This window comes from Dolomitihabitans soli (genome assembly GCF_022213955.1).
In the GTDB taxonomy this organism is placed as follows: Bacteria; Actinomycetota; Actinomycetes; order Streptosporangiales; family Streptosporangiaceae; genus Streptosporangium_A; species Streptosporangium_A soli.
Genome location: NZ_JAKNTW010000040.1, coordinates 1 through 111492, shown reverse-complemented (window position 1 = coordinate 111492; position 111492 = coordinate 1). Strand labels below are relative to the sequence as shown.

General features: G+C 67.7%; 127 protein-coding genes, 1 tRNA gene and 1 pseudogene. 79 read left to right on the top strand and 50 right to left on the bottom strand.

All coding sequences use genetic code 11. The features are described 5' to 3' along the window. The coding region (locus MBA17_RS44500; RefSeq protein WP_238504550.1) for a helix-turn-helix domain-containing protein at window positions 1–1456 on the top strand (1456 nt) is incomplete at its 5' end. Then, entirely contained in the window at window positions 1453–2130 is a 678-nt protein-coding gene (locus MBA17_RS44495; protein ID WP_238504548.1) for a 2'-5' RNA ligase family protein, read from the top strand. The genes MBA17_RS44500 and MBA17_RS44495, both read left to right, overlap by 4 nt. A 475-nt stretch (window positions 2131–2605) precedes the next feature. Here MBA17_RS44495 and MBA17_RS44490 read toward each other — a convergent pair whose 3' ends face one another. Together MBA17_RS44490 and lgt are read right to left on the bottom strand one after the other, a co-directional pair. Further along, window positions 2606–3064 (bottom strand): hypothetical protein, encoded by a 459-nt coding sequence (locus MBA17_RS44490; protein WP_238504546.1) that lies wholly within the window; start codon window positions 3062–3064, stop codon window positions 2606–2608. Window positions 3065–4552: 1488 nt separating this feature from the next. Continuing rightward, complete coding sequence (gene lgt / locus MBA17_RS44485; RefSeq protein WP_238504545.1) at window positions 4553–5371, bottom strand: prolipoprotein diacylglyceryl transferase; 819 nt, start codon at window positions 5369–5371, stop codon at window positions 4553–4555. A gap of 112 nt (window positions 5372–5483) precedes the next feature. On the opposite strand from lgt, the gene MBA17_RS44480 reads away from it, so the two are divergent. The 3 genes from MBA17_RS44480 (at window position 5484) to MBA17_RS44470 (ending at window position 8008) form a co-directional block, all read left to right on the top strand. After that, complete coding sequence (locus MBA17_RS44480) at window positions 5484–6623, top strand: sensor histidine kinase (RefSeq protein ID WP_238504542.1); 1140 nt, start codon at window positions 5484–5486, stop codon at window positions 6621–6623. Further along, window positions 6620–7252 carry a response regulator gene (locus tag MBA17_RS44475; protein WP_238504540.1) on the top strand — a complete coding sequence of 211 codons (633 nt, stop codon included), beginning with the start codon at window positions 6620–6622 and terminating at the stop codon, window positions 7250–7252. Before MBA17_RS44480 ends, MBA17_RS44475 begins: the two co-directional genes overlap by 4 nt. Before the next feature lie 249 nt (window positions 7253–7501). Beyond that, complete coding sequence (locus MBA17_RS44470) at window positions 7502–8008, top strand: nuclear transport factor 2 family protein (protein ID WP_238504538.1); 507 nt, start codon at window positions 7502–7504, stop codon at window positions 8006–8008. A 41-nt stretch (window positions 8009–8049) separates the two neighbouring features. Here MBA17_RS44470 and MBA17_RS44465 read toward each other — a convergent pair whose 3' ends face one another. Further along, complete coding sequence (locus MBA17_RS44465) at window positions 8050–8508, bottom strand: GNAT family N-acetyltransferase (protein WP_238504536.1); 459 nt, start codon at window positions 8506–8508, stop codon at window positions 8050–8052. Window positions 8509–8663: 155 nt separating this feature from the next. On the opposite strand from MBA17_RS44465, the gene MBA17_RS44460 reads away from it, so the two are divergent. The 4 genes from MBA17_RS44460 (at window position 8664) to MBA17_RS44445 (ending at window position 12441) form a co-directional block, all read left to right on the top strand. Continuing rightward, complete coding sequence (locus MBA17_RS44460) at window positions 8664–9272, top strand: NADPH-dependent FMN reductase (RefSeq protein WP_238504534.1); 609 nt, start codon at window positions 8664–8666, stop codon at window positions 9270–9272. Between the two features lie 92 nt (window positions 9273–9364). Next, entirely contained in the window at window positions 9365–10021 is a 657-nt protein-coding gene (locus MBA17_RS44455) for a TetR/AcrR family transcriptional regulator (RefSeq protein WP_238504533.1), read from the top strand. 85 nt (window positions 10022–10106) lie between these two features. Continuing rightward, window positions 10107–11552: an MFS transporter gene (locus MBA17_RS44450; protein ID WP_238504531.1), complete on the top strand. Its 1446-nt coding sequence runs from the start codon at window positions 10107–10109 to the stop codon at window positions 11550–11552. Between the two features lie 262 nt (window positions 11553–11814). Beyond that, complete coding sequence (locus MBA17_RS44445) at window positions 11815–12441, top strand: hypothetical protein (protein ID WP_238504527.1); 627 nt, start codon at window positions 11815–11817, stop codon at window positions 12439–12441. Window positions 12442–12644: 203 nt separating this feature from the next. Here the strand turns inward: MBA17_RS44445 and MBA17_RS44440 are convergent, their stop codons facing one another. Genes MBA17_RS44440 through MBA17_RS44425 form a run of 4 tightly spaced genes read right to left on the bottom strand, consistent with a single transcriptional unit; the run spans window position 12645 to window position 17679 of the window. After that, window positions 12645–14639, bottom strand: coding sequence for a DUF2264 domain-containing protein (locus MBA17_RS44440; RefSeq protein ID WP_274386892.1), 1995 nt, complete (start codon window positions 14637–14639; stop codon window positions 12645–12647). Beyond that, on the bottom strand, window positions 14636–15478 hold the full coding sequence (locus tag MBA17_RS44435) for a carbohydrate ABC transporter permease (RefSeq protein WP_238504524.1): 843 nt from the start codon (window positions 15476–15478) through the stop codon (window positions 14636–14638). Before MBA17_RS44435 ends, MBA17_RS44440 begins: the two co-directional genes overlap by 4 nt. Further along, on the bottom strand, window positions 15475–16440 hold the full coding sequence (locus MBA17_RS50820) for a carbohydrate ABC transporter permease (RefSeq protein WP_238504518.1): 966 nt from the start codon (window positions 16438–16440) through the stop codon (window positions 15475–15477). Before MBA17_RS50820 ends, MBA17_RS44435 begins: the two co-directional genes overlap by 4 nt. 18 nt (window positions 16441–16458) lie before the next feature. Continuing rightward, entirely contained in the window at window positions 16459–17679 is a 1221-nt protein-coding gene (locus MBA17_RS44425; protein WP_238504517.1) for an ABC transporter substrate-binding protein, read from the bottom strand. A 156-nt stretch (window positions 17680–17835) separates the two neighbouring features. Between MBA17_RS44425 and MBA17_RS44420 the strand changes: the two genes are divergently transcribed. Continuing rightward, on the top strand, window positions 17836–19023 hold the full coding sequence (locus MBA17_RS44420; RefSeq protein ID WP_238504516.1) for an ROK family protein: 1188 nt from the start codon (window positions 17836–17838) through the stop codon (window positions 19021–19023). A 58-nt stretch (window positions 19024–19081) separates the two neighbouring features. Here MBA17_RS44420 and MBA17_RS44415 read toward each other — a convergent pair whose 3' ends face one another. Then, window positions 19082–20431, bottom strand: a complete 1350-nt coding sequence (locus MBA17_RS44415; protein WP_238504515.1) for a DUF1996 domain-containing protein — start codon at window positions 20429–20431, stop codon at window positions 19082–19084. A gap of 386 nt (window positions 20432–20817) precedes the next feature. Between MBA17_RS44415 and MBA17_RS44410 the strand changes: the two genes are divergently transcribed. Continuing rightward, window positions 20818–23349: a discoidin domain-containing protein gene (locus MBA17_RS44410; protein ID WP_238504514.1), complete on the top strand. Its 2532-nt coding sequence runs from the start codon at window positions 20818–20820 to the stop codon at window positions 23347–23349. A 234-nt stretch (window positions 23350–23583) separates the two neighbouring features. Here the strand turns inward: MBA17_RS44410 and fxlM are convergent, their stop codons facing one another. Beyond that, complete coding sequence (gene fxlM / locus MBA17_RS44405; RefSeq protein ID WP_238504513.1) at window positions 23584–24756, bottom strand: methyltransferase, FxLD system; 1173 nt, start codon at window positions 24754–24756, stop codon at window positions 23584–23586. Between the two features lie 232 nt (window positions 24757–24988). Continuing rightward, window positions 24989–26179 (bottom strand): esterase-like activity of phytase family protein, encoded by a 1191-nt coding sequence (locus MBA17_RS44400; protein ID WP_238504512.1) that lies wholly within the window; start codon window positions 26177–26179, stop codon window positions 24989–24991. Between the two features lie 64 nt (window positions 26180–26243). On the opposite strand from MBA17_RS44400, the gene MBA17_RS44395 reads away from it, so the two are divergent. From MBA17_RS44395 to MBA17_RS44385, 3 genes are read left to right on the top strand one after another with little or no spacing between them, the layout of a single operon-like run. Further along, window positions 26244–26759 (top strand): SigE family RNA polymerase sigma factor, encoded by a 516-nt coding sequence (locus MBA17_RS44395; protein ID WP_238504511.1) that lies wholly within the window; start codon window positions 26244–26246, stop codon window positions 26757–26759. Further along, window positions 26756–28102, top strand: coding sequence for a hypothetical protein (locus tag MBA17_RS44390; protein WP_238504510.1), 1347 nt, complete (start codon window positions 26756–26758; stop codon window positions 28100–28102). The genes MBA17_RS44395 and MBA17_RS44390 overlap by 4 nt, the downstream gene beginning before the upstream one ends. A gap of 10 nt (window positions 28103–28112) precedes the next feature. Beyond that, window positions 28113–28577, top strand: a complete 465-nt coding sequence (locus tag MBA17_RS44385) for a MaoC family dehydratase (RefSeq protein ID WP_238504509.1) — start codon at window positions 28113–28115, stop codon at window positions 28575–28577. Here MBA17_RS44385 and MBA17_RS44380 read toward each other — a convergent pair. Together MBA17_RS44380 and MBA17_RS44375 are read right to left on the bottom strand one after the other, a co-directional pair. Further along, window positions 28553–29191: a response regulator gene (locus MBA17_RS44380; RefSeq protein WP_238504508.1), complete on the bottom strand. Its 639-nt coding sequence runs from the start codon at window positions 29189–29191 to the stop codon at window positions 28553–28555. The two genes, MBA17_RS44385 and MBA17_RS44380, sit on opposite strands and share 25 nt — an antisense overlap. Next, window positions 29188–30423, bottom strand: coding sequence for a sensor histidine kinase (locus tag MBA17_RS44375; protein ID WP_238504507.1), 1236 nt, complete (start codon window positions 30421–30423; stop codon window positions 29188–29190). Before MBA17_RS44375 ends, MBA17_RS44380 begins: the two co-directional genes overlap by 4 nt. Before the next feature lie 34 nt (window positions 30424–30457). Here MBA17_RS44375 and MBA17_RS44370 point away from each other — a divergent pair. Beyond that, window positions 30458–30530: transfer RNA gene (locus MBA17_RS44370), tRNA-Arg, on the top strand. Between the two features lie 94 nt (window positions 30531–30624). On the opposite strand, the gene MBA17_RS50815 is transcribed toward MBA17_RS44370, so the two are convergent. Genes MBA17_RS50815 through MBA17_RS44360 form a run of 3 tightly spaced genes read right to left on the bottom strand, consistent with a single transcriptional unit; the run spans window position 30625 to window position 32906 of the window. Beyond that, a complete protein-coding gene (locus tag MBA17_RS50815) occupies window positions 30625–30801 on the bottom strand; it encodes a CopG family ribbon-helix-helix protein (RefSeq protein WP_455432969.1) in 177 nt (58 codons plus the stop codon). Between the two features lie 45 nt (window positions 30802–30846). Continuing rightward, entirely contained in the window at window positions 30847–32046 is a 1200-nt protein-coding gene (locus tag MBA17_RS44365) for a tyrosine-type recombinase/integrase (RefSeq protein ID WP_238504506.1), read from the bottom strand. A gap of 56 nt (window positions 32047–32102) precedes the next feature. Continuing rightward, complete coding sequence (locus MBA17_RS44360; RefSeq protein ID WP_238504505.1) at window positions 32103–32906, bottom strand: helix-turn-helix domain-containing protein; 804 nt, start codon at window positions 32904–32906, stop codon at window positions 32103–32105. A 652-nt stretch (window positions 32907–33558) separates the two neighbouring features. Here MBA17_RS44360 and MBA17_RS44355 point away from each other — a divergent pair. From MBA17_RS44355 to MBA17_RS44320, 9 genes are all read left to right on the top strand, one after another. Further along, window positions 33559–33879 (top strand): helix-turn-helix domain-containing protein, encoded by a 321-nt coding sequence (locus tag MBA17_RS44355; RefSeq protein WP_238504504.1) that lies wholly within the window; start codon window positions 33559–33561, stop codon window positions 33877–33879. 202 nt (window positions 33880–34081) lie between these two features. Then, entirely contained in the window at window positions 34082–34408 is a 327-nt protein-coding gene (locus MBA17_RS44350) for a hypothetical protein (RefSeq protein WP_238504503.1), read from the top strand. Next, window positions 34405–34812 (top strand): hypothetical protein, encoded by a 408-nt coding sequence (locus MBA17_RS44345; protein ID WP_238504502.1) that lies wholly within the window; start codon window positions 34405–34407, stop codon window positions 34810–34812. The genes MBA17_RS44350 and MBA17_RS44345 overlap by 4 nt, the downstream gene beginning before the upstream one ends. Beyond that, complete coding sequence (locus MBA17_RS44340) at window positions 34809–37802, top strand: YfjI family protein (RefSeq protein WP_238504501.1); 2994 nt, start codon at window positions 34809–34811, stop codon at window positions 37800–37802. The genes MBA17_RS44345 and MBA17_RS44340 overlap by 4 nt, the downstream gene beginning before the upstream one ends. A gap of 457 nt (window positions 37803–38259) precedes the next feature. Continuing rightward, complete coding sequence (locus MBA17_RS44335) at window positions 38260–38427, top strand: hypothetical protein (protein WP_238504500.1); 168 nt, start codon at window positions 38260–38262, stop codon at window positions 38425–38427. Next, window positions 38427–38618 (top strand): hypothetical protein, encoded by a 192-nt coding sequence (locus MBA17_RS44330; protein ID WP_238504499.1) that lies wholly within the window; start codon window positions 38427–38429, stop codon window positions 38616–38618. The genes MBA17_RS44335 and MBA17_RS44330 overlap by 1 nt, the downstream gene beginning before the upstream one ends. Next, window positions 38573–38842 carry a phage antirepressor N-terminal domain-containing protein gene (locus MBA17_RS50810; protein ID WP_455432968.1) on the top strand — a complete coding sequence of 90 codons (270 nt, stop codon included), beginning with the start codon at window positions 38573–38575 and terminating at the stop codon, window positions 38840–38842. The genes MBA17_RS44330 and MBA17_RS50810 overlap by 46 nt, the downstream gene beginning before the upstream one ends. Next, a complete protein-coding gene (locus tag MBA17_RS44325; protein ID WP_238504498.1) occupies window positions 38839–39516 on the top strand; it encodes a hypothetical protein in 678 nt (225 codons plus the stop codon). The genes MBA17_RS50810 and MBA17_RS44325 overlap by 4 nt, the downstream gene beginning before the upstream one ends. Further along, complete coding sequence (locus tag MBA17_RS44320; RefSeq protein WP_238504497.1) at window positions 39513–39719, top strand: helix-turn-helix domain-containing protein; 207 nt, start codon at window positions 39513–39515, stop codon at window positions 39717–39719. Before MBA17_RS44325 ends, MBA17_RS44320 begins: the two co-directional genes overlap by 4 nt. Before the next feature lie 135 nt (window positions 39720–39854). Here MBA17_RS44320 and MBA17_RS44315 read toward each other — a convergent pair whose 3' ends face one another. Continuing rightward, window positions 39855–40085 carry a hypothetical protein gene (locus tag MBA17_RS44315; RefSeq protein WP_238504496.1) on the bottom strand — a complete coding sequence of 77 codons (231 nt, stop codon included), beginning with the start codon at window positions 40083–40085 and terminating at the stop codon, window positions 39855–39857. Window positions 40086–40210: 125 nt separating this feature from the next. Between MBA17_RS44315 and MBA17_RS50805 the strand changes: the two genes are divergently transcribed. From MBA17_RS50805 to MBA17_RS44145, 35 genes are all read left to right on the top strand, one after another. Further along, the gene (locus MBA17_RS50805) at window positions 40211–40570 is read left to right on the top strand and encodes an HNH endonuclease signature motif containing protein (RefSeq protein WP_455432967.1); all 360 of its coding nucleotides are present in this window, start codon (window positions 40211–40213) and stop codon (window positions 40568–40570) included. Window positions 40571–40737: 167 nt separating this feature from the next. Next, window positions 40738–41130, top strand: a complete 393-nt coding sequence (locus tag MBA17_RS44310; protein ID WP_238504495.1) for a P27 family phage terminase small subunit — start codon at window positions 40738–40740, stop codon at window positions 41128–41130. After that, window positions 41099–42865, top strand: coding sequence for a terminase large subunit (locus MBA17_RS44305; protein ID WP_238504494.1), 1767 nt, complete (start codon window positions 41099–41101; stop codon window positions 42863–42865). The genes MBA17_RS44310 and MBA17_RS44305 overlap by 32 nt, the downstream gene beginning before the upstream one ends. 23 nt (window positions 42866–42888) lie before the next feature. After that, complete coding sequence (locus MBA17_RS44300) at window positions 42889–43077, top strand: hypothetical protein (RefSeq protein WP_238504493.1); 189 nt, start codon at window positions 42889–42891, stop codon at window positions 43075–43077. A 2-nt stretch (window positions 43078–43079) separates the two neighbouring features. Next, window positions 43080–45146 carry a phage portal protein gene (locus MBA17_RS44295; protein WP_238504492.1) on the top strand — a complete coding sequence of 689 codons (2067 nt, stop codon included), beginning with the start codon at window positions 43080–43082 and terminating at the stop codon, window positions 45144–45146. Window positions 45147–45158: 12 nt separating this feature from the next. After that, complete coding sequence (locus MBA17_RS44290; protein WP_238504491.1) at window positions 45159–45779, top strand: HK97 family phage prohead protease; 621 nt, start codon at window positions 45159–45161, stop codon at window positions 45777–45779. 74 nt (window positions 45780–45853) lie between these two features. Continuing rightward, window positions 45854–47062, top strand: a complete 1209-nt coding sequence (locus tag MBA17_RS44285; RefSeq protein WP_238504490.1) for a phage major capsid protein — start codon at window positions 45854–45856, stop codon at window positions 47060–47062. Continuing rightward, window positions 47059–47361 (top strand): hypothetical protein, encoded by a 303-nt coding sequence (locus MBA17_RS44280; RefSeq protein ID WP_238504489.1) that lies wholly within the window; start codon window positions 47059–47061, stop codon window positions 47359–47361. The genes MBA17_RS44285 and MBA17_RS44280 overlap by 4 nt, the downstream gene beginning before the upstream one ends. Before the next feature lie 15 nt (window positions 47362–47376). Next, complete coding sequence (locus tag MBA17_RS44275; protein ID WP_238504488.1) at window positions 47377–47775, top strand: Bbp16 family capsid cement protein; 399 nt, start codon at window positions 47377–47379, stop codon at window positions 47773–47775. 70 nt (window positions 47776–47845) lie between these two features. Beyond that, complete coding sequence (locus MBA17_RS44270) at window positions 47846–48058, top strand: hypothetical protein (protein ID WP_238504487.1); 213 nt, start codon at window positions 47846–47848, stop codon at window positions 48056–48058. After that, window positions 48058–48615: a glycoside hydrolase family 25 domain-containing protein gene (locus MBA17_RS44265; RefSeq protein ID WP_238504486.1), complete on the top strand. Its 558-nt coding sequence runs from the start codon at window positions 48058–48060 to the stop codon at window positions 48613–48615. Before MBA17_RS44270 ends, MBA17_RS44265 begins: the two co-directional genes overlap by 1 nt. A gap of 23 nt (window positions 48616–48638) precedes the next feature. Beyond that, on the top strand, window positions 48639–48986 hold the full coding sequence (locus MBA17_RS44260; RefSeq protein WP_238504485.1) for a hypothetical protein: 348 nt from the start codon (window positions 48639–48641) through the stop codon (window positions 48984–48986). After that, complete coding sequence (locus tag MBA17_RS44255; protein ID WP_238504484.1) at window positions 48986–49177, top strand: hypothetical protein; 192 nt, start codon at window positions 48986–48988, stop codon at window positions 49175–49177. Before MBA17_RS44260 ends, MBA17_RS44255 begins: the two co-directional genes overlap by 1 nt. A 2-nt stretch (window positions 49178–49179) precedes the next feature. Then, window positions 49180–49494 (top strand): hypothetical protein, encoded by a 315-nt coding sequence (locus MBA17_RS44250; protein ID WP_238504483.1) that lies wholly within the window; start codon window positions 49180–49182, stop codon window positions 49492–49494. Continuing rightward, on the top strand, window positions 49491–49847 hold the full coding sequence (locus tag MBA17_RS44245) for a hypothetical protein (RefSeq protein ID WP_238504482.1): 357 nt from the start codon (window positions 49491–49493) through the stop codon (window positions 49845–49847). The genes MBA17_RS44250 and MBA17_RS44245 overlap by 4 nt, the downstream gene beginning before the upstream one ends. Next, window positions 49844–50260 carry a minor capsid protein gene (locus MBA17_RS44240; protein ID WP_238504481.1) on the top strand — a complete coding sequence of 139 codons (417 nt, stop codon included), beginning with the start codon at window positions 49844–49846 and terminating at the stop codon, window positions 50258–50260. Before MBA17_RS44245 ends, MBA17_RS44240 begins: the two co-directional genes overlap by 4 nt. A 15-nt stretch (window positions 50261–50275) precedes the next feature. After that, on the top strand, window positions 50276–50737 hold the full coding sequence (locus MBA17_RS44235; protein WP_238504480.1) for a phage tail tube protein: 462 nt from the start codon (window positions 50276–50278) through the stop codon (window positions 50735–50737). Then, on the top strand, window positions 50737–51171 hold the full coding sequence (locus MBA17_RS44230) for a hypothetical protein (RefSeq protein WP_238504479.1): 435 nt from the start codon (window positions 50737–50739) through the stop codon (window positions 51169–51171). The genes MBA17_RS44235 and MBA17_RS44230 overlap by 1 nt, the downstream gene beginning before the upstream one ends. Before the next feature lie 236 nt (window positions 51172–51407). Then, window positions 51408–54626 (top strand): phage tail protein, encoded by a 3219-nt coding sequence (locus tag MBA17_RS44225; protein ID WP_238504478.1) that lies wholly within the window; start codon window positions 51408–51410, stop codon window positions 54624–54626. Window positions 54627–54653: 27 nt separating this feature from the next. Continuing rightward, on the top strand, window positions 54654–54908 hold the full coding sequence (locus MBA17_RS44220; RefSeq protein WP_238504477.1) for a hypothetical protein: 255 nt from the start codon (window positions 54654–54656) through the stop codon (window positions 54906–54908). Between the two features lie 2 nt (window positions 54909–54910). Continuing rightward, the gene (locus tag MBA17_RS44215; RefSeq protein ID WP_238504476.1) at window positions 54911–55528 is read left to right on the top strand and encodes a hypothetical protein; all 618 of its coding nucleotides are present in this window, start codon (window positions 54911–54913) and stop codon (window positions 55526–55528) included. A 1-nt stretch (window position 55529) separates the two neighbouring features. After that, window positions 55530–55961 carry a hypothetical protein gene (locus MBA17_RS44210; protein ID WP_238504475.1) on the top strand — a complete coding sequence of 144 codons (432 nt, stop codon included), beginning with the start codon at window positions 55530–55532 and terminating at the stop codon, window positions 55959–55961. A gap of 80 nt (window positions 55962–56041) precedes the next feature. Then, window positions 56042–57874, top strand: coding sequence for a phage tail family protein (locus tag MBA17_RS44205; RefSeq protein ID WP_238504474.1), 1833 nt, complete (start codon window positions 56042–56044; stop codon window positions 57872–57874). A gap of 29 nt (window positions 57875–57903) precedes the next feature. After that, the gene (locus tag MBA17_RS44200) at window positions 57904–59736 is read left to right on the top strand and encodes a hypothetical protein (RefSeq protein WP_238504473.1); all 1833 of its coding nucleotides are present in this window, start codon (window positions 57904–57906) and stop codon (window positions 59734–59736) included. Continuing rightward, window positions 59736–60161, top strand: a complete 426-nt coding sequence (locus MBA17_RS44195; RefSeq protein WP_238504467.1) for a hypothetical protein — start codon at window positions 59736–59738, stop codon at window positions 60159–60161. Before MBA17_RS44200 ends, MBA17_RS44195 begins: the two co-directional genes overlap by 1 nt. An 86-nt stretch (window positions 60162–60247) precedes the next feature. After that, a complete protein-coding gene (locus tag MBA17_RS44190) occupies window positions 60248–60535 on the top strand; it encodes a hypothetical protein (RefSeq protein WP_238504465.1) in 288 nt (95 codons plus the stop codon). A 2-nt stretch (window positions 60536–60537) separates the two neighbouring features. Continuing rightward, complete coding sequence (locus MBA17_RS44185) at window positions 60538–61269, top strand: peptidoglycan recognition protein family protein (RefSeq protein ID WP_238504463.1); 732 nt, start codon at window positions 60538–60540, stop codon at window positions 61267–61269. Window positions 61270–61356: 87 nt separating this feature from the next. Then, window positions 61357–61845 carry a lamin tail domain-containing protein gene (locus tag MBA17_RS44180; protein ID WP_238504451.1) on the top strand — a complete coding sequence of 163 codons (489 nt, stop codon included), beginning with the start codon at window positions 61357–61359 and terminating at the stop codon, window positions 61843–61845. Window positions 61846–61877: 32 nt separating this feature from the next. After that, the gene (locus MBA17_RS44175; RefSeq protein ID WP_238504449.1) at window positions 61878–62153 is read left to right on the top strand and encodes a hypothetical protein; all 276 of its coding nucleotides are present in this window, start codon (window positions 61878–61880) and stop codon (window positions 62151–62153) included. Between the two features lie 184 nt (window positions 62154–62337). Next, window positions 62338–63573, top strand: a complete 1236-nt coding sequence (locus MBA17_RS44170; protein WP_238504447.1) for a helix-turn-helix domain-containing protein — start codon at window positions 62338–62340, stop codon at window positions 63571–63573. Window positions 63574–63687: 114 nt separating this feature from the next. Further along, window positions 63688–63912 (top strand): hypothetical protein, encoded by a 225-nt coding sequence (locus tag MBA17_RS44165; RefSeq protein WP_238504445.1) that lies wholly within the window; start codon window positions 63688–63690, stop codon window positions 63910–63912. Between the two features lie 66 nt (window positions 63913–63978). Then, window positions 63979–64251: a hypothetical protein gene (locus MBA17_RS44160; protein WP_238504443.1), complete on the top strand. Its 273-nt coding sequence runs from the start codon at window positions 63979–63981 to the stop codon at window positions 64249–64251. Further along, window positions 64248–64589, top strand: a complete 342-nt coding sequence (locus MBA17_RS44155) for a hypothetical protein (RefSeq protein WP_238504441.1) — start codon at window positions 64248–64250, stop codon at window positions 64587–64589. Before MBA17_RS44160 ends, MBA17_RS44155 begins: the two co-directional genes overlap by 4 nt. Before the next feature lie 146 nt (window positions 64590–64735). Beyond that, window positions 64736–64966, top strand: coding sequence for a hypothetical protein (locus MBA17_RS44150; RefSeq protein WP_238504439.1), 231 nt, complete (start codon window positions 64736–64738; stop codon window positions 64964–64966). 174 nt (window positions 64967–65140) lie between these two features. Continuing rightward, window positions 65141–65524 (top strand): DUF397 domain-containing protein, encoded by a 384-nt coding sequence (locus tag MBA17_RS44145; RefSeq protein ID WP_238504437.1) that lies wholly within the window; start codon window positions 65141–65143, stop codon window positions 65522–65524. A gap of 190 nt (window positions 65525–65714) precedes the next feature. Here the strand turns inward: MBA17_RS44145 and MBA17_RS44140 are convergent, their stop codons facing one another. From MBA17_RS44140 to MBA17_RS44100, 9 genes are all read right to left on the bottom strand, one after another. Continuing rightward, complete coding sequence (locus MBA17_RS44140; protein WP_238504425.1) at window positions 65715–65906, bottom strand: hypothetical protein; 192 nt, start codon at window positions 65904–65906, stop codon at window positions 65715–65717. A 144-nt stretch (window positions 65907–66050) separates the two neighbouring features. Continuing rightward, on the bottom strand, window positions 66051–67796 hold the full coding sequence (locus MBA17_RS44135) for an FtsK/SpoIIIE domain-containing protein (protein ID WP_238504413.1): 1746 nt from the start codon (window positions 67794–67796) through the stop codon (window positions 66051–66053). A 125-nt stretch (window positions 67797–67921) separates the two neighbouring features. Then, complete coding sequence (locus tag MBA17_RS44130) at window positions 67922–68692, bottom strand: hypothetical protein (RefSeq protein WP_238504411.1); 771 nt, start codon at window positions 68690–68692, stop codon at window positions 67922–67924. Continuing rightward, a complete protein-coding gene (locus tag MBA17_RS44125) occupies window positions 68689–69066 on the bottom strand; it encodes a hypothetical protein (RefSeq protein ID WP_238504409.1) in 378 nt (125 codons plus the stop codon). The genes MBA17_RS44130 and MBA17_RS44125 overlap by 4 nt, the downstream gene beginning before the upstream one ends. A gap of 78 nt (window positions 69067–69144) precedes the next feature. Further along, a complete protein-coding gene (locus tag MBA17_RS44120) occupies window positions 69145–70029 on the bottom strand; it encodes a hypothetical protein (RefSeq protein WP_238504407.1) in 885 nt (294 codons plus the stop codon). Window positions 70030–70388: 359 nt separating this feature from the next. Further along, window positions 70389–70832, bottom strand: a complete 444-nt coding sequence (locus MBA17_RS44115) for a site-specific integrase (RefSeq protein WP_238504405.1) — start codon at window positions 70830–70832, stop codon at window positions 70389–70391. Window positions 70833–70946: 114 nt separating this feature from the next. Beyond that, a complete protein-coding gene (locus tag MBA17_RS44110) occupies window positions 70947–71219 on the bottom strand; it encodes a site-specific integrase (RefSeq protein WP_238504403.1) in 273 nt (90 codons plus the stop codon). A gap of 526 nt (window positions 71220–71745) precedes the next feature. Next, entirely contained in the window at window positions 71746–71940 is a 195-nt protein-coding gene (locus MBA17_RS44105; RefSeq protein WP_238504401.1) for a hypothetical protein, read from the bottom strand. After that, on the bottom strand, window positions 71937–72128 hold the full coding sequence (locus MBA17_RS44100) for a hypothetical protein (protein ID WP_238504399.1): 192 nt from the start codon (window positions 72126–72128) through the stop codon (window positions 71937–71939). The genes MBA17_RS44105 and MBA17_RS44100 overlap by 4 nt, the downstream gene beginning before the upstream one ends. A gap of 108 nt (window positions 72129–72236) precedes the next feature. Here MBA17_RS44100 and MBA17_RS44095 point away from each other — a divergent pair, with 108 nt between their 5' ends. Next, entirely contained in the window at window positions 72237–72647 is a 411-nt protein-coding gene (locus MBA17_RS44095; RefSeq protein ID WP_238504397.1) for a GntR family transcriptional regulator, read from the top strand. Between the two features lie 577 nt (window positions 72648–73224). Here MBA17_RS44095 and MBA17_RS44090 read toward each other — a convergent pair. From MBA17_RS44090 to MBA17_RS44080, 3 genes are all read right to left on the bottom strand, one after another. After that, entirely contained in the window at window positions 73225–74529 is a 1305-nt protein-coding gene (locus MBA17_RS44090; protein WP_238504395.1) for a PIN-like domain-containing protein, read from the bottom strand. 561 nt (window positions 74530–75090) lie between these two features. Further along, window positions 75091–75876 (bottom strand): hypothetical protein, encoded by a 786-nt coding sequence (locus MBA17_RS44085; protein ID WP_238504382.1) that lies wholly within the window; start codon window positions 75874–75876, stop codon window positions 75091–75093. A 199-nt stretch (window positions 75877–76075) separates the two neighbouring features. After that, entirely contained in the window at window positions 76076–76645 is a 570-nt protein-coding gene (locus MBA17_RS44080) for a site-specific integrase (RefSeq protein ID WP_238504380.1), read from the bottom strand. Between the two features lie 573 nt (window positions 76646–77218). Here MBA17_RS44080 and MBA17_RS44075 point away from each other — a divergent pair. Both MBA17_RS44075 and MBA17_RS44070 read left to right on the top strand, forming a co-directional pair. Beyond that, entirely contained in the window at window positions 77219–78571 is a 1353-nt protein-coding gene (locus tag MBA17_RS44075; RefSeq protein ID WP_238504378.1) for a hypothetical protein, read from the top strand. A gap of 869 nt (window positions 78572–79440) precedes the next feature. Further along, on the top strand, window positions 79441–79860 hold the full coding sequence (locus tag MBA17_RS44070) for a hypothetical protein (RefSeq protein WP_238504366.1): 420 nt from the start codon (window positions 79441–79443) through the stop codon (window positions 79858–79860). 192 nt (window positions 79861–80052) lie between these two features. Here MBA17_RS44070 and MBA17_RS44065 read toward each other — a convergent pair whose 3' ends face one another. The 6 genes from MBA17_RS44065 to MBA17_RS44040 form a co-directional block, all read right to left on the bottom strand. After that, a complete protein-coding gene (locus MBA17_RS44065; RefSeq protein ID WP_238504364.1) occupies window positions 80053–80457 on the bottom strand; it encodes a DUF4259 domain-containing protein in 405 nt (134 codons plus the stop codon). 681 nt (window positions 80458–81138) lie between these two features. Beyond that, window positions 81139–81681 carry a hypothetical protein gene (locus MBA17_RS44060; RefSeq protein ID WP_238504362.1) on the bottom strand — a complete coding sequence of 181 codons (543 nt, stop codon included), beginning with the start codon at window positions 81679–81681 and terminating at the stop codon, window positions 81139–81141. Between the two features lie 500 nt (window positions 81682–82181). Beyond that, window positions 82182–82958 carry a hypothetical protein gene (locus MBA17_RS44055; protein WP_238504360.1) on the bottom strand — a complete coding sequence of 259 codons (777 nt, stop codon included), beginning with the start codon at window positions 82956–82958 and terminating at the stop codon, window positions 82182–82184. A gap of 281 nt (window positions 82959–83239) precedes the next feature. Then, window positions 83240–83890 (bottom strand): uridine kinase family protein, encoded by a 651-nt coding sequence (locus MBA17_RS44050; protein ID WP_238504358.1) that lies wholly within the window; start codon window positions 83888–83890, stop codon window positions 83240–83242. An 88-nt stretch (window positions 83891–83978) separates the two neighbouring features. Then, complete coding sequence (locus MBA17_RS44045) at window positions 83979–84173, bottom strand: hypothetical protein (protein WP_238504356.1); 195 nt, start codon at window positions 84171–84173, stop codon at window positions 83979–83981. Window positions 84174–84448: 275 nt separating this feature from the next. Beyond that, window positions 84449–84973, bottom strand: a complete 525-nt coding sequence (locus MBA17_RS44040; RefSeq protein ID WP_238504354.1) for a winged helix-turn-helix transcriptional regulator — start codon at window positions 84971–84973, stop codon at window positions 84449–84451. 80 nt (window positions 84974–85053) lie between these two features. Between MBA17_RS44040 and MBA17_RS44035 the strand changes: the two genes are divergently transcribed. Further along, a complete protein-coding gene (locus tag MBA17_RS44035; protein ID WP_238504331.1) occupies window positions 85054–85536 on the top strand; it encodes a tautomerase family protein in 483 nt (160 codons plus the stop codon). 324 nt (window positions 85537–85860) lie between these two features. Here the strand turns inward: MBA17_RS44035 and MBA17_RS44030 are convergent, their stop codons facing one another. Next, window positions 85861–86745, bottom strand: a complete 885-nt coding sequence (locus tag MBA17_RS44030; protein WP_238504329.1) for a DMT family transporter — start codon at window positions 86743–86745, stop codon at window positions 85861–85863. Between the two features lie 1128 nt (window positions 86746–87873). Next, complete coding sequence (locus MBA17_RS44025) at window positions 87874–88095, bottom strand: hypothetical protein (RefSeq protein ID WP_238504319.1); 222 nt, start codon at window positions 88093–88095, stop codon at window positions 87874–87876. A gap of 120 nt (window positions 88096–88215) precedes the next feature. On the opposite strand from MBA17_RS44025, the gene MBA17_RS44020 reads away from it, so the two are divergent. Next, window positions 88216–89598 carry a serine/threonine-protein kinase gene (locus MBA17_RS44020; RefSeq protein ID WP_238504317.1) on the top strand — a complete coding sequence of 461 codons (1383 nt, stop codon included), beginning with the start codon at window positions 88216–88218 and terminating at the stop codon, window positions 89596–89598. 171 nt (window positions 89599–89769) lie between these two features. Here MBA17_RS44020 and MBA17_RS44015 read toward each other — a convergent pair whose 3' ends face one another. Further along, on the bottom strand, window positions 89770–90183 hold the full coding sequence (locus MBA17_RS44015) for an ASCH domain-containing protein (RefSeq protein WP_238504315.1): 414 nt from the start codon (window positions 90181–90183) through the stop codon (window positions 89770–89772). Window positions 90184–90750: 567 nt separating this feature from the next. Here MBA17_RS44015 and MBA17_RS44010 point away from each other — a divergent pair. The 5 genes from MBA17_RS44010 to MBA17_RS43990 are packed head-to-tail and all read left to right on the top strand — an operon-like array spanning window position 90751 to window position 94520. After that, window positions 90751–91278 carry a hypothetical protein gene (locus MBA17_RS44010; RefSeq protein ID WP_238504313.1) on the top strand — a complete coding sequence of 176 codons (528 nt, stop codon included), beginning with the start codon at window positions 90751–90753 and terminating at the stop codon, window positions 91276–91278. After that, window positions 91278–92198, top strand: coding sequence for a DUF4097 family beta strand repeat-containing protein (locus tag MBA17_RS44005; RefSeq protein WP_238504311.1), 921 nt, complete (start codon window positions 91278–91280; stop codon window positions 92196–92198). The genes MBA17_RS44010 and MBA17_RS44005 overlap by 1 nt, the downstream gene beginning before the upstream one ends. 17 nt (window positions 92199–92215) lie before the next feature. Continuing rightward, window positions 92216–93181, top strand: a complete 966-nt coding sequence (locus tag MBA17_RS44000; protein WP_238504309.1) for an ATP-binding cassette domain-containing protein — start codon at window positions 92216–92218, stop codon at window positions 93179–93181. Continuing rightward, window positions 93178–93981, top strand: a complete 804-nt coding sequence (locus tag MBA17_RS43995) for an ABC transporter permease (RefSeq protein ID WP_238504283.1) — start codon at window positions 93178–93180, stop codon at window positions 93979–93981. Before MBA17_RS44000 ends, MBA17_RS43995 begins: the two co-directional genes overlap by 4 nt. Before the next feature lie 23 nt (window positions 93982–94004). After that, window positions 94005–94520, top strand: a complete 516-nt coding sequence (locus MBA17_RS43990; protein ID WP_238504281.1) for a DUF1707 SHOCT-like domain-containing protein — start codon at window positions 94005–94007, stop codon at window positions 94518–94520. A 208-nt stretch (window positions 94521–94728) separates the two neighbouring features. On the opposite strand, the gene MBA17_RS43985 is transcribed toward MBA17_RS43990, so the two are convergent. From MBA17_RS43985 to MBA17_RS43970, 4 genes are all read right to left on the bottom strand, one after another. Next, on the bottom strand, window positions 94729–95943 hold the full coding sequence (locus tag MBA17_RS43985) for an RNA polymerase sigma factor (RefSeq protein ID WP_238504279.1): 1215 nt from the start codon (window positions 95941–95943) through the stop codon (window positions 94729–94731). Between the two features lie 97 nt (window positions 95944–96040). Next, entirely contained in the window at window positions 96041–96382 is a 342-nt protein-coding gene (locus MBA17_RS43980; RefSeq protein ID WP_238504266.1) for a YciI family protein, read from the bottom strand. Beyond that, window positions 96379–96882 (bottom strand): SRPBCC family protein, encoded by a 504-nt coding sequence (locus MBA17_RS43975; RefSeq protein WP_238504254.1) that lies wholly within the window; start codon window positions 96880–96882, stop codon window positions 96379–96381. The genes MBA17_RS43980 and MBA17_RS43975 overlap by 4 nt, the downstream gene beginning before the upstream one ends. A gap of 377 nt (window positions 96883–97259) precedes the next feature. After that, on the bottom strand, window positions 97260–97757 hold the full coding sequence (locus MBA17_RS43970; RefSeq protein ID WP_238504252.1) for a MarR family winged helix-turn-helix transcriptional regulator: 498 nt from the start codon (window positions 97755–97757) through the stop codon (window positions 97260–97262). Window positions 97758–97889: 132 nt separating this feature from the next. Between MBA17_RS43970 and MBA17_RS43965 the strand changes: the two genes are divergently transcribed. Together MBA17_RS43965 and MBA17_RS43960 are read left to right on the top strand one after the other, a co-directional pair. Beyond that, window positions 97890–99365, top strand: a complete 1476-nt coding sequence (locus tag MBA17_RS43965; protein ID WP_238504230.1) for an MFS transporter — start codon at window positions 97890–97892, stop codon at window positions 99363–99365. Window positions 99366–99463: 98 nt separating this feature from the next. Then, window positions 99464–100621, top strand: a complete 1158-nt coding sequence (locus tag MBA17_RS43960) for a cytochrome P450 (protein WP_238504228.1) — start codon at window positions 99464–99466, stop codon at window positions 100619–100621. Between the two features lie 119 nt (window positions 100622–100740). Here MBA17_RS43960 and MBA17_RS43955 read toward each other — a convergent pair whose 3' ends face one another. Then, the gene (locus MBA17_RS43955) at window positions 100741–101178 is read right to left on the bottom strand and encodes a hypothetical protein (protein WP_238504216.1); all 438 of its coding nucleotides are present in this window, start codon (window positions 101176–101178) and stop codon (window positions 100741–100743) included. Between the two features lie 10 nt (window positions 101179–101188). Then, window positions 101189–102271 carry a DUF6745 domain-containing protein gene (locus tag MBA17_RS43950; protein ID WP_238504214.1) on the bottom strand — a complete coding sequence of 361 codons (1083 nt, stop codon included), beginning with the start codon at window positions 102269–102271 and terminating at the stop codon, window positions 101189–101191. A gap of 169 nt (window positions 102272–102440) precedes the next feature. Here MBA17_RS43950 and MBA17_RS43945 point away from each other — a divergent pair, with 169 nt between their 5' ends. Then, complete coding sequence (locus MBA17_RS43945; protein WP_238504212.1) at window positions 102441–102899, top strand: GNAT family N-acetyltransferase; 459 nt, start codon at window positions 102441–102443, stop codon at window positions 102897–102899. Here MBA17_RS43945 and MBA17_RS43940 read toward each other — a convergent pair. Next, window positions 102872–103117, bottom strand: coding sequence for a cell division protein SepF (locus MBA17_RS43940; protein WP_238504210.1), 246 nt, complete (start codon window positions 103115–103117; stop codon window positions 102872–102874). The two genes, MBA17_RS43945 and MBA17_RS43940, sit on opposite strands and share 28 nt — an antisense overlap. 282 nt (window positions 103118–103399) lie before the next feature. Here MBA17_RS43940 and MBA17_RS43935 point away from each other — a divergent pair, with 282 nt between their 5' ends. Beyond that, complete coding sequence (locus MBA17_RS43935) at window positions 103400–103894, top strand: COG4315 family predicted lipoprotein (RefSeq protein ID WP_238504208.1); 495 nt, start codon at window positions 103400–103402, stop codon at window positions 103892–103894. Window positions 103895–103906: 12 nt separating this feature from the next. On the opposite strand, the gene MBA17_RS43930 is transcribed toward MBA17_RS43935, so the two are convergent. Beyond that, window positions 103907–105328 (bottom strand): MFS transporter, encoded by a 1422-nt coding sequence (locus tag MBA17_RS43930; protein ID WP_238504206.1) that lies wholly within the window; start codon window positions 105326–105328, stop codon window positions 103907–103909. A gap of 66 nt (window positions 105329–105394) precedes the next feature. Between MBA17_RS43930 and MBA17_RS43925 the strand changes: the two genes are divergently transcribed. Further along, window positions 105395–105997: a winged helix-turn-helix transcriptional regulator gene (locus MBA17_RS43925; protein ID WP_455432966.1), complete on the top strand. Its 603-nt coding sequence runs from the start codon at window positions 105395–105397 to the stop codon at window positions 105995–105997. A gap of 6 nt (window positions 105998–106003) precedes the next feature. Here the strand turns inward: MBA17_RS43925 and MBA17_RS43920 are convergent, their stop codons facing one another. Then, a complete protein-coding gene (locus MBA17_RS43920; RefSeq protein ID WP_238504204.1) occupies window positions 106004–106396 on the bottom strand; it encodes a winged helix-turn-helix transcriptional regulator in 393 nt (130 codons plus the stop codon). Window positions 106397–106502: 106 nt separating this feature from the next. Between MBA17_RS43920 and MBA17_RS43915 the strand changes: the two genes are divergently transcribed. Next, on the top strand, window positions 106503–107156 hold the full coding sequence (locus tag MBA17_RS43915; protein WP_238504202.1) for an NAD(P)-dependent oxidoreductase: 654 nt from the start codon (window positions 106503–106505) through the stop codon (window positions 107154–107156). Window positions 107157–107261: 105 nt separating this feature from the next. On the opposite strand, the gene MBA17_RS43910 is transcribed toward MBA17_RS43915, so the two are convergent. Continuing rightward, window positions 107262–107726, bottom strand: a complete 465-nt coding sequence (locus MBA17_RS43910; RefSeq protein WP_238504200.1) for a lamin tail domain-containing protein — start codon at window positions 107724–107726, stop codon at window positions 107262–107264. A 52-nt stretch (window positions 107727–107778) separates the two neighbouring features. Here MBA17_RS43910 and MBA17_RS43905 point away from each other — a divergent pair, with 52 nt between their 5' ends. From MBA17_RS43905 to MBA17_RS43895, 3 genes are all read left to right on the top strand, one after another. Next, window positions 107779–108165, top strand: coding sequence for an alpha/beta fold hydrolase (locus MBA17_RS43905; protein WP_238504198.1), 387 nt, complete (start codon window positions 107779–107781; stop codon window positions 108163–108165). A 66-nt stretch (window positions 108166–108231) separates the two neighbouring features. Beyond that, window positions 108232–108717: a GbsR/MarR family transcriptional regulator gene (locus tag MBA17_RS43900; protein ID WP_238504185.1), complete on the top strand. Its 486-nt coding sequence runs from the start codon at window positions 108232–108234 to the stop codon at window positions 108715–108717. Beyond that, complete coding sequence (locus tag MBA17_RS43895; RefSeq protein ID WP_238504161.1) at window positions 108714–109634, top strand: alpha/beta fold hydrolase; 921 nt, start codon at window positions 108714–108716, stop codon at window positions 109632–109634. The genes MBA17_RS43900 and MBA17_RS43895 overlap by 4 nt, the downstream gene beginning before the upstream one ends. Window positions 109635–109683: 49 nt before the next feature. On the opposite strand, the gene MBA17_RS43890 is transcribed toward MBA17_RS43895, so the two are convergent. Further along, window positions 109684–110226 (bottom strand): GNAT family N-acetyltransferase, encoded by a 543-nt coding sequence (locus tag MBA17_RS43890; RefSeq protein ID WP_238504144.1) that lies wholly within the window; start codon window positions 110224–110226, stop codon window positions 109684–109686. An 89-nt stretch (window positions 110227–110315) separates the two neighbouring features. On the opposite strand from MBA17_RS43890, the gene MBA17_RS43885 reads away from it, so the two are divergent. Continuing rightward, a complete protein-coding gene (locus MBA17_RS43885) occupies window positions 110316–110756 on the top strand; it encodes a MarR family winged helix-turn-helix transcriptional regulator (protein WP_238504142.1) in 441 nt (146 codons plus the stop codon). Window positions 110757–110831: 75 nt separating this feature from the next. Here the strand turns inward: MBA17_RS43885 and MBA17_RS43880 are convergent, their stop codons facing one another. After that, on the bottom strand, window positions 110832–111047 hold the full coding sequence (locus MBA17_RS43880) for a hypothetical protein (RefSeq protein ID WP_238504129.1): 216 nt from the start codon (window positions 111045–111047) through the stop codon (window positions 110832–110834). A 318-nt stretch (window positions 111048–111365) separates the two neighbouring features. Beyond that, window positions 111366–111492 (bottom strand): annotated as a pseudogene (locus MBA17_RS43875) (IS630 family transposase); the annotation flags it as partial.

Here is a 111492-nt window from a genome sequence, read left to right as displayed (position 1 = left end):
CCGGGTCACCGTCGCCAACTCCTCATTCGTTCGTCCGGTGCTTCCCGCTGCGGGGAGCCCGCTTGACGTACCGTGGTTGCTTGATGGCAAGTCCACCGGCAAACGCGAAACGACAGGACCCCCGAACGGCCCCCTGATTCCCCCTCTGGACCCCCCGCCGGGAGGAAACCCCCCGATGGCCGACAAGATCCCGAACGCGCAGCTTCAGAGATGGCGCGAGCAGCGCAACTTGTCACGCGAGAAGCTCGCTCAGATGCTCAACCAGTCCGAGAGCGGCATAGCCGGACGACTCGCGTGCGATGAGGAGCGGATACGCCGCTGGGAAAAGGGAGAGGTCTCCTGGCCACGGGACCCCTACCCCGCCGCGCTGGAGGAGGTCACCGGCCTACGGCCGGAAGCGTTAGGGTTCGGCCGCTCTAAAGGGCCGGCCGTCTTGACCATGAGCACAGGGCCGTTCATCCGAGAACCCGCACCAGAGATCGATGAGATCGCGGATATCGCCGAGTGGCTCAACCGGGGGAGTCACCGTGCCGCCGCCATCGATGAGATCGAACAGGCGACCGCCTCCATGGCCAACGCCCACACCGTGGTTCCTCCCAAGAACCTGTTGCGTCATGTCATGCGCGTACACCGCCAGGTCCAAAGTCATCTGAAACAGGGGGACCTTCGCTTCCGCCAGGTCCGAGAACTTCTGCGGATCGACGCCGACCTCATTGCCCACGCCGCCGTACTACTCGGCGACATCAACCGCGATCAGGCAGCCGAGGCGTACGGCCGGCTCGCAGTCCAACTCGCCCAGGAAGCCGACTCCAACCAAGGATTCGCCTGGTACGCCCGCGCCAAGACAGCCCGATGGCAAGGCAGCTACGTCGAGGCCGCCGACCTCGCCCGACGCGGATACAACGCCACCCCCGCCGGCCCGATGCGACACCAACTCGCTTGGTACGAGGCCAACGCCGCAGCCCTGTTCGGAGACACCAGCCGAGCCCTCGATGCCGTCAAACGCGCCTATCTGGCAGCCGACTCACCGGCCACGATCACCCCGGACCGGTCTGTCTGGGCCTTCCCCGTCCAACGGCAGACGCTTTTCAGCCTCGCGGTAGCCGTCCGCACCGGCGACCCTGACGAGGCCCTGAGAACCGCCTCCACCGCCGATCAGGCAGCAGCCGCGGGCGATCGACCGGCCCTCGCCAACTGGGCACAGATCAGAGCCGCGGCAGGGCTCGCCCATCTGCTCAAAGACGACCTGTCCGGTGTCATCCACGAGGTAACCCCCGTCCTGACCATGCCACCCGAACTCCGCGTGACAACCGTCACCGGTTACCTTGATGACCTTGCCCGAAGCCTCGCCCAACCCCGTTTCGCGGACAGCGGCGATGCCGTACGGCTCAGGCAACAGATCCGGGAATTCAACGCCGCCGCCCTACCGGACGAACCGCACCTGGAGGGTGAATGAGCCCGCTTCCCGTCGAGATGGTCGACCGCTGGCGTGACCGAGCCGAGCCGCAGCCAGGGGAAGGCACCTTCTATTGGCACATGCTCGTCGGCCGCTACCCTCAAGTCCGAGCCATCGCCCGAGAAGCACAAGACCGGCTCACGCAATTCTCCGGACTCCACTTCACGCCGGCCAAGTGGCTGCACATGACCGCACTTGCCGTCAGCTCTACCGACAGCATGTCCCTCGACCAGGGCCACGCCATACTCGTCGAGACATCACGCCTGCTGGCCACCGCGCCACCCATCCCCGTGACACTGAGCCGCATCCTCTACCACCCACAAGCCATCATGCTCGCCGCCGAGCCCAGCGCACTGTTGCAACCCGTCCGTGACGCCGTCCAATCCGCCACACAGGCGATCACCGGTCGCCAGGGGAACACCGAAGGCCCCACTGCCTGGACCCCCCACGTGACCATCGCTTACAGCACCGCCGACCAGCCGGCCGCTCCCTTGATCGACGCCCTAGGACGGCGCCTTCCCCCGTGTGACGTCACGATCGACTCGGTCAGCCTGGTCATCCAGCACGGCCCCGAACGTCTCTGGGACTGGCAGCACATCGGCTCCGCCCTCCTCCTAGGCGAAGGCGACCCCACCTCAGCACGATCAGAGTCCGCGACCACTCGATATTCATGACGTTGTCGAGCTTGCCGAATAGTTCTCATATGGATCAAGGGGCGGCGGCGCTGAGCGCCGCGCCCGCCCTTGCGCCTGCCCGCACGCCGGGCGTGCGGCGTGGGCGCCGGTCCCGACGCACGGCAGGACTCCAGGGCGGCGCCGCCGCCGGCTCGCGCCGACCGGACCCGAACCGCCGGCTACGGTACGCGCCGCCGCCCCCCACCGCACGACGATCGCCACGGGGTGCCTGATCTCTGTCGATGGCCGGGGGCGATCGAAGGTCTGGGACTTCGTTCCTCAGCCCCAGCCCACCGGGCAGCGTCGTTTACGACCGCCCACGGGATGCCCGTTGCACGCCTCTCAGAAGTGCAACCGAGAGCTACCTCTGCGGCCAACCATGCTGGGAACGTTCACGGTCGTGCTGCAGAGCCAGGCGCACGGCGGTGTAGATGACGAAGCCCTGGACGAGAGCGGCACACCCCGTCACGTAGCGTCAGACGCTGCGGGTGCGAGCTGTGCACGATGGGTCAATGCCTTTCGCGTGGAATGTGGCCTTGAGGTCGACGTGCCACTTGCTCGAATACTTCATTTTTATGTTGGGGTCCTTGGAGGCGCCGTTTCCGCCTTCTCGGAGCGTCCAGGACCACTGCGTTAGGTCGGGCAGATGGGGCACGTCCTGGCGGATCCTAAATCTCACGCTGTTCTTGTATCCGATGCCCCGGCCGGTATATTCGATCTTGTCGATCTCGTCGTAGCCGTTTTTCGGCGTGTAGTAGACCGAGCCTGCGGCCCAACGATAGCTGTCAAGGTGGCAGTTGCTGGAGAGCGACCTCTGCGGGGCGGAGCTCGTGGTGGAGTTCGAAGCCGAAGCGCCTGCCGCGGGGATGATCGACAACGCCACGCCCACGGTTGCGAAGATCGCCGTCTTCTTCAGGATGCTTGCTACTCGCATAGTGCCCTCTCGTGCCGGGGGTGATTCGGTTGCGGACAAAGGGCCAATTTAGTGAGGCGTGGTATACCGGCGGTATGTCCACTCGGAGGCTTTGAAGGCAGGCTCTAACTCGCCTACGCGTGACCAGAAGCCGAAGGGGACCTTGGCTGGGCGGAAGCCGTACGCCTGGGCCATGTCGGCGGCTTCGGTGAAGAGGTGGGCGATGGCGGAGGGGGAGTGGGCGTCGCTGTCGAAGGTGACCGTGTCGCCGCCCTCCTTGCGTCACCATCGCAGGATCGTCGCGTCCATCGGGGGTCCTCGTAGAGATCGCGGAAATGACCCTGATCCGCTCCCCGGGAGGGTGGGACGACGGCGACGGGAAGATCTCCTCATTGGGAGGTACGGCCGGGCCATTAGCGGGCCATTAAGGGGGGTCAGCAGCGGTCAGTCACGGTCACTCGCGGGGAGTCCGCCGCCCAGGTCATGGCCGGTACGGCTCATGATCAGGCCGATTTGTAAGCAGGAACTCACGGCAGCCTCCCGCAAGCCACAGTTGCAGTTTCAGTTGCAGTTCCATGTCGTCCAGAAGTGTTCAGGAGGGATCGCGCACTCGTGCTGACGTGCATTGAACTGCACGGAACAACGTCAGGTCGATCTTTAATCTGCGTGTGTCGGGTTCGGCTCAGGAACTGGTGCGTGATCGCCGAGAGCGCCTCCGGCGGGGGGCTCGGCTCCGGGATGAGCCGTCAGTCCGGACCGCAGACCGTACGTGGCTGAGGTGAGCCCTGATCGCCCCGTCTACCGCGACCCAGGCGAGCCCAGCAGACCAGCTCCTCCGGCTCAAGCCCGTCTGTGACGGTTGGCATCAGATGGTCGAGGAACGGCGACCGGGCGAACGGACACGCGAAGACGGGCTTGACCCTCCGTCGCCGGCCCGCTGCCGCTTCGCGGTGGGTCGAGGCAGACGGGACGATCAGGCGGACGAAGCATGCGCGGTGCGCTGGCTGAACCCCGCGCGGGTTGCAGTTTGGGTTGCAGTTCACCGCCGTACCAGCCCGTTCCAGGTGGATCGGCCGCGCTCATTGGTCCAGGTTGAACCGATCGGGACGGGCAAGATCCGAGCTGCTAATGCGGTTTGGGTCTACAGCCCATCCGGGGTTCAAATCCCCGAACCTCCGCACCTCAGAGGCCCTCTCCCAGTTTCGGGAAGAGGGCCTTTCTGATCTCTGAACACTGCCGAGGTTGCAGTTGTCAGGCATCGCCCCAGAGAGCGGCGCCCATTCGGGTGCTCGCGTCCTGCATCAGCGCCGGCTACGTGGGTGTATCGCCCCCGGGCATGGCCGAGGATCTCCTGAACGACGCGGATGTGCACCCCCTGTTCGACAAGGAGCATGGCGCGCGTCATGGAGTCGGGCATCTCTGACCCCGGCTCGCTTGAGCAACGCTTTCCACATCATGCAGTCCCCGCTGCGCTCGATCGGCCTGCCGTGCCGGGTGGCGAAGACGAGGTCACGATAGCCCGCTGCCTGGTCGATCCGCTGGAGCGACCTTTCGCGTGACGGTGAGGTAGGTGACTGCAGCCGTAAAAGCGAGCAGTGCGGTCCAGTCGTTGAGGCGCAGACCGAGGATGTGGGGGGTGGGGTCGATGCGGAGCCACTCGATCCAGGCGCGACCGGCGGTGTAGGCGGCGGCGTAGAGCGCGAATGTCCGGCCACGGTCGAGCCGGAACCGCCGTTCGGCCCAGAGGACGAACCCCGCCACGCCCAGGTTCCACAGCGACTCGTAGAGGAAAGCCGGATGGTAGGTGGCAGTGGATTCCCTACCGGGTGGCCGATGGGCGGGGTCGATCTCCAGCGCCCAGGGCAGGGTGGTCGGCCTGCCGTACAGTTCCTGATTGAACCAGTTGCCCCAGCGGGCGATCGCCTGCCCGAGCGCGATCCCGGGCGCGACGGCGTCGGCGAAGTCGCGCAGCGCGATGCCGCTCCGGCGGCAGGCCAGCCATGCGCCCACCGCGCCGCCCGCGACGGCGCCCCAGATGCTGATCCCGCCCTCCCAGATCGCGAACGCGCGCAGCGGCTCGTTGCCGGGACCGAAGTACTGCTGCCAGTCGGTGGCCACGTGGTAGAGCCGGGCACCGACCAGGCCGAACGGCACGGCCCAGGTGGCGATGTCCCCGACCGCGCCGGGCTCGCCGCCGCGAGCCACCCAGCGGCGCTGGGTCACCCAGATGCCGACGAGGACGGCGAGCAGCATCAGCAGGGCGTAGGCGCGGATCGGGAGCGGGCCGAGGTGCCAGACGGCTTGGGTCGGGCTGGGGATGGCGGTCACGCCGTCGAGTCTGGTTCCGGCACGGCGGCGCCCGCATCGAGCGGAATGCCGATTACGTGATCAGTCGACTGGTTGATGCCGAACGGACGGGTGGTTGATTATCGTCGGCGGTGTGGAGTCCTGGGAGCGGTCGCGGCGCCGGTGGCAGCACGCCTTCTTCGCCTCATGGCTGGTGCTGACCTCGGCTGGACCCCTGACGGAGACGGGCCAGGTAATCCCGGTGGTGCTGGTGGCCGGGCTGGCCGCTTGGTATGCGGTGTGGTTCGTGCTGCGCACGCCGCCCCCGGATGACGTGCCCGTGCCATACGTGCTCGGCGGTGGGTTGCTCTGGCTGGGGCTGTTCGCCATCGATTCCTCCTTCCTGGTGGTCGCGCTGAGCGTGCTCGTGCCGTACTGCATGGACGCCGTACGGGTCGGGCTGGTCGCGGTGGTGTCGTGCGCCGGGGGCTGGCTGTGGCATCGTTTCCACGTGACCGGGTCGATCACCTGGGCCGAGATCAGCATCGCCCCGCTGATCGCGATCAGCGGGGCCACCGCGGTCGGGTACATCAGCTCGGTGTCCCGGCAGAGCGCCGAGCGCAAGCGGCTCCTCGACCGGCTGCAGGCCGCCCAGGAGGCGCGGGCGGCGGCCGAACGGCAGGCGGGCGTGGCGGCCGAACGGCAGCGGCTGGCCCGCGACATCCACGACAGCCTGACCCAGGGGTTCGCCAGCGTGGCGATGTTGCTGGAGGCGGCCCAGGCGACCCTGCCGGACAACAAGCACCTGACCCAGGCGCTGCTGGCGGCACGGGAGAATTTGGCCGAAAGCCGCCGGGTGGTGAGAGCGCTGCGACCCGGCCAACTCGACGAGTGCGGCCTACCGGAGGCCCTGCGGCGGCTGGCCGGCCGGCTGTCGGATGAAACCGGCATCGACGCGCACACCGTGATCACCGGTAAGCTCCGGCCGCTCGAAGCCCAAGCCCAGGCGGAACTGCTGCGCGTGGCGCAGGAGGCGGTCGCCAATGTTCGCCGCCATGCCCGAGCCGAGCAGGTCACGCTGACCCTGTCGTATATGGAGGACCTGGTCGTGCTCGATGTCCACGACGATGGCGACGGTTTCGATCCCGGGCGGGCCGCCTTCGGACACGGCCTTTCGATCATGCGGGAGAGGATGGAGCAGCTCGGCGGCACGCTGCTCGTGGAAAGTGCCCCGTGTGCGGGCGCCACAGTGGTGGCCAGCCTCCCAGCGGTGGCTTTGAGCGGGGCGCGATGACCGTCCGGGTCCTGATCGCCGACGACCACCCGGTGGTCCGCGACGGCATACGGGCGATGCTCGGCACCCAGGACGACCTGGAGGTGGTCGGCGAAGCGGTCTCCGGCGCGGATGCGGTGCGGCTGGCGCGCGACTTGCGGCCCGACGTCACCCTGATGGACCTGCAACTGCCCGAGATCGACGGCGCGACGGCGATCAGCCGGATCCGCGAACATGACCCAGGCGCGAAGGTGATCGTCTTGACCACTTACGACACCGATGGCGACATCTCACGCGCCATCGACGCGGGAGCCATCGGCTACATGCTCAAGGACGCCGGCCGTGAGCAGCTGTTCGACGCGATCCGGGCGGCGGCGCGAGGGGAGAGCGCCCTGTCGCCGGCGATCGCGACCCGAGTGTTGTCGTGGGCGCGTGCCGATGCTCCCGATGCCCTCAGCGGTCGGGAGGTCGAGGTCCTCGGCGCGGTCGCCCAGGGGATGAGCAACAAGGCCATCGCCGCCCACCTGTGCATCAGCCAGGCCACGGTCAAGACCCACCTGCTGCACATCTTCGCCAAGCTCGGCGTGGACGACCGCACCGCCGCAGTGACGGTCGCCGCTTCCCGCGGCATCATCCGGCTGGGCGGTTAGCTGCTTCAACTGAGATCAGCCGGCCGCGCAGCCGTACCGGATCGAGCTCGCGCGACTCACGCCGAGGCTTGGATCAACGGCGATTGGGAGCCCGAAGGAGGGCGACGGCCAGCCCCCCGCGAACGTCGACGACCTCGCGCTGGTAGCAACCCGGGATACCGTCAGTCCTGCGAAGAGGGTGTGCCTGGGGTGGTGGTGAGGTCGGATTTCGGCTAGATCGGCCGATCGCGCTCGCCTACTTTCTATGGAATGGCACAGGACAACCGGGATATCGTGCTGAACGCATGGCGGGCCTTCGCTGATCATGATGCCGAGCGGATCGCGGCCTTCTTCGCTGAGGATGCCGAGTGGCTGGCGCCGGCGGGCAACGCAACCGCTGTCGCGCTCGACATTCCGAGCCACATGATCGGCAGGAAAGCGATCGCTGACTTCATCGCCGACGACTTCCCCCGACTCTTCGCGCGAGACGTTGCCATCACCTTCCACGGCATCTACGCGGAGGGTGACAGGGTGATCGTTGAGGAGACGATGAGCGCGACCCTGGCGAGCGGAAACAGCTACGTCAACGACTACTGCTTCGTCTTCGAGGTGCAGGGTGGGCTGATCCACCGGGTTCGTGAGTATATGGACACCGCACGCGGACACCGCATGGTGTTCGGCGATGATCACGTCCTCGGCCCCGCCGTGGTTCACGCCGCTCACGAACACCATCTCGGCCGGGCCGTAACCACGCCCTCTTGCCGACGGCCTACGTGAAGTGACGCTCGTCGTCGGCGAGAGTGGTCAGATGGTCGGGTCTATTCCGCGTTCAGCTCGAACATGACGTGCTCGTGCTCGCCGTGCTGGACCGTCCCGATGCGGACGAAGCCGCTTTTCTCCAGTAGCCGGACCGAGCCCGTGTTCCCGGTGAAGGGGTCGGCGTAGAGCGGTCGGATCTTCTCCTGTTGCAGAAAGAGCGTCAAGGCCCCGGTGCCGACGCCTCGGCCCCAGTACGCGCGGCCGAAGACGTATCCGATGAAGCGCCTGCCTTCATCCGTCCAGGAAACGACGTTGCCTGCGGCCTCGCCGTTCACGGTGACCGTCTGCACCAAGACGGTGGGATCGCCGAGGACCTTGGTTCTCCAGTGGGTCATGAATCTCTCCCGTTCCCGGGGAGTGAACTTCGACCTGCGGACCGTCTCGGGATCGTGCTCGTGCTGGAAGAACAGTTCCAGGTCGGCGTCTTCGACATTCCGCAGTTGCACATCGTCGCTCATGGTGCCCGAGTCTGCCACCAGACGCTGACAATTCGCCGTCCGACTGCCGTCGGGACCGGACGGATCCGCCCAACAAGCTAGTTACAACGATGGTTGCATGTGTTGCCATACACGATGTATGTTAGGTGAAACGCCAAGCAGAGAGAGGAATACCGATGATCCGCATTGCCATCGTGATCGGTAGCACCCGTCCCAGCCGCCGCACCGAGGTCGTGGCCCGCTGGACCGCCGCGGTCGCCGCCCGCCACCCCGCCGTGGCAGGAGGCGAGGTGGAGCTGGAACTGGTCGACCTGGCCGAGTACGGCCTGCCGTTGCTGGACGAGGCCACATCGGCCATCTTCGGCGAGTATCGCAACCCGCACACCAAGAGGTGGGCCGAGACGATCGGCTCGTTCGATGGGTTCGTTTTCGTGACACCGGAGTACAACCGCTCGATGCCGGCCGCGCTGAAGAACGCCATCGATTTTCTCTACGCCGAATGGAACAACAAGGCGGCCGGGTTCGTCAGCCACGGGATCGTGGGCGGCGTCCGGGCCGTGGAGCAGCTTCGGCTGGCGCTCGCCGAGGTGAAGGTCGCCGGGGTGGGAGCCCAGGTCGCGTTGTCCTGCTTCACCGACTTTCAGCTCACCGGCCCGCACGACCCGGGAGTGGTCACTCCGGGCGAGCACCAGGAGCCGATGCTGCACGAGATGATGGACGAGCTGGTGGCGTGGACGCGCGCCCTCGAGACGGTCCGCGAGCCGGCCGAGTCGCTGCGGGTCTGACCGTCTGGCCAGGGGCGACCTGTCGCGTCCCGCCCCTGCCCGAGCTTGCAGGATAGGGTGCGACGCGCATGGCATGCCTTGCGATGATCAAGGTGACGAGGTTGGAGAATCCGCAGATGGCCGCGAACGACACGACCAAGCCGCGTCCGCGCGGCGGGCTGGCGGACAAGCGCAGGGCGATCCTCGCAGGGGCTCTCCTGGTGTTCGCGCGCGACGGTTACACCCGGGCGAGCATCGACGCGATCTCGGCCCAGGCCGGGGTGTCCACGCGCACCATCTACAACCATTTCACCGACAAGGCGGAACTCTTCGAGAGCGTCATCCAGGAGAGCGCCACGCGGGTCGCCGACGCCCAGGTCGCGATCATCGACCGTTATCTGCGCAAGGTCACCGACCTGGAGGCCGATCTCATCGAGTTCGGGGAGGCGTTGGCGACTCCGATGGCGGCCGAGCACGCGGCGCACTTCGCCCTGGTTCGTCAGATCAACGCCGAGGCCGGGCACATCCCGCAGGCCGCCATCGAAGCCTGGCAAGAGACGGGGCCGCTGCGGGTCCGCCGCGAGCTCGCCCAGCACCTGTCGCGACTGGCCGACCGCGGGTTGCTGCGCTTCGACGACGCCAACCGGGCGGCCGTTCACTTGATGCTGCTCATCTCACCCGCCGGCCCGTCCAGCCCGTCCGCCCAGGAGGACGTCAGCGCAGCGGTCACCGCCGGCGTCCGCACCTTCCTGTACGGCCACCTGGCCTGAGCCCTTACAGTCCCTGACTTCGTCGAAGTCCCCATGTTTGCATTATACGTTTTATGATTTGCCATAAACTATGTACTTTACATCAATGAACAGACGCCTCACCGTCACGTTGTCCGCCGTACTGCTGGGCTTCCTCGCCCTGCCGATGCTCATGTCTGGCATGTCGGTCGCGTTACCGCAGATCGGGCTGGATCTGAACGCCTCCGGTGCCGCCCTCCAGTGGGTCGTCGTTGGCTATTTTCTCGCCGCCGCATCCCTCATGCTGGTGGTGGGCTCGCTGGGCGACCTGTTCGGCCGTCGCCGGGTCTTCGCCGTCGGCGCGGCCTGTTACACCGGCGGGGCGCTGATGAGCGCGCTGGCCGGCGACATCCTGGTGCTCGATGTGGCGCGGACGCTCTCGGGCATCGGTGCCGCGGGGGTGATGGCGGCGGGCGGCGCGATTCTCGGCAGCACGTTCACCGGCTCCGCTCGCACCCGGGCGTACGCGGCGATGGGCACGACCGCCGGCGTGGGAATGGCGATCGGCCCCAGTCTGTCCGGCTGGCTGGTGGGCGCGGTCGGCTGGCGCGCGACGTTCGCCGTTTTCGCCGTCGTCGGCGTGCTCCTCACGGCCGGCTCGACACTGATGGCCGAATCGCGTGCCGACCGGCGGCCCCGGGTCGACGTGACCGGCGCCCTCACCCTGATCGCCGCGCTCGCACTGCTGATGTTCGGCTTCAACCAGGCCGCCGACACCGGCTGGGGCAGTCCCGAGGTGGGCATCCCGCTCGCCGCCGGCCTGGTCCTGCTGGCGGTGTTCACGCTGGCCGTACGGCGCAGCGAGCAACCGGTGCTCGATCTGGCCCTGCTTCGTAACCGGCGGTTTATGGCCTGGTGCCTGGCCGGTCTCTTCGTCGCGGGCGGGCCCGCCGGAGTGGTGGCGTTCCTGCCCACCTATCTGCAGGGCGTCAACGGTGTCTCGGCCCAGGTCGCCGGGCTCACCATGTTGATGCTCACCGCACCTGTGTTGCTGCTGCCCCAGGTCGGTGGCCGTTTGGTGAACCGCGGCATGTCGCCCCGTGCGCTGATCACGCTCAGCCTGGTCCTGATCGCGGCAGGCAACGCCTGGCTGACCGTGCTGCGTCCGGGCATCGGCGTTCCCGGGCTGCTGGGTCCGCTGGCCACGGTCGGGATCGGCATGGGCCTGGTCATCGGCATCACCGACGCGCAGGCGATGAACCAGGTGGAGCCCGACCGGCTGGGCATGGCCACCGGGCTCCTCAACACCGTGCGGGCCGGCGGCGGCATGATGGTCACCACCCTGTTCGGCACCGCGCTGATCACTCTGCTCCAGTCGCGGATCGGCGACGTCGCCGCGAAGGTGGCCGCCGGTGGCTTCGCCGGTCCCGGCCGGGAGGTCAACGCCGCGCAGTTCACCGACGCCTGGCACATCACGTTGTGGTGTGTGGCGGCCGCGTGCGCCGTTGGCGCGATCGCCGTCTGGGCCCTGCTAGCCCCTGCGCGGCGGCACCCCGCCTCCTCGGTGGCTTGACGCGGCCTGAGGTGGTTAGCGGAGCTGGGTGACACGGGGCGGCCGTCCGCCGCGAACTGGAACACGGGCGGCGTGCCGGATGGCACCGACCACCAGGGCTCCGGGACGGGGTTCGACATGGACCCATCCTTTCCGATCGGCCGCGGTGGTGCTGGAATGCCCGCCTCCTCAGCGGATCCCTTGGCCGGTGCGAAGTAACGTGCGAGGATCGATCAGGCGGCCCGCACGCCATCGAGGCGGGCGTGGGGCAAGGGGGACGGCTGTGCGCAGGGGCGGAATCAGTGCGGTGGCCGGGGTGGTCGTGCTCGTCAGCATGGCGGGCTGCGGCCAGGAGAGTGCGGTCCAGAACGGCACGCAGAAGGCCTCCGCCACCACCGATCAGGTCAAAGCCGTCGACCCGGCGGACTCCCCAGGGTTGCGGAAGAGCGATGTGCCGTGGAACGGCGAAGGCGACCCGTTCAACGCGATGGTCAGGCTTCCCGACGGCCGGCGGGTGGCCATGCACTACCTTCGCCGCAAAGGGCTGTTCGAACAGCACTACAGCCCGAAGACCGGGTGGAGCAAGCCGGTGGCGATCTACCGGACCAAGACGGAAGCCTGCCAGGGCATCACGCTCAAGACCGGCGGGGGGACCGTCGCGGCGATCGCGGACTTCGGTGTCTACTGCTCCGATGGTGAGCCTCCGACCGAGTCCATCGCCGCGGTCGGCATCGGGCGGCTGAACACCTGGGTCCACCACCTCACCGACGACTTCGACGGCTGGGGACGCGTCTCGGTCACCACGAACGGCAGGCGGGCCACATTCATCCGCAATTCCACGGAGACCAGGACGTCACTGCGCTGGGATCTGGGCAAGGGATTCTCCGCGATCACCGAACGCCCCCGATGACCCGACGCGCAGCCCAAGCGTGCCCAGGCTGATCGAGCCGGCGGTCATCACCAGGATGTTCTGCGAGGCGATCAGCAACCCGGACACTCCCGGTGCCGGCTCTTTCGACATGCGTAGAGCTTCGCGCTGACCGCCTCCGTGAACCCTCCTGGCCGCCCCCTGAGATCACGCCCAGGTTCCACGAACCAAGCGGCTCCCGATGATCACGACTCCTGGAGCCGGTGAACGTTGCTGGACGCCGCACCAGAGCTGCCGGGTGTCAGTCGTGCCGAGACGGCCGCCCAGGTCGGCGGCTCGGGCCAGTCCGTGGCCGGGGGCAGCTCCGCCGTACCGAGGATCGCGCAGGCCAGCCAGTGCTCGCCCGGTTCGTGCGTGCCGGTCAGCGTGGGGATGAGGGTGCGGGGGACGAGCACGTTGGTTCCGGGAAGCGCCCGGACCAGTCGCCCGCTCCTGAGCACGCCGGTGGTGCGGGAGCCCTCCGTCTGCGGCCGGCCGCTCTCGAGAACGCCGGTGGTGCGGGAGCCCTTTGTCTGCGGCCGGCCGCTCTGGAGAACGCCGGCCGGGGCCTGCGCGCCTGCTCCGGGAACAGGAGGAACAGGAACGGGCCGGCCGTCTTCGGCGTCGGCCGGGACCCGGATGGCTTCGATCAGGCAGGCTCCAGCCGGTGAGTCGAGGCGGGCGTGTCCCGGACCCGTCGCGGTGCGGTGCGGTGGGATGTCGCGGTTCACCGCGAAAGCGCCCTCGGCCGACCGGAGCCGCCGGTGGGTCGTGAGCCGGTGCACGCGGATGTGCCACGGCGCGACGGCCAGCAGCCAGGTCTCCACTTCCACGTCGGGCCAGGGCGTCCAGCGGGTGTGGAGCAGCCCGTCGTCGGCGTCGGCGTACCGCGGCTCCTCGCACGGGCGCCAGTGCGTGCCGTCCTCGCTCAACGCCAGCGTGCTGTCGAAGGCGCCCTGTTCCAGCCCCGGTGAACCACTCGGCACGCTGAAGCCGAAGCGGGTGGAATAGGCGAACTTCGCATACTTCGCCGCGCCGTGCCGTACCCACGTGCTGTGTTGTCTGGAACTCAGCATGACGACCTGCCGGCCCTCCTCGCACCGCATCAGCACGGCCCCGGGCTCCGGCTGGGTGCTGACCTCCGGCAACGTCGGCGCGGCCAGTTCCGCCGCCGCCCAGAAGGGGTGCGTGCCGGGCAGCGCGAGCGGCAGGAACGCCTTCATCCCCCAGTACGGCGAGCCCGGCGCGTTGTACTGCTCGGCGAGGTGCGGCTGCGGGTAGCCGTACCCCACGGTGAGCAGCCCCGACGTGTCACGGATCGGCCGGTCGAGCCACCATCGCAGGTGGCGCATCAGGTGCCCGCGGACCACCCCCCACGGCAGGGCCTCCACCCCGGCGAAGGCGAGCGCGCCCCAGAACGCTCCCTGCGCGAAGCGGTAGGTCAGGCTCCGGCCGTACGGCACGGCAGCGCCGTCCGACGCGAACCAGTGCTGGAAGTCGAGGGCGAAGGACGACGCCCTGCCGCGGAGGCGTTCGGCGCGGGCGGGATCGCGTTCCCCGGCGAGCGCGGCGTAGATCAGCCCGTAGTAGTGCATCGCGAACGGGACGTAGTAGTCACGCTGGGCGCCCGGGCCGTCGCCGTACCAGCCGGGGCCGAGGGCGTAGGACTCCAGGAGGTCGAGTCGGGCCGTGTTGGGGGCGGGATCGAACGCGACACCGACCCGGTCCAGGCCGAGCCCGACCATGACGGGGAAGAACTGCCAGTTGTTGTCGGCGGCCCGGACGGTGAGCGCGTGCCGGAGCCAGGCCGCCAGGTTGTCGCGTTCCCGGCCGGTCAGCGGATCCCACAGGTGCTCCGGGGCGAGGGCCAGGGCGAGGCCGATCGCCGCCGTCTCCACCAGCCGCTGATCGAGGTCGCCGACCGGTCCCCAGTACTCCTCGTGCCGGGGGTCGGTGCCGGAGGCGAGGCCGTGCCGCCACAGGTCCCAGTGCCCGAACTCGCCGCCGCCCGCGGCCAGCGGCGCGAGCCCCCACAGCGGGCGGGCGAACGCCTCCAGTTCGGCGGCCTCGTCCGGGTAGTGCGCGGCGTTCACGCCCAGCCGGAGCCGTGCCCGCCCGGGACTGAGACGGGAGAGCAGCGGTTCGGTCAGCGTGTGCACGAGCGCTTGCGTCGAATGCTTAGTGGTAAGGATGGAAATCAACTCCTGAGGCCGGTGAACGCGAGCCCCTGCATGATCCGCCGCTGGAAGATCAGCAGCACGATGATCACCGGGATGACCGCCAGGGCCGCCCCGGCCATGATGTAGTAGGCCCGTCCCGACTCGCTGCTGGCGAGTTGCTGGAGGGCCAGCGGCAGCGTGTAGAGCTCGGGGTCGTTGAGCACGACCAGCGGCCACACCAGATCGTTCCAGTGAAAGATGAAACTGGTGATCGTGACGACGGCGAGCACCGGTTTGGACAGCGGCAGGATGATCCGCCAGAAGATCTGCATCCGCCCCGCGCCGTCGATGAGCGCCGCCTCCTCCAGCTCGCCGGGCAGTGAGAGGAAGAACTGGCGCAGCAGGAAGATGTCCAGCACCGAGGCGACGTTGGGCACGATCAGCCCCCACGGGGAGTCGAACATGCCCAGTTGCTGGGTGACGTGGATGCGCGGCACCAGCAGCGTGATCGTCGGCACCATCATCCCGGCCAGCAGCACGACGAACAGCTTGTCGCGCCCGGGGAAGGGGATCCGGGCGAACGCGTAGGCGGCGAGGGCGTCGATCAGCAGCTTCGCCGGCACCAGGATGAGGCAGACCCACACGCTGTTGAGGAACGCCTGGCCGAGCCCGCCGACCTGCAGGACGTGCTCGTAGTTCTCCAGCGTGGGCGACCATTCGCCGGTCTTGCGGTCCAGCGGCAGCAGGCTCGGGACCCGGGTGTAGACGTCGGACCCGTGCTTGAACGAGGTGGCCAGCATCCACAGGAACGGGACCACCGACACCAGCGCCAACAGCACGAGAGCGATATAGATGGGCGCCTTCCGTACGTTCCGGGTCACGACGCCTCCTGTTTCACGAACTTGAACTGCATCGCGGTGACGATCATGATGAAGAGGAACAGGATGAAGGACATCGCGCAGGCCGCCCCCATCGCGTCATAGCGGAACGCGTACAGATAGAGATGCAGCACGTAGGTCAGGCCCGACTGCTCAGGGCCGCCGGTGACGCTCCTGTTCCCGCCGCCCGAGAAGATCACGTAGACCAGGCCGAACACCTGCAGCGCCGCGATCACCCCCGTGACCAGCAGGTAGAACGTGGTCGGCCGGAGCATCGGCACCACCACGCGCCAGAACCGTTGCACCGGCCCCGCCCCGTCGATGACGGCGGCCTCCCTGATGGACGTCGGGATCCCTTTCAGCCCCGCGAGATAGATGATCATCGAGATCCCGCACTGCCAGGCGGCGATGAACGACAGCGCCGGGATGACCAGTTCGGGGGTGTTCAGCCAGTTCTGCCGGGGGATGCCGAACAGTTCGATGAAGGTGTTGATCAGGCCGTACTGCGGGTCGTAGAGCCAGCGCCAGATCGCGCCGACCGCCGCCTCGGCGGTGACCACCGGCAGGAACAGCAGCAGCCGGAAGAAGTTGGAGCCCCGGTGGATCGCGTTGAGCAGCAGGGCCTGGATCAGCGCGGTGCCCAGGGTCAGCGGCACCGCGATGATGGTGTACTGCAGGGTGACCTTGATCGACTGCCAGAAATGCGGATATTTCGCGTCATCGAATAGCAGGTCGGTGTAGTTGGCCAGACCGACCCAGTTCGGGGCGGTGCGCAGGTTCCAGTCGGTGAAGCTGTAGTACAGCGCGGCCAGCGCCGGGAAGAGCAGGAAGACCAGGAAGTAAACGACCGCGGGAGCGATCAGCAGCCACCCGATGAGGTGGTCGCGGCGCCCGAAGCCCGGACGGCGGCGCCGTCCGGGACGGGGCGTCACGGTGGGCTTCTCGGCCAGCACCGGAGGTGCCACGGTTGCCTCGCTTTCTGGTCAGCCGGTCCAGCCGAGCAGCGTGCGGGTCTTCGCCGCCGCGTCGTCGAGGGACTCCTTGGCGGTGGACTTGCCGCTGAGAGCGCTCTCCAGCGCAGGCGCGATGATCTCGTCGTTGATCTGGATCCACTCCGGTACGGCCGGGCGGGCCCTGGCGACCTTGAGCTGCTCAAGGAAGGCCGCCTGGTCGGGACCGAAGGTCGCCGCGTCCCGCTCGGCCGCCGCGATGTTGACCGGGAAGCCGCCCAGCGCCTGCGCGAGCTGCGTGTTGTTGTCGGCGTTGGTGATGAACGCAAGCCACTTCCAGGCCAGGTCGGCGTTCTTCCCCTTGCTGAAGACCACCGCGTTCTCACCGCCGATGTTCCCCGCGGGCTCCGTCTTGTACGGCAGCGGCGCGACGCCCAGTTGCAGGTCGGGGAACTGGTCCTTGATGTTGGCCACGTCCCACGGACCGGAGATCATCATGCCGGCCAGGCCGTTCTCGAATGACTTGTCCGAGTCGGTGATCTCGCGGGGCGAGGAGGGCAGCAGGTCCACCCAGAGCTGGAGCGCGTCGACGGCGGGCTGCTCGTTGAAATGGATCTTCTTGTTCTGCACGTCGACCATGTCGCCGCCGGCCCCGGCCACGAAGCCCGGCCACATCCAGCCGCCGTAGCCGTCGCCCTTCGGCACCACCATTCCGGCGGTCTTCGGGTCGGCCTGGTGGACCTTCGCGGCGATCTGCTTGAGCTCGTCCCAGGTCTTCGGGGGAGTCGGGACGAACTTCTTGTTGTAGAAGAGCGCCACGGCGGTGTGGTCGATCGGCAGGCCGTACAGCTTGGCGTTGACCCGGTTGGTCTCCAGGGCGCCCTCGTAGAACGCCTTCTCGTCCACCAGGCCGGCGGGGACCTCCTTGATCGTGCCGTCGAGGGCGAACCGGGGGACCAGGGGCTGGTCCAGCACTCCGACGTCGGGGCCGGAGCCGCTGGAGATGGCGCTGCCGAGCTTGGTGTTGTAGTCGTCCTTGGGAATCTTGACGATCTTGACGGTGACGCCCGGGTTGACCTTCTCGAAGTCGGCGCGGATCTTGTCGACCACCTCGCCCGCCTGCGGCGTGCGGTCCTGGAACATCCAGTAGGTCAACATCGTGGACGCTCCGGCCTCGTCGGAGCCGCCACCGCACGCGGTGAGCCCGGCTAGCAGCGCCACGGCGGCGGCTGCCCCTGTCACTCTCCTGATCATTTCGTCTCCTCGTCGGGGGGTCGCACAGAAGATAATCTAAGTTTCGAAAAAAGATCAGCCCTCCGCGCGAAACGCTTTGGTAACGCGGCGGAGAGCACTGAGACGTCCTTCTTCAGGGCCTGAACTAACATGTTTGCTGGACGTGGAGGCAAGGTCATGGCAACGCCACAGCGCAGGACGGTCCGCGATGTTCGCAAGGGCAACCGGGCGATGCTGCTGCGCACGCTCTATTTCGACGGGCCGGCGAGCCGTAACGATCTCACCGCCCTGACCGGGCTCAGCGCCGCGACGGTCAGCACCATGACCGGCGACCTGCTGAGCGACAGCATCATCGTCGAGGCCGGCCAGGTCGACTCCGACGGCGGCCGCCCGCGCGTCCTGCTGCGCGTGAACCCCCGCTACGGCTACGCCATCGGCGTCGACGTCGCCGAGACCCACGTGCGGGTCGAGTTGTTCGACCTCGGCATGACGGAGCTGGCCAGGGTGGAGTACGCCCTGCGCCCGGCCCGGCACGACGTGGAGCTGATCGCCAGGCACATCCTGGCCGGCATCGACGTGGTGCTCGCCGACGCCGGGATCCCGTCCGAGCAGGTGCTCGGGGTGGGGGTGGGGGTGCCCGGAATAGTGGAGTCCGGCGCCGACGCGCTCATCCACGCCAAGACGTTCGGCTGGGACGGCGTCCCGATGGGATCGCTGTTGCGTGCGGGCACCTCGCTTCCGCTGTTCGTCGACAACGGCGCCAAGACGATGGGGCAGGCGGAGCTGTGGTTCGGCTCCGGTCGCGGGGCCGGCAGCGCCGTGATCGTGCTCATCGGCTCGGGGGTCGGGGCCATGGTCATCACCGACGGCGTGACGCTACGGGGGGTGAGCCGGAGCGCGGGAGAGTGGGGTCACATCAAGGTCGTGGTGGGCGGCCGGTCCTGTCGGTGCGGCGGGCAGGGGTGCCTGGAGGCGTACATCGGGGCCGAGGCCATCCTGGCCAGGGCGGGCGTCGAGACCCGGACCTCCGGCTGGCAGGAGGCGCTGGCCCAGCTGCTGACCTCGGGATCGCCGGTGGTCGAGGAGACCGTCACGTATCTCGGCGTCGGGCTGGCCAACCTGATCAACCTGGTCAACCCCGAGCGGATCGTGATCGGCGGCTGGGCCGGGCTGCTGCTGGGCGAGCGGCTGCTGCCCGACATCCGCCGGGCGGCCGGCGACAACTCGCTGGCCCAGCCGTTCGCGGCCACCTCGATCGTGCTGGGCCGGCTGGGCCCCGACGCGGTGGCTCTGGGCGCCGCCACCCTCGTGCTGGAGCAGTTCCTCACCAGCACGCCCGCCGCGCGGATCCCCGCGGCGGGCTGACTCCAGGCCGCGATCCGGCCACCCGTCGAGGATGGCCGGACGCGTAGGAGGGACAAGGCTAGGGAAGTTCAAAGTTCTCCGTAAGAGCGGCGCCGCGGTGCGGCTTGTACAGGTCGTAGCCGCGCGGGTTGCACTGGAGGCCACCGTTGATGCAGTGCTTCACCAGGGCGTTGAGGATGGCCGGGTTGTCCCACGCGTTGAAGAAGTCGTAGTGCCACGAGTAGCCGCGGCCACTGGACAGCCGCGCCTGGGAGAGGTCGCCGTCCGCCGGGAAGGCGATCTTGAATTCGAGCATCGGGACCGGCACCGGATGACTGCCGGGGCAGTAGCCGTCGGTGGGATAGGACATGTGACTCTTGTGGTTGGCGCTGTCCAGGTTGACGCCGTCCCAGCAGCTCGGCGCCTGGTAGCGGACGTTCACCTGGGTGCCGGCCACGCAGTTCGTCGGGATGTCCCAGCTGTGGGAGAGGTTTCCGCACTCGAAGCCCTCCACCGCGCCGGGTGAGTCACGGAACTCCGCGAGTGTCGCGGTCGGGCTGCCGACCACGAAGCGCAGGCCCTGCGGGAAGTTCTGGACTCGCCAGTAATCCCGGATGCCCGACTTGTAGTAGATGACCTGGTTGCCGGTCGGCTGGATCAGCTGGTCGCCCTTGTAGAAGCTCGGGAACCAGTAGGCCGAACGGTCGTGCGGGTTGGTGCACGACGTGGCGCCGGCGAGGAGCGACGACGCCGTGCTGCTCGCGTTGGTCGTCCTGTTGCCGACGAAGGTGTGCATGTGCGAGGCGCCGGGCAGGCCGGGGTAGACGATCGGGTCGTCGGGCCGGTTCGCCGTGAACGAGCAGTTGGCCTGGAACTCGTGGTGGGTCACCTCGTCGGTGAACGTCGGGCTCGGCACCGGGGTCGAGCCGCTGCCGCCCGTGCCGTACACCTTGAACTCCCACAGGGAGTAGCCGTAGCCGGTGTTGCGGGCGGTGCCGTACATCCGGACGTAGCGGCCCGAGCCGGTGACGTTGAGGGTTTGGGTGCCGCCGGTGCCGGTGCTGGTGGAGTAGACGTCGGTCCAGGTGGTGGCGTTGGGAGAGGTCTGGATCTTGAACGCCTTGCCGTACGCGCCCTCCCAGTTCAGGACGACCTGGGAGATGGTCGCGGTGGCGCCGAGGTCGATCTGGAGCCACTGCGGGTCGCTGTAGGCGCTGGCCCAGCGGGTGCCGTTGTCACCGTCTACGGCGGCGCCCGCGCCATAGCCGCCCCCTTCGACGGAGGAGGCCGACGCGGGCCTGCCCTGTGACAGCAGGGCGTCGGCCGCGATGGCGGGGGTGATGATCGCCAGCCCGGTCGCGACCAGTGCGACCAGCATGGCGGTGACCAGCCCCAGGCGGAGCCGGCCGGGATTGGGGGGTGGGTGCATGGCGTCTCCTTCGAGTGGGGGGTGCCCTGCGGCTGGGGGCGACAGGACGGGAGAGCGCTCTCCCAGTGAGATTGGACTTTCGCGATGCTCATTGTCAAGACGGGCGGCTGCGCCAATCCGAAATCCCCTGGTCACAAACCTGAAATGGCCGTACGGCCAGGCCATGTGTCACCACCAGGAAAGGTTGACACGGCGTGACCGCAGGGTTTCGAATCCACAAAAGTGGGCCTTGACAGTGCTCGATCCGCAGAGGCAGGCTCGATTACGGAGAGCGCTCTCCCGTTCCCTGCCATTCAGTACGGCAGGCACCCCCCATTCGAGGAGAGCTCGTGCATCCACTTCGCAGTTCAGGTCGTACGCGGTTAGGTTTGGTGATCGCCGCTTTGGTGGGATTGGTCGTTTCCGGCCTGGCGGTCATCACTCCTGCCGCGGCGGCGGACACCCTGCTGTCACAGGGCAAGGCGGCGACGGCCTCCTCGGCGGAAGGCGCCGGCTACAGCGCCGCGGCGGCGGTCGACGGGAACCTGACGGGCACCCGATGGGCCAGCGCGGCAAGCGATCCGCAGTGGCTTCAGGTCGATCTCGGCGCCACCGCGACGATCGGCCAGGTCGTGCTCACCTGGGAGGCCGCGTACGGCAAGGCGTTCAAGATCCAGACCTCCGCCAACGCCACCACCTGGACCGACGTCTACTCCACCAGCACCGGCACCGGCGGCACCCAAACCCTCAACATCACCGGCTCGGGCCGCTACGTCCGGATGTACGGCACCGCCCGGGCCACCGGCTACGGCTACTCCCTCTGGGAGTTCCAGGTCTACGGAACCACCGGCGGTCCCACGCCCGAACCGTGCGGCACGACCAACGCCGCGCAGGGCAGACCCGCCTCCGCCTCGTCGGTCGAGAACGCGGGAACCCCGGCCTCGGCGGCGTTCGACGGCAACGCCGGCACCCGCTGGTCCAGCGCCTACAGCGACCCGCAGTGGCTCCGCGTCGACCTCGGCTCCGCACAGCCCGTCTGCCAGGTCGTACTGACCTGGGAGGCCGCGTACGGCAAGGCGTTCAAGATCCAGACCTCGGCCGACGACAGCACGTGGACCGACGTCTACTCGACCACGACCGGCACCGGCGGCACCCAGACCCTCAACGTCACCGGCACGGCCCGCTATGTCCGGATCTACGGAACAGCGCGTAGTTCCGGTTACGGTTACTCCCTCTGGGAGGTACAAGTGCGCACCGGCACCGGCGGACCGGACATCGGACCGGATCCCGACCCGCTCAACCCCGACCTCGGGCCCAACGTCTCCGTCTTCAGCCCCTCGACCCCGGCGGCGACGATCCAGAACCGGCTGAACATGGTCTTCGCCCAGCAGGAGGAGAACCAGTTCGGCACCGAGCGTTACGCCCTGCTGTTCAAGCCCGGCCGCTACGACGTCGGCGCCCGGGTCGGCTACTACACCCAGGTCGCCGGGCTCGGCATGTCACCGAACGACGTCGACATCCGCGGCCCGGTGATGGCCGACGCCCGCTGGTTCAACGGGAACGCCACCCAGAACTTCTGGCGGAACGTCGAGAACCTGTCGGCCACCCCGAACGAGGGCTACAACCGCTGGGCGGTCTCGCAGGCGGCGTCGATGCGCCGCGTGCACATCCACGGCGACCTCCAGCTCGACGACGGCGGCTGGTCGTCGGGCGGCTTCCTCGCCGACTCCAAGGTCACGGGTCAGGTGCGGTCGGGTTCGCAGCAGCAGTGGCTGAACCGCAACACCAACTGGTCGAGCTGGTCCGGTTCCGTGTGGAACATGGTCTTCGCCGGATCGCTGAACGCGCCCCCGCCGAGCTTCCCCAACCCCTCGCACACGGTGGTCGCCGACGTTCCGGTGGTCAGGGAGAAGCCGTACCTGTACGTGGACGGCGGCGGCCGGTTCAACGTGTCCGTCCCGGCGATCCGCCGCAACTCCCGTGGCACGACCTGGGAGAACGGCACCTCACCCGGCTCCGCGCTGTCCATCACCTCCTTCTACATCGCCAAGCCCGGCGTGTCCGTCGCCACGCTGAACGCGGCGCTGGCCAAGGGTAAGAACCTGCTGTTCACGCCCGGCGTCTACCACCTGAACGACACCATCAGGGTGACCCGCCCCGACACGGTCGTCCTCGGCCTGGGCCTCGCCACACTCGTCCCCGACACCGGCGCCACCACGATCTCGGTGGCCGACGTCGACGGCGTCAAGGTCGCGGGCCTGCTGATCGACGCCAGCCCGGTGAACTCGGCCACGCTGATGGAGGTCGGCCCGCCCGGCTCCGCCGCGGACCACGCCGCCAACCCCACGTCGCTGCACGACGTGTACTTCCGCATCGGCGGCGCGCACATCGGCCGCGCGACGACCAGCCTCGTCATCAACAGCGACGACGTGATCGCCGACCACCTGTGGGCCTGGCGCGGCGACCACGGCGAAGGGGTCGGCTGGACGGTCAACACGGCGGACACCGGCGTAATCGTGAACGGCGACGACGTGACCACGTACGGTCTGTTCGTCGAGCACTACCAGAAGCACGAGCTGATCTGGAACGGCAACGGCGGCCGGACCTACATGTTCCAGAACGAGCGCCCCTACGACCCGCCGAACCAGGCCGCCTACATGAACGGCTCCACCCGCGGTTACGCCGCCTACAAGGTCGCCGACTCGGTGACCACGCACGAAGCCTGGGGCCTGGGCAGCTACTGCCTGTTCCTGGAGGACGCGAACATCGTCGCCGAGCGTTCCTTCGAGGTGCCCGACAAGCCCGGCGTCAAGTTCCACAACATGGTGATCGTCTCCCTCGGCAGCCTGGGCACGATCAACCACGTCATCAACAACAGAGGCGGCCCGGTGGGCCCGAACTCCGACAAGACCATCGACTACCTCGTCAGCTACCCATAACCCCTCTGATCAGGGCTGGAAGGCGGCCTTCGCCTTCCAGCCCTCCGCCACACGGCCCCTGCACGGGTCCTTCGTCACACGGTCCTTGCCACGGCGGTGCTCCGTACCGCGGCTCTGCCGCCGCGGCGTCCTTCGTCACGCGCTTTCTCCGCCGCGGTCCCTGTGACGCGGCCTTCGTCACGCGGTCTTCGTTGCGCTGTCTTTGCTGCGCGGTCCCTGTGACGCGATCCTTCGTCACGTGCCCACGTGGCGGGTCGTCCAGGTGAGATCCAGCATGGTGTGGGTCTTCACGAGGGTGCCGGTGGGCGCGGGCCGCCGGTGGGCGGTGATCCGGAGGTCGTCGCTCATCGGACGGCCCGCCGTGTCCCAGGACCGGACGTGCGCGACGAGCCGCCCGGCGAGCAGAGCGCCTTCGGGGCCGTGGCCGTGGGCGGTGAGGGAGACGGGGCCCGAGGCGAGGAGGGCGAGGCTGTCGCCGTCGGCGATCCCGGCGGACATGGCGAAGCCGCGCAGGTCGAAAGGGCTGCGCGGGAGCCGCGCGGAGGCGGTCTCGGTGAGGGTGCACCAGGCCGGCTCGTGTACGGCCAGCCAGAGGCCGAGCCCGTCGAGGACCTCGGCATGGTCGGCGAGCACCCCGGTGTCGAGTTCGACGGCCGGGGAGTCGAGCGCGGGAAGCAGGTCGCCGACCGGGCCGCCTTCCGGGAGGAAGAGTGACAGGCCATCGTCAAGCACAACAGTCTTCTCAGGTCCCGCATAGGCCCCACGAAGCCGCATGAATCCGCAGGGCACGATCGACAGGCTCCGCAGGTGCCCGTCGGCCGGCTCCAGCGCGACCGAACGTTGCACCCCGCGCAGATCGAGCGGGACCACGATGCGGCCGTCGGGGTGAAGCTGGTCGAGCCAGGCCGGCGCGAGGTCCCACACCCCGACCGTGGCGATCACCCTGTCGTACGGCGCGCGCGCCGGAAATCCGTCGTAGCCGTCGGCGCACACCACGCTCACTCCGGCGCACCCCGCCGCGTCGAGGTGCTCGCGGGCGCGCAAGACCAGGTCGGCGTCGATGTCCACGCTGACGACCGCGCCGTCGGGGCCGACGAGGGCGGCGATCAGCGCGGCGTTGTAGCCGGTGCCCGCGCCGATCTCCAGCACCCGGTGGCCGGGCCGTACCCCCAGCTGGTCGAGCATGATGGCCATGATCGTCGGCTGTGAGGAGGAGGAGATCGGGAGGCCGTCGGGGTCGCGTTTGGTGACGATCGCCTCGTCGATGTACGCCTCCTCGACCGGGATCTCCGGCAGGAAGGCGTGTCGTGGGACCAGGCGCAGCGCCTCCGCCACGGCCTCGCTCACGGGGGAGTGCCGGAGCACCTGGGCGAGCATGGACTCGCGTAGCTCTGCGGTCCCGTCCATAGTCGCCATCCTAGGATCCCCCTACCCCAGGTCCCCCTCGCAGGACCTGGGGCCCGTCTCAGTCGACGGCTAGCCTTTCGGCCTCCTCGTGCAAAGCCCACGTCAGAAGGAGTTCCAGGCGGAGCTCGGCATCCAGGAGGTCCGCCGTGAGGTGATTCATCGTCGGCCTCCCTGGCTGGAAAGACGCATCACCGCCCTGGATGGTTCACGCCGTCGCGAGAAAGGTCAGGTGTCAGCGGTAGACCCGGGGGTCCGCCTTCAGGCGTTCTGCGAGCCGTACGGTGATGAACTCGTTGTCGTCCGGCTTGCCCGCCGTACGGCCGGCCGCGAACGGGAAGTTGTTGTCGTCGAGCACGCCGAGGGTGCGGTCGTCGAGGATCACGACGTCCTCGATGGTCTGGAACGGGAAGCGGAAGGTCTCGCCCGAGCCGCCCAGGCCGCGCGGATCGGCCAGGTCGAGCAGGTCGGCGACCAGCGTCTTGTCGAGGAAGCCGTCGCGGTTGCGGTCACGCGTGTCGGCGAGGTAGATCCGCTTGAAGGCGGCGGCGTCGCCCTGGAGGTTGTCGCGCTCGATGATGAGGAAACGGTGCCGGTCGACGGAGATGGCGTCGCCGATCGCGTTGGCCGGATCCTCCAGCCGGTAGCCGAGGCGCTGCGAGGTGTAGGCCCGTTTCCGCAGGTCGAACTCATACATTCGGAGAGTTCCGGCCGGGTCGCCGGCCACGGTTCCTTCGAGCAGTGGATAGAGCCTGCGGTTGTCCACAGATCGCGCCATTCCCTCGAACCCCTTGCTGCGGCCCAGGTTAGGTTCGGAACCGTTCAGGTGGGGGTGCTCCGGGGCCCGCACGCCGGGCAGCTCGATCGGCGCGTCGAGCAGCTTGCCAGAGGGGGAGAAGTGCAGCAGAAACGGTCCGAACTCATCACCGATCCAATAGGTCCCGTCGGCCGCGCGCACGATCGACTCGACATCGAAATCCGCCCCGGTGAGCGTCCGGTCCGACCGGGTCAGTGGCCACGTGACCAGCCCGCGCGGGTCTGACAGGTTGAAGCCGCCCAGCACCCGTACGGTGCCGTCGCGGAAGTCCGGCTTGATCCGGTGTACCCGTAGCAGGAAGTCCGCGCTGTTGTTTTTGGCGCCGTAGCCGTTGTCGGAGAGCACGTCGAAGGTGCCGTCGTGGCGGCGTACGATGCCGCTGAATCCCTGCACCGGCTGCCCGCTGAACGGCGGGGTCACGCCGTTGACGGGCGCGGTGCCCAACTGCGTCCCCGACGGCTCGCTGCCGGGGACGAAGGTCTGCGCGGGCAGCGAGGCGAAGCCGGTCAGCGTGGCCCTGCCGTGCCCGGGTTCCGCCTGCGCCGGACCCGCGGCCAGCAGCCCGGCGGTCAGTACGGCGGTTCCCACCGTGATGGAGATGCGTCTCATGGCGGGCACGGTAGAGCCACCACATGAAGCACTTCCGAACAACGTGCAACAGAACGGGGGGCCGATGCGTCCCTGGAGCGTGGATTTCGAGGAGTTCGTGCGGGCGCGCGGCAACGCACTGTACCGGTACGGGTTCGTCCTGACAGGCAACGCCGAGGACGCGGCCGACCTCGTCCAGGAGGCGCTGTTGCGCTTGGGCGACACCTGGGAGCGGGTGCACAGAAAGGACGATCCCGAAGGATACGTGCGCACGATCATGGCCAGGCAGCACATCAGCTGGTGGCGCAGGCGACGCCGCGAGCACCTCGTCGACGCGGTGCCGGACAAGGGCTACCAGGACAAGGGGTTCGACCGGGCCTCCGCCGACACGGAGCTGTGGGCAGAGGTGCACGCACTCCCGAGGAAACAGCGGGCCGTGCTGGTCCTCCGCTACTACGAGGACCTGTCCGACCAGGAGATCGCCGCGATTCTGGGCGTCTCCACCGGCACGGTCCGCAGCCAGGCGTCCAGGGCCCTGGCCAAACTACGGGTGCGTAGGGCGGCGCTTCCCGCCGTCCTGGAAACGGGGATTTCGCAATGAGGGAACGAACTGAGGCGGAGCTCGTCCGCGCTCTCAAAGAGGCGGGCGACTCGGCGCCCGAGCCTCTCGGCGATCTGGCCGGCGACCTCGCCCGGCGGAGACGGCTTCGCAGCCGGCGACGGTTCCAGATGGCGCTCGCGGCGGCGGGCGTGGTCGCGGTCATCGGAGCCGGCACGACCGTGGTCACGAACACCTTCACCAACAGGGGCGATGAGGGTGCCATGACCATGGTCGAGACACCGGCGCCGGCGGCGACCACGTCGGTCCCCAAGGCCAAGCCGGCCGCGGAGCTCTGGCCGGCCGCGGTGAGCACGATGCCGGCCAAGGCGGCGGACGGCTGGAAGTACCGCCCGGTCACCGCGCTGAACGCCACCGAGATCCTGCTCACGGCAGAGTCCTCCTTCGAGAAGGCGGGCAGGCTGGAGATCTGGGACACCGCGGCGAAGAAGAGCACGATCCTCGGCGACATGCCCGAGCCCGAAGGGGTGCGGGGCTACTTCGCGCAGAACGTGGAGGCCGGCGACGACCACATCGTGTGGTTCGGTGAGACTCCGAACGACGACACCGCCTGGGCCGACCTGTGGACCATGCCGCGGTCCGGTGGTTCGGCGACGCGGATCGGCGAGCTCACCGGCGAGGCGGCGGCCGTGGACCAGATCGCGGTGACGAAGGAACACGTCGTCTGGTCGGTGACCTCCGGCGGTGTCTACCGGATGCCGATCACCGGGGGCTCCCCGGAGAAGCTGGCCGGCACTGAAGGGCTGCACCTGATCGACTGGCCCTGGGCAGGGGATGTCCAGAAGTACGATGACTGGGAGAAGAACCAGACTCTTCTGGTCAATGTGGAGACCGGTGAACGACTCACGCCCCAGGTGCCGGACGGGGTCAAAGGGTTGCGCTGCAGTCCGGAATGGTGTACAGGCCGCGCCGGCGAGGACATGGTCGTGCAGCGGGTCGACGGCTCCGAACGCACGACGCTCCGCGAGACCGCCGGCGACCAGTCGGCCGTTCGGTCAGGGCGATTCATACAAATCCCTTCCGGGGTCTACGACCTGACGACCGGGCAGGCGGCCGAAATCGGCGCCACGAGCGAAGACGGAAAGGTGTCGAGCGTGGGGTCCGGCATCTCCTCCTCGCCGGGTTCGGTCTACTACTGGCAGGCGGGAACCCTCAAGACCAAGAAGACCTGCAAGACGCTGACCAAGGAGCAGATCGAGCAGATGGATCTGCCGGAGAACATGCCCACGGCGAAACCGGGCGGCCAGAGCTGCAGCGATGAGATCGTCGGTGAGGCCGAGGACTTCGTGGTGCTGAACCTGGCGGCCGTGCCGCCGGCCGAATAAGGTTCTGGATATGAGGACCTTTGCCAACCTTGCCGAGTTGAAGGCCGCCCAAGGGGAGCACCTCGGATACACCGAGTGGCGAACCGTGACGCAGGAGCAGGTCAATCTGTTCGCCGACGCCACCGACGACCACCAGTGGATCCACGTCGACGAGGAGAAGGCCAAGGCCGGCCCGTTCGGCGGCACGATCGCACACGGCTATCTCAGCCTGGCCCTGTTGCCGGCCTTCATGGAGCAGCTCTACCAGGTCGACGGCCTGAAGATGGGCATCAACTACGGCCTCAACAAGGTGCGCTTCCCCAAGCCGGTCCCGGTCGGCTGCCGGATCCGGGCCGGGGCCGAGATCGTCGACGTCAAGGGCACCCCGTCGGGCACCCTGTCCAACATGCGCATCACCGTGGAGGTCGAGGGTCAGAAGCGCCCCGCCTGCGTGGCCGAGACCCTCTCCCTCTACGTCCCCGCCGACTCCCCGTAGAAGATCGCCGCCTGCACCCTGCTGCGCAGGCCCAGCTTGTTCAGCACCCGGCTGACGTGCGTCTTGGTCGTGGCCTCCGCCATGTCCAGCTCGCGTGCGATCTCCGCGTTGGACAGGCCACGGCCGATGCAGGCCAGCACCTCCCACTCACGCGGCGTCAGATTCTCGTGCGGCTCCCGCTCCTTGGCGGGAGTCGTACTGTTCTTGGCGAAGGCGGAGATCAGGCGGCGCGTCACCGTCGGCGAGATCAGCCCGTCGCCGCGCGCCACCACCCGCACCGCCTCCACCAGCGCGTTCGCGTCGGTGTTCTTGAGCAGGAACCCGGCGGCGCCCGCCCGCATCGCCCCGAAGACGTACTCGTCCACGTCGAACGTGGTGAGGATCAGCACATCGGTGATCCCGCTCAGCCGTTTCGTCGCCGACAGTCCGTCGAGACGCGGCATGCGAACGTCCATCAACACCAGGTCAGGGCAGAGCTGCAAGGCCATCTCGACCGCGGTCTCCCCGTCGGCCGCCTCGCCCACCACCTGGATGTCGTCGGCGCCATCCAGGATGAGCACAATTCCGGCGCGCACCGCCGCGTGGTCGTCCGCGACCAGGACCCGGATGGTCATGACGGCTGCTCCTTCGTCGGCAGCGTGGCGCGCACGCGCCAGCCACCCTCGTACGGCCCGGCCTCGAACTCCCCGCCGACCAGCGCGGTTCGTTCTCGCATACCGATCAGACCGGCTCCCGCTCCTGGAAGCTCGTTCGTCCGACCGTTAACCGCGTTTTCCACCGTGACCGTTACATGTTCCAATTCGTAGCTGATCACGACGCTTGCCCTCTTGTCACCGTGTTTGAGGACATTGGTTAAGGCTTCCTGCACGATCCGGTACCCGGCGAGGTCGACCGAGGGCGGCAGGTCGCGAGCGGAACCGGACACATCCAGCTCCGTCGCCACCCCCGACTGCGTAGAGCGCTCGACGAGTTCGGCCGAGTCGGCCAGCCGCCGGCGGATCGCCTCCGCCTCCTCGCCCTCCTCCCGAAGCAGTTCGATCATCGACCGCATCTCGGACATGCCCTGAACGCTGTTCTCCCTGATGCTCTCCAGCACCTTGCTCACAGCCTGAGGACTGAGGTCCTTGCGCGACAGCACGGCGGTCGACTGGATCGCGATCGCACTGAAATGGTTGGCGATCATGTCATGCAGTTCGCGGGCCATCCTGGTCCGTTCGGCGTTCACCGCGGCCTGCCGGTCCAGCTCGACCAGCCGGGCCACCTGCTCGGCCCGCGCCCGCTCCGCCCGCGCCTGGTCCCGATGCTGCCTGACGAGGACCGCGGTGAGAACCGGCGTGGTCACCACCACTCCCACCTGTACTCCCATCAATGCCACCGTCCGCCAGTCGTGCGTGACGTACAAGGCCGCCGTCCCCGCCCCCACCGCCATCACGGCGGCGAACCCGAGAATCCAGTTGATGTACCGCCGGGGCCCATAGAGCGTGGCCGCGTACAGGTTGTCGGTAAAGATGACGATCGTGGCGACCGAAGGTCCGAGCGCCAGGTCCCCACTGACCGCCACGACACCGAGCGCAAGGGTGGCCATCGGAGCCCGCCTCCGCAGCGCCACCCCCACACACCCGACGAGCAGCGGAAACACCAGCAGCCACGGCGGTGTATCCCGCTCGGTGTAGACACCCACCGCCAGCAAGACGAGCCCGGCCACGAATGTCGCACCCGCGAACATCAGACTTCGCCTCATACCCCCCATCACACCACTTCCCCCCGCCCTCAGGTTCCCCACCAAGGATGGACGTGCCCTACATCGAACGATGTAGGGCTTCAGTGGCAATCCGGTTCGAGTCACGGGGCAATACCCGCTATAGTTTCCTAAGCAGCGAGCGGCCGTAGCTCAATGGATAGAGCATCTGACTACGGATCAGAAGGTTGGGGGTTCGAATCCTCCCGGCCGCGCACATGCTGACCAGGGAGTTCCTTGATCTAAAGGGACTCCCTGAGTCGTGTTCGGGGGCGGACTGTAGCAACGGCTGTAGCAACCGCAATTCGTTCACTGGGGTTCACCTCCGTTCGCTGCGGTCTCGCCCCCAGCGCGGTGCCGGCCGATGTACTCGTCGATCGCCTTCGAGATCAGCCACGAACGGCTTCGGTCCTCACGCTCTCCGATGGCGTCAAGGGCCTGCTTCTGCGCATCCGACAGACGAACACTCGTAGGCTTCTCTGGCATGACTACAACCTACTACAGGCGACTACAAGGGGGAAGGGAAGCACGCTACTTCGCCTTCCCCAGCTTCCCGAGCGCCTTGTTCATCGACTTCGCCGCGCGCCGCTGAACCTCGACAGAGAGGTGGGTGTAAACCTCGCTCGTCGTCGCCAGCCGCGTGTGCCGCAACGCGCCCTGGATCGTCTTCATGTCCACGCCTTGACCGTGCAGCCACGTTGCCGCCGTGTGCCGAAGATCATGGATGCGGACCCGCTGCCCGTTCGGCCGGCTGATCCCCACCCGATCACACAACGTGTTCCACGCACGATTCGCGTTCCGCGGCTCGATGGCCGTACCCACCGACGTGGCGAACACCAGCCCGGGGTCGGCCCAGAACTTCGCCGCCAGCCGCTCGGCCGCCTGGTCCTTGCGGTGCTGCTTCAGCACTTTCACGAGTGCGGCCGGAATCGCCAAGGTGGCATCCGACCCTTCCGTCTTCGACTTCACCACGGCGAGGCGGCCGCGACGGCGGCCTGTCTCCTCGTCCAGCTCGCCTCGGATCCGCTGTAGCGACGGGCCGACCTTGACGACGCCCGCGTCCAGGTCGAGGTCATCCCAGCGCAGTGAGAGTGCCTCGCCTCGGCGCAGGCCGAGGCCGAGGACTGTCATCCACAACACGCCCCACCGATCGTCCACGGCGGCGGCGAACAGTAGGTCGGCTTCCGCGGCGGTGAGGGCCGTACCGCGCGAGCTCTTTCCCGATGGCGGCTCGACGAGCTCGGCGACATTTCGCGTCACCAGTTCGTCCTTGCGTGCTGTGGTGAGGGCGGCCCGCAGGATGGCGTGGCAGTAGTTCACCGTCCGGTCTGACAGCAGCGCGATGGGGGGTGGTTCCTCGCCCTCGACTGGTTTCTTCTGTCTGGCCGAAGGCTTCTTCTGCAACTCCATGAGCCACTCGCGTAGCTGTCCGGGGGTGAGTTTGGTGAGCTGCTCTCCCCCGAGATGCGGCGTGATGTGGAGGCGGACATGGTCGGAGTAGGAGATGCGCGTGGACTCGGCCATGCGGCCGGCGGTCACGCGTTGCTTGAGCGTGACGTCGATCCACTCTTTGAGATACCGCTCTACGGTGACGCCGCGGCCAGAGGTTATGGGTTTACCCTCCTCGACCTGGCGTTGCAGCTCGCGCCATTTCTCCTGAGCCTTTTTCCTGTTCTTCGAGCTGACCGGTTTACGTTTGCCGTTCGGTAAGGTGACGGTACCTATCCACATTCCGTCTGCGCGCTGGTAGAAACTACCCTCACCGTTCGCCCTGGATCTACCTTTCATCACAGTTGTTCCTCCGTTGCGTCGGGGGCGACCTTTGGCTCAATGGCAATGGAATCCATTAATGTCTTAAGTGCCTCCTGCGCCTTGCTCGCTGACTCGTAGGGGGAGCTCACGATGAGAGCCGCATTGTCGGCGTCTAGCAACTCAAAGCGGTATGCCCCCTCGGGCAGCGCCACTACCTTGGCATGGGTAACCCCGCGAAGGGTGATATCCAAAATCTCGCCACGTTTCAGTGTGGGGCGTTTGCGGCGAGCTTTCCGCCGCCCGCTGCCAGGCGCTAACCCGTCTAGAGCCTTCTGTGACTCGGCGAGCGCATCCATAAGATGCGTTGCCATCTTATTTTCCAGTGCCCGTTCACCGTGCTCGGCCATTGTGGACTCTAGATCTCTTCCGTCGCCGACATCGGTAGCGATGTGCATGAGAGCAGACAGGCGGTTGCGTTCCTCTCGCAGTCGTGATTCCCAATAGCGCTCGAACACCTCCTTGACCTCTAGAGGTACGTGCGCGTCGCGAATCATTCGCTGACTGGCCGTGACAGGAAGCGGCGACTGTGGCACCTCGTTGTTACTGAGAAGCTCCGGTGGCACGTGGCCGGACAAGGCGAGCAAGGGCTCGATCTTCATCTTGAACAGCCTGCTGATTGCGACTAGATGCTTGATCTGCGGCTGGCTGCCCGTGCGCCATCGAGTCACCGTGCTTTGCTGAACGCCAAGAGCCTTAGCTAGCTGGGCATCCGTCCGGAAGCCGAGCCCGCGGGCAGTCGCGCTCACCCACTCGGCGAAAGCCCTGGTGGTGTCCTCCATGCGTGTACTCCATGAGACTTGCGTGATGTCAGGCGAACTGTACTGGACCTGATGCGTGCACGCAAGAACAGGTCTGTCTAAGTCTGTCTTCGCTCGGTTGGATCGACATCCACGCTCTCGAACGTTTGTCTGTAGAGCTCAAGCGAGACCTTAACCCTCGCCGCGGGGTACAGTCCCCGCGGGCGGTCCCCACTTCCCTCGGCGGAGAGCTCGGATTGTCCGCGTTGTTGCATGTTGTAGCACCCGGCGGCCGTGCTGCCACGATGAGACGGCGTGAGACGGCGTGAGACACAGTGAGACATCCGCACCCTTCCGCAGCGCGGGCGATCTTGCGGGAACCCGCGCATGCCCTCTGACGTCATCTCTTGCGTCGTGCGCAACCATCGACTTGTGCTCAGGGTACAGGCGCTGCTAAAAAGGTTTCGGCTGAGATCGACTACGTCCTCTGTGGTCCGGTGGAGGCCACAAAGCACTGAGCCCCCAGTGGGGGTGCGAACAGCCGGAGTTCCAGCTCCGGCCGCCGCACGTGGTCCCCACTGAGGGCGGATGACTCCCACCTAGCTGGCGCTTCAACCAACGAGAGGCAAGAGTCGTGCGCGATTCTATGCATCAAGGCATACGCCCGGAAACCCTGGGTGCACCTTCTCCCCGCATGGGCGCTGAGGGCGCGTCGCCCCAGAACCTCCCCAAACCAGTCGGCATCAGCCGCCACTCCGGTCGCTACTACAACGTCTACTCGGACGGCACCCTGCTCCCGCTCATCGCCGGCGGATCCGTCGACACCGCCATGGAGTTGCCTCTCCTCCTCACGGTCGAGGAGACTGCGGACGTTCTCCGTATCGGCCGCACCTACGCCTTCGCCATGGTCAAGTCGGGCGAGATCGAGTCGATCTTGATCGGCAAGCGGGGACGTCGCGTGCCCCGCGAGGCCGTGCTCGACTACATCGCGACCCTTCGCCAGGCCAAGGACTAACCCGCCCGTCATCAGCCCGCGCCACGCCCCGGCCGGGCCGTCACGTCAGTCCTCTAGCAACCATGACGGGCGGGGAAGTGCTCACCAGCAGCACAACCCCCGGGCACACCCTCTGAGAGCCACCCGCACGGCAAGACCGTACGTAAAGGCCCATCAGCCCGGCATCCTGCCCGCCTCCCAGAACGACCCGGGAAGGCGTCACATGCACATCGAGCAGGACGAACCCAAGCCGTCACACATCACGTGGCGCACCCAGATCACCATCGTCACCGACAAGGGCTACCTCAGCCGCCGCGCCGTCGAAGACGCCGTCGCCAACACCGGCGACGTCGCCCCGACCCTCGACATCGTCATCGAGGGCCGTCTCGCCGCCGTCGCCCCCGATGCCGGCCTGCCCCTCGGCTACCTCCTCCGTGACGTCGAGCACGTCAACGTCACCGCGCACGGTCCCGGCGTGTCCGCGTTCCTCCAGTCCGTCGAGCTGGCCGTCGAGCACGAGCAGCAGTTCGACGACGGGAGCGGCCGGTGAGCGCCACCGTCCGCATCGTCATCGACGGCGACACCGCCAAGGTGTACTCCCCGTTCCAGGCGAAGGACATCGTCAAGGCCATCCCCGGAAGCAGGTGGCTGAAGACAGAGAAGGTGTGGACGATCCCCTCCATCTTCGTTGGCAACCTGCACGCCGACCTCATCAAGGCCCGCTTCTGGGTTGAGGTGATCCGCACCGAGAAGAGTGCCCCGCCGCCGCCCCCCGGGACGCGCCGCACCAGCGGCGGCACCTGGGCCGAGGCCATGTTCGCCGCCCTGTCGCCTGAGCTGGGAGAGAAGGCGTTCCGCGCTCTCACCCGCGTGCTTCACCCCGACGCAGGAGGATCCACCGAAGCCATGCAGGTGCTCAACGTCGCCCACGACCGCGCGAAGGCCCTGCGATGACCGGCCCCACTCGCGCCGACCTCGCCCGGGTCGGCGAGTGGCTCACCACCCTCCACGGCGGTTCCCCCGGGCTCATCAGCATCTTCGAGGCGGAGACGAACCGCAGCGAGACATTCGCCACCGACGAGCCCGGCGTGGCTGCTGCCGCCGAGTTCGTAGGCCGCTTGGACGCCCAAGGCAAGAAGGGCATCTACGCGCGATGCACCACGCTGCGGGAAGCCCCTTCCGAGGGGAAGCGCGGCAGCGCTGAGTTGTCCCTGGCCTTCCCCGGGTTCTGGGCCGACATCGACATCGTCGGCCCCGGCCACAAGCACGAGGTCTGCTCCGCAGACTGCACGAAGACCCACAAGCAGCACATCACGCTGCCGCTCCCGCCCGATTACGAGGCCGCGAAGCAGGTCATCGCCGAGTCCGGCCTTCCCGAGCCGAGTCTGATCATTCACTCCGGCGGCGGCATCTACCCGTGGTGGCTTCTGGCTCAGCCACACCTCGTTGACGACGTCGGCACGCTCACCGCGCTGTCCTCCCGTTGGCAGCACATCATCAAGGCCGCCGCCGAGCGGCTCGGCTACGCCTACGGGGAGGGCGTCGGGAACCTTGACCGCGTCCTGCGTATCCCCGGCACCATCAACCGGAAGGCCGGGCTCAGCCGCCCGTGCGACATCGTCGAGTGGCCGAACGCCCGCTACCAGCTCGACGAACTCGGCGGCATCGCCCACGACATCGAACTTCCCGAGCCCGCACGGCACGCCCCGCCGAAGCAGGGCTTCACCGGGCCGCCGCCCCGCACTCGCACGCCCTTCACCGCACCCGGCAGCGTCGGCCCGTTCGACGCGCTCGGAGAAGCAGCCGAATGGCGCGATCTGCTGGAGCCCGCCGGGTTCTCCTACGTGCGGTCCGAGCGCGACGGCGCCGAACTGTGGAAGTACTCCGGATCGTCCGCCGACTCGGAGTACTCGGTGCGGTGCGGATACAACGGGGTGCCGGTTGCGGTGAACCACTCCGAGAGCACCCCACTTCCCTCCGGCGCCGGGCAGAAGCTCACCATGGGCCGCCTGTTCGCCCACCTCTACTACCGGGGCGACGAGCGGGCCGCCGGGCAGGACCTGCGGGCTGCCGCCGCCGGAGACCCGACCGCGAGCAGCTCGGTGACCGGCCTGCCCATCAGCGTCCTCGACCACATCCGACAGCGGTGCAACATCCCGCCGTGGGTCAACCAGCCCCCGCCGGCCCGAAGCGAGCAGGCCACCCACGACCTGTACAACCTCGCCGGACAGCAGCCCCCCACGGCCGCGCCGCCGAGCAGCGACCAGGCCACCCCGCCCGCCGGCGAGCAGGCTAACCCCGAGCAGGACGCGCCCACCGGCGACCAGCAGCAGACAAGCGGCCCCGACGTCCGCGTCATCATGGGCGCCGCCGCCGAAGCCGAAGTCCTGCAAGGCGTCTTCACCTCACGCGACCAGTTGGCCGCCCACCCATGGAGCATCCCCGGAAGCGACACCCAGCCCACCCAGCTCCCCCCGTTCCCCACACACACGCTCCCCGGCGACCTCGGCAAGTTCGCCGAAGCCGTCGCCACGTACTGCCAGGTTCCTGCCGACGTCGTCGCGTTCGCCATGCTCGGCGCCCTCGCCGCACTCATCGGCGGATACGCCACCGTCAACGGGCAATGGCGGGAACGGTCCCTCAACCTCTACATCGCGTCCCTCATGGACTCCGGTGAAGGCAAGAGCCGGGCGTTCGCCGAGATCACACCGCCCGTGTACGCCCTCGAACGCGAGCAGCGACAGAAGTGGGATAAGGACTTCGGCGACAACGCCGAAGCCCTCCAGGTTGCCCAAGCGACCCGCGAGAAGGTCATCAAGGACCTGTCCACCGCCCAGGGGTCGAAGCGTAACGACCTGCTGGCAGACCTCGACACCGTCAAGGAAACCATCAAGGCCCTCACCGGCCCGGCCCGGCCGCAGTTCCTCGTGGGAGACGTCACGCTCGAAGCGCTCGGCCAGGTCATGCACCGCCAAGGCGGCCACATCGGGCACATCTCCTCCGAAGGCACCCTGCTCGGCGTCGCCCTGGGCCGCTACAGCAAGGGAGCCCCCAACGTCGACCTCCTCCTCGAAGCGCTCGACAGCTCCCCGTACCGGCTCGACCGGACCGGCCGCGAACCCTTCGAGATCGAGCGGGCATCCCTGTCGGTGTCCCTGTCCGTGCAGCCCGTCGTCATCGCCGAAGCCCTCGGGAACATCGCCGTCACCGAACGCGGCCTACTCAACCGATTCCTGTTCTCTCGCCCCGAGTCCCTCGCAGGGCGCCGCGACTCAAAGCCGCCGCGCGTTCCGAACCACCTGTCCGAAGCATGGAGCTACTGCGTGCGAACCGCCTTCTACGTCGTGCTCCCGGACGGCGACAAGTACGACGACGACGGCGACCTGAAGCCGCCCGTGGCCCTCCAAGTGTCCGACGACGCCGAAGCCCTGCACCTGGAATGGCGGCGCCACCTTGAACTGCGCGTCGACCCCGACACCGGAGACCTCGCCGCGCTCAAGGGCTGGCTGAGCAGGCTCACCGGCACGTCCATCCGGATCGCCGCCCTGCTGCACCTGGCCGCCGGATACCGGCCCTCACAGCCCATCCACGAGAACACCATGCTCGACGCGCTCACCATCGCCGACTACTGCATCGAGCACGCCATCGCCGTCCTGGGGGCCGCTCAGCGACGCGAGGGCACGGTTACGGAGCAGCCCGCACAGAACGTGCTCGCCTGGATCCGCCGCAAGGGGATCGGAGAGTTCACGGTCCAGGACGTCTCTCAGGGGCTCAAGGGCCGCAAGTGGATGAAGGACCACGGAGCACAGGGCGCGCGGGCGGTACTCGTTTCTCTGGCCGCTCAGGGCTGGCTCGCCTCCGTGGCGCGGTCTGGGAGCGACGGTAGACGGCTCGGCGACGGGCTGTTCGTGTCCCACCCGACGCTGCTGGAGAGTGCAGCGTGACCGGCCACGCTCCGTGCACCGCTATCCGGGATATCCGGGATGCGCCCAGGACATGCATCCCGGATAAGAACGGGACGTCTGACCTGCTAGGACGCGGCTATCCAGGCTTTCCGGGATATCCGGGATGCCGGGAGGTCTCCGATGTGAGTAAGGACAGCTTCGGGGATGGCTGCTCGCCGCTGTGTGTGATGTCCCGGATAAGGGATGAGCGCATCCCGGATAGCAGCCTGACATCCCGGAAAGCTCAGCTCAGTGAGGGTTTCGAGCCTTTCCATCCTTATACAGCAGTACAAGATCAAACTACTCTCTGTATATACATCCCTCTCGCTGTCTCTACCCACGGTCACCGATCGAGGGATCAGGACTTCCCAGCATCCCGGATATCCCGGATATCCCGGATAAGGGGTCCGCCTCACTCTGCGTGTCCACAGCCACCCCCGATCTCCAGGAGGCCCAGATGCCGGCCACTCCAGGCCAAGAGCCCACCTTCGACGACATCCGCGCCGAACTCACCCGCATCGACGACCGGCTCAACGAAACCCTCGTGGGCCTCTTCGCCGCCGAGCTGAACCGCTATCCCGACATCGCCGCCAGCATCCACAACGCACCGAAGGAGCTCCCCTGATGTCCCTCAGTCCCGGCACTGAGCGCGCCGTCCGCTGCCGCTACCGCCAGGCCGACCACAACCCTTGCCCCAACCCGGCAATGGACCAGACGCCTGACGCCTTCATCCACCTCTGCCTCGCCCACACCAAGAAGACCCTCGACATGTGGCACGAGGCGCTCAGTTCCGCCGTCCAGGCCGCAGGCCAGTGACCACCAGCGGGGCCGGGCCCGTCCTTAGCGGGCCCGGGTCCGCCCGAAGCGACGACGGCGAGCCGCTCGTCGTCCTCAAGCCCACCATCGAGGCGATGAGGCTGGACTGGGAGCCGCAACGTAAGAAGCTCGCGCGTCGCTCCTGGGCAACTACCTCCCAGAGGGAGGCGGTTGCCGCTGATGGCAAAACTCGCTTGATGATGAACACCCGGGAGGCGCAGTGACGATCGACCACACCTACCAGGCGCTCGCCACGGTCCGCGATGCCCTCCCCGCGCTCGAGGACGCCCTCGCCCCCGGTACTCCTCGCCGCTGGAGCCAGCGCGACCTCACGCCCGACCAGCGCGGCCAGATGGACGCCCTCGCCCGCCTTGAACGCGACGCTAAAGAAGGGAACCTTGCGCAGGGGATTAAAGCCCTCGGCACCGGCCGCGCCCCGCTCGACCTCGCCGTGCTCGACGCCCTGGCCGTCATCACCGTGGGCGTCGCCGAACTGGAGGCCGCGGTCGCCGACCGGCTCGGCCTCACTCCGCTCCACCGCGCGTCCACCGCTGCCCGCATCACCCGCATCATTGGCCTTCTCGACCGCATCGCCGTACAAGACGACCTCGCCGGCCACGTCGAAGCGGAAGCCGTACGCCTCGCCCGCTCCGCCCGGCGGGCCCTGGGCGACACCGAGCCCGTTCACCAGCTCGACGCGCGCTGCCCCGTCTGCGACTCCCGATCGCTGCGCGCCTTCCCCGAACGCGGCCTGGTGATGTGCGTCAATGCCTCGTGCCAATGCACCGACGTGGAGTGCCTCTGTCACCATCCCCGGCCGCGCCGCCACTGGTGGCCGGCCAACGAATGGCCCTTGCTCGCCCGGGTCCTCCGCGACGACCTCGGGGAAGCCTCATGAGCGCCGAAGAGGAGGTGTTCACCACGGCCGAGGTCGTCGCCCTCACCGGCTTCACCGAGGCCGCCATCAGCAATTGGGTACGGCGTGGCTACCTCACCCCGGCGGGGAAGAGTGGCCGGTCCAACACCTATGCGCTTGACCAGGTGTTCCGCGCCGAGAAGACCCGGAAACGAAAGCACCGTAAACGCGGTGCTGGGTGCTAGCCTTTGAACTGACTGATCAAACCGCATGGCGACAGCTATGCTCGCAGACGCCGCCCCGCCGCCCGAGCGGGGCTTTCGCGTTTCCGGGATCGCTCGGCCTTGCGAGGCCTGCCACGTTCCCCGGCGCGGCAGAGACTACTTGTAGCGGTACGTGGTCTTGGTCTTCTTCGGCTTGACCATCCGGAACAGCCACCACGGCAGCCACACGAAGATCCCCCACATGCCGCACGTGAAGATCGTGAGCATCAGATGGGCGGTATGGCTCAGACCGCCCAGGCCGCGCCTCTTGCTGACAGCGGTGACCTTCTTCGGCATCTGCCCATACGGCTGCCCAGGGTAAGGCGGCTGGTTCGGGTCATAGCTCATCGGAACCCCCATAGACGTGGCGATCCCCCGATCCCAGAAGCGCCACGGTAACGGTCCAATAAGCCACACGGTGAGGCAATCCCTCCCCGCGTCCGGATCCGGACACCCGAGCAGGGTGAGTGCCCATGCCTACTCGCGCGCCACGCAGATGCACAGCAGCAGGCTGCCCCAACCCATCCGTGCACGACGGCCGATGCGCCGGCTGCCAGCGCCCACCACGCAAGACCAAGCAGGGCCCACGCCCCACACGCCAGCAACTCGGATACGACGAGGCATGGGTACGCCTCTCCGCCAAGATCCGCAAGTCACGGCCATGGTGCGAGGCACCCAGCTGCGGCGCCCCCTCCCAGCACGTCGACCACATCGACGGGAGCGCCGTCAACAACGAGGAGTGGAACCTCCAAGCCCTGTGCCGGCCCTGCCACAGCCGCAAGACAGCCAAGCACGACGGAGGATTCGGCAACCCGCGCACCCCACGACCTTGATATTCATCACGCAACGTGACGAACTCCGGCGGGGAGGGGCGGGTCGAATCCCTGCAGGGAGGGGCCCGACACGCGCGGGGGGGAGTCGAATCTCGCGCTGACAAAAATCCGGAGGGGGCATCGTGACAGAGCGTGGTCGTCCTCGGAAGCCGACGAACCTGAAGATCTTGCACGGGGACCGCAAGGACCGGATCAACACCACCGAGCCCGTGCCCGCCGCCGGCGACGTGGTCCCGCCGTTCGAGCTGAGCGACCTCGGCCAGGCGGTGTGGGATCGGCTCGCGCCGGACCGGATCGCGCGGGGCGTGCTCACCGCGTGGGACGTCGACGCGTTCGCCCTGTTCTGCGAGAGCGTGGCGGTGACTCAGTCGAAGGTCGCGGCCGCGCACCAGCCGTGGGAGCCCAAGCCGGGGACCGCGTCGCCGCTGTCGGAGCTGCGGGCGGCGATCGCCATGGTCGCCTCGCTCGGGTCGCGGTTCGGGTGGACGCCGGCGGACCGGGCGAAGCTCGTCACCGGGGAGGCTCGACGTGACCCGTCGGAAGACCTCCTCTCCGGTTGACCACGACAAGCGGTGGCGGCCGCGGGACCGCAGGGGGCCGGCGTGCGGCTACACCTTCCGCGGGACGTCGTGCGAGAGACGGGGTGCGCACTACTGCAAGCCGCGGGCCGATCGGGTGGTGGCGTTCTACACCGAGCTGCTGGTGCACACCAAGGGCGCCCACGCCCGCAACAAGTTCACGCTCGCGTTCTGGCAGGAGCATGAGATCGTGCGGCCGCTGTTCGGCGAGGTCGTCTACTCCGGTGAGTGGGGCTGCTACGTCCGCCGGTACCGGATCGCGACGATCTGCATGGGCCGCAAGAACGGCAAGTCCGGGCTGCTGTCCGGGGCGGCGCTGTATCTGCTGGTCGGTGACGACGAGGAGTCGGCCGAGGTGTACGGCGCGGCCGCCGACACCAAGCAGGCCGGGAAGGTGTTCGAGCCGTCCCTGCGGATGGTGCAGCTTTCACCGGTCCTGAACAAGCGGCTCAAGCACCTGAAGAACAACCGCCGCCTGGTCGACGAGCGCACCGCGTCGTATTACGAGGTGATCCCCGCCGACGCGATGGGCGAGCTGGGCCACAACCCGCACGGGTTCATTCTGGACGAGGTCCTCTCGCAGCCGGATGACTCGCTGTGGAACACGATGCGCACCGCGGCTGGCGCGCGGATCCAGCCGCTGTTCCTGTGCATCACGACCGAGACCAACCAGCCGGTCAGCTTCGGCGCGTCGTTCATCGACGAGGCGGACCGGGTGATGGAGGACCCCAAGCGGGCCCCGCACCAGTTCGCTTACATCCGCAAGCTGCCGCGCACCGAGGAGGAGCTGGACCGGCTGCGCCGGCTGTTCCCCGGCCACCCGGATCTGCCCGTCTCCACGGACGCGTTCGATGAGCGGAACTGGCGCTGGCCGAATCCCGGCCTGGATGACTTCCTCAGCCGCGACGCGCTGCGCCAGGAGGCGCTGGAGGCGCGGAACGAACGGTCGAAGGAGAACGCGTTCCGGCAGTTCCGAGCGAATCAGCGGGTGCAGACCGCGACCCGGTACATCAGCTTGGACCTGTGGGACGGCTGCGCCGGGGAGGTCGCGCCGAACCCGGAGTGGATCCTGCCGAAGATCGAGGGGCGTAAGGCGTGGGGCGGGCTTGACCTGTCCTCCAAGCTGGACATGACCAGCTGGTGCCTGCACTTCGACAACGGGTGGACGTGGTGGCGGTTCTGGGCCCCGGAGAGCGTCGTCTCGACGCTGGATGACCACACCGGCGGCCAGTTCTCCCAGTGGGTGAGCGACGGGTGGGTCACCCTCACCGACGGCGACACGATCGACTATGACGTGATCTACGACGCCATCGAGGAGGACGACGACCGGTTCCGGATCGTGGACGTCACCTACGACAAGTGGTGCGGTGAGCCGGTACGGCAGGCCATCGAGAAGCGCACGAAGATCGCCATGGTCGAGTCCGGCACCACCTACTCGCAGATGACCGACCCGATGAAGGAGCTGATGCGGCTGTTGAAGGCCGCGGACGGCTCGTTCATGCACGGCGGGAACCCGGTCGCCCGGTGGATGGCCGACGCCCTGCAGGCCAAGAGCCCCGCTGACGACCCGGACCGGGTCCGGCCGGTGAAGCCCGACCGTGACCGCCAGGCATCCCGCATCGACGGCATGATCACCCTGCTGTACGGCATCGACGGCCGCCGCCGCGGCGAGCCCGCCCCGTCCATCTACGAGAGGCGTGGCCTGTCCGCGCTGTGAGGGAAGGGGGCACCGTGGCTCACGTGCGTCGTGTCATGGCCGAGGTCGACGGGCTGGACGTGGTGGCGATCTCGTCTGTCTTCGCCCTGTTCTTCGGCCTGTGCGTCGTCTTCGGATTCGGTATCGCGCTGATCGTCCACGGCGTGCTCGGCCTGGTCTTCGTCTTCGGGTCCGAGCTACTGATCAAGCCGTCGCTGCAGAGAGGTGACTGAGCGTGGGCCTGATCAGATCGATGCTGCGCGGCAGCTCCTACCCCACCTCCGGGATCGCGACCCCGGAGAAGTGGGTCGAGGAGTATTTCTCCGGCGGCGCCGCGACCGCGTCCGGCGTGTTCGTCGACGAGGACACCGCACTGCACTACGCGCCGCTGTTCGCCGGCGTCCGCGTCATCGCCGAGGACCTCGCGAGTCTGCCCCTGATCACCTACGAGCGGCTGGAGCGCGGCAAGCGCCGCGCCACCGAGCACCCGCTCTACCGGATCCTGCACGACCGGCCCAACCCGTTCATGACCTCGGTGGCGCTGCGGGAGACGCTGCAAGGCCATGCGATGACGTGGGGCAACGGGTACGCCGAGATCGTCCGTAACGGCGCCGGCGACGTGGTCGAGTTGTGGCCGCTGCGCCCCAACCGGGTCAAGCCGGAGATCACCCGCACCAGCGCCGGCGCGTTCACCCTCATGTACCGCTACACCGATGAGGTGACCGGCCTGCAGGTGATGTTGCATCCCGACCAGGTCCTGCACATCTCGGGACTCGGCGGCGACGGGGTGCGCGGCTACTCCCTGATCGGCCTCGCCCGGCAGTCCATCGGGCTGGGCCTGGCCACCGAGGCGTACGGCGCGGCGTTCTTCGGCAACGCGAGTCGTCCCAGCGGCGTCCTCAAGCACCCGGGCGAACTGTCGGACCCGGCGCGTAAGCGGATGCAGCTCGACTGGGAGAACATCCACCGGGGCCTGGACCGCGCGCACCGCGTGGCAATCCTGGAAGAGGGCGTGGAGTGGCAGACCATCGGCATCCCGCCCGAGGACGCCCAGTTCCTGGAGACCCGCAAGTTCGGCGTCACGGAGATGGCGCGCTGGCTGCGCCTGCCGCCGCACAAGATCGGCGACCTGGAGCGGGCGACGTTCACCAACATCGAGCACCAGGCCCTCGACTACGTCACCTCCGCCCTGCGGATCTGGCTGGTCCGCTGGGAGCAGGCGATCCTGACCCGGCTGCTCACCGAGCCCGAGCGGGAGGTGTTCTTCTCCGAGCACCTGGTCGACGCGCTGCTCCGCGGAGACATCAAGTCCCGGTACGAGGCGTACGCGATCGGCCGGAACTGGGGCTGGCTGTCGGCGGATGACATCGCGGAGATGGAGAACCGCAACCCGCTGCCTGATGGCCGCGGCGAGGTGTACCTGGTGCCGCTCAACATGAAGCCGGCCCCGTCCCCAGAGGAGCTGGAGGAGGCGAAGAACGCGCCGCCGCCCGCCCCACCGCCTCCACCGGCAGACCCCGACGAAGACCAGCAGGAGCAGGACGACGACGAGGAGGGTGAGGAGCCGGAGCCGCCTCGCGGGCTGGGTGTCCGCGGCCGCGGCATCGAGGCGCGCCAGCAGATCGCGCAGCGCTACGCCGAGCACATCGCCGCCGCCGACCGCACCTTGGCCGAGTCCGAGCAGGCGAAGGTGACCGCCCTGGTCGAGCAGCTGCTCGCCGGCGGCGGATCGGAGTCGGCGTTCCTGGCCGAGCTCACCGACTTGTACGAGGGGCCGATCCGGCAGGCCACCATCGACGCGTGGGGGCCGATCTTCGCCGAGTTCGCGGCGGCGATCGCCGCCGACGCGGCGGCCGACGTCGGCTACACCGAGCCGATCGAGCTGGCCACGTGGGTGCAGTCCTACGTGACCTCACACGTCGGCTACCGGATCGCGAGCCAGCTCGGCCAGCTCGCCGCCGCCCTGACCGGAGCCGACGCGGCAGCGGCCGTGCTGGACCGGCTGGCCGCGTGGGTGCTGGACCGGCCCGGGCGGATCGCCCGCTGGCAGACCGCGCAACTACCGAACGCGGTCGCCCGCGAAGTGTGGCGCTCCGCCGGCGTTACCGCGCTGAAGTGGGTGACCTTCGGCAGCGACGACTGCCCGTTCTGCGGGGCGCTGGACGGCAAGGTCGTCGGCATCGAGGAGTCCTTCGCCGTCGAGGGATCCTCCCTCGGCCTGGGCGAGCAGCTGCAGATCGCCCGCAACGTCCACCACCCGCCGCTGCACCCCGGCTGCGACTGCCAGATCGTGCCCGCGTAAGGAGGAGTACCAATGAAGAGGGTTCACGTCCGCGGCTACGCCGACGTCGAGCGCGCTGGCGATGGGCCGATCCCGTTCGTCGCCGCCACCGCCGGAATGAAAGACGACGGCCTGGATCTGCAGATGGGCGGCGCCGACCTGGAGCGCTACCTCGCCAACCCGGTCGTGATGTACGGCCACGAGTACTGGGGCCGCGAGTCGATGCCGATCGGCCGCGCCGACAACGTCCGCATCGACGGCGACGCGCTACGCGCCGACATCGTCTTCGACCCCGAGGACGACTTCGCCCGCTCGGTGGATCGCAAGGTCCGCGGCCGGTTCCTCAACGCCGTGTCCATCGGGTTCGGCGCGTACGGCATCGATGAGCGGGGCGTCCCGGAGCGGTGGGAGCTGTACGAGATCAGCGTCGTGCCGCTGCCGATGGATTCCAGCGCCGTCGCCGACCCCGACCGGGCGCTCACGCTGGCCCGGGCGCTGGTCGGCGGCAGCCGTACCGAACCCGTCGACGAGCGTGCCGTACGGCACGCCATCGGCGCCCTGGAGGCGCTTCTCACCCCGCCGGCACCCCGCCAGGCGCCCGCCGTCAAAGCGGATCGGGCGCGCAGACTGCGCGCCCTGGAAGCATCCCTGTAACCCCACACCATCTCCGCCACAGGACCGTCCTGGCCCTGCGCTGGCGGCTGCCCGAAACGAAATTGGAGGCAAGGGTGGACGTCAACGCCCTGAAGCAGGAGCGCGCCAGGCTGGCAGCAGCGGCGCGCGGCATCCTCGACACCGCCCAGGCGGCGAGCAGGTCCATCACCGGCGAGGAGGAGGCCGAGTTCGACCGGCTGATGACCGACGCCGACAACCTGGAGGCGACCATCGCGCGGGAGGAGCGGGTCCGCGCCCAGGAGAAGCGCGTCGCCCTCGACGCCCCGCCGGTGCCGGACAAGAACGGCCCCGATTCCGGCAGCGAGGCCGAGCGCCAGTCCCGCGCGTGGAGCGCGTTCTGCCGCAACGGCGCCCGCGGCCTGAACGCCGAGCAGGCCCGCGCGCTGAACATGGGCACCGACCCCGAGGGCGGTTACCTGGTCGCCCCGACGCAGTGGGTGCAGCAGCTGCTGCAGGCCGTCGACGACGCGGTGCCGCTGCGTGGCCTGGCCAACGTGATGCAGGTGACCGACGGCGAGAGCCTCGGCGTGCCCACGCTGGACACCGACCTGAACGACGCCGACTGGACATCGGAGGTCGCGACCGGCAGCCAGGACGACGCGCTGCGGTTCGGCGGCCGCGAGCTGTCCCCGAACCCGCTGGCCAAGCGGGTCAAGGTGAGCCGTACCCTGCTGCGCCGGGCGGCGATGAGCCCCGAGGCGATCGTCCGGCAGCGGATGGAGTACAAGTTCGGCGTGACGCAGGAGAAGGCGTTCATGACCGGCGACGGCAACAAGAAGCCGCTCGGCCTGTTCACCGCCTCCGCCCAGGGCATCTCCACCGGCCGCGACGTCGTCACCGGCTCGGCGACCGACGTCACCGGCGACGGCCTGATCGACGCCAAGTACACGCTCAAGCCGCAGTACTGGGCGCGGGCCCGGTGGCTGTGGCACCGGGACGCGATCAAGCGGATCCGCAAGCTCAAGGACCTCGAGGGGGTCTACCTCTGGCAGGCGGGCCTGGCCGGGGACCGGCCCGACACCATCCTCGACGTGCCCTACATCGTGTCGGAGTTCGTCCCGAACACCTTCACCAACGGCCTGTACGTCGGCATGATCGCCGACTTCAGCTTCTACTGGATCGCCGACGCTCTGAACATGGAGATCCAGCGGCTGGACGAGCTCTACGCCGAGACCAACCAGGTAGGGTTCATCGGCCGGCTGGAGACCGACGCCATGCCGACCCTGGAAGAGGCCTTCGTCAGGGTCAAGGTGAGCGCGTGATGCTGCCGTTCACCTCATTGGACGCAGCTACCTCCGCTCCTCAGGAAGGGGCGGCGCGGGACTACGAAGGTGTGCTGACCAACCACACCATGCTCGTCACCGCTACGGGTTCACCGAGTCAGATCAGCGTGCAGCTGCAGGGCTCCCATGACGGGTCGACCTGGGTCGACCTCGCCAACACCAGCAGCTGGCCGACCGCGGTCAGCGTCCAGCGGGCGGTGCGGTACGTCAGGGCAAGGCTCGGCGGCGTCACGGGCGGGAGCTCGCCCACCGTCACCGCCACGATCGCAAGCACCTAGGAAGGACTCTTCGTCATGTCCCGGCTCGACAACGTCAACGACCTGTCCATCGCCACCTCGCTCGCGCCGGCGGCCCGCACGGCGACCGCCAACGGCACCGGCGTGGACCTGGCCGGCTACAACGCCGCCACCGTGGTGATCGCCTCCGGCACCATCACCGACGGCACCCTCTACACCTTCCAGGTGGAGGAGTCCGACGACAACTCCAACTTCACCGCGGTGGCCGACGCGGACCTGATCGGCACCGAGCCCGCCCTGGCCGCGGCCGACGACAACGTGGTCCGTGAGGTCGGCTACAAGGGCATCAAGCGGTACGTCCGCGTGGCGATCACCGGCGCGACCGGTTCCCCGTCGACGGGCGGCGTGTTCGCCGCGTTCGTCGTGCGCGGCAAGCCCCGCAAGTTCCCCGCCTGATTCCGCGCTCCGGGCCCGGGCGGCATCCCCCATGCCGTCCGGGCCTGGCACCACCTGAAAGGACCAGCTGATGCAGGTCGAGATGCTGACCCTGTACGCCAGCCCGGACCGCACCATTCAGGTGGGTCAGCGGGCCGTGTTCCCGCCCGAGGAGGCCAAGGAGCTGATCGACGGCGGGTTCGCCCGCGCGGTCGACGAGCACGCCACGCGGACCCGCCCCGCCGTACCGGCCGCCAACCGGGCCCGCCGCGGCGGCAAAGCCGAAAGCGAAAGCGCCGGCTGATGGCCTACGCCACCGCCGACGAGCTCGCCGTGCTCATGGGCCGCGGCGCCGGCGGGCTGGATGCGGCCGAGACGGCACGCGCTGAACTCCTGCTGACCCTGGCCGACGGCGTGATCGACGCCGAGCTCGGCCAGTCCCTCACGTTGGCCGACTCAACCGCCGAGATCGACGGCACCGGCACCCCGGTGCTGCTGCTGCCGCGCTGGCCGGTCACCGCCGTCACCGCGGTGAGCGTCATCGAAGACCTCGACGAGGACGCCAAGGTCCTGGTCGAGAACGACGACTACCGGTGGTCGCGGTACGGCAAGTTGCGCCGTATCGGCGGCTGCTGGCCGTGCATCGAACGCGCCGTCGACGTCGCCTACACCGCTGGCTGGAACCCGATCCCCGATGACGTGAGGGGCATCTGCCTGCGCCTGGCCCACGCCGGCTGGACCAACCCGACCGGGCTGGAGTCCGAACGGCTCGGCGACTGGTCCGCGAAGTGGTCGACCCCCGGGATGCGGCTGACCACGAGCGAGCGGGCCACGCTCGGGTTCTACCGCGCCCGCACCTGACCCATCATCGGAGGAGAAACACCGTGGCACGAACCGCTCTGACCGCCGTCGCCTCCAGCGAGGACGGCATCGACCTGACCGCCGTCGACACCGCCGCCGAACTCACCGATGGCAACAGCTTCATGTGGACCAAGGACCGGCGCGTCTGGATCCTCAACGGCGACGACGCCTCGATCACCGTCACCTTCCCCACCCCGCAGACCGTCGGCCGGGGCAACCGCGCCATCGCCGACGGCGGCGGGACCATCGCCGCGGCCGGCCACAAGCTGTTCGGCCCGTTCGGGCCCGAGTTCCGGCAGGCCGACGGGACCGTCCACATCAACTTCGCCGGCACCACCCCGACCAGCGTCACCGTGGCGGTGCTGGACTGATGGGCCGCTACGAACGCGTCGACGATGAGGGCCAGGTCCTCGAACGTGTCTACGCCGCCGACGGATCCTACGAGGACACCCGGCTCGGCGTCGCCGCCCTGGAGGAGAAGGGCGGCTGGCGGGTGATGGTACAGGCGCCGCCGGACGAGCCCGCCGAGCCGCCGGAGTCGCCGCGCCCACGCGCGAGGTAGCGATGGCCCTGTCGGATCATCTGCTGCGTCACACGATCACCGTGCAGCCCTACCTCGGCACCGGCCCGTCAGGCGCCACCTACGGCGCGGCGGTCACCTACCGCGGCTACGTGCAGGACAAGCGGCAACTGGTCCGCAACACCGCCGGCGAGGAGGTCACCTCCGAGACCACGGTGTATCTCAACCCAGGCGCGACCATCCCGCCCCGCTCGAAGGTCACCGTCCCCTCCGGGCGGACCACGACCGTGATCACCGCCAACCGGCGCGAGGGCGCGACCGGCCCGGTACGTGACCACCTGGAGGTGACGCTGACGTGACCGCGAAGATCCGCTTCGACCTGAAGTGGCACGGCGGGCTGGCCAAGACGCGCGAGCGGGCAGCCACCGCCCGAGGCCTGCACAACGCCGCCGAGCACCTGCTGGACAAAGCGGTGGAGGTCACCCCGATCGAGCACCTCGGCCTCGTCGAAACCGGCACCGCGACCTCCGACGCCGCGCAGCTGCGGGCCGCCGTGTCCTTCGACGGCGAGTACGCCGTGGTGCAGCACGAGGATCTCGAGCTGGACCACGACGCGGGCAAGACCAGCAAGTACCTGGAGGCGCCGTTCCACGCCGAGCAGGACGAGATGCGGCGCATCATCGCCGCCGAGCTCGGCCAGGAGCTGCGGTGACGCCGCTGGAGGAGTTCGGCCGGCTGCTCGCCGAGCTCGGCCTCGGCGTCTACGACGGGCCCGCCGGCGACATCTTCCTCCGCAAGTCCCCGCCCGAGCCCGACGCCTGCCTGGTCGTGTCCCGCTACCCGGGCCCGGAGTCCGACAGCAAGAACCCGTGGGATCAGGTCAACCTGCAGATACGCGTGCGCGGCCCGGCTGACGACGAGGACGCCGTCGAGGAACGCGCCCAAGCCGTCTACGACCGCCTGCACGGCCTCGACAACCGGACGCTGGCCGGCGGCACCTGGCTGGAACTCATGGTCGGCCTGCAGGGCGGCCCCATACCCATCGGACAGGACGGCAACAACCGGCCGTCGTGGACCGTCAACGTCCGCTGCGACGTGCAGCGCACCACCGTGAACCGCGTCTGAGGAGGCGTAACCCCTATGACCCAGCGTCGTATCAACGCACGCGACATCGTCCTGCAGGTCAGCGACGGCAACGTCTCCCCCACGTGGCTCACCGTCGAGAACCTCACCAACGTCAACGTCAACCTCGGCGAGAACGAGGAGACCACGGAGACCACGGACTTCGACAGCGAAGGCGTGTACGAGGGCGAGATCATGCAGCGCGGCGCCAGCATGGAGCTGGAAGGCCAGCTGATGAAGGACGACGCCACCGGCGCGCTGCCGCCCGGCCGGGCCCGCGTCGAGGCCATGTGCGGAGAGGACAAGGTCGGCTACGACAGCCTCGGCCAGATCCGCTTCCGCCACCCGATGGACGCGCAATGGCGGATCTGGACGTGCACGTTCACCCTCGCCGAGCAGGGCGGCGGCAACAACGACAAGAGCAGCTGGGGCGCCACCCTCACCAAGAGCGGCGCGACGACCACGGCGGCGGTGGCCTGATGCCGAATTCCGAGCCGGTCGAGGTCGACCACGAGAACACCGTCCGCCACGCCGATGCCGAGCCCGGTCAGCCCGGCGAGTACGCGTCCTGGGACGCGTTCTGGTCCCAGATCGAGGCCGACCAGAAGCCCCGCACCGAGGTGATCCGCGGCGTCACCGTCACCGTGCCGCGCGACCTGCCGCTGCGTGTCACCCGCAAGATCGAGCGTCTGCAGCACTCCGACAAGGAAGAGGACATCGCCAGCCTCCTGGCCGACGTGTTCGGCGGCGACGTGCTCGACACCTGGATCGAGGCCGGGATGGGCGCCACCGAGCTGCAGACCGTCCTCGCCTGGGCGATCGCGCAGGCATCCGGGACCGACATCTCCTTCCGCCAGGCCTACGACCGGGTCCTCGAGCGGGGAAAAGCACAGCCCGCGAACCGGAAGAAGTAGATCCGGTCCGCAGATTCTGGTGGGCCGTCCAGGCGGACTTCCGGCGGGAGTACGGCATCACCCGCCGGGAGCTGCCCGACCTGCCGAACAGCGAGTTCACCGTGCTGCTGAACGGCCTGTCCGCCGACTCCCTGTATCGCCAGCTGCTGGCCCGCCAGCCAATCGAGCTCCGCGGCGACGCCGCGCAATCCTTCATCGGCACGCTGTGACCTGAACACCCGGGAGGTGAATCTCCCGTGTCGCTCACGATCGGCGAGCTCGTCGCCTACATCACCGCCGACGACTCCGCGTTCCGCAAAACCCTCGACGGCACCCACTCGGCGCTGTCAGGCGTCGCGGCGTCAACCGGGAAGATCTCCGGCGCGGCCCTCGTCTCCAGCGGCGCCCTCATGGGCCTGGGCGCCGCCGGCGTCGGCGTCGCCGCCGGCCTGGCCGGCGCCTACGTCAAGGTCGTCGCGTCCATCGCCAAGGTCGGCATCACCGCGGCGATGGAGGCGGAGAAGGTCAAGGCCGCTTTCGCCGACCTCGGCACATCCGTCAAGAGCGACCTGGCCGACGCCGCGTCGGTCCTGGAAGGCCCGCTCGCCTCGATGGCGGGCCGGGTCAAGGAGACGTTCTCCTCCCAGATCGCGCCCGCCCTGCAGGGCATGTTCGCTCAGATCGCGCCGCTCATCGGGCAGTTCACCACCGGCGCCCAGGCGATGCTCGGCCCGCTGCTCCCCGCGATCAGCGGCATCGTCAGCGCGGTCGCGCCCATGCTCGGCGAGCTCGCCGGCGTGATGGGCACGGTCGGCGGGCAGCTCGCCGGGTTCCTCGCCCCGATCAGCGCCGCGTTCGCGCAGAACAGCGGATTCCTGGCGCAGCTGGTGACCGGCATCGGCGGGCTGCTGCAGGCCCTCGGCCCGCTCCTGGCCGCGTTCGTCAACTTCGCCGGCGTCCTGGTCGGGCCGCTCATGGCCGGGCTGCAGACCATCGCCGCCGCCCTGTCGGCGTCCCTCGGCGCGGCCCTGACCGCGCTGGGACCGGTGATCGGCCCCATCATCACCTCACTGGGCCAGTTCATCGCCGCGCTGATGCCGCTCCTGCCGCCCATCCTGGCCCTCGCCTCCACCCTGGCCGGCGCGCTGATGCCGGTGCTCGCCCAGGTCGCCCAAGTCCTCGTCGGCGCCCTGGTGACCGCGCTCACCGCGATCACTCCCGCGATCGGGCAGATCGCCGGCGCGTTCGGGCAGCTGATCACCGCGCTCGCGCCGCTGCTCCCGCCGATCGCCACGCTGGCCAGCCAGATCATCGGCGCGCTGCTGCCCGCGCTCGCGCCGCTGCTGCCGATCGTCGGGCAGCTGGTGGCCGCGCTCGGCGGCGCCCTGGTGCAAGTCCTGCAAACCCTGGTCACCGCGTTCACGCCGCTGCTGGGCCCGATCTCGGCGCTCGCCCAGACGTTGGGCGGGGTGCTGGCGCAGGCCGTTCAGGTGGTCACTCCGCTGCTGCTGCAGATCGCCACCATGATCGGCTCGCTGGTTCCGGTGCTGACGCCGCTGATCACTCTGGTGGCCCAGGTCGCCGGGCAGATCGGGCAGATGCTGGTCCAGGCGCTGTCGATGCTGGTCCAGGCCGTCATGCCGCTGATGCCCGTCATCACCCAGCTGGCCCAGACCATCGGCGCCGCTCTGGTGACCGCGCTGTCCGCGCTGGCTCCCGTGGCCATGCAGGTGATCTCAGCGGTCATCGGGCTGCTGCCCGCGTTCACGCCCATCGTGGGCGTCGTCGGGCAGCTGCTGGGCGCGTTCGCGCCGCTGATCGGCGAGATCCTGCCGGTGCTCAGCGAGCTGGTGCTCGCCCTGGCGCCGATCCTGGTGGAGATCGTCGGCGTGTTCGGCGAGCTCCTCGGCGCCCTCACGCCGATCCTGCCGCCCCTGGTGGAGATCGTCGGGGCCGTCACCCCGATCATCTCGATCCTGGCCAAGCTGGTCGGGACGATCCTCGGCGCGGTCCTGCCGATCCTCACCAAGCTGATCTCGATCATCGCCGATGTGATCAGCTGGTTCGTCAAGCTCGCCGCCGGGATCATCGAGAAGGTCGCCGAGGCGATCGCCTGGCTGGTCAACAACGTCGGCAAACTGCCTGGCAAGTTCGCCGAATGGTTCGGCGCCGCCAAGGACTGGGCCGTCACCAAGTTCACCGAGATGGTGGCCTGGATCAAGGACCTGCCGAGCAAGATCGTGACCGGTCTCGGCAATCTCGGCAGCCTGCTGCTGCAGTCAGGCAAAGACCTGGTGCAGGGTCTGATCAACGGCATCAAGAACATGGCCACCGCGGTGGTCGACGCCGCCAAGGGCGTCGTCGACGGCGCGATTCAGGGGGCCAAGAACCTGCTCGGCATCGCCAGCCCGAGCAAGGTGTTCGCCGACATCGGCAAGTGGACCATGCAGGGCCTCATCCAGGGCCTGACGGAGCAGGAGGGCAACGTCAAGGCGACCGTCGAGAAGATGGTCACCACGGTGAAGGAGGCGTTCAAGTCTCAGCCGGACGTCGCCGAGGGGCTGCTCATCTACATCAGGGCCGGCAACAAGTCGCTGGAGGACCTGGCGTTGCAGCGCGAGGCGCTCGTGCAGCGCCTGGCGGACGCGAAGGAGTACGCCAAGCAGGTCGCCGGCGACGCCGCGGAGTGGGCGGGCATCACCGGCCTGAAGCTGGAGGACGGCGCGGGCCCGGGCGACATCCTGACGGGACTGAAGGACCGCGGGCAGGCGCTCAAGGACTTCGCCAACAACATCCAGGAGCTCGCCCGCCGCGGCTTGAACAAGGCCACGCTGAAGCAGATCATCGACGCCGGTGTCGAGGCCGGCGGCAGTCTCGCGGAGTCGCTCGTCGGCGCGGACGGCTCGGAGATCAAGGCGATCAACAAGGCGCAGAAGCAGATCGACACCATGTCGAAGAAGCTCGGCAAGAGCGGCGCCGACGCCTTGTATGACGTCGGGAAGAAGGCGGGTGCCGGCTATCTGACCGGTCTGCAGGACAGCCTGAAGAAGTTGGACGCGGAGATGCAGAAGGTCGTCCAAGCCCTGGTGAAGGCGATCAAGAAAGAGTTGAAGATCAAATCTCCCAGTCAGGTCATGGCGGAGATCGGCATGAACACCATGGCCGGGTGGATCCAGGGGATCGTCGGCATGAAGGGCGCGGTCGAGCAGGCGATGGCCGGCGTCGTGGGCAAGGCTCTCGGCGTCCCCCAGGTGGCCAAGCCGGAGAAGGGGCCGCAGCTCGGCGCCGGGTGGGTGACAGGAGACCCCGGGTACAGCATCCCGATGGGCAGCGGACCCGGTCAGGAGTTCCTCCGCCAAGCCGGCGGGGTGACGGTCAACGTCGACATGTCCGGCTCGACCGTCCGTGAGGAACCCGACATCGACAAGATCGGCAAAACCGTCGGGTTCAACGTGATGGCCCGCGGCCTCGCCTGACCCCAAGCACAGAAAGGGTGGTCTGACATGCCCAAAGTGCAGGCATACACACCGGCTGATCTGCGGCGGCTGAAGTCGGTCGCGGTCCGCCCTCAGGGCTGGTCGCATCGGATCAAACCGCTGGTGACCGAATACAAGGACACCGAGACCGGCCACTGGATCAAGGTCATCAGGTCGGAGTTCAACCGCGTACGCATGCGCTGGGAAGGGCAGGACGCGCACGTCGTCCTGCCCCACCTACGCGTCAACGGCTGGACCGGCATCACAGTGGAGAGGGACTGATCATGACCGTGAGGACGAAAAGGATCGTGCGGCGGGGCCGCCAGGAGCGGGACGCGGTGCGCGCCCTGGAAGACGCACTCGACCCGATCGAAGACGCGCACCTGGAAGCGAAAGCCGCCTACCTGGCCGCGGTCGCCGCCTACCAGCAGGCCGTCACCGCCGCAGGCGACCAGGCCCGCGACGACCCGGCCGTGGCCACCGCCCGGGCAGCGGTGCGCGAGGCGAAGCGGGTCAAGGTCGACGCGGCCAACCATTACGAGGAGTCCCGGACGTGGCTCCGGCGGGAGGCGGCGATCGTCAAACTGTCCACCTCGACGATCCCGGAGCTGATGCGCCGCCTGGCCGCCCCGATCCTCGTCAAGGACGGCGCGGACGACGCCCGCGACGACCCGCAGGAACGGGCCCGCCTGGAAGCGCTCCTGCTCGCGGCCCGGCAGGAGCTGGCCGCCACGATCGAGGAGGCGCTGCCGATGCGGCGGGCGCTGGAGGAGCTCGGCGGCCAGGTGGCCGGCGATCCGGTGCCGCCGGATCTGCCGCCGGGCAGCGCCGACGTGTCGCTGTCACCGATCAGCGTCCGGTCGACCGTGAACCGCCGGCGCGACGAGAAGGGCGGTAACTGACATGGCCTCCGGGGTGTACCTGATCTCCTTCGAGGACCTGATGGAGGCGGCGGTCGCGCTCAGCTGGGACGCCGAAGACCACAAGGCGGCGCTGTACAACGCCACCGGAGCCGGTGCCGTCAACTACAACAGCGACACCGTCTACAGCAGCACCGACGAGATCGTCGGCACCGGCTACACCGCGCGCGGCCTGGTCATCGCCGGGACCGCGTGGAGCAGGCCCGGCGCCGGGGTGTCCAAGTTCTCGTTCAACGCCCTGCAGTGGACCGGCTCCACGCTCAGCGGTGTGAGGTTCATCAAGATGTTCGCCGCGGCGGAGGCCGACGAGCTGATGGCCGGTATCGACCTGGTCGACGCCGTCAACACCTCCGACGGGACGCTGCTGGTCACACCGCACGCCAACGGCGTCCTCACCTACGACCTGACCCCGTAGAACCGGGTCCGATCCTGGTCTGCCGGCCGCCCGCGTGGCCGCCTTTTCCATGCCCGCCCACACGATGAGAGGGGGCGGGCATGCCCATCGCGATCCACGGATCCACCCCCGCCGGCGCCGTCGACTTCTCCCCAGTCGTCTCTCCTTCCTTCTCTCCTCCAGCAGGGTCTCTACTGGTGGCGGCGATAGGCGCCTACAGTTCGAGCCCGACCATCAGCAACTCAGGCACTGCGCGGACGTGGACGCAGCGGGTCGTCCACGGGTCGGTCGCTGGGCTGCGTTTCTACACCGCCCCCAATCCCACGGCGCTGTCGGGCATCACCGTGACGGCGGGCGGCACAAACGGTGGACTCCGGGTCTGGGTGGTTACGGGGCAGCACCCCAGCAGCCCGATCGGTACCACCGGCACCGGCAGCACCACCACCAATAACGCCACGGCCACCGCCTACACCTCGACCGCCGGCGGGTCGCGCGCGTTCCTCGTGGCGATCGAGGGGAACAGCACCTATCTCGCCGCCCCCAGCTCCACCGATGACGAGTATGCGTGGCAACTGAGCGACGCCTCGGCGGGCCTGGCCGCCACCAAGGCCGCCAACACCGCAACCGCCGGCCAGGTCGTGACCTTCAATCTGGACGCGACAGGATCGGCAACGGCTGACTGGCACTGGGTCGCGCTGGAGATCCTTGGCGCGTCCGTGGACGCCGAGGTGACCCTGACCACCGTCGCCGTGCCCGCGGCGATGCCGGCGCCCGCGGTGTCCGCAGGCGCGTCTGCGGTGCCCGCCACCATCGTGGTGCCCACCTCGATGCCGCGGCCGGCCACCTCGGCCGGCGCCAGCTCGACCCCGGCCACCATCGCGGCCGCCGTCGCGATGCCGACGCCGTCGGTGACGACCGAGGACGCCGAAGTCGTCCTCCTGGGCACCATCGCCGCGGCGACCGCGATGCCCACCCCGGCCGTGCAGGCGAGCTCCTCGGCGGCGCCGGCCACCATCGCGGCCGCTGCGGCGATGCCCACCCCGGTCGTGCAGGCAAGCGCCGAGGTGATCTTGTCGACGATCGCCGTCGGCGCGGCCATGCCCCGCCCGGTCGTGTCGGTGCCGCCGCTGCCCGGCGACCGCATCGTCCGTGCCGGGCAGATCGAGTGGAACGGGTTCCTGCTCGGCTCCGGCACCCCTTACTCGTGGCAGGAGCTGGAGGGCTGGCGCGACTCGGCACCGTACATCTCCGGCAACGTCGACCAGCCGAACGCCAACGGCTCCTACCCAGGCCAGGGTTACTTCGGTGAGCGGATCCTGAACTGGGCCACCCTCCTGAAAGCACCCCGGCTGCAGGTCGGCCAGCTGCTGCGCGACCTGCAGATGGCCACCGGCCGATCCCAGACCGAGGACGAGGGCGCGCTGGTCATCTGGGATTTCGACGACGCCGAGCCGTACTTGGTGTACGCGCACCTGTCCAACCGGGCGCCCGGCAAGATCGACCGCAACGCCCGCCTCGGGCGGATGCGCGGCGGCCTGCAGTGGATCTGCTCGGGCCCGGAGATCTTCTCCGTAATCCGGCAGTCTCTCCCGATCCCGATCGACGTCGAGACCGACGTGCTCAACGACGGCAACGAAGCATCACCCAGGGTCGTCTACCGCATCCCCGGCCCATGCACCACGCCCCAGGTCGAGAACCTGACCCTGGACCGGGTGTTCGGATTCGACGTCGACCTCGCCGACGGCGAGGTACTGGAGATCGACGTCAAATACGGCAACGCCACCGTCGACGGCGTGGACACCCTGACCACCCTCATCGAAGGCAGCACGTCGGTAAAGGACTTCGTCCTCGGGCCGGGCGTCAACCGGCTCCTCTGGTCGGCCGAGTCCGGCGGCACCCTGATGAACGTCCTGTGGCGCCACGCCAGCACCTGACCACCGCGTAAGGAAGGGAGGTGCCGGCAATGGCGGCCACACCGTTGCGCGTCCGCGTCCAGGCGTGCGAGGGCACCCAGGACCAGATCGACGCCCCGCCCGGCGTCCAGCCCGGCGACACCCTGATCGCGATCGTGTCCTCCCGCGGCGCGCTGGCCGACATCGGCATCGACGGCGGCGGCACCTGGGTTCCCCAGGACGAGGGCACCACCGGTGGACCCAGCACCCGGCTGTTCACCCAGGTCGCCGGCACGCTCAACCCGACCAGCTACGCCATCGCCCAGCAGAGCGGCACCCGAGGCACGGCCACGATCGTGCACCTGCGCGGCGCCACCGTCGCCGGCCTGCTGCTCGTCTCCGACGGCGGCGGCGAGGGCATCGGCAACCCCACCCCGCTCATCCCGGACGCCTCGCCCGGCTCCGCCGGCGGCATCGAACTGCGGTACGTGGTCGGCGTCGACTTCGAGCCGCTGCTGTCGTGGACGCCCGGCGGGTCGTACCCGATCGCGCATCAGGCGCGCGACCAGGCGGGCACGATGGCCGCGTGGGCGGGCGCCAAGGTGATGCTGTCCAGCACCGGCCTGCCCGACCTGACCATCACCCCGTCCACCGGCGGCGTGCTCCTCTGGCAGGCGTGGACCCTCGTCGTCATCGCCGGCGACTACGTGCCGCCGCCACCCCCGACCCCGGCGTTCACCCCCGGCAAAGGCAGCAGCTTGTGGCGCTACACCGCGCACGACTTCCTCACCGGCGAATACCGCGACGACCTGTATCCGCAGGATCCGGGCCTGGACAAACGCATCAGTGAGCCGGGCACGTTCACGGCGACGCTGCCGATCCCCAACGCGCGGGTCGCCGCCGCGGTGAGACGGGTGATCCCCCGCTTCAAGTCGGACTTGACCACCGGGCCCGGCCGAATCGAGATCCGTATTTGGCGCGACGGGGTGCTGCAGCCGCGCTACTGGCTGACCGGGGCCCGCATGACCTTCGGCCGCGACGGGAAGATCAGCGTGCAGCTGCGTGGAGCCACGCTCGACGCCCACGCCTTCTCCGTCCGCGTCCGCCAAGACCTGTCCTACTCCGGCGACCAGGTCGCCAACGTACGCAGCCTCCTGCAGCACGCCCAGAGCCAGCCCGGCGCGAACATCGGCCTGTTGTTCCAGTCCGGCAGCTCCGGCGTGACCCGGCCGCTGACGGTCAAGGCGGATGACGGCACCACCTACGGCCGCGTCGCCGCAGAGTTCGCCCGCACCAGCGGCGGGTTCGAGTACGTGGTGAACGAGACGGTCGGAGGGACCGGCGTCGAGTCGACGTGGGAGTGGGGCTATCCCGAGCTCGGCTCCGGCACCGAGCACGTGTTCACCAGCAGCCCGCACGGCGGCGAGATCGTCGAGATGAGCCTCGACATCGACGCGTTGCGCGGCGGCACCGACATCCAAGCCCGCGGCGGCACCCCGGAGGCGGACGCGACCGAGGACCGCTCCCCGCTCTACTCGGCCATGGTCACCACCCCGCACCGGGCGGCCGGCTTCCCGCGGATCGACCGGCTCGTCGACCACCCGCACCAATCCACCGACCAGACCACGCTCGACAACTACGCCGAGCGGGTCGCGGCCGCATCCGGCGGCGCCCTGTGGGTCCGCACGGTGACGGTGTTCCTGGGCCGTAACGCGTCGCTGACCATGCAGGACCTCGGCGACTACGCCCGCCTGGTCCTCACCGACGTTTGGCACCAGCGCGTCGACGGCGGGGCGGGCCTCGACATTTCGGAGCGCATCATCGGCATCGCCATCAAACCTGCTGGCAAGGGCCACGGCAAAGACGAGGCCACGCTCGTGCTGGCCAGCCCGGAGGTGACCTAATGGTCGAGCAGTTCGGATCGGACCTGACCACCATCATCCGCGACCTCACCCGCCGCATCGAGAAACTCGAATCAGGGCAGCGGGCAGGGCCCGGCCTGACCATCGGGCAAGCCTCCGGCGCGTTCCTGCTGCCGTCCGCGGCGACGCCGGGCACACCGGCCGGCGGCGGCTACCTGTTCGCGTCCGGCGGCACCCCGTACTGGAAGGACTCCAGCGGGTCGGCGTATCCGCTGACACCGGCACCGCCGGTCACGCCCGGCCCTGCGCCGCAGTACCCGGGCAGCTTCGACAGCCCTGCCACGATCGGCGGCACGCCGACCGCCAGCAACTACAACGACCTGCGCGCTGACGCGGCGATGCTGCAGGTGTGTCTGCGTTCCGTGATCGAGAGCGGCCGCACCGTGCCCATCTGGGACACGGTCTAGATCATGCCGCCCGCTGAGCGCGTGTCGACGCGGCAGTAAAGGGACCAGCGGGCGGCACCCCCTTCCCCTGATCGGAGTACCCCCTCTTGACCGAGATTCTGGCTGTCTGCGGTGCCTTGGTCGTACTGGCCGGCGGCACCGTCGTCGCCGTCAAAATCCTGCGCGGCATGAAGCGCTTCGGAGACTTCGTCGACGACTGGCAAGGCGAGCCCGCACGCCGCGGAGTGCCCGCCCGGCTCGGCGTCATGGAGCGCCTGGAACGGATCGAAGCCCAGCTGAAGCCCAACGGCGGCACCAGTCTGCGGGACGCGGTCAACCGGGTGGAGAAGACCACCGCGCGGCTGGACGAGCACCTCACCCCTCAGGAGGACTGACCGTGGCGTACGCCATCATCTCCCGCAAGAACTGGGGTGCTCGCGCTCCCCGTTCCCGCTACACCGTCACGTGGTCGCAGCGCACCGAGTTCTTCGTCCACCACACAGCGGGCCCGAAAACGCAGACCGTCAAGGCGATCCAGGCGTACCACCTCGACGGCAACGGCTGGTCCGACGTCGGCTACAACTTCCTCGTCGACGAGCTCGGCACCATCTACGAAGGCCGCGGCTGGTGCGTCGTGGGCGCCCACTGCCCCGACCACAACACCTCAGGCGAGTCCGTCGCCTACATCGGCGACGACAACCCGACCGAGGCGGCCAAGCAGGCGATCGCGTGGTTGTACGGCGAGGCGAGCCGGCGGGCCGGCCGGACACTGCGCCTCCTCGGGCACGGCGACCGGTACGCCACCGACTGCCCCGGGCCGCGCCTGCAGGCGTGGGTGAACGCCGGGATGCCGCTCAAGACCGCCACCCCCAAGCCGAAGCCGTTCGACCCCTCGGAGGCCCTCGTGAAGAAGCTGCCCACGCTGCGAAAAGGCGACAAGGGGTGGCACGTGAAAACCGTGCACTACCTGCTGCTGGCACGGGACTACGGAGGCCTCGACGGCGCCGACGACACCACGTTCACTGAGGCTCACAAGGCGGGCGTGCAGGGCCTGCAAGCTGCGGCCGGGCTCAAGCAGGACGGCGTTGTCGGCCCGCTCACGTGGCCGGTGCTGCTCCGCATCGCATGACCGATGACTTCGACGAGCAGCTGCTCGACGACGACGGGTTCGGCCGGGTCCCCGGCTGGATCGACGAATCCAACTAGGAGTTCCCGAGTGAAGAAGACCTTTCTCACCCTGGCCGCTGCCGTCGCCGTCGTGGGCCTGGCCGCCGCGGGCGCGTCGGCGGCCGCCGACCCGGACCTGAGCGTGACCCGCGTCAACTACAACGCGACCGGGGCGGACACCGCCGCCAACAGATGGCAGGAGGCCATCTACCTGAAGAACACGTCGGGTGCCGAACTGGAGATCGGCGGCTGGAAGGTCCACGACAGCTACCGGAACGCCGACGACGAGCACACCAACGGCTACACCTTCCCGGCGGGCACCAAGGTGAAGGCGGGCGGCCTCGTGGTGGTCTCCTCGGCGGCCGGAGTGAACAAGACCGACCCGAACAAGACGCAGGCGTTCTTCATGGACTTCCGGCGCGGCTACTACGGCCACTGGATCAACAACGGCGGCGACACGCTCACCGTCCGCAAGGCCAACGGCGACGTCGTGACGTCGTTCAGCTTCGACTTCGACAGCGGCTACTACGTCCGCTGACCCTGACCCGCCATCCCCACCCGGGAGAAATCATGCACGACCTCATCCTGTCCTGGATCCGCACCGCCGTACCGGCCGGTGCCGGCGGCCTGGCCGCGTGGCTCGGCACCAAGGGCTTCGACGTCGCACCCGAGCACGCTCTCGCCGTCGGGGCGAGCGTCGGCGCGGCAGCCACCACCGTCTACCAGGCGACCGTCTCGACGCTGCAGCGCCGGTGGCCGCTCGTCGGCGTGCTGCTCGGCTCGACGAAGGTTCCGACGTACAAGGCGGGCCTCCCGCAGGGCCAGCACGGCACCTACCTGAACTAGACGTCAGGTCCACGACAGCCCCCCATCCTCCTTCGGGAGGGTGGGGGGCTGTTCTTTCATGTTCAGGGCGTTTCATCATTTCTGGGGGCGACTCCAAAATGCAGGTAGCGCCAACCGCTGGCATGAATAAGCCCCACACGCCTAGCCTGAAAATGTCGAGGTCTTCAGGAGAGGCGGCAGGGCTATGTATGAAGGTACCTCAAGCGATCCAGGTGCACGACTCCGAGAACTACGACACCGCCGCGGACTCACCCAAGAAGGGCTCGCCGAAGCAGCCGGGTTCAGCGTCCAATGCATCAAGAAGATCGAGCAGGGCGGCACCGCCCGAATGGAGACATACCGGCAGATCGCGAAGACGCTCGGCGTGACAACCGTGTGGTTCATCACCCCTGGGTCTCCCGAGCCCGTCGCCGAGACGGGGAACGTGGCGCTGCTCGCCGCCATGCGAGCGGCCATCACGCCCCCGGTCAGCATCAGCGGCGTACCCATGTACGGCACGGCTGACTGGGACGACGTCGCGCTTCCCCGACTCCGCGACGCGGTCGACGCCATTGCGCTGGCCTACCACGGCGACAAGTACGACCACCTTGCCCAGGTGCTCCCCGCGCTCATCCGCTCAACCCACTACCACGTCGGCCGGTTCGACGACGGCAGCGACAGCCAGGAGGCCGTACGGCTACGCGCCGACGTGCTCGGGTTGGCCGGCCGCTACCTCATCCAGGTCCGCGCCCACGACCTCGCCCTCGCCGCCTTGCAGCAGTCCCTACGCGACGCCCTGACGATCGGGGACGTGCCGTTGGCCGCGTCGGCGGTGTGCAGCCAGGGGTGGGCGATGCTGCGGCAGGGCCGCCTCGAGGAGGTGGAACGGCTGTGCGCGGACACGGCGAACGAGATCGAGCCACGCATGTCGGACGCCACGGCTGACGAGCTGGCGGCGTGGGGGTGGATATTGCTGCGTGCGGCGGGCGCGGCTGTACGAAACAACCGCACCAGCGAGGCTCACGAGTATCTGTCGCTCGCCGAGACGGCAGGCGCCCGGCTCGGCACAGAGCAGGACGGCTTCTCGGGGCATGTCGCGTTCGGGCCGGTGTCGGTCGCTCTGATGCGCGTCGAGGTCGAGATGGTCTCAGGCGAGCCCGCTCGCGCGCTGGACGCCTTCAACAACATCTCCCCGGCCGCCGGCCGCCCCAACTCTTCGACCTGGAACCGTGGCCAGATCGAGCGGTCACGCGCCCTTCTCAACTTGGGTGATGCCGACAGCGCGACGGAGGTCCTTCAGGCTCTCAAGGCGAAGAGTCCCGGATGGCTGCGTTACCAGCAACGGGCAAAGGACACAGCAGAGGATATTCTGAAAGCGCGAACTCGCGTCCCCAGTGGAGAGCAACGCGAACTCGCCGACTTCCTCGGCGTCAATAATTAGAGGAGGGCTACGTAACGTAGTCCTTTTGAACGAGGCGCAGCCCAACGGCTGCGCCTCGTTGCTGTTGTAGGGCTCTCCCCATTCCTTACCGTTCACCTGTCGGAGGTGTGGGTTATGCGTCCACAAGAGCCAGGTCAGGCCGAGTTACGCGGGCATTGGCCGAGTATCGCTGAAGAAGTGCAGGCCACCTACGTCGAGTGGCTGGTCGAACGCGAGATCGAGGATGGCTGTCACGGTGACTGGGTGGCGAGCCACCGCGAGGACGATGAGCGTGTCTTGCGCGCTCGGGACATCCTCACCCTTCGCGAGCTCCTGAAGGATGCTGACGCCACGTCGTAGAAGCGGAACCCGCCGAGACGCTTACGACGCTCGACGGGCTCCTTGATCGCAGAGGAGCTGCGACCCGTGAAACACCCTAGAACAGCGCGGCACGCGACGGGACGGCTGCGGGTGAAGGTGCCCCGCCGCGTCTTCGATGGTGACCGCCAGGCCGCCGCCGCCAGCCTCGACCGGCGCGAGCCGCACTGGGTGATCTGGTACGGCGTGGCGTCCCGCCGCTTCTACGCCGCCCCCATATGGGAGTGCCCCGGCGTGCTGATCGTGAAGGCGCGCAACACCATGGATCTCGTCGACCAGATGCGCGCCGCTGAGGACGCGAGCCGGGTCGCGGCCCGGTGAACGCCAACGGCCAGCGCCTCCCCACCCCGGCCGTGCCGGCGCCGCCCGCCCTGCTCGGGCCTCCCCGCCGCGACCCGGCGCTGATGTACGTGTGGGAAGCCGTCGCCGGCCCCGACCGGAAGAAGTCGGGCGTCACCGGCTTCCGGCACCAGGCGATGACCGACCTGTTCCAGGCCATGTGCGGCATGCCCGACCCCGGCGCCGCCGGGACGCTCCGCGCCGCCGTACTCGACACGTCCACCCGCCGGCCCGCCTACATCTACTCGCCGGTGCTCATGCGCATCTCACGTGACCCCGCCACCGGCGGGATCCGCGTCGAAGACGGCGACCCGCGGTGATTCCCCAGAGCAGGCCAAGCGGTGCGGAGCCCGTTTGGCCGTCCCATCCGTACGAGGCCGGAGAGGGGACTACGGCCCGTGCGGGGCGCGGGCAGGCCGAGGCCACGCAAGGAGCCAGCCTGCCCGCGCCATCCACACGCGAGCGAGTGGAGCTGACGGAGCGGGAACAGAAGATCCTCGCGGTGCTCGAGCAGACGTACCCGGGATGGCGAATTCACCAGTTCGGCCGCTGGTGGTGGGCGACGAAGACGACCCCGCCGACCGGCATCGAACGGTCCCTCGGCGTCATCCACCAGATAGCCCGCCCCGACCTCGTCCAGCTCGGCCAGGCGCTCAGCAAGCAGCACGGCATCCTCACCGGCATCCGGTCGGGATAGCCCTGCAGCCCGGCGTGCGCCAGCCGCCGCCCTGACCCCTGGCAGACCTCGGCGCGTCCACACCCGTGCCCTGCGTCAGGGTCTGCCAGGCCCCCACTCGTACCGCGGATGGGAGGTCCAGCACACCAGCACCAGCAGCGACCGACAAAGAACAAAGAGAACAGGACAGAGATCATGATCACGGAAGACGGCTGGACAACTGCCAGCGGCAACGGCGGCAACTGCGTCGAGGCCAAGCTCGCGAGCTTGGCTCACGTCGTGATTCTCAGAGAATCAGCGGATGAGATCAACCCAGGCGTCTACGTGTCGCTGCACCAGTGGCGGCAGTTCCTCGACGACGTGAAGACCGGCCAGTTCAAGCCGACCCTGGTCGGTGACACCGGCATGCTCGCCATCGACATCTCCGACTGGCCGGGCGGGACCACAGCCAGGCCGGTCCATACGACGCAGCGGAACTGGGAGATCTTCACGATGGGTGTACGAGAGGGCGTGTTCGACAGCCTCACCACCGAGCCTGTGAGCGGACACGTGGAGACCGTGCACAGGGCCAGCCTGTAGCCATCGTGGCGTACGCCGAATTCCACTGCGGCTATTGCGGCATCGACTTCGACACCCAACCGTGCCCTGGGCCTCAGCATGACGCCCGGGTCGAGGCGACGCTGAGGGTGAGGAAGAAGACGGAGGAGACAGCGGAGGGCGAGTGACTCCCGGCCGCCGTGCATCACGCCGCGGCGGCCGGGCCCCAACATCACCGGCCAGACCGGCGCACCTCGCCCTTGCCTCCGCACCTACGGCAGACGCCGAACGCCTGCCCGTTCAAGCTGCTGACCTTCAGGCCGGGTGAGTGGCGGCACGACCGGCAGCGCTTCATCGGGTGCCGGCGCCTGTCCCAAGCCCAGTACATGGCGGCCAGCGTGACGAGAATCAGGATCAGTTCCACGGTGTGTCCCTTCGAGGGCTCCAACGGCCCTGGAGAGGCTGAAAAGGGGGAAGGGCTTGAACGGGTCTACCGGCCCTACCTCCCAGGTGAGAGGCGGTAGAGGCGAGGTAGACCCGGTTCAGCGGGTAGAGGCTCGGTCGACCCTCAGGTAGACCCGTTCATCACGCGCAACAGGTCCTCGCGGCGGTAGCCGTTGCGGTTGGTGCCGTCGATCTTCACGTCACCCGGGGCGATGCCGTACGGCTTGAGCACGGCGGCGATCCGGGCCGCATTCCAGCCGTCGCCCAACTCCTCGGCGAGCTGCACCGTGTGCATCCGATCGGCCCCACCGAACGCCGCGAGGATCTCCACCGCCGGATCCTCGACCGGCTCATCACGCTCCCGCTCCGGCAGCGTGCCGGCGGCTTCCCGAAGCGCGTACGCCGCGGCGGCGACAGCGGCCAGGCCGTCATCGTCGAGGAAGTACGAGCGCAGTTTCATCGGGTCGGCGCCGTCCGCGTCGAGGATGCCGACACCGCGATGTGTCCGGGGGATGTCGGACGCGTCGTAGCCCGCACCGGCCGCCCCGGCGCCGAGCACCGCGTTGGACGCGATCACGTCGGCGACCCTCATGGACCACCTCAGGGAGCAAACGCCCTTCAGTTCGGGTGGCAGGCCGTCCTTGGTCATGCGCTGCGTGGCGAGGATCAGCACCACGCCGGCGGCCGGGCCGCGCGAGGCGATGTCCGCGGCGACCTCGACGATCTCGGGGCCCTGCGGCGACGTGACGTAGTACCGCATTTCGTCCACGATGGTGAGTTCGACGTCGACCCCGAACTGGCGGCACAACTCAGGGTTGAGCTTGCTCGCGCCGCCCGCGTTGTCGAGCAGGTCGAAGACGCGTTCCATCCGGTCCTGCATCTTCCGAAGGTGGGTGAGCAGGGCGGGCGCGTTCCTCTTGATCGCGGTGTGGGCGATCCGACGCCACGGCCGATGATCACCGGCGCCTTTCCCGTCGAACAAGTGGATCTTGGGGGTTACCGCCATGGCTGCCGACCCGATGATCTGGTTCACCGCGGCGGACTTCCCGGCGCGAGGCTCGCCGGCGACGAGAAGGGACGCGTCGACCAGGCGCAGCTGCTCAACCTTGCCGCGCCCATTCACGCCCGCGGGGATGCCCTGCCAGAAGTCGAGCGGGTCAGTGAGCCCGACCAGCGGCGACGGGTACAGCTTCAGGAACGGGTCGGACTTGCTGACATACACGGCGAGGCGTCCGGCGTGTTCGGGGATCAGCTCGAACACGATCTGTGTCTCGCCCACGCCGAGCGCCGAAGCAAAGTCGGCCTCCTTGCCGAGGCAGTTCCGGGCGCGCTGGCCGGGCGGGAGCTGCAGCACCGTCGACCAGCCGCCGTCCTCGGTGAGGATTGGCCCGGCGAGCTTCATCCCCTCGGCGCGGCCGAGCTTGGCGTCGATGGCCGCGCGGGTGACGGTGTTCTCCGCTGGCGTTCTCCGGTTGAACCCGGGCAACTTCAGCGGGACCGGCCGGTCGACGATCCGCTTCCGGACCTCGACGACCGTGCCCACCGACAGGACCGCGGCTAAAGACAGGACCGGCGCGGCTGTGTCCCACAGCGACGTCGACGCGGCGGTCGAGGCCAGATACCCGGCGCCGGTCAGCCACGCCGTACGACGGCGCCGGGTGCGCACCTTCTCACGGAACACGTAGTCGTCCGTCCCGGCGTAGTCGTCGGCGCGGATCCACCGCCACGCGGTCCCGGCGAGGCGGCTGGTTCCGGTCAGCGGCGCGGTGGTGGTCCGGTAGGCGAATCTCACGGTGCGGGAGCCGTACTTGCCGGACCGTACGCGGTGCGCGAGCACCTTCACGCGGGCACGGACGGGCGCCCGTTTCACCCAAAACGATGGCGGGGTCTGGGGCCGATCGAAGGTTTCCGACATGATGGAGATCCCTTCCTTCAGGGGTGGGGACCGCCCCCGGGCGGGCTTTGGACGGCAGTGCCCGGGGGCGGGGTACAGGGCTAGGCGTTGGCGAGAGTGGCCAGGTACGCCCGGACGTCTTGGGCCTTCTCCTGTCCGATGTTGAGCCGGTCCTTGATCTGGCGGACGCCCGGCACGTCGCCGGCGGCGATGTCGAAGAAGAACGTCGACGCCGCCTGCAGGTGAAGATCGGTCGGCTCAGGTACGTCTCTGACGGGCTCGGGTACGTCTGCGACCTGCGGCGGGATCACAGGCTCAACCGGCTCGACCTCCGGCTTATCCGTCACGTCGATCGGATCAGAGAGTGCGGCCCCGGGCGTACCTGACTCCTCGACCACGGGCTCGCGGTGTACCTCGACGGGCACGACCAGGGTGGCGACTTCCACGGGTTCGGTCTGCGCGTCGCGGGTCAGCATGTGGCCGAGTCCGGCGCCCATGCCGAGCACCAGCACCGGCAAGCACGCCACGGCCACCGTCACGCCCACGGGCGCCGTGGTGTACCCGGCGACCTCGAGCAGGTGGAATGCGACCTGTCCGAGCATGCCGAGCACCAGGGCGCCGAGGGCGGACCACTTCGCGAACCGGCGCGTCGACTCGCCCACTGGGGCCGAGGTGAGCCACGCCGACAGCGCGAACGCAGCGTACGCCTCGACTCCGATCGGCAGGGTGATGGCGGTGTTGATCTCGAAGTCGACGATGCCGGGCAGCAGCTGCACGACGCCGAAGCCGGTCTTCTCACCGAGGCCGACCCATCCGGACCACGTGGCCACAGCCGCGGGCAGGGCGAGCAGGATCAGGGGCCAGCGCTTCAACGGGTCTCCTCAGTGAGCAGCCGTACGGCGCGCTCAAGGGCGTGCACGAAATCCGGCATGGCCTGGATGGTGAGCAGGTCGAGAATCGCGGCCAGGTGGCCGATGGCGTCGGCGGGCATGTCCACCCACGCCGGGGCGGCGGCCAGTTCGCTGGGGGTGGGGTGGGAGAGGTAGAGGACGCGCACGCGCGGGGCGGCGAGCTGGCCGTCGATCTCGTCCTGCCAGATGAGGACTTCGACGGTGGCGTCGTCGCCGAGTTCGACGTCGACGAGCAGCACGCGGTGGGTGCGGGTGCGGGCGGTGGGGTGCCACTGGCCGCGCTGATGGCACCAGGGCGGGCACGGGCGGACAGGGGTGGGTACGGTGTTCGACACGGTCTCTCTCCTGTGTACGCAGGGGATGGTGATCGAGGCCCTGGGCTGGTGTTGACGCACCGGCCCAGGGCCGTATTGCTATGTGAGGTCGCCGGCCATGTGCCGGGCGACCATGACCTCACGCAGGATCGACCAGGCGAGCTTCTCGGCGGCCGGGAGACCCAGTTCCACGGCACCGCCGGGGGCGGTGCAGGTGACGGCGTATCGGATGGTGTCGCCGGGCTGCTCGCGGAGCTGTCCGAGCACCTCAGGCAGGAACACGTCTTCGTCGACCACGTTGATGTCGTCGCCCAACACGGTCGCGGCACCCACGTGTTCGACGTTCACCTCGTCGTGCTCGACGACGCACCACGGCGGACACAGGCTGGAAATGGCGGCCTTGGCGACGAGCTGGTCGAGGACGCGGGCGAGCTGCTCGGCCTCGGCCAGGCGCAGCCCGTCCCACCGGTCGAGGTAGACCCGGAACCCGTCGCCCGGGTCCTCGGTGCAGTACGTCAGGCCGACCTGGCCGTTCCCGGCCGGGGCGGGGAGGCTGGCGTGGCAGACGCCGCCGTCGCCGTCGTGCTCCGCGCACCACGCCCGGCACCCCTCGGCGGCGGGCCGCGTGGCTCCGTCGACGACGAGCCGGTCGAGGGCACGAGCGATCTGGGCGGCCTCGGCGAGGGTGATCGTCCGCTCCCATTCCAGGACCGGCGCACCCTTCGGCCTGGCCTCGCCCTCGATGAGGACGATCTGCGGGGCCTTGCCGTCGTACTGCTCCAGGTCGGCGCTCAACGCGGCCGGTCGGGGGCCGAGGGTGAGAGGGATGGGCGCGTTCTGGCTGTGGTGGGTCAGCTCGTCGAGGCGTTCACCGGTGTGGGTGGAGGTGCACCACGGTGCGCACATTGGGGCGGGGGCATTGCGGGGCGTGGCCTGGGGGGTGCTGCTGCCCTCGCCGTTGAGGGGCTTACGGTGGTGCGTCAAGGGTGGTGCCTTTCTAGGGAGGTGCCGCTCCAGGGCCTGTCTGGTGGTCGCACACCGGGCAGGCCCGCATTGCTGTTTGCCGTGCCCCCGAGCGCCTCGAAGGCGGGGCGCGAGAGCAAGGGCGGAACGAGGGCACCGTGCACCGTGCTGTAGCAACGGCTGTAGCTACGGGCGTGAGTTCGGGGGAGTTCGCGAGGGTTCGAAGGGTGCCGCCACCAGGGAAAGTGGACTTCAGCGAACCGGGCAAAACCCTCCGCCGGAGACTACGGATCAGAAGGTTGGGGGTTCGAATCCTCCCGGCCGCGCCACACGCAAGCCCAGGTCATCACCGCGATGACCTGGGCTTTCTCGTCTCTCGATCAGCGTCCGGCGTCCGGCTGTGTCCGGTCCTGATCGGCTGTATCCGGCTGGGCGTTCCCAATGCGTTCCCGCGTGCCAGGGCGAAGGACTTCGCTGATCCGGCGCATGGCGATCTCGTCTTGACCGACGAGGCACTTGGCGTAGGTGCGTAGGAGGACCTCCACGCTGTTGCCTGCCCAGTCGGCTACCTGCTTGGCGGGTACCCCCGCGTTGAGCCAGGTGGACAGGCAGGCGTGGCGAAGGTCGTAGGGCCGTTTGGCCAGCGGCGAACCGTGATCTTCGGCGGTCAGGGCATCCTTTCGGGCCCTGGCCCAGACCTTTTGAATCGTGCACGTCGCCAGCACATCCCCCTGCACCCCATGGAAGACCCGACCACCGGGGCCGGTGCCGTGCTCTTTGAGGTGGGCGCGAAGGATGGCGACGAGTTCGGGGGCGCACGGCACCGGGCGGCCTTCACCTACGGCCCGATGCTTCAGGCTGCGTTCATCGCGCTGCTCACCGGAATCGGTCCACTCTCTGCCGACGTCCGGGGTGGCTGTGGTCAGGTAGATCTCGCTCTAAGTGTCTGCCGCATCGGGCAATGTCAGGTCCTTCTCCCGTAGATTGACGGCTTCCTCGGGGCGCAGACCGGCGAAGTACAGGGTGGCGAAGAAGGGCATCAGCAAAGGGCCGCTTGGCTTGCGCTTCGCAATGGCGGTGAGCAAAGCGCGGGCTTGGTCCGGGTTGACGACCGCACGGCGGTCCAACTGAAACGTGGTCTTGGCTGGCTTCCCCTTCAGGTCTGAGATCGGGTTCTTCTCAAGCAAGTTGAGTTCTACTGCGTACGCCATGGCGTTGGACAGGATGACACGGTGCCGCCGGTTCGAGCCGACGTGAGGAGCGCGGCCAGCGTGAGGGCTGCGCGGAGAAGCAGGGGTTTACCAGCCATGCTGGTGATTGCACCAGGTCCGCTGGCCCAGTGGAACAGGAGATGACCAACCCTCGCGACCACACAGAGTAACAGTGGTTACTCGGCGCTACTTTGCGGCTGGTGGCAGCGACCCGAGCGCCGGGCCCTAGCCGGCGTCTCCATTAGCGATCAGCGACCAAAGATGAGGCGTTGTCCGATGGCTCTGGTCGCGCCCGGCTTCGGTGACCGTGGGTTGGCTCTTTCGTCGACGCCATGACCCCCGAAAGCGCGATCTTTGCTGAGCTCGCCGTACAGGCATAAGGAGGTTGGCCCGGCCGCCGCAGCTTCGGGCGCGGCACGGCGACCGGGAGTAGAAGGGGCCTCGCCCGTCCGCCGTCACTGCCTGGCGACCAGCGGCGGGCGAGGCCCAAGCCCAGGAGGGAGGTGACGCCCCCTCCCAGGCAGCCTCAGAGGCGATCGGCGATCAACCGCTTGAAAACGATCTGCCGGATCGCCAGCCGGACCCTGCTCAGTGGGATGCCCATCTTCTGGGCGCGCGCGGCGGCCTCCTCGCCCAGCACGTACGGCTCGTCAGGCGTCTCATGCAGGCAGCGCTGAACCTCCAAGTCCAGGAGGTTCCTGGGTGGCGTGGGCTCTTTCACGGAGTCTCCCGCAGCGGCCAGGCGCAGCGGACCGCCATCGTGGTTAGGCGCAGCTCCGCGAAGTCGCCGGCGACGACTTCGTCTTCGGTGGCGCGGTGCACGGCCCGCCATGTGCCGTCATCGAGCTGGGTCACGTCGCGGAATTCGGCGATCTCTGTGTCAGCGATCTCGTGAGGGTCCGAGGCCATGACGGCACGGTTACGCCGCTATGCACCTGTCCATACACCTGTCTACATCCATCCAGGTATACAGAGCTGGATGTGGGGGCGGATGGGCGCATATCTACGGTCAGTCAGGTGAGCGAGATTGACCCTGATTCCGATGTGCCTGTCTACCGTCAGGTAGCCGCTGACCTGCGGTCGCGCATCGAGGCTGGCACGCTTCGCCCTCGCCGGCCACTCCCGTCCGAAGCACGGTTGCAGCAGGAGTTCGGCGTAGCGCGCGACACGGTACGCCGAGCCGTCGCCTACCTTGCAGAACTCGGCTTGGTGCACACGGTCAGCGGACGCGGGACGTACGTACGCGCCGGCGCGGTCGAGCTGGCGGAGGCCGGGCCGGGATCGAGGGTGTTCGCTCGCCGTGCGACCGACACCGAACGGGCCACCTTCGAGCTGGCGGAAGACGTGTGGGTGCTGGTCATTGAGCGGCCGGGAGTCGACGCTGAGGTGCTCCCCGCGGATGCTGCTGAGGTACGCGTCCCGGACTGACCCGAGGTAGCCGCGACACCTCCGCGTGAGGGCCGGGGGTCTCTGGCAAGGGGCTACAGATCAGCGCCTCGTGACACCTGTCACGACGCCCCGGCGACAGTGCCCGTGACACCCTCCCGACAGTTCGTGCCAGCACGCCCGACACCCGCTCTTGATCGCGTGGCACCCCGCGAGCGTGCCGGGCGGGGGTTGGGGGGAGGGTTACAGGTCAGGCCGGGGCCACGGTTCGTGGCACCCCTCGTGGCAGGGGATGGCCCCTTCGTGGCACCCGTCCCGGCGATAGCCAACGACTGCCGCGTGCAGGTCCACCCTGCTTACCTCTGCATCCGCCGAGATCTCTTGCTCGCCCTTGGCGGCTGGATGGCCCTGCCGGCGTCGGACGATACAGGTCTTCTTATCGCTGCGGACACGGTCAGCGAGGGGTACTTTTCGGAGAGGCCCGGTCTGCTCTACCGAAGTGGCCAGGCCAGATGACCAGTCAGGCGGCACATGTGGATTCGACGGAGAGGGCAACTCGTATGCGGGTCATTGAAGATAGGGCGCGGGCTTTGAGTGCGTTCTTCGGTGGCTTCTCTGACTAATCTGGCATAAGGCGGCCATCGTTCGATGAGAGGTCTCCTAGCCCGAGGGCCCCCATTGCAGATCTAATAGTATGCCATTCGTGACTTCGGAAATCGAATCCAGTGCGCCCTTCATGCAAAGGACGCCGGATCGCGAGTTGTGCACGTCTAGCGGTTTCTAATTTGCGGTATAGATTTTCAGATTTAACTCTCGTCCGGTGCAACTGCTCCTCGAATTCGCGGCGTTCCATGCGGGATATATGTGGGTTGATCGCGAATTCTCTTAGAGCTTCCTTGTCTCGGTCCATCTCTGCCTGCTCGATTTCTAGTTTTCCTATTAGTAAAGCAATATTTTGTTCAATAGCTCGTAGCGAGCCTCGCGATAGGCGGATTGTTGGCGCTGTCTCACTTTCCTCGGTTGAACTTACCTCTGGAAGATTCCCTACCTGGCTGAGCAGTTCATCACTTACTACTGCATGCAAGTATTCACGGGCGTTTCGCAGGAAAGTTTGTGTTTCCATGATGATTAGCGGAGTGTCGGCTATTTCTTTTGCTTCCCTGATTAGTTCGGGCCTTGCCGAGATCGTTTGCCCTTTCTCTCTTCGAAACCAGTCTTCTTTGACGTCTCGCGTAACGAAGAGAATTGGTTGCTTCCTGCGCTTCGCTTCTTCGAGAGTCTGGTACCAGAGAAGGTAGTCTCCTGCTGGATCGATTTTTTCCGAGTCGGCATATCCGGGAGGAATTTTTTCTTCCACCCGGCGCTTCGCTTCCTTCCGTGCCTCCTTCTCCTTTTCGGGGCTTAAAGGATCGCCCACCTTTCCTTTGAGTAACCCCTGCAAGCGGTGCAGCACCTGATCTTTTGAGACCATGCCAAGGCTGACGCCGTGCCGTTCCTGTAAATCTCTGATTGCCGCCACTGTTTGTTTTATTCCCTTGATAAGGGGGTCGACAATCGTGGCTTGCTCGCCATTGGTTAAGGCTACCGTATTTCCCAATTTATTTAGCTTGGGATGCACGCTATCCTCAAAATGTTTGTGGAAATCCATGAGAGCTTTGAGGGCGGCGGCGTAGGCGCCTGACTGTCCGCCAATTACGATTATACGGTTCTTGTGGAACTCTAAGGCTACTTGATGGGAAATCCACAGCCTGTCTCCTAGTTTTTCGAGAGCATTGAATAGCTCTTCGCGTGCTTGAGGATTGAACCTATAAGCATCTAGTAGGACATTCGCATCCAAGCTCACAAGCCCTTCAGTTATGGCGGATTTCCGCTGCTGATCCGTTGGAGGATAGTATTCACGGAATTCGCTGTCGAGATCAGCCACTTTTGCTCAATTCCTATTGTCTAGTTCCGATAGTTCCATGTCTCGTCCTCGCTGTACGGCAGCCAAGCAGGGGCGGTCACGCACGCCTCCAGATAGAGAAACGAGGGCTCAACACCGCGAGACTACGCCTGAATCTCGATCGGCATCCAACGGATTGCGGAGTCGGTGGCACGCGCAGGTCACGGGGCCTCTATGGCGCGTCGGTGAACCTGGAGATCACTGGGCACCGAGAATCGGGGGCATATTACCCCCCTCACGCTTGTCGAGCGATGGATTGTTCCCAATACCTTCCCAAGGTAGGCCGTCTATAGCTGTCGGGCGGACGTTTATGCAGGTAGGCGGCATGACCAAACACGAGCGATTCTCCCTCTACGGATCAGAAGGTTGGGGGTTCGAATCCTCCCGGCCGCGCCCAGCTCAAAGGCCCTTTGGGATGATCCCAGAGGGCCTTTTTGATCTTGTGCAGCAGCGATGTACAGCAACGCGGGCCCACACAGACGAGCATCTGCGGACAGCGCCCGGCCGGCGCCCTCGCGTTAGAAACGCTACCGGTGACCTCGCTCAGGCACCGCCGAGGTCATCCCGGAGGCGGCGGACCCATTCGGCGGGGAAGACCTGCTCGAGCCGTTCTCTACTGATCTTCAACAGCCCTTCGTGCGCCAGGGGGAGGAGTGCGCCGTTCTGCACCGCCGGGTGATCTTCGGGAGCCGGGCAGATCAGGACGGCGAGAATCCGACACGCCCTTTGCACCTCCTCGACCCCACTGGTGTGGATCAGGCCCTTGATGGGCTCCCAAGCCGTCTGTACGGCAAGAGCCACCAGGGCTTCGAGAAGAGGGGTGCGACGCTCGGCTCTCCGAGAGTCGATGATGGCTGCCGTCACGTTCTCGGGTACGCGGGCGAGGGCTTTCGAGAACTTCTCGATGCTCTCGGCCAGGGCGACGAGGAGATCACACCAGAAATGATCGGTAAAACTCTTTCTGGCCTGGCGTGGTTTGCTGCCGCCGAACCTCTTATCTAGTTCCCCGATGATAGGACCGGTAAGGAGGTTGCCGACTTCCTGGATGTGGTCGATTGTGCTTGGATTTTCGGACAGCCAGTCGATGAGATCGACTGTTGCGCAGTCGGTGGCGGCTGCCTGTCTGCCCTTGGACGGTCGTCGTTGTCCGCGGGGAGGTTGTGTGCCTGCCCATGCGACGTCGCTGCGGTCTCTTGCCTCCTGGCGAGCAATAGGGGAGGTGTCGCGTGCCAGGGCGAGGCCGTTAGGCCAGCCATGCTGCGCCCCGCCGCAGGCGGAGCATCGGCACTGATGCTGCTTTGCGCCCTCACAACTCACAGGATGCGTCATTCACTCTCCATTACGTCAAGCGTGAAGGCGAGCGGGGCAGATCGCCAGCGAATCTATTCCTTTAAATCACAGATATCGAATAGTGATATTGGCGCAGCCGCTAGTTGAATATATCTTCTCGGCTATAAATCAAGCTCTTGCATATGAATAAGGCTCTTTGGGGGTGGTCCCCAAAGAGCCTTTATGGACGGATAATGAGCTATGCGTGTGGACCATTGAGGCTCTGATTGAGCCGGTCGAGCGCCTTGCGCGTTTCCGGGCTCGGGATCTGTGTGTAGACGTCCATGGTCATCGAGATCTGTGAGTGCCGCAGGATCCGCATCGCGACGCGCGGGTGTACGTCGAGGGAGGCGAGGAGCGAGGCGCAGGTGTGCCGCGCTGTGCAAAGGCTTGCCCTCTTCGATCTGGATAACACCCTTGCTGAAGTGGTGGTAGTCGACTCGGGGGTGCGTGACCTGCGGTTGAAGAGGTCAGGCGTTGGCAGAGGGCACATCGAGGGCACATGGCTCAGGAACCTGTGCCTTGTGCCACGCTGCTTGACCTGTCCGAGCGACTCGCGCGGGGGAGTCAACGTTGTCTGGGCGCGGGTTGAGCCGTCGCTCCGCACGTGGCAGCCGGTGACCCGGCGGCCCAGGCCCGCCGCATGACTGGGGAGGCTCGGCCAGGCACATCCGCCGGTGTCCTGGCACATCCCGATCATGACGATCACGTAGCCGACGAGTACGACGGTGGCGAGCATGAGCCCGATGATCAGCGGGATCGTGGTCACGTCCAGGTCACCCCCACTTGGGCGAAGCCGTTCGAGCGAGTGCCGGGGCGACGGGTCTCTCCGCTGCGCCTGCCGGTCCTGCGCCCAGCGGGGCGACGCCTCATCTAGCGGTCACGGGCGCGGCACTTACGGCAGGGTCCGCCATGCCCCTCCTCCAGCGCCGCACCGCACCCCGCAGGCAGGGGTTTCGAGCGTCGTTGACAAGAAGGTTTCCTTTCGGCCGCCCACATGCGAAAGGACCGCTACGGGGGGTTCTTGGGAGCGGGCCTTAGCGTTTGTCAAGGCAATCTCGGGATCTTGCAACACTCGGCTCCGGTCATGCTCAACCGACGCGTGTTCCGGCTTCGTCTGGTCTCACAGTTCGATGAAGATTGACGGGAATGGCTTCAGGCCTTGACCGCTCTGCTTGACACTCTTGAGGTGGCAGTCCGGAATTTCCTCGTGCTGATGGTTCTACTGGCCGCACGGAGCCGTAAAGGCAGACCGGCGGAAAGGTCCGTTGGACCATACGAGACGATCTGGGAGCCATGGGCCGAGGCCAGCGCGCCATACCCGTACGACCATACGGTGCGAGTGGAGTTCGAAGCCCCGCCCGAACATGCCGAGCTGGTGCCTGTGATGTGCGGGTCCCGCAGTTGGCGTGTACGTCGGTCCACAGATGGGTCACGGTTCCAGGTCGATGTGCCCATCGCCGGATCGCGCATCGGAGCGCTCACCGCGGGAAGGCGCCACCTGCTGCGCTCGTGCATCCAGGATGGAATCGCCGTCCGTATCAGATGGACGCACCTTCGTCGACCGCCGGGAACCTTCGACGCCCGGTTCCGAATTTTCGACTCCTTGACGGGGCGCCCGGTCGAAGGGGAAATACATGCGCAATCCGTGGCCGATGCTAAGGCTCTCGCGAACAGCCGCACCACGGAATTCAACGGTCGCCGGCTGCTGGTGCGTAAGGCGGTGGGTGAGAGCTCCGAGGACGAACTGCGGCACCTGGAGGCGAGACATCGTTCGGCGAAGCCCCCGAGTGCGGCGATGAACGCTACTGGCGGTGTGCTAGCCGTGCTAGCGCCGCTCGCTGGCGGTATCATCCTGGGGCGAACGTGGCCGAGCCAACCGTGGACTGCTGTCGCGCTCCTCGTCGTGGTCGCGTCGGCCATCCTTTGCAGGTGGCTGATGCGCTCCTGGCTGCTGGGCAGCATGGTCTATCCGGTGATGGTGTTCATGGGGTGGACCCTCGCCGCGGACCCGCACCCCGACGTCGTTCGTCTAGCCGGTTTGGCGTTGGTCACGCCCGTCACCATCGTCGGAGTTCGTCACTTCTTCCATTACACGTCGCTGAAGGTCGCCCTTTCATGGCTGCTTCCCATGCTGGTGACCATCGCGATACCGCTGCCTATGGTTTATGGACAGCTGACGTACGAGACCTATCTCATGGTGTTCGATCTGGGCGCGGATGACGTGGAGTTGCCATGGTGGCAGGCATTGCGACCGGCATGGTCCTTGACCGGCCTCACGCTGCTGTTGGCCTTGGTCTCCTTGGCGATTGTCGGATGGGGCTATCACGTGAACTTGATCGTTCCTCTCTGGATGGTCACGTTCGTCACGCTGTTCGCGTTGATGGCCGCGGTTCTGGTGCCCTGCTTCCTCGGAATGCAGGAGGGGTACCGGAGTGGCGTCATCGCTTTGCGGGAGCTTCGGGCCGCGGGGACGACGACAGCCTTTCACGGGATCGAGCCGAAGGCGGTCTGCCTTGTGCCCGTCACCGAGAAGATCGCTTTCAAGGGCGCGGCATTCGTCCCGGGCCGTCCTCTGGTGCTGTTCGGAGACGCGAACGGCCGGGCTGCTCTCTGGGACAGGGCCGGGGGTTCCCTGACCGTCAAAGAAGACGATGTTCAACTCGCCTCGTCTCGTCACTGGGACCGGTGTTGATCTGTATACCGGCCGCCATCGACAGACACTCGTATCGTCGATGATTCCGGGATTATTGGGCGGCCTTGGTCGATGGTAGAAAGGCTCACGGGCGGGTTCGTGCCCGCGGTTCAGCAGGCCAGTTGACCGGCAGTCGGCATCACCAGGATTGCCAGTTAAAGCGATATGGAACAGCGCCCATGGTTGGAAACTTTCATCTCTGAGGGCTGGTAAGTGGGTCCCTCCCGCACCCATGAGGGCGAGGGCCGGCATCCACACAGGGCACAATGAGGGCACACGAGACCACGAAACCGCCAGAGAAGCCGAGACACACCGAGATGCCGAACTACAGGTCAGAGGCCGCTCAGCGACATCACGGCAGGTGTCAGCGGCCGCCCTTGCTGAAGTGCTGGTAGTCCTTTGGCGGCCACAGCCGTACAGCAGTGGCGTACAGCAACACCGCCTCACACGATCACACACCACCAACCCGCAACTACCGGTTGAGCAGGGCGAGACGTTTCCTGACAAGGTGGTTGCCCTTGCCTACGGATCAGAAGGTTGGGGGTTCGAATCCTCCCGGCCGCGCCCCGTGTAACCCCTGGTCATCCCTGTGGTGACCAGGGGTTTTGTGTTTTGATCATGCTTCGGGATCCGGTTGTGTCCGGCTCTGAACGGCCGCATCCGGGTGATCCTTCCCAATGCCTTCCCGTGAGGGAGGGGCGCAGGACGTCGGCGGAGGTCCCCAACGCTGTTGCCTGCTCCAAACCCGGCGGCCTGCTCCCGGTGAAACGCCCATGTTGGGGCCACGTGGAGACACAAGCGTGCCCATAGGTCATAGAGGCGTCTGGCGGCCATCCCCATGCCTTGGCCCAGAACCGATCATGGTGCGCGTGGCAGAACGCCCCCGTGTGGTCTGCGAAACACGCGCCCTCATGGGCCAGCACTGGTCTCACAGCTACACGCTCGACCGCGAGATCTCGGTGCCGGTGTCCATCGCCGACGACCTCGACAAGATCTCGGAGTACGCGCTTGACCAGTTCTTTGGGGATGACGCCGCCGACAATGACGACGCTGACGACTACGGCGTCGAGCGCGTCATCAAGAGCGCGAAACCCCTCACGCGCGAGTTCGCGTTTGACGCCAAGCTGTTCACGGTCGTCCGCGTCAAAGCGCTCACGGAGGAGCAAGCGCGCAGCACGGCCGTTGCTGTCGTGGACAGCCTGCCGATCGACCACACCGGCGCCGGCGTGACCGTCACCGAAGTGTCCATGGACGGCGAGCCCGACCTCATCGAGGTCGACGGCGAGTAGCACCACCTCCCGGGGGCCATACGAGCGGCGTACGCTGCCCGCCGATACCCCGGATGGCCCACACCAGGCCAGATTCGCACGGTTCGTCGGGTGCCCCGGTTATGACGCCGCCGACCTCTGCGCAGACGCTGACCGCTTCGTCTTTCTGCTCGGCGGCAACGACGGCGAGTACCTCTTCAGCCAGGACTAACGTCACCGACCCTGAAGCACCGCTCGAAGCTTCTCGATCTCCGAAAGCCACTCAGACGAGCTGCCGCTTTCATCCCACAGATCCTTCAGCTCCGAATCGTCGGCGAGAACCCGCTCGAGGGCTCGCAAGGCGAGCGCTCGCAAGCCATCTGGCAAATCGGGGATCGGCTGCTCGGGCCCATAAATCGGGTCGGTGGGAGAGCCGCCAGGGCATTGCGCCGCAACGATCGCGGCAGCCGCCACAGCGGGGACTCCCTCGGAGCTATCCAGATAGTCGGCCTCGTCGGCCGCAGCGATCAAGGCCTCCCTGATTGCCGCCGCGCGATCACCGATCTCCAGGTCATCAAGATCGCCCGCGAAATCAGCAGCATGATCGTTACCGAACGCAGTAGCGTCCCAAGTTCCCACTACACACCTCCGAAGTCGCGACGAAGAGTATTCGATCTGCCTCCCGCCAGACCAACACAAGAGACGTTGCGGCCATCCGCTCACCTCCCGCACACGTCCGGCACGTGACAGCCCCTGCCCAGCAGTGTTTGCGGCAGTTTTCACCCGTCGTCGACACACGCAGTGGACGGAGACTCACCCCGACGCGATTGAGTACCTACACCGCCACGGATTATCCAACTGACGAAGCCGTCCCCGTCCGCGCAGAGGACGGACGGGGACGCTCGTTTGATGCAGGCACTCACAAATGCCTGCCCAGACTGGTTCCTATGCCGCCCTTGTTCCGTGGCTGTTCCGTGGAAGTACCGGAACCAGTGAGAAGTGATGCGAGAGGTCCAAAGGCTTAGCCACTGCTCAGCCGCATAATCCGACTATTTTTCGCTGGTGATCGCGTCGAGGGTCGGAGATCACCCAGATCTACGAGGGTCGCTCCGGCGTTCGCCGGTCAGGGCTCCGGCTGCAGGAGGCATGAGTGGGCCTATCAGTGACAGCGAACGGCGAGGGATCGACCGCCGCGCTCAAGCAGCAACGCACGGCCCTGGCATGTGCGGTTCCTCGATGATGACTTGGGGGCTGCCGGTCGACGGGTTCTGCGAACTGCAAGTGCTCGGCATCGGAGTTCTGACTCCGTATGCAGCAGTCTCATCGAAGTGCGAAAAGTCGCAGTAACTCCGCTTGCTCCGGACTTACCGGAAGTAACGGGTTATTTGCGCCCGGGTAAATCTCAGCCGCTGCCCACTGCGTGGCTCGGACGCTAGAGGCGACCCCGATCCTTACTCCGCGCGCACGGAGCTCCGCTAGCAACTGCTCAGCGTCAAACAAGTACACCGACTCGATACACCAAGGACGAGTGCCGCCTCGCGACGAAGCCGCTGGTGACGCGGGCCCCGTCAGCACGAGGTAGTAGTCCGGCTTCTTCCGCACCGTAACATCCAGCAGGCCCTCGCGCTTGAGATACCACTTCGCATTGACGGTCCGACCACGCAATGGACCAGAAGTGAACCGGCCGTCGACTGCGGCGGCCACGGCGGAAGTTTCCAACGCGATTCCAAAGACTTGCGCCACGATCCATTCGCCCAGATGGCCTGCGGTCATGGGACGTTGAATGATCGCTGCGAGCTTCGCGTCGATACCGTTCCGCTCTCTCAACAGCGCGGCAATCTGCTCCACGTCGACGTCGCTCATGCCGCCCAGCCTTCCACTCCTCGGCCTACAGGCCGATGTGTTACACCTACGGAAAGACCGGAGAGTCAGCAAAGTGCCGGTCGCACACAGCCCACCAACTTTCTCCGCCGGCATCACGCACCAGGACCGCTTCGGGTGGCTCGGTTCGGGCAAGGTGCTCCCCACGTGCATTCGCCGCGCCGCGCCGGGCTCTCCGTGCCGTGCACGCTGGCATCCCACTCACGGTCCTCTAAAAGCTCCACGCCTTCAACGTAGCTTTTGAAGTCTCCACCGTCTTCAATTTGGTCTGGGCTTCGCTCCTGCCGAGGATGACGACACCTGGGGTGCCAACGCTGAACGTCGGACGGCGGTGCTGGCCCTCGATCTTGCTAACGCGGATGCTAACAACGGCCGTGGACGATCACGGACGCTCGTGGATGGACCGACCTCTCACAGTGATGTGCGAGCTGGGCAGATGGAAGGTCGTAGACGGGTGTGGACGGTCTCGTTCTCGCTACGGATCAGGAGGTCTCCCAGCCGGTTGCCAGCCAGGCGTCTGGGGCGCGGTAGTGGTTGCGGTGCCCTGCTTGAAGGACCGCGCGTAAGTGGGCGAGCCACTTGGTGCCCGGGGGGAGGTCCAGTTGCTGCAAGAGAGCATGGGCTGTATGGGGCTCAAGGTCGCCATAGAAGTCGTGGTAGCTGCTGAGCAGGCCTTGGAACAGGGCGGGATGGAGGGCCGGTACTTCCACGACTGCCTGGTAGGCGGGGTGTTTGAGCGGCCAGGGCACGGGTCCGGAAATCTCCAGAACTCGTTGAGCACGTCGAAATAGTGGATCTTGAGTTAACGCGTGAAGCCGATCCTCGGACCACAACTCCTCGATGTCGTTGCCCAGCACTTCGGCGAAGGCGACTTCCACTGTGCTGCGGTCCTCGAACCAGTCAACCCATAGCGAATAGGTGACCGGCTCGGGCGACTGCGAAGCCTCCAATCGCCGACGGTAGGCGTCCCACAGGAGTTCAGCTTTCAGATCTTGCGCAGCGACTACGGCGAAGCGAATCTCGCACGTTACCCAGTAGTCGTCGAGAAGGTCCAGGAGGCCGAGGGCGAGTCGTAGCCGGCCGGTCGCATCGAGGTCAGGGTCCTCTAGCGCTACGCTTGTCCACGCGTGGGCCACGTCGTTGGCCGTGAGCGGTTCTTCCACCGATGTTTCGTCGCTCGCCCATACGCCCTTACGGACCTGGGTGACGCCCTCTTCTGCCAGCCAACGCCGTGCGTACTCTGCCGCCTCGTTATCCACAGTGCAGAGTGTCGGCCATCACGCACCGGTATGGCGATCAGCAGTACCGGATGACGGGTACGAGGGTCTGCTGTGCAACTGAGGTCCACAGGAAGATCCCTTACGGTCTAGGCCCGCTTGCCACTGGGGCCTTGGGGTGAACGTCGCAGCGGTGCTGTACAGCAACCGATACAGCAACGCGGCCTCACACGATCACACGGCACCGCCCCGTATCTACCGCCGGAGCAGGGAAGTGCGCCGCCTACGTTGCGCATGCCCTTCCTGCGGGTGGGTCGGCCGACCTAAGGGCTGGTCGGCGGGGCGACGACCAACTCGGTGTCCGAGTCGTGGTCGATCTGCGGAGGGCCGGCGACGATCATGGTGGCTCGGCTCCACGGCTGTTCTCGCAACAGGAACGGCAGTTCCTCCAGCAGCCAGTTCGCCACGTGCGCCAGCTGCTCGGGGGAGTCACCGTCGCGGACGACCAACAAGCGCTCTTGCTCATCGAGGTCACCCTGCATCCACACCGAGGCGTCCAACCACGGGGCAAGCTCTTCGCGGATGATGCCGGTGCCCTCGACCCAGATGAAGTCGGCACCGGCGGGGATGGTGATCGATCCGGGCCGGTCGTGGGTGATCCAGGCATCAGGGCGGAAGTCCACCGCCTCACCCCGGTGCAGGGGGTGCAGGATGTTCTCGACGAGCACGGCGCCCCAGTCGAAGTAGGCGTGGTTCCAGGCGATGTCGTCGGTGTGCACGATGGCGGAGTTGGGCACCACCTTGCGTAGCCGCTCGGCCAGGGTCGTCTTGCCGGCGCCGCCCCGGCCGTCGATCGCGATCACCCGCGGACGTCCGGTGACGTCGGGTGATGCATCGCGCAACTGCCGGACGGCGTCGAGCACGGTCATCACCCGCCAGCCAACGGCCTCGGTCTCGCCTGGATGTAGATGCATCGGCAACCTGTCTCCGGAGGTGAGGACAAAGATCAGCATACGAGCCGCTGCCGTCGACCCAGTGATGTACAGCAACCGTCTTACACGATCACCCGCCACCAGCCCGTAACTCGTCGAGGGCCTTGTCGTCCGTGTCGTTCGCGATGCCCAGGACATGGACCCGTATGAAGGCGTGGAGTCGCTCGTCACTGGCGGCCACGTTGACGTAGCTGTCGATGAATCGCCCGAGGATCGCGGAGTTGTGCCCTGGAACCCAGACGTAGACGTCGAGACAGGGCGGCATGAGCCCCAGCGTAGGCCTGCGTGCCGGGGTCGATTGACGAGGCTGTCTCCCACCCATGCCAGCAGGTGGATCTTGCTTACGCAGATGCTGACGACAGCTTTGGATGACCGTGGACGATGGCGGAACCCTCGTAGCCAGATGTCCCTTTCTATAGGCATTTCTGACGCCCGTAGACGCTCGTGGACAGTCTCGACCTGGCTGTGGATCAGAAGGTCAGGGTTCGAATCCTCCCGGCCGCGCCGAGCTCAAAGGCCCTTCTGGATGACCCCAGAGGGCTATTCGACGGGTGCGGCGTCCGGCTCCCCGGAGTCCGGTTCCATCGACTGCTGAAGCCGTTCGGCGAGATCCCTGGGGAATCCTGGGCCGGGCGCACAAATGATCCGTCGCACATCGACCGGTCGGCCCGTTCTCCCGTCGATCACTTCCAGCTCGACTGGCAGGCCCGTCTCACGGTCACGCAGTTCGACGGGTGGCCCGCCGGGCTCCGCCAGCCAGCGATCTCCCCAGCGGATCATCGCGGCGAGCACGGTGAAGAAGTCACGGCCCTTCTCAGTGAGCCGGTATTCGTGGCGCACCGGCCGGTCCTGGTAGGGCAGGCGTTTCAGCATGTCCTCCTCGACGAGGCGCTCAAGGCGCTGCGCGAGGACGTTCCGGCTCACCCCTAGCCGCTGCTGGAACTCCTCGAAACGGCGGGCACCGTAAAAGGCCTCACGCATGACGAGGGGCGTCCACCAGTCGCCGACGAGATCGACGGTGCGGGCGATCGAGCAGGGCCAGGCGTCGAAGCGGGTTCTGCGCACGGCATCCATGTTAGTTGCTCTATTGAACTGACGTCGCTAACGTCAGTTGCTCTAGTGAACTTACTCGCCGGGAGGCAGCCATGCCCATGATCGACCTCACGATGCCGAGCGGCACCCTCACAGATCACGCCAAGGCCGAGCTCATGGCGACGCTCACCCGTACTCTCCTGAAGTGGGAGGGCGCGAAACCTGGCAACGAGGCGGCCGAGTCGATCGCCTGGACCTTCCTGCACGAGCCGGCGCTCGTCACGGTGGCAGGCCGCCCCACACAGCGACCCCGCTACCGGGTCATGGTCGGGGTCCCGCAGGCCACGCTCGACGACGACGCCAAGGCGGGCCTGATCGCGGAAGTGACCGAACAGATCCTGCGCGCCGAGCTGGACGGGGGCGACCCCGCGCCCGAGGACGGCTTCCGCGTCTGGGTGATAATCAACGAGATCACCGACGGCAACTGGGGCGGCGGCGGTCGCATCTTCCGGCTGCCCGACATCCTCGCTTTCGCGGGAGCGGGCGAAAAGGAAATCGAACGGCGCACGGCCCGGCTGCGCCAGCCGGCCGGATAGAGGATGGTTCGACACCTTTCAGGGCGGCGAAGCTGCCGTGCACGGTAGGGCGGTGGCGAACATGAGGACGCTATGGACCATGAGGCGATGTGCAAGGCCCCGGTGAACCGGACAGCCGCGCAGCACCCGGTCAGGGCCTCCGAGGTCTCGCAGGTCATACCTCTGGTTAGGAGGGTGTCAGGGGGATCAGGTGGCGCATAATTCGGCTTCGAGGACGTCGGTGAAGACGGCGATGGGTTGTTCCAGTCGCTGTTGGCGTTCTGGATGAGCATGCGTGTGGCGTCTGTCGCCGCACGACAGATAGGTAGAGCGGCGTCCACCGCGCTACCCTCGCGTCCGTCTGGAGATGGCGACCCCGATCAGGCAGAGGGCGCCTCCGGCAAAGGTGAGCCAGCCGGGAATCTCGCTGAGCAGCACCCACGACATCAGCACCACCAGAATGGGGACGAGGTAGGTGGTGGCGCCCATGTTGCCCGCCGTAGTCCTGGACAGGGCGTAGGCCCAGGTGGTGAAGGCCAGCGCGGTGGGGAAGACACCGAGGAAGACGACGTTCAGCGTCGCCGCCATCGGCGCCTGGGCTACCTGGCTCACCAGCTGCCCCGTGAACGGCAGGCAGACGATCGCCCCGACCGCGCAACCGAAGGTGGTCACTTGCAACGCGGAAGCGTGCCGCAGCGCGGGTTTCTGCGCCAGGATGGCCACCGCCCAGGACAGGGCGGCCACCACGCACAGCGCGACGCCCAGGATCGAGGAAGCGCCGCCCTCGGACTTGGAGAGCCCCACGACCACCGCGCCGGCGAGCGAGACGGCCATGCCGATCAGCAGCTTGTGGGGGAATCCCTCGTGCAGGAACCAGCCGGCGAGCAATGCGATCAGCAGTGGTCCGATGTTGATGATCATCGCGGCGGTGCCCGCATCGACCTTCTGCTCACCCCAGTTGAGAGCGACCATGTAGACGCCGAACCACAACACCCCGGACACCACGATGCCAGGCCACGCCTTACGCGCCGGCCACCTCTCGCCTCGCGCGACGAGGATCACACCAAGAGCCAACGCCGCGACCAGCAGCCGCCCCAGAGCCAGCGCGCCAGGAGAATAGAACTGCCCGGCACTGCGGATGGACACGAAGGCCGACGCCCACAGCACGACCGTCACACCTGCGGCGGCGAGCGCCCGCCGGTCCATCTGCGCTTCTATGACCTGTTGCATGGACGAAACCGTATCGCCGCAATGATTCGTGCTATATCGAATTATCGCCGCCCAAGCTGCGGCGCCCCCGCCGCGCGGCGCCGGGCATGGTCGTTGGTCGGAGAAAGTCTCCAGTGGATCACGCCGTGCAACGCCGCGCGCTGCTCACCCGGCTGGTCGCCGAGGTAGACGCAGGTCCGCTGGTCACCATCCGTCCCATGCCTTCCAGGCCCACCAAGGGCCGGTCAGGTGGAAGTAGATGTTCGAGTCGTCTTCCTCGACGGTCGGTCGTCGGCCGTCGGGCAACCAGACGAAGCCTCTCGATGGGTTGATGTATGCGTCCTCGACCAAGAATCGGGCGCCGCCGGGGATGGCTTCGCCCGCGCCGCCGTACCCGTCGCAGACGTTGTACAGCCCTGCCCATCGGCATCCGGGGCTGTGCGTCCCGTCGTTGGCGAGGGTCTTCGCATGTTGTTCCAGGCTGGGCTCGGACAGGGTGAACCGTACCCAGAGGGGGCGTCGATGTAGAGCGTGCCCAGTACCCCGAGGAAGATGAGCGGTCCCGGCAGCCAGCGACGTAACCGCTTGCCCGTCATCGACGGCCGGACCAACCACGACGCCACGGACAGGCGGATGAACCAGTAGGGGGCCAGCAGGAGGAAGGCGAAGAACATGAAGACCAGAGTCTCGGTGTACCACTGGGGCACGCTGACGCCGTAGAAGCTGATCAGTACCACCAGCGAGACCACGGCGTAGAACGGCCGGCCGGGCGGCGTGCGGGACCAGGTCGGTTCATCCTGGCGACGGGACGGGCTGGCAGGAGCACTGGACATCGCTTGACCATCTACCTTTGAGCGCGGCCCGGCTGAAAACGCGAACCTGTACACGGGATGCTCGTGCAGCAGCAGAGTGCGGCGACGCGCTGGTTGCCGGAGCGGGTCGGGGCGTTTGCCGTACAGGAGGAAAGTACAGCAGCCACGGGGGCAGCTCAGAGCCTCAGATCTTGATCTGCGGCGACTCCCTTACCGCAGGGGCGGCCACCGGCCTGAGGTCGAATCGGGTTCCATTCGGGTCCATGGCAGGCGACTCCACCGGCGGATCGCTCCTGTGACCCGCCGGTGTTTCGGGCGCCCGTGCCGGGAGTCCAGATCAGACGTGGGTGACCAGGAGGGTCACGCCTGCTTCGCCGCCGCAGTCGACGAAGACGGGGCCGACGCCGTTGCCGACCGTCTTGGAGAGGGTCGCCTTCGCCACGAAACCGTCAGGGTCGTCGTTGGTGATGCGGATGTTCTCAAGCACCGGCTTGCCGTTGAACCCGCTGAGCACGGCCTTGAGCTTCGTGCCCCCACCGCAGTTGCCGGTGGTCGTCACCTCTTGTCCTCGCTTGGCGGCTGGGTTGGGGCTGACTCGAAGGCTGAATACGAGCGGGTCCGGCCCTCTTTCGTGCGAAATTCACGGGACCCGACAGAGCCTGTATTAAGGTCATGAACCATGCCTGAGCCCCTATATCCGGATGATCCATCCGCGATCGCCCAGTATCGGCTGGTGGGCCGTCTAGGCGTCGGCGGGCAGGGCATCGTCTACCTGGGCCAGGCTCAGGACGGGAGGTACGTAGCGGTCAAGGTGCTGCACGGCGTGGTCTCCGACCAGGTACGCGAGCGGTTCGCCAAGGAGTTGGCCGCCGCCCAGCGGGTCGATCCGTTCTGCGTCGCCCAGGTACTCGACGCCTCCTTCGAGGGCCGGCGACCGTACATCGTCACCGAATACATCGAAGGGCTCTCGCTGCAGCAGGCCGGCGTCCACCACGGCCCCGCACTCCACCGGGTGGCGGTCTCCACCGCGACGGCGCTCACCGCTGTGCATCGGGCCGGAATCGTGCACCGCGACTTCAAACCGGCCAACGTACTGCTCGCCAAGGACGGGCCCCGCGTCATCGACTTCGGCATCGCCCGCGACACCGAGGCCTCCCTCACCGTCACCAGCAGCATCGTCGGCACCCCCGCCTACATGGCGCCGGAACAGCTCGGCGGCCACTACACCGGGCCCGCCGCCGACGTGTTCGCCTGGGGCTCGGTGATGGTCTTCGCCGCCGCCGGCCGTCCGCCCTTCGGCTCCGACCACCTGCCCGCCGTCGTCGCCCGCATCCTGCACGCCGCCCCCGACCTCGGTGACATGGCCGAACCCATGCGTTCCATCGTCACCAACTGCCTGGCCAAGGAGCCGTCCCGCCGTCCCACCATGCAGGACGTGCTCCTCCAACTGCTGGGCGAGCAACGCGTACGGCCGCCCGTCCCCTCCGACCTGGCCACCGACACCAAACCCGCCATCCGTACGGCACGCCTGCACACCGGCCTCCTCGTAGCCGGCACCGCCGTCGTCGTCACCTTCGTCACCCTCGGCGCGACCATGTTGCTCCGCCCTCAAGAAGGCCCAGGCCAATCCACGAATCGTCCCGGGGTCACGGGTTCGCCGATCACCGGAGCCTCCGACGCGGCACAGAACCCGCCACCGAGTTCCGCCACGAACTCCTCGCCGGCCCCGACCGTCGGCAATGCGACGTCGACGACCGACCCGGCATCCGCGGCCGCCGTGATCAGTAGCCTGCGAGCACAGGGCAGCAAGAATGGCACCTGCCATCTGAGCGGCGTCCGCGCAGCGGCCCGAGTGAACGTCGTCGACGACACCGACCCGCTGAGATACCGCTGGGTCCTCGATGGCCGTGAGGTCGGTGTGAGCACCCGATTCGGTCCCAAGGGCCCATTCAGCATCACCGCCCCACTAAGGTTCACCAAATCCGGCACGCACACGGCCACCTTCTGGCTTCTCCGCCCCGGCACACCTCGCGAAATGTCCATAAAAATCCAGGTCTGCTGACCGCATCTCGACCCGATGAGCAATCGGTGGGTCGAGCAATGACGCCGACGCCCACCCGGCCGGGGCCGGTGGCGCGCCGCGGCGCACCACCGGCCCAGTGGCGCGCCCGGCACCTGCAGCTCTTTGGGCGGTGACGGGCCTGCGGGTCTCGTCTCGTCCGGGGCCTGGCCGTCAGGGCGTACGAAGGTCGGCGACGACGCGGAAACGTTCCAGGATCACTGGGGTGGTGTCGTCCACGGTGAAAGTGGCATCGCCCAGCGCCGAGCGCATCTCCTGACCGTGCCAGAACTCCTCATGGGCCGCACGCCACTGCGCGACCGTCGTGTGGCCCGCGCCCTCGTCCACCGCATGGGCCGTATCTACCTCCCCCAGCGGCACAACCCGCACGCTCGTCACCTCAATGAGAGCGGCCGGGCGGTCGGCGGAGTCCACCACCGCCGATCGCTCGCCGATCTCAGGCAGCGCTTTGCCCTCAAGCTCATAATCGGCGGCCAGACTGGTCGTGGCAGTCTTGCGGCCGTCGAGGATGTCTGCGACAAGCCTGTCACGTAGCGGGCCGGGGAAGGCGAACTCGGCCTTGGGCAAGGAGGCAGGGTCGACCAGCCTGCTGGAGTCAGACGTCATAAGCGTCACCCTAACCAGCAGGCTCAGAGCATTACGCAGGCGTACGAGCGATCCCTCGTACGAATGGCCGATCATCCTGGTACGCCAGGTGGTCCAGGTGGCCTTCGCGTCGTACGCGGTCGCCGGCCGTTCAGCCGGTCGATGACCGCCTTGCCACCCAGCACGTCGGACGGACCGCCGGAGGTCGGGCAGCAGTCCGACAACCTGGTGCCGATCATGTCGACGGACACGAGCGCTGCAGGCAGTTGGTGCACTCACCGGTGAAGAACGCCCTGCGCTGCAGGGTTCGCGCCATCGCCAGATAGCCGAGATATGGCTTCGAAGAGGCTGACATCGCCTCCCGCAGACGCTACCCCGCAGCCGAACGCCCCTACCGCCCTTTCCCCTTAGTCGCAGGTCAGAGCGGGTGGCACAGTCCCTGGCACTCGCCGGCTTCCCGTTCCCCTCGTCATCATTGGCCAAGTGGCGTCATTCACGACATCAGTAGAGCGCCTTGTAGTGACGTCGCTGTGATGTCATAGTGACGTCATGGACCTTTCGCCGTATGTCGATCACCTCCGCCGCGAACTCGCCATCGCTGCCGGAGCGGGCGGCGAGGAAGCTCGCGCGCTGGCCGAGCGCCTCGCCGCAACGCTCGAGTCGGCCACCCGGCTCGCCCTGCTGGAGGCCCTGTCCGCCGCCGCGGACGAGATCACCCAGGAGCTCGCACCCGGCTCGGTCGAGGTACGCCTGCGTGGACGCGACCCCGGCTTCGTCGTGACGCCACGAGCCGGACGGCCGTTCGAGGAGGCGGACGAGATCGAGCGGTACGAGCGGCCGCCCGCCCTGCCACCACCCACGGACGCCGACGAGGGCGGGACCTCCCGGATCTCGCTGCGGGTCCCCGAGCACCTCAAGCCGCGCATCGAGGAGGCGGCCGCCCGGGACGGGCTATCGGTCAACTCCTGGCTGGTCCGCGCCGTCGCCGCCGCGCTCGACCCGGGCGACGCCGGCCGCCGCTCCGCCCGGCGGGCGACCCAGCAGACCGGTAATCGCTACAGCGGCTGGGTGCGCTGATGACCACGCCAACTCGTAAGGAGGGGACCGCAGTGCCGACCTTCGACAGCCCAGAACCGATTCTCGCCATCATCGACGTGGCGACCGCCAATGTCCGGATCAACGCGAGCGACCGCGCCGACACCGTCGTCGAGATCCGCCCGAGCGACGAGTTCAGCGACGCCGACGTGCAAGCCGCCGAGCACACCCAGGTCGAGTACGCCGACGGCAGGCTCCTGGTGCGGGCGGCCAAGGATCGAGCCACTCCGATGTCCGGCTGGGGCTTTTCGCTCGACAAACTGGTGGAGTCGCTGCTGCTCGGCGGGGGTGGCTCGGTCGACGTGACGGTCGACCTTCCGGCGGGCTCCCGCATCGACGCCAAGACGGCGGCGAGCCTCCGCTGCCGGGGCGTGCTCGGCGAGGTGAGCTTCACCACCTCCTACGGCGACATCCAGGTCGAGCAGGCCCGCCGGCTGCGGCTGAGCTCCACCCATGGCGACATCTCGGTCACCCGCTCGACCGGGCATGCCGAGGTCACCACGACCAACGGCGACATCCGCATCGGCAAGATCGACGGCACGGCGGTGGTCAAGACCTCACACGGCGAGATCCGCCTGCGCGAGGTGACCGGCGACCTGCGCCTGAACTCCGCCCACGGCGACAGCGTCGTCGATCGCGCCTTGGCCGACGTCGCCGCCAAGACCGCCTACGGCAGCGTCCGGATCGGCGAGGTGGTGTCCGGCTCGGTCGTCATGGAGACCACCGGCGGCGGGCTGGAGCTCGGAATCCGGGAGGGCTCCGCCGCGTGGCTGGACGTGAGCTCGGAGCACGGCACCGTGGACGTCTCCCTGGACCCCACGGACGATCCCGGTCAGTCCGATCAGGTCGTCGAGGTGCGGGCGCACACCGCCTACGGCGACATCGTCATCCATCGTTCCTGACACCCAAGGAGATTCCCATGCCAGACGCGATCGTAGCCGAGGGCCTGGTCAAGAAGTACGGCGACGTGGTGGCCCTCGACGGAATGGAGCTGACCGTCCCTGAAGGGACGGTGTTCGGGCTCCTCGGCCCGAACGGAGCCGGCAAGACGACCACCGTGCGAATCTTGACCACGCTGCTGAAACCGGACGCCGGGCACGCCAAGGTGGCCGGGTTCGACGTCGTCCGCGACGCACGCCGGCTGCGTGCCCACATCGGGGCGTCCGGCCAGTACGCCGCCGTCGACGACCACCTCACCGGCGCCGAGAACCTGGAGATGGTCGGCCGCCTCTACCACCTGGGCGTCAAGCGCGCCAAGCAGCGTGCCCGCGAGCTGCTGGAGCGCTTCGACCTGACGGAGGCGGGCGACCGCCCGGTGCAGGGCTATTCAGGAGGCATGCGACGCCGGCTCGACCTGGCCGGCGCGCTGGTCGCCAGCCCGCCGGTGCTGTTCCTCGACGAGCCCACGACCGGTCTCGACCCACGGGCCCGGGCAAGCCTGTGGGACGTCATCTCCGAACTCGTCACGGCGGGCACGACGGTGCTGCTCACCACCCAGTACATGGAGGAGGCCGACCGGCTCGCCGACCGCATCGGGGTGGTCGACCACGGCCACGTGATCGCTCTCGGCACCGCCGACGAGCTCAAGGACCAGGTGGGCGGCGACCGGATCGAGCTGTCGGTGACGAGCGCGGCGGACCTGGAGGCCGTCAGGCGGACGCTGGCACCGCTGGCCGTCGGGGACATGCAGATCGACGCCACCGCCCTGCAGGTCACGATCCCGGTCACCGGTGGCGCCGCCGCGCTGACCACGGCCCTCGGCCACCTGAGCACCGAACGGATCACCGTACGCGATGCCGGACTGCGCCGGCCGACCCTGGACGACGTGTTCCTGACCCTCACGGGACACGAGGCCGACGAGAAGATCAAGGAGACCGTTCGATGAACACCCTGCAGATGGCACTCGCCGACGGCATGACGATCACCAAGCGCAACGCGTTGAAGATCAAGCGGGCACCCGACCTGCTCGGCGGCGTGGTTGTGCTGCCGATCGTGTTGGTGCTGCTGTTCGCCTACGTCTTCGGCAGCATGATCGAACTGCCCGGCATGTCGTACACGGAATACCTGCTCCCCGGCATCTTCGTCATGACGATCACCACCAGCGCGCAGATCACCGGCTACACGCTCACACTGGACCTGCAGAAAGGCATCTTCGACCGGTTCCGCACCCTGCCGATGTCACCCTCGGCGGTGCTGACCGGCCAGACCGTCAGCGACGTGATCACGAATGTGACCAGCATCGTGACCATGGCGCTCGTCGGGCTGCTCGTCGGATGGCGCATCCACACCTCGCCGCTCGAAGCGGTCCTGGGATTCCTGGTGCTGCTGCTGTTCGCGTACGCCTTCTCCTGGGTCACGGCGACGGTCGCGCTGGCCCTGCGCACGCCCGAGATGTTCAACAACGTGGCCACCATCGTGTCCCTTCCGCTGATCTTCCTGTCCAACGCCTTCGTCGACAGCTCGCGCCTGCCCGGGCCGCTGAAGGTGATCGCCGAATGGAGCCCGATCTCCACGCTCATCCAGGGCACGCGCGAGCTGTTCGGCAACACCAGCCCGGCCATGCCCGTGTCCAGCGCCTGGCCGCTGCAGCACGCGGTGCTTGCGTCGATACTGTGGTCGCTCGTGCTCCTGGTCGTGTTCGTGCCGCTGGCCACGCGGCTGTACAAGAGAGCCGTCAGTCAGTGAACCCGCGCGAAGTGGCCACGGGCGTGGCACCACGGGCACTGGTCTCCGACGACGATCGCGACAAGTCCGTCCAACTCCTGCAGGACAGCTTCGCCGACGGACGCCTCACCGCCAGTGAGCTGGAACGACGACTCGAACTGGCGCTCACCGCGCAGTCTCACGACGACCTGCTCGCGATGACCTCCGACCTGACGGTCGACATGGTCCACCTGACGCCCAGAAACGGACGCATCAGGAGAGAGGGCGACTGGCGGGTCCCGCGCCTGCTACGGATCGACTCCGAATACGGCAAGGTACGCCTCAACCTGTCCCACGCCCTCATCCGCCATCCCCAGGTGGACATCGAGCTCTGGCTCACGTACGGCTCCGCCGCGATCGTCCTGCCCGTCGGCGCGAGCGCGAACACCGACGGGGTGCGAACCGAATGGGGCAGCGTGACCTGCAAGGCAGCCACCTATGCACGTCCCGGCAAGCTGCACGTTCACCTCACCGGAGAGCTCACCTACGGCCGCCTGACCATCCGCAACTCGCGCAGGTGAATCACTGCCCACCCCGGGGACGCCACGCACAGGCCGGAGGCGCCCAAGATCACGAGGCGCGCGCGCCAGGTTCCCTTGAAGGAGGGCCCGAGAAGACCGAGGAGGTCACAACTAGCCAAAGCGTACAAGCCCGATGAATACCAGCTCACGGATCCGCCGGCTGTCACCAGCAAGAAGCGCCTGCTCGTAAGGGCCAGAGGTGTTCCCTCTACGGGAGCTGTAGCCGGTTGCGTAGGAAGCGACGTTCGGCGTCGGTGGGGGCGAGGTCGAGGGCCGCGCGGTAGTCGGCCGTCGCCTCCTGTGCGCGGCCGGCGCGTCGCAGCAGGTCGGCGCGGGTGGCGTGCAGCAGGTAGTAGCCGTCGAGTTGCCCGGTCGCCGCGATCGCGTCGACCAGCGGTAGCGCCTCCTCGGGACCGTTGGCCATGCCGATCGCCACGGCACGGTTCAGATCCACGACCGGGCTTGGCGCGATGCGCGCGAGCTGCGTGTACAGCCCGACGATCTGTGGCCAGTCCGTTTGGGACGCGACCGGCGCGGTCGCATGGCACGCCGCGATGGCCGCCTGGAGCTGGAACGGCCCGGCGCGGCGCCGGCGTAGTGCTCGTTCGCAGATCGTGGCGCCCTCCGCGATCTGCGCCTGATCCCACAGCGAGCGGTCCTGCTCGGCCAGGGTGACCAGCTCGCCGGCCGCGTCCATGCGCGCCGGCCGCCGGGCATCGTGCAGCAACATCAGCGCGAGCACGCCGTACGCTTCGGGCTCGTCGGGCATCAACACCGTGGCCACCCGCGCGAGACGGATGGCTTCCTGGCACAACCGGCCCTTCTGCGGGTCTCCGTATCCTTCGTTGAACAGCAGATAGAGCACGTGGAGTACGGCGGGAAGGCGGTCTGGCAGCAGGTGCGCGGGCGGCACCCGAAACGGGATGCCCGCGTGCGCGACCTTCTGTTTGGCTCGAAAGAGGCGCTGGCCCATGGTGCGTTCCGGCAGCAGGAACGCCCGCGCGATCTCGGCGGTGCTCATGCCGGCCAGGCTCCGCAGGGTCAACGCCACCTGGGCATCTAGGCTCAGCGACGGATGGCAGCAGGTGAACATGAGCTCCAGGCGCTCGTCGGGGATCTCACTGTCGCTCGGGTAGGGCGGCGGCTCCAGGTCCATCGCGGCCACCTTCCGCAGCTTCGCCGTCTCCGTCGACGCGCGACGCATCCGGTCGATCGCGCGGTGCCGTGCCGTGGTGGTCAGCCACGCCAGTGGCTGGTCCGGCACACCGGATTCCGGCCACCTCCGGAGTGCCTGTGCGAACGCGTCCTGCGCGCACTCTTCGGCCAGGTCCCAGTCGCCGGTGAACCGGATCATGGTGGCCACGATCCGGCTCCACCCGTCGGCGTAGATCCCGGCGATCCGGTCCTTCACCTGAGCTGTCATTCACGTTGTCCGTCTTGGCCGCCAGCGAGGTGTCCAGGAGTCGTGTTCGCCGAGGTCGGAGCCGCTTGGACCCCGGCGAAGGTCTGTGGACACCGTACTAGTCCTCGTCATCGGGCCAGAACGGACGCAGCTCGATCATCCCGGCCCACGCCATCGGGTGCTTGGACGCGACGTCGATGGCCTCGTCGAGGTCGGCGCACTCGAGGATGTCGAAGCCGGCCATCTGGTCCTTGGTCTCCGCGTACGGCCCGTCGGTCAGCAGCACCTTACGGTCGCGGACGCGAACCGTGGTCGCGTCGCTCGCCGGCCGGGTGCGGTTGCCCATCAGCCGGATCCCCTTGCCGTCCATCTCCGTGACCCAGTCCTCCACGTCCGGGGCGCCGTCGTCCTGTCCGGGCGTGTAGCTCGGGTCTGTGCACACCAGCATCAGGTACTTCATCGGGTTGCTCCTGTCGCGGAATCGGCGGCGGCCATCGCGGCGATCGTGGTGGTCATGTTGTGGAACAGGGTGATCAGGCGACCGCTGAGCGCCTGCGGATCAGCCCTGACCGCCACGCGGGCACCGCTGGCACCGGGGCCGTGGGTGAACGAGTGATGGACCAGAGTGTTCCCCGGGTCGTCGCCCTCGCTCAGCTGGTAGCGCCACGTCGAGCCGACCAGGCCGGCTTTGTCCAGAACCTGCCAAGCGAAGGTGCTCGGCCGCTCCGCTTCGATGACCACGCAGGTCACCCTGCTTTCGACTCCGTTGGCAAACCGGTTGGTCGCGATGAATCGGGCACCCGGAGCGGGGCCTTGGGCGCCGTCGCACCAGCCGGCGCCGGTGGCCTCCGGGCTCCACTCGCCGATCCGGTCCACCGCCGTGATCAAGTCCCACATCCGCTCGCGTGGTATCGGGACGGGCAGGGTGACCGCCACCTGTGCACCAGTGACCATGTCCATGGGTGTTCTCCTTTCCGTTCGTCAGCTGGATGACGAACGGGAGAGGCGCTCTACTACAGGCTCACTACAAGATCTTTTGCACAGCCGGTCGGGTGGGCGCATCCGGCGCGGCGGCGATGCGATCCGCAGTGACCGCCGTCCCGAGGAGGCTTTCCCTGACAGGTTCGGATCATCACGCATCATGGTGTGATCGTTTTCGGACGGCCGGCCAGGCCTCCAGCGCGATTCCGGTCCAGGTGTGGGCGACCTCGTTGGTCGTCAACCGTCCGTCCGGTGCCTCGCCGACCTGGACGACGCCTTCTTCGGCCAGCCAACGCCGTGCGCGCTCTCGCCCCTCATTCACAGTGCGAAGTGTGAGCCATCGCGGTGAGGGTCCGCTACGGGTGAGCGCCCCGATCGTCGGGGGCGGACTGGAGGTGGCGGACTTCGGCGGCGGTGCTGCGCTCGGCTGTCCCCATGAAGCGCAGGAGGGTGCGGAGTTCTTCGTCGGTGAAGTCTCCGAGGTCGTCCCGGGTGCGTTCGATCAGTCCCGCGTAGGCGGAGCCGACCCGGTCGAGTCCTTCCTGGGTGGGCTCGATGAGGACCCGCCTGCGGTCGCCGGGGTCGGGTATGCGGCGGACGCAGTCCGCGGCGACAAGCCGGTCGATCATGCGGGAGGCCGATCCGGTGGTGAGGTTGACGCGCTTGGCCAACTCGCCGGGTGTCGCCGGGCCGTACCGGCCCAGCACGTGCAGGCATTGCACGTCGGTGTCGGAGACGCCCAGCCGCCGGGCCACGACGTTGTTGAGCTGTACGACCAGGATCGCCCAGCCGGGCACCGAGGCTCCGACGAGTTCGGCGAGTAGCGCTTCCCTCTCCTGGTTCGGCTTCGTCACGGTGACACACCCATCCCATTGTGATTGCTGCGCGGCGCAGTAACTGTGCTATACATTAGCTGCGTCGCGCAGTAACTGTGTAGTGCAGCAACATTATCGCATCCCCCTATGCCCCAGGAGTGCAGTAGCAGCATGACCACCACCTCCCATCGCAGCGATGGCGGCGGCACCACGACCACTGCCCTGCTGACCGGACGTACGGCGGCCGTCGTCCTGGCCGCGATCCTCATCGCGGCCTTCATGGAGCTCCTCGACGCCACGATCGTCAGCGTGGCGGCCCCGGCGATCGCCGAGGACCTGGGCGCCGGTGAGACCGCCGTGCAGTGGATGCTGGCCGGGTACACGCTCTCGGTCGGAGCGGGCCTGATCACCGGCGGTCGCATCGGTGACCAGTACGGGCGTCGCCGCGTGTTCCTTTTGGGCCTGGCCGCGTTCACGCTGGCCTCGGCCGGCTGCGGGCTGGCGCCGACCTCTGGCGCGCTGATCGGCATGCGGATCGCGCAGGGCCTGGCAGGCGGACTGATGATCCCCCAGGTGTTCGGCATGATCCGTGCCTCGTTCGCGCCCGAGGCGCGGGCGAAGGCACTCGGCGTGTACGGCGCCGTGCTCGGCCTGGCCTCGGTGGCCGGACCGCTGCTCGGCGGGATCCTGACCGAAGCCGACCTGTTCGGCCTGGGCTGGCGAGCGATCTTCTGGGTCAACGTGCCGATCGCGATCATCGGGCTGATCATCGGGATCCGCTTCATCCCCGAGTCCCGGGCGCAGGGCGGAACCGGGCTGGACCTGCCCGGCGCGGTGCTCGCCGCCGCCGCCGCGGTGCTCCTGCTCCTGCCTCTGGTGCAAGGGCGCGACTGGGGCTGGCCCTGGTGGGGCTTCGCCATCCTGGCCTGCTCGGTACCGGTCACCCTCCTGTTCCTGGTCAGGGAACGGCGGCTTGCCGGCAGCGGTGAGCAGCCCATCCTGGACCCCGCCCTCCTGCGGGTGCGCGCCTTCACCGGCGGTCTGTCGATCTCCCTGCTGTTCTTCGGAGCGCTCGGTGCCTTCTTTCTGCTGTTGTCGCTCTACCTCCAGTTCGGCACCGGACGCACCACGCTCGAAACCGGTCTGGTGATCCTGCCCTACGCCGTCGGCTCGATCATCACCGCGGGGGTCGGTGCCCAGCTCGCCCACCGTGCCGGCCGCGCTCTGCTCGTCAGCGGCGCCCTGATGCTGGCCGCGTCCCAGGTCATCCTGCTCCTGGCCGTCGGTGACGGCGCGGCCCCCTCCTACTGGGCCCTGGCCGCGCCCCTGTTCCTGGGCGGGATGGGGCTGGGACTCACCGCCCCGTCGCTGATCAACGTCATCCTCGCCGGCATCCCCGCCAAGGACGCCGGCGCCGCGGGCGGTGTCCTCACCACCGTCACCCAACTCGGCAACGCGCTCGGCGTCGCCGTCCTCGGCGCGGTGTTCTTCGCCCAGCTGGAGAGCTCCTTCACCGGTGGAGCCACCCGCCTCACCGCGTACGGCGACGCGCTGACCACGATCCTGCCGTGGCAGATCGCCTGCTACGCCGCCGCGGCCGCCCTCATGTTCCTGCTCCCCGCCCGCGCGAACGCGGCTCACGAGTGACCTGTGCCCGTCGCATCTGAGATCCCCTCCACCCCGACGAAACTCCCAGACAACACTCCCGGGCAACACTCCCGGACAACCTCCCCGAAGGAGAGCCGATGACCGTCGCGCCCGATGCCACCGTCGATCCGTTCGCCGTCACCACTCGCCGCATCGACGAACCCCATCCCGCTCGCGCCGTGTTGCGCGCCGCCGGCCCCATCGTCCGGGCCGAAGCTCCGGCCGGCGGCCCGGTGTGGATCATCACCGATGACGTTCTCGCCCGCGAGGCCCTGGTCCATCCCGGCATCGTCAAAGACCCCGCCTACGCGCCGGCCGGCTGGGATCCGCGGATCGCGGGGCTCGAACCGACCGCCGCCGACCAACCGTCGCTCACCACTTCGGACGGCCCGGCGCACACCCTGCTGCGCCGGGCACACGCCCCGCTCTTCACGGCCCGGCGGATGAGCGAGTACACCGAACGGATCACCGCGTTCGCCCGCGACCAGCTCACCGCCGTCGCCGGCACCGGAGGAACGGTCGACCTGATGGCCGACTTCACCACCCGGTTCCCGCTCACCGTGGTCTGCGACGTGCTCGGCGTACCGCTCGACCGCATCGATCAGGCCATCGCCGCCTGCCGGCGCATGCACAGCGACGATCCCGCGGAGGTCGGTAGGGCGATGGCCGCCTTCGGAGACCTGGCCACCGCCGCGCTGGAGGACGGCCGGCACGGTCTCGCCGCCGAGCTGCGTGAGCGGGTCCCCGACGAGATCACCGAGACGCAGCTGCACTATCTGCTCTTCACCCTGATCTACGCCGGGCAACTGACCACCGACCCCTCGCTCGGTTTCCTGCTCGCACACGTCCTCAACGCCGACCCTGCGGCGGCGGAAGAGGCCACAGTCGAGGAGGTCGTGCGCGACATCCTGCGCGACCACTCGCCGGCGCCCTTCACCCTCTGGCGATTCGCCGCCGCCGACCTCGACCTCGCCGGGGTACGGCTCCCCGCCCGCTCCCCGATACTCATCGACATCCAGGGCGTCAACACCGACCCCGGCCGCACGATCGGGCCGGACCTCGCCTTCGGCGCGGGCCCCCACTACTGCACCGGCGCGCATCTCGCCCAACTGGAGTTGCGCGCGATCGTGGAGGTCCTTCGGACCGACTTCCCCGACGCGCGCCTCGCCGTGCCGTACGCCGAACTCCGGCAACGTGACCTCGGTGGCATCCAGGGGAGCAGGTTGACCGCCCTGCCGGTGCGGCTGAAGGGCTGATCCCGCAGCGACTCCCAAGGTCCGGCGATCGTCATCAGCTGGGCGAGAACCGTCTGGGCCGATCGGCGGCAAGGCCCCTGAACGGGCGATACGCCGTTCAGGGGCCTTGCTGGTGCGTGTCAGTCGGCGACGAGGCGTGCCCGGCGGCCTTCCTGCTCGCGCTGCCGCCGGATCACGTACGTGCCGGGGGTGCAGCCGGTGGCCCCGTGCTCGGGATGCAGCAGGTAGGCGACGGCCGAGGTCGTGAAGACGCCGATCGCCAGCCTGTCCGAGTCCGCCACGTTGGTCGCCCACCGGCAGGTGCCGGGGTCGGCGACGAGCGTGTGCGGGTTGCCCCCGGCCTCGCTACGAAGCAGCTCGACCCCTTCTGGGGGCACGTCGGTCCATTTGGTGTCCGACCAGATCCGTATGGAGGACGCGATGACGGACAGCGGGATGACGATGAGGTCGCCCTGAGCCTGGAGTCCGTCGACGACGGGGATGGTCACCGACTGCTCAAGGTGGTCGAGTACGGCGAGCCCGGTCTGCTGGGAGAGGGATGCGAGTGTCACAGTCATGGAAGTCACCTCAGGTTCGGCGGGCGAGTAGGGCGTACTGCTCGGCGGGCAACCCGTAGGTCCAGCCGGCGGCGGCGATCGGATCGTCGAAGAAGCCCGGCACGGTGAGCCCGTACCGGCGGCGGTGGCCGTCGCGTTCGACGGATCCGTTGACCGCGAGGAGCACCTTGGTCTCCGCGCGCATGTCGTAGAGCCGTAGTTCGGAGCCGGGATTGCCGGGGTCGGGTGCGGACGCGACCAGCCGCAGCCCGGCTTGGTCGATGTAGGACGACCAGCCGATGTGCTCGATCGCGCACCGCCTGACCTCGACGTTCGCCTCTCGTGAGATCCGCCGGACATCCGGGTCCGTGATCACCCAGGCGGGCACCCGCGTCCCGTGCCAGGCGTGGACGTCCCACCCGTCCGCGTAACGCATCGCGGGACCGTCCGCATGGTGCAGCCGCACTTCGCCGCTGTCGCCGAACACCTCCGTGTGCACGGCGACGGGCCGTTCGGAGATGACGCACACGTCTTCACGGGGCCACCACCAGCCGCAGGACCGAGCCACTGTCGCCCACAGTTCGAACTGCCGGGTCTGTTCGGGAGCGAAGAACACGCCGGCCGTACGGCGGAGCGCGTCATAGTGGGCGACCCAGGAGGCGCACTGCGTGTCGTACCAGCCGGTTCGCATCACGAGCTGCGGGTCGTGCGCCGCTCGGAGCGACATGAAGAGCGAACCGTCGGTGGATCGTGAGAGCGAGCTGCGCACCTCGTGGCGGATCATCCGGTCCATCCCTTGATGGACCCATCTGACCTGGGCGTCGAGTTCGCGGCACAGCTGTCTCATCAGGGACGAGAGGCGAGGTGGCAGCGGCCATTCGGACAGGCGCTCGACGGTCTCGGACGGCCGTGGACGCATACCCGGTGGGACGGTCGTCAGGGCCGCGACCGGTGACGAGACCCAGTGGAAACGTGGTGGAGCGAGCCCGATCAGGCTGTACAGCCCAGAGACGGCGGCCTCTGCGGCAGGGCGGTCGGCGGGCAGCGTCGACAACGCCCGGCCCAGCCATTCTTCGCGGATTTCGGCAGCTTCCCGCTGCACGGGGACGCTCACCAGATGAAGGTGGCGTCGTCCTTTCCAAAGATCATGGTGTGAATGGTGGCAGATGGACGCGGTGTCTGTCTACCGCCGATGTGGCCGCGCTCACGTTGCCGGCGGTGCGGGGCGCGGACTTTCATAGGATCGGGTGCGCTACCCGTATCGGAACCAGGAGGTCATCAGCGTGATCATCGCTGTGGAGACGTCATTCGACGAGGATGAGATCTTTCGGCTTTACGATTCGGTGGGCTGGGAACCCTGGACGCGGGACATCGCCAAAGTCTGCCGCAGTCTGGTGAGTTCGCATCTCGTCATCGCCGCCCGTGACGAATCGGGCAATCTTCTCGGCCTTGCAAGAACTGTTTCTGATGATGAAATGATCTGCTATGTCCAAGAGCTGTTGGTCAATGCGAAGTTTCACGGTCAGGGGATCGGCCGACAGCTTCTGGAACACCTTATAGAGAGATATGCGCACTGCAGGTATTTCGTGCTGACCACCGATCATGAATCCACGCCCGACGGTAAGAACAACCACGCCTTCTACCGGAAATTCGGCATGATCGAACATCACGAGCAGGGACTGTCGGCCTTCGGGCGGAAAGTCGACAACACCCCCTATACGGGCACGGTGGTCGATGGCTGAACGGATGCCCGACTCGGCAGCAGTAAGAACATCTTGGGCGCCAGGCGTTCCATGTCCCCGCCCCTGCCGCACACCAGGCCAGCGGCGAAGTCGATGAACTGCTGAGCCTCGCCGTCCGGCAACTGGGTGAGGTCCATCACCACGGGGATGCCCGTACGGAAGTAGTGCCCGACGTAGATCGCCTCGTTGTAGTCCCGCGGGCGAAGTGTCTTGATCACTGCACCAGTTTGCCCCGCCCGTGACGTTCGTCAAGACGTTCCCCCAGTTGCGGGCGGAGGAGCGGCCCGGGGTCATGCCGTGGCAAAGGTCGCCGACCCTGACCGCCTTGCCCGGCTGGACCGGACCTTGTCCGACGACTGCCGGGTGCGGAACGTCGGCCAGGACATCCGGCGGACGGAATACGCAGGCAAAGGCGTGGTCAAGGGATCCGTGTCGTGGGCACGAAACAACACGGTCGCCTGTCTCCTGGTTCCAGTGGTGTCGATCAATGGAGGTCGGAGATGCGGAATCTGCTCTACGTCGGCGCGCTCGCCGTCGGGTTGCTCACGGCCGGATGCGGCCAGGCCGAGACCGGGAGTACGGCCGAGCCGGTCGCCGTGGGGGAGATCAACTCCTCCCCCACGGCGCCGTCGGGCAAGGCCAGGATCGAGCTGGGCGAAACGAAGCTCGGAAAAGTGCTGACCGGCGAGGACGGCCGTACTCTCTACCTCTTCGAGAAGGACAAGAACGGCAAGTCATCGTGTTTCGGCCCCTGTGCCGAAGCCTGGCCGCCGTTCATGACGGAGGGGAAGCCCGTGGCCGGTGACGGCGTGAAGGCCGACCTGATCGGGACCACCAAGCGGGAGGACGAGGGGTCTCAGGTGACCTACAACGACCACCCGCTCTACTACTACATCCAGGACAAGCAGCCTGGAGACGTCACGGGTCATGACATCGAGGGGTTCGGCGCGGAGTGGTACGCGGTGACCGCGAAGGGGGAGAAGGCGAAGGGCTGAGGCCGGCGGCGCTCACGTCCGAACGGCCCGGGTACGCAGGCCGAAGGCCGTGATCAACGCCGCGAGGGCGGTGGCGGCGACCGGCACGATGAGGGCCGCGTGGTAGCCGTCGAGCAGCGCCTGGGGTGACCCGCCGCCCGCGCCGAACGTGGCGTTGACGGCGCTCACCGCCGCGAGCCCGAGGGCGCCGCCGAACTGCCACGACGTGTAGAGCAGCCCACCGGCGAGGCCCTGCTCCTCCTCGGCGACCCCGTCGGTGGCCGCGATGGTCAGCGGGCCGTACGCCAGGGCGAAGGACAGGCCGATGAGGATCAAGGTCGGGAACATCGCCGCATAGGTCCAGCCGGGGCCGATGGGGAGGAACAGGACGTACGCCAAGGCTGCCAGGACCAGCCCGCCGAAGATCACTCGGACGTTGCCGAAGCGGTTCACCAGCCAGGGGGTGAGCGTCGGCGCGAGTACGGCGTCGATGCCGAGGACGAGCAGCGCGAGACCGGTCTCCAGCGGCGTCCAGTCGCGCAGTTGCTGGAAGTACAACACGGCGATGAACTGGAAGCCGAAGAAGGACCCGGCGAACAGGATCGCGCTGAGATTGGCCCGCAGCAGCGTGGGCGAGCGGAGGATGCCCAGGCGCAGCAGCGGCGCGGCCGCCCGCCGCTGGATTCGCACGAAGGCGCCCAGCAGCGCCAGCCCGGCGGCGAGCAGGCCGGTCGCGAGCGGCCAGCCCAGATTGTGCGCTTCGGAGACGGCGAGGACGAGCAGCAGCATCCCGCCGGTCACGGTGGTCGCCCCCGCCAGGTCGAAGTCCTTCCTGGATGCGCCGGGGGAGCGTTCCTCGGCGGGGATGAGCGGGAACGCGGCCAGCAGGATCGCGATCGTCAGGATGACCGGGGCGAAGAACACCCAGCGCCAGCTGATCGCGGTCAGCAGCCCGCCCACGACGAGCCCGAGGGAGAAGCCCGCCGCCGCCGTCCCCGCGTAGACCAGGAGGGCCCTGTTGCGCTGCGGGCCCTCGGGAAAGCTCGTCGTGATGATCGACAGGCCGGCCGGAGTCATGAACGCGGCGGCCACTCCTGTCACGAAACGAGCGATGATAAGGATCCACCCTTCGGTCGCGAATCCGCCCAGACCGGAGAAGACCAGAAACACGCCGAGCCAGATCAGGAACATCCGCCGCCGGCCCAGCAGGTCGGCCATCCGGCCACCGAGCAGCATGAAGCCGCCGTAACCGAGCACGTAGGCGCTCACCACCCACTGCAGCGAATCGGTCGACATGCCCAGCTCGGCCTGGATGGACGGCAGGGCCACGCCCAGCATCGACACGTCGATCCCCTCAAGGAAGATCGCGCCGCACAGCACCAGCAGCAGGGCCCAGGCTCGCCCGGTCAGCCGGTCGGTGCCGCTCGTGAGCGGCGGAGACTGCGTTGTGGCCACGGGATGACTCCTCGGATATTGGTTCTCTCTTGTAACTAGACGCATCCTGAGGCACTATGGCGACTTATGGAAGAAGGCACTTTCAAGTCACCGGGTCACTGCGCGAACACCGACGACTACGACGCGGACGCCTTCCAGTGGGACACGCGGGAAGACTGCGAGGTCCGCCAGATACTCGATCGGGTCGCCGACAAGTGGTCGCTGCTCGTCATCGCCCTGCTCGACCGGCGCGTCCTGCGCTTCACCGAGCTGCGCCGTAAGATCGACGGCATCAGCCAGCGCATGCTCACGGTCACCCTGCGCCAGCTGGAGCGGGACGGCCTGGTGCGCCGCACCGTGCATCCCGTCGTGCCCCCTCGGGTCGACTACGAGCTCACGGCGCTCGGCATGACCCTGCACGACACGATCCAGTCACTGGTCACCTGGACCGAGAAGCACCAGAACGAGATCGCCGCCGCCCGCGCCGACTACGACGCTGGAACGAAACCCGACCACGCCCCGCCCGGCCGTAACGAAACTAGCGTCATTCGTCACGAAACAACAAGCGACGAAACCAGGCGTTGCGAGCAGTGCGGCACCCCGCTCCGCCCGGCCGGCACCGGCCGCCCCGCCCGCTTCTGCGGTACGGCATGCCGCCAGCGGTCACACCGGCAGCGGTCACACGCCTGACCGGGGTTACACGCCTGACTGGGCGGCCGACCGGCGGCGGTCGTATGCGTCGCGGTTGCGGGAGACCTCGTCGAGGTTCTGGTCGCTCCAGTCGCGGATGGCGTTGTAGATCCCGATGAGACTTTCGCCGAGCGGTGTGAGCTGGTACTGCGCGCGAGGCGGCACCTCGGCGTAGACCTGCCGGGTGAGCAGTCCGTCGCGCTCCAGGTCGCGGAGGTTGCTGGTGAGGACCTTCGGGGTGATGCCGGAGACCTCCTGGCGCAACTCGGTGAAACGGCGGGTGCCCGCGGCGAGCTTGATGATGATCAACATGCTCCAGCGGCTGCCGAGCAGGTCGAGCACCTGCCTGCTGGAGCACTCGGGATAACCGGGAGGAAGCTTCGCCGCATTAGTAACCACCAGGAAACAATAGCACTTGAAGGTGCCTATTATCAGATAGCAATAATTGCACCACCAGGGCGGTTAAATAAAAGGCGACCAGTTAATTCGGAGAAAGGACTTCTTCATGGCCAAGCTCGCCCTCTTCGGTGCCAACGGCGTCATCGGTGTGCGTATCCTCCGGGAGGCACTCGCCCGTGGTCACGAGGTGGCCGCCGTGGTGCGCGATCCCGCCAAACTCGCCGGGGAGTCGCCCGCCGAGATCATCGTCGGAGATGTGCGCGACCTCCGGTCCGTCGCCGCGGCGGCCGTCGGCCGTGATGCCGTGATCAGCGCGGTCGGCGGCGGATACACCGACGGCCAGGCCCACGCCACCCTCGTCAGGGACGCCGCGAAGTCGCTCGTGACCGGCCTGCGCTCACTCGGCGCCGGAGCGCCGCGGTTGGTCGCCGTCGGCGGCGCGGGCTCGCTGCGCACTGCGGACGGCGGACGCGTCTGGGACACCGAGGGGCTTCCCGAGCTGGCAGTGCAGGTCATGCGCGGACAGGGGGACGTGCTCGACTACCTGTTGACGGTCACGGACGTGACCTGGACCAGCTTCAGCCCCGCCGCCCAGATCGAGCCGGGCGAGCGGACCGGCGTCTACCGCGTCGGGGGCGACGACCTCGTCACCGCCGCGGACGGCAGCAGCCGCATCTCCGCCGAGGACTACGCGGTCGCCCTGATCGACGAGATCGAGAACCCGAAGCACCTCAACGAGCGCTTCACCGTCGGCTACTGACCCGAATCCTCCCCGGTCCGGCGGGCGTGCAGGCGGCTGAAGCACCGTCGAGTCGTCCGCCGGACCGGGAAGGAACGGCCGGACCAGCGGCCCGGCCTGCGTGGGTCAGCACCTGACGGAGTCGGGGCCGGAGGAGGCGGAGACCTTCCAGGTGCAGGAGTCCACGCGGTTGCGGCCGACGTTGTAGAGGGAGGCGGTGTCCTGGTCGTTGTTCCAGACGTACCACTTGCGGTTCCAGTAGACCGTGGTGGAGGTGTCGCCGCCCTGCCCGCTCCGGACGGTGAGCTGCTTGCCCGGCTTCAGCTTCACGGGCCCGAAGACGTACTTGAAGCCGTTGACGTCCCTGAGGAGCCACCCTTGCAGGTTGACGGTCGCCCGCGTGGTGTTCTTGAGCACGACGTACTCGCCGTTGAGGCTGGAGTTGCCGCCTCGGTCGCTGCCGGGGCTGTCGAAGTACGCCTTGGTGAACTGGATCTTGGGGACCGCCGCGGCGTCGGCCGGTACGGCGACGGCCAGGGAGGCGAGGGCGGTGAGGGCGAGCGCGCCGAGAGTGAGACGGGTGGGACGCAAGAGGGCTGTCCTTTCGGGAAAGGCGACGGATCTCCCCCGAGGTCACCCTGTGATGACGCTCCGCACACGGCCCCGGTTGTCACGAAATTTCGGCCGTAAGGGGACCTCACGCGGACCCCAGCACGGCGGCCGTACCGACGATGATCGCGCGCAGGCCGTGCTCGAAGGCGTCCTCGCCGAGCGGGCTGCCGCCGGCGCGCAGCGCAGCCGCCAGCGTCGGCACCGGTTCCCCGGCTGGTCGCCCGGCAGAGCGGACCGCCTGTTGCTCCTGCTCGGCGGCGACCGCAGCCCCGCCCACCTGGGCGAACGTCTCGACGCACTGGCCGGCGCACTTCCCCGCGCCAAGCGGGTGGTGCTGTCCGGCCAGGGCCACAGCGCCCACGCGTCCGCCCCCGCCGAGCTCGCCGCGACCATCGAGTCCTTCGCCCAGCCCGGCTGACCACTCCATTCTCGTCACCACATGCTGTCATTGCAGTAATTACTGCAATGACTGTATGTTCAGAGTATGGACACTCCTACGGATGCCGAACTGGACTTCGTCGACGAGGTCGCGGTCTTCTTCGAGCGGGAGGGGATGCCGTTGATCGCGGGCCGGGTCATCGGCTGGCTCCTCATCAGCGAACCCCAGGAGCAGACCGCCGCGCAGCTCGCGGAGACGCTGCAGGTCAGCCGAAGCTCGATCAGCAGCGCGACCCGGCTTCTGACACCCAGCGGCCTCGTCGAAGGGGTCCGCCGCCGAGGCGAACGCCAGGAGTTCTTCCGCATCGCCGCCGACGGCTGGAGCCGCATGCTCGCCGCCCGTTACGCCAAGACGGCCGCGTTCCGCGAGATCACCGAACACGGGCTCCGGGTTCTCTCGGAGAGCACGCCCGGACGCCGGGAACGGCTGGGCAACGTCCACGAGTTGTACCGGTTTCTCGAAGCGGAACTCCCAGCACTCTGGGAGCGGTGGGAGACACGCACGAGTTCGCCCGAGCCCGAGAAGGGATGACGAGCATGCCCGGACTCCGGAGCACCTTCCTCAAGCGGCCCGAGGGCACCCTCCACATCCACACCGCCGGTGACCACGGCACTCCCGTGGTGCTGCTGAGCGGAGCCGGCATCGACAACGCGATGCTCAGCTGGCGGCACCTCATTCCCGCCCTCGCACCCCACCACCGCGTCTTCGCGCTCGACTGGCCGAAACAGGGCAAGAGCCGCCCGTGGAACGGTCCCGCCACCCACGAACGCATGCTGCACTGCGTCACCGAGGTGCTGGAGCACTTCATGCTCGACCAGGTCAGCCTCGTCGGACTCTCCCAGGGCGGAGCCCTCGCCCTGGCGTATGCCATCGATCATCCGGACCGCGTCGACAGGCTGGCCGTACTCGCCCCCGCCGGAATCATCTCGTTCCCGCCGGTCGTGCACCAGTTGCTCTGGCTCACCGCCAAACTGCCGTTGCTCAACAGGACCCTGCCCACCCTGATGTTCAGGAACCGCAAGGGCATCGCCCGTTTCGCCGAACGCGCGCTCTTCGCCGGCCCCGTCCACGATTTCGAGGACATCATCGACGACATCGTCAAGGAGGTCAGGGTCGCGGGCGCGGGCTCCTCCGACTGGCAGAACGCCTCCATCGGCCCGCTGCGGATGCGCGTCGACCTCCGGCCTCGCCTGCACGAGATCACCTGCCCCACTCTCCTCATTCAGGGTGCGAAGGATATGGGCGTCAAGCCCAGGCACACCGAGGCCGCCGCCGCCCTGATCCCCGATTCGCGCCTGGAAATCCTCGAAGGCAACGGCCACTGGTCCAACCGCCAATCACCCGAACGCGTCAACAGGCTCATCACCGACTTCCTCGACACACCGCACGCCGATCAGCTCCGACCGAAGAAGACGCGTCCACCGGCCAAGCCCGACGATCACCGGTGAGTGGCGTGCGGCCTCATCTGCCCGCGCCGATTGCGGGCGTGCTGCGTGCTCAGTCGGCGGCACGCAGGTAGCGGACGCGTACGGCGTTGCGGACGGGCTTGCCGTCTCGTTCGTCGGTGTACTCGGTGATCTTCACATAGCCGTGTTCGTCGTAGACGCGGCCCAGCTCGGGACTGTCGGCCCAGTGGTCCAGGGCCAGCGCGGGAGCGCTGTGCGCTTGGGCGAGCCGTTCGGCCTCTTCGAGCAGGGCCGTGCCGACGTCCTGGCCGTCGGGGCCACGGTCGGTCAGCACGGTGTGGATGAACATGGATCCTTCGGGCACGGTGCCGGCGGGGACTCGCGGCGGGACCATGGGCGCCGCGGCCAGCATCCCGATGCACCGGCCGTCTCGTTCGGCCACGGTGATGACACCTTGGCGCGTCCAGCCGGCGATCCGATCGGGGAAGCCGGGGATGCGGGAGAACGGCACCGTTCCCCACTGCTCCGGGCGGCCCCGGGCGATGAGCCACGCATGGACGGAGTCCATCAGGGTCAGCAGGGCCGAGACGTCGTCGACTGTCGCCGGTCGTAGTTCGGGGGAAGAGCGTGGCATTGCGGCCTCCGGGAGAGTTAAGCTTCACACGACCCAATTGATTCAACTTTCTAAGGATTAGATTGTCAAAGCAATTCAGGGTTCAGGTCGTGGCCAAGGCCGTTCAGGAGCTGCAGGATGCCACCGATCTCATCGACGAGCTGGCGGCCCGACGCCTCGGCATCAACCGCACCGACCTGAGGTGCTTGAGCCGGTTGACCGCACGCGGTCCGCTCACCGCGAGCGAACTGGCGGCCGCGGCCGGCCTCACCGGAGGCGCCGCCACCACCGCCATCGACCGGTTGGAGCGGGCCGACCTGGCCGGACGGGTCCGCGACACAGCGGACCGGCGTCGTGTCCTGGTGCACCTGACCGAACAGGGCCAAAGAGCCGTTCAGGAGATCTGGGGACCGATCGCCGCCGACGCCCAGGCCGAGCTTCTCCAGTTCAGCGTCGCCGAGCTCGAACTCATCGAGACCTTCCTACGCCGTGCGCTGCACAATCAGGCCCATCACGCCGATCGCCTGCGCGAGGAGACCCTGGGAACCTGACCGCACCGTCTCGTCCAGCCGATCGGCCTTGTCCGGACCGGCCGCCGTCTTCATTGTGAAAACGAGCGGTGACGGCTACTGGAGGCCGGACGGGTTCCGGCCGATGCTGATCTCCTGGGCGATCTGCAGGAGCTCGCCGTTGTGGAGGCCGGCGGCGGTCGGCACCTGGTCGCGCAGGGCGGCGAACACGCGTGGGACAGGGCGGCCGGCGAGGTCCGTCGCGATCTCGTTGACCACGCGGAAGAGCGCCTGGTTGACCTCGTGTTCGGTGTTGCCCATGGCCCGTGTCATCGCCGTTCCCCTTCGATCCGTCTTCCCCGAGGGGCCACGCTACGACGTCCCACCGACATTTTCGGGGAGCGAAACAGGACCGCCGCCAGTTTCCCGCCCGCCTCGCCCGAGGACGCCTCGACAGGACCGCCGCCAGTTTCCGCCCACCTTCGCCCGAGGACGCCTCGACAGGGCCGGCGCCACACGACGCGTCAGCTCACGCCCGCCCGGTCCACAGCGGAGCCGCCCGTCGCCAGTAGACGGGAAACACGGAGGCGAACACCGCCGGCACGATCAGCCACCACCCTTGCGGGCTGGTCGACCTCTGCGGTCACCGCACTAGTGTCCTGCGTCAGAAATCCGTCGGCAATATCGGGCGAGTGATTCGAGGATCTCTTCGGCGGTCTTTCGCCACACAAACGGGCGCGGGTTGTCGTTCCACTGATCGATCCAGGCCCGGATCTCC

Bases quoted from the DNA above. Each gene is read 5' to 3' on its own strand.
- MBA17_RS44495 (WP_238504548.1), top strand. From the start codon at position 1,453: ATGAGCCCGCTTCCCGTCGAGATGGTCGACCGCTGGCGTGACCGAGCC.
- MBA17_RS44490 (WP_238504546.1), bottom strand. From the start codon at position 3,064: ATGCGAGTAGCAAGCATCCTGAAGAAGACGGCGATCTTCGCAACCGTG.
- MBA17_RS44475 (WP_238504540.1), top strand. From the start codon at position 6,620: ATGACCGTCCGGGTCCTGATCGCCGACGACCACCCGGTGGTCCGCGAC.
- MBA17_RS44470 (WP_238504538.1), top strand. From the start codon at position 7,502: ATGGCACAGGACAACCGGGATATCGTGCTGAACGCATGGCGGGCCTTC.
- MBA17_RS44465 (WP_238504536.1), bottom strand. From the start codon at position 8,508: ATGAGCGACGATGTGCAACTGCGGAATGTCGAAGACGCCGACCTGGAA.
- MBA17_RS44460 (WP_238504534.1), top strand. From the start codon at position 8,664: ATGATCCGCATTGCCATCGTGATCGGTAGCACCCGTCCCAGCCGCCGC.
- MBA17_RS44450 (WP_238504531.1), top strand. From the start codon at position 10,107: ATGAACAGACGCCTCACCGTCACGTTGTCCGCCGTACTGCTGGGCTTC.
- MBA17_RS44425 (WP_238504517.1), bottom strand. From the start codon at position 17,679: ATGATCAGGAGAGTGACAGGGGCAGCCGCCGCCGTGGCGCTGCTAGCC.
- MBA17_RS44420 (WP_238504516.1), top strand. From the start codon at position 17,836: ATGGCAACGCCACAGCGCAGGACGGTCCGCGATGTTCGCAAGGGCAAC.
- MBA17_RS44415 (WP_238504515.1), bottom strand. From the start codon at position 20,431: ATGCACCCACCCCCCAATCCCGGCCGGCTCCGCCTGGGGCTGGTCACC.
- fxlM (WP_238504513.1), bottom strand. From the start codon at position 24,756: ATGGACGGGACCGCAGAGCTACGCGAGTCCATGCTCGCCCAGGTGCTC.
- MBA17_RS44400 (WP_238504512.1), bottom strand. From the start codon at position 26,179: ATGAGACGCATCTCCATCACGGTGGGAACCGCCGTACTGACCGCCGGG.
- MBA17_RS44395 (WP_238504511.1), top strand. From the start codon at position 26,244: ATGCGTCCCTGGAGCGTGGATTTCGAGGAGTTCGTGCGGGCGCGCGGC.
- MBA17_RS44390 (WP_238504510.1), top strand. From the start codon at position 26,756: ATGAGGGAACGAACTGAGGCGGAGCTCGTCCGCGCTCTCAAAGAGGCG.
- MBA17_RS44385 (WP_238504509.1), top strand. From the start codon at position 28,113: ATGAGGACCTTTGCCAACCTTGCCGAGTTGAAGGCCGCCCAAGGGGAG.
- MBA17_RS44380 (WP_238504508.1), bottom strand. From the start codon at position 29,191: ATGACCATCCGGGTCCTGGTCGCGGACGACCACGCGGCGGTGCGCGCC.
- MBA17_RS50815 (WP_455432969.1), bottom strand. From the start codon at position 30,801: ATGCCAGAGAAGCCTACGAGTGTTCGTCTGTCGGATGCGCAGAAGCAG.
- MBA17_RS44365 (WP_238504506.1), bottom strand. From the start codon at position 32,046: ATGTGGATAGGTACCGTCACCTTACCGAACGGCAAACGTAAACCGGTC.
- MBA17_RS44360 (WP_238504505.1), bottom strand. From the start codon at position 32,906: ATGGAGGACACCACCAGGGCTTTCGCCGAGTGGGTGAGCGCGACTGCC.
- MBA17_RS44355 (WP_238504504.1), top strand. From the start codon at position 33,559: ATGGGCGCTGAGGGCGCGTCGCCCCAGAACCTCCCCAAACCAGTCGGC.
- MBA17_RS44350 (WP_238504503.1), top strand. From the start codon at position 34,082: ATGCACATCGAGCAGGACGAACCCAAGCCGTCACACATCACGTGGCGC.
- MBA17_RS44340 (WP_238504501.1), top strand. From the start codon at position 34,809: ATGACCGGCCCCACTCGCGCCGACCTCGCCCGGGTCGGCGAGTGGCTC.
- MBA17_RS44335 (WP_238504500.1), top strand. From the start codon at position 38,260: ATGCCGGCCACTCCAGGCCAAGAGCCCACCTTCGACGACATCCGCGCC.
- MBA17_RS44330 (WP_238504499.1), top strand. From the start codon at position 38,427: ATGTCCCTCAGTCCCGGCACTGAGCGCGCCGTCCGCTGCCGCTACCGC.
- MBA17_RS44320 (WP_238504497.1), top strand. From the start codon at position 39,513: ATGAGCGCCGAAGAGGAGGTGTTCACCACGGCCGAGGTCGTCGCCCTC.
- MBA17_RS44315 (WP_238504496.1), bottom strand. From the start codon at position 40,085: ATGAGCTATGACCCGAACCAGCCGCCTTACCCTGGGCAGCCGTATGGG.
- MBA17_RS50805 (WP_455432967.1), top strand. From the start codon at position 40,211: ATGCCTACTCGCGCGCCACGCAGATGCACAGCAGCAGGCTGCCCCAAC.
- MBA17_RS44290 (WP_238504491.1), top strand. From the start codon at position 45,159: ATGAAGAGGGTTCACGTCCGCGGCTACGCCGACGTCGAGCGCGCTGGC.
- MBA17_RS44275 (WP_238504488.1), top strand. From the start codon at position 47,377: ATGTCCCGGCTCGACAACGTCAACGACCTGTCCATCGCCACCTCGCTC.
- MBA17_RS44270 (WP_238504487.1), top strand. From the start codon at position 47,846: ATGCAGGTCGAGATGCTGACCCTGTACGCCAGCCCGGACCGCACCATT.
- MBA17_RS44265 (WP_238504486.1), top strand. From the start codon at position 48,058: ATGGCCTACGCCACCGCCGACGAGCTCGCCGTGCTCATGGGCCGCGGC.
- MBA17_RS44255 (WP_238504484.1), top strand. From the start codon at position 48,986: ATGGGCCGCTACGAACGCGTCGACGATGAGGGCCAGGTCCTCGAACGT.
- MBA17_RS44250 (WP_238504483.1), top strand. From the start codon at position 49,180: ATGGCCCTGTCGGATCATCTGCTGCGTCACACGATCACCGTGCAGCCC.
- MBA17_RS44235 (WP_238504480.1), top strand. From the start codon at position 50,276: ATGACCCAGCGTCGTATCAACGCACGCGACATCGTCCTGCAGGTCAGC.
- MBA17_RS44230 (WP_238504479.1), top strand. From the start codon at position 50,737: ATGCCGAATTCCGAGCCGGTCGAGGTCGACCACGAGAACACCGTCCGC.
- MBA17_RS44220 (WP_238504477.1), top strand. From the start codon at position 54,654: ATGCCCAAAGTGCAGGCATACACACCGGCTGATCTGCGGCGGCTGAAG.
- MBA17_RS44215 (WP_238504476.1), top strand. From the start codon at position 54,911: ATGACCGTGAGGACGAAAAGGATCGTGCGGCGGGGCCGCCAGGAGCGG.
- MBA17_RS44210 (WP_238504475.1), top strand. From the start codon at position 55,530: ATGGCCTCCGGGGTGTACCTGATCTCCTTCGAGGACCTGATGGAGGCG.
- MBA17_RS44205 (WP_238504474.1), top strand. From the start codon at position 56,042: ATGCCCATCGCGATCCACGGATCCACCCCCGCCGGCGCCGTCGACTTC.
- MBA17_RS44200 (WP_238504473.1), top strand. From the start codon at position 57,904: ATGGCGGCCACACCGTTGCGCGTCCGCGTCCAGGCGTGCGAGGGCACC.
- MBA17_RS44195 (WP_238504467.1), top strand. From the start codon at position 59,736: ATGGTCGAGCAGTTCGGATCGGACCTGACCACCATCATCCGCGACCTC.
- MBA17_RS44175 (WP_238504449.1), top strand. From the start codon at position 61,878: ATGCACGACCTCATCCTGTCCTGGATCCGCACCGCCGTACCGGCCGGT.
- MBA17_RS44170 (WP_238504447.1), top strand. From the start codon at position 62,338: ATGTATGAAGGTACCTCAAGCGATCCAGGTGCACGACTCCGAGAACTA.
- MBA17_RS44165 (WP_238504445.1), top strand. From the start codon at position 63,688: ATGCGTCCACAAGAGCCAGGTCAGGCCGAGTTACGCGGGCATTGGCCG.
- MBA17_RS44145 (WP_238504437.1), top strand. From the start codon at position 65,141: ATGATCACGGAAGACGGCTGGACAACTGCCAGCGGCAACGGCGGCAAC.
- MBA17_RS44110 (WP_238504403.1), bottom strand. From the start codon at position 71,219: ATGGCGTACGCAGTAGAACTCAACTTGCTTGAGAAGAACCCGATCTCA.
- MBA17_RS44100 (WP_238504399.1), bottom strand. From the start codon at position 72,128: ATGGCCTCGGACCCTCACGAGATCGCTGACACAGAGATCGCCGAATTC.
- MBA17_RS44085 (WP_238504382.1), bottom strand. From the start codon at position 75,876: ATGACGCATCCTGTGAGTTGTGAGGGCGCAAAGCAGCATCAGTGCCGA.
- MBA17_RS44060 (WP_238504362.1), bottom strand. From the start codon at position 81,681: ATGAGCGACGTCGACGTGGAGCAGATTGCCGCGCTGTTGAGAGAGCGG.
- MBA17_RS44050 (WP_238504358.1), bottom strand. From the start codon at position 83,890: ATGCATCTACATCCAGGCGAGACCGAGGCCGTTGGCTGGCGGGTGATG.
- MBA17_RS44045 (WP_238504356.1), bottom strand. From the start codon at position 84,173: ATGCCGCCCTGTCTCGACGTCTACGTCTGGGTTCCAGGGCACAACTCC.
- MBA17_RS44035 (WP_238504331.1), top strand. From the start codon at position 85,054: ATGCCCATGATCGACCTCACGATGCCGAGCGGCACCCTCACAGATCAC.
- MBA17_RS44030 (WP_238504329.1), bottom strand. From the start codon at position 86,745: ATGCAACAGGTCATAGAAGCGCAGATGGACCGGCGGGCGCTCGCCGCC.
- MBA17_RS44020 (WP_238504317.1), top strand. From the start codon at position 88,216: ATGCCTGAGCCCCTATATCCGGATGATCCATCCGCGATCGCCCAGTAT.
- MBA17_RS44010 (WP_238504313.1), top strand. From the start codon at position 90,751: ATGGACCTTTCGCCGTATGTCGATCACCTCCGCCGCGAACTCGCCATC.
- MBA17_RS44005 (WP_238504311.1), top strand. From the start codon at position 91,278: ATGACCACGCCAACTCGTAAGGAGGGGACCGCAGTGCCGACCTTCGAC.
- MBA17_RS44000 (WP_238504309.1), top strand. From the start codon at position 92,216: ATGCCAGACGCGATCGTAGCCGAGGGCCTGGTCAAGAAGTACGGCGAC.
- MBA17_RS43995 (WP_238504283.1), top strand. From the start codon at position 93,178: ATGAACACCCTGCAGATGGCACTCGCCGACGGCATGACGATCACCAAG.
- MBA17_RS43985 (WP_238504279.1), bottom strand. From the start codon at position 95,943: ATGACAGCTCAGGTGAAGGACCGGATCGCCGGGATCTACGCCGACGGG.
- MBA17_RS43980 (WP_238504266.1), bottom strand. From the start codon at position 96,382: ATGAAGTACCTGATGCTGGTGTGCACAGACCCGAGCTACACGCCCGGA.
- MBA17_RS43975 (WP_238504254.1), bottom strand. From the start codon at position 96,882: ATGGACATGGTCACTGGTGCACAGGTGGCGGTCACCCTGCCCGTCCCG.
- MBA17_RS43965 (WP_238504230.1), top strand. From the start codon at position 97,890: ATGACCACCACCTCCCATCGCAGCGATGGCGGCGGCACCACGACCACT.
- MBA17_RS43960 (WP_238504228.1), top strand. From the start codon at position 99,464: ATGACCGTCGCGCCCGATGCCACCGTCGATCCGTTCGCCGTCACCACT.
- MBA17_RS43955 (WP_238504216.1), bottom strand. From the start codon at position 101,178: ATGACTGTGACACTCGCATCCCTCTCCCAGCAGACCGGGCTCGCCGTA.
- MBA17_RS43935 (WP_238504208.1), top strand. From the start codon at position 103,400: ATGCGGAATCTGCTCTACGTCGGCGCGCTCGCCGTCGGGTTGCTCACG.
- MBA17_RS43925 (WP_455432966.1), top strand. From the start codon at position 105,395: ATGGAAGAAGGCACTTTCAAGTCACCGGGTCACTGCGCGAACACCGAC.
- MBA17_RS43915 (WP_238504202.1), top strand. From the start codon at position 106,503: ATGGCCAAGCTCGCCCTCTTCGGTGCCAACGGCGTCATCGGTGTGCGT.
- MBA17_RS43905 (WP_238504198.1), top strand. From the start codon at position 107,779: ATGACGCTCCGCACACGGCCCCGGTTGTCACGAAATTTCGGCCGTAAG.
- MBA17_RS43900 (WP_238504185.1), top strand. From the start codon at position 108,232: ATGGACACTCCTACGGATGCCGAACTGGACTTCGTCGACGAGGTCGCG.
- MBA17_RS43895 (WP_238504161.1), top strand. From the start codon at position 108,714: ATGACGAGCATGCCCGGACTCCGGAGCACCTTCCTCAAGCGGCCCGAG.
- MBA17_RS43890 (WP_238504144.1), bottom strand. From the start codon at position 110,226: ATGCCACGCTCTTCCCCCGAACTACGACCGGCGACAGTCGACGACGTC.
- MBA17_RS43880 (WP_238504129.1), bottom strand. From the start codon at position 111,047: ATGACACGGGCCATGGGCAACACCGAACACGAGGTCAACCAGGCGCTC.